This is a genomic window from Paenibacillus macerans (assembly GCF_050565405.1).
GTDB classification, from domain to species: domain Bacteria; phylum Bacillota; class Bacilli; order Paenibacillales; family Paenibacillaceae; genus Fontibacillus; species Fontibacillus macerans_B.
In genome coordinates, this window is sequence record NZ_JBNYYG010000002.1 from 56,131 (window position 1) to 170,317 (window position 114,187).

Consider the following 114,187-nt stretch of genomic DNA (forward strand, 5'->3'; position numbering starts at 1 on the left):
CGGGGGACATGTTCATTTTAGCCATCGTAAATTTCCGCCAGGCTTTATGCCGCCTAAAGCTTAATAAATCGTTCATCATATCGTATTTCGGCGCGATGCTCTCGAAAACGGAATGGACGAACTTTTCCTTCGTTTCGGATGAAGACGATTGACCCATCAGCTATCTACCTACCCTTCTTGCACAGAACGGCGCGCTGGCGACAGCGCGGCGATAAATGGCTCGAGAATCGCTTTCAGCTCAGTGCGTGCCGTTTCTTTCTTGCATTCATGCAACAGCGATTGCACATGATCCACCGACTGGTGAAGCATGGTCATCAGCTGTTCTTTGATACTATATTTCACCAGCAGGAGCGTCCAGTCCCGCTCCCCCACTTTTCGGCCGGAGATCGCGTCCCTGTCCTCGGAGGTACCCGATTCCATGATTCGCAAGTAAGCGTACCCTTTTCGGTCTTGCGGCGGTTCGCTTGCCGTCCGCATTTCGTCAAGCATTACCTCGCAGCGGCTTAATTCCGTCAGCAGCAGCCGCCACAGGTGTTGCACGGACTTGTCCAGCAACTGGGTGAAAGAAAGAAAAAGCTCCATTTTGACATGGACGCATTCCTTCAAGTACTCTTCCGCGGGCAACACCATCCGCTTTAATTTGCTGTACAACCCCACCTTCAGACGATTCGCCTCGCAGATGGCCGCGCTCATCAGAGGCACCATGCCGATTTCGCCGGCTTGGGCGAGCAGGTCGTAAAACACGCCGCTGAAATAATCGCCGGCCAGCACCTTCAGCTGTCTGGAGCGCATCGCCTCCGTCGCTTCGCCAAGCCCGTCCTCGAGATCGATTTGATCATGGGTATCCATACCCAACTGCACGAGGAAAGCCGCGAGCGCGCAGGTTTCCGCCGATTGCGGGGAATGTCCCTCCCGGTCGTTCAAAAACGTATAAAGCAAACGAACACGGGGCACCGGAAATTCCGGAAGCGCCGTGTATGCGGTGATCATGTCATAACTGACATATTTATTTGCCATTTCTGTTATGCGATAAGGTTTCATCCTTTGCCTCCGAGCCGCTAGTCCTTGTCACTTCATTTTAAGAGGTTGTTTTTGACTTTCATTTTAATAAAGATGTCACAATCTTGTCTATTATAGCATATGTTATTTCACTGCGCACAGAGGCAGGAACTGATTCCGGCACAGAAAAAGTACGCGCCGCTTCCCGTGATGGCAAGCAGCGCGCGAAAATGGCGAGGCTTGCCATGCAGACCGCCCGTCATTCGCCCAAAAATCGCGTTTTCCAGAGCCGGGTTTCGGTTACCCGCATGCGCTGGCGGAGGGCTTCGGGCATCTCCCCGTCGCTTGTACGCCGCAGTTCCGCCAGATCTTCCGACGTAAATTCGCTGCGGCGAACATCGGCGGCCAGCAGCAGGTATTTGGTGCTCAGCCAGCGGTCTTCGGCAACGAGACGCAGCAGAAGTTGATCAACGTTGCTCGTTTTCCCAAACGCGAAGTCGATCATTTCGGCCATCCCTTGGTACAGCCGCGCTTCACTCACGTCGTCTCCGCTCACCTTCAGGTCCACGGACAAGATGCCCCGATTCAAATCCGCCTTGGCGATCGGTACCGAGAGCTCAAGGCTGCCTAGCCCGTCAACGAGGTTACCGTCGGTTAATTCGGGAGGTTTTTGTCCGGCAAACACGGCCGCCGCATGCGGCGGATGCCCGCTTTTTTCGCTAAACCAGGATACGGCAGCCAACACCAACGCACAGCTGAACGTCAGCAGGATCGCCTGAATGACGATTTTATGCTTCATGGGGCACTCCCCCTTCAATACGCTCGGATTACCCGTATCATCACCCATGTCCGAGAGTTCCTATACCCCATTGTACATAGAAAAAAAGCAGGCTATGCCTGCTAAATCGAAAAATCATTCTTCCGTATCGATCATCCCGTGCTTCGTGTAGACGAGCGCTTTGCCGCGAACCTTGACGGCCGACGTATGGTCGGTGAATTGGGCAATCAGCACCTCGCCTTTGTCCAATTTCTCCGTGTGGTGGAACCGCGTGTCTTTGCCCCGGGTCAGTCCGATCACGGTAACTCCCTGCTCTTTCGCCTTCACGACGAAATAATCCCCGCCGGTGGAGCCTTGCTCGTTCCCGCTTGCATGCTGGTTGTCCATATTGGCTGCGCCTCCCCCTTTATCTTAGCTGATTCCGTACAGTTCTACGTCCCCCGCGAAAAGAAAAAGCCGTGAACGAGAAGCCCACGGTCTTTTGCACGGAAGATATGTAGAAATCTTTATTTAATTCCGTCTTTGAGCGCTTTGCCTGGTTTGAAAGCAGGAATTTTGCTCGCAGGGATTTCGATTTCCTCTCCGGTTTGCGGGTTGCGGCCTTTGCGGGCGGAACGCTCGCGGACTTCAAAGTTGCCGAAGCCGACCAGTTGAACTTTGTCTCCGTTTTGCAGCGCCTCGGAAATAGCTTCGAAAACGGCATCAACGGCTTTCGTCGCATCTTTCTTGGACAGCTCAGTGCTTTCTGCCACTTGAGAAATCAAGTCGGATTTGTTCATTTGTGATTCACCTCCCCACCAAGGAAAATAATACCACTTGCTATTTGTGTTTCCGTTTTACCGCAGAATATACGTGATTTTCGCATTCAATACGTACAATTTCCCCGAAAAAGAGCCAAAAAGGCATATTGGCGGGGCGCGGAACAAATTTATAGTAATACAGCCCATTCATAATTTCAAGTTTTTTCAAGCCATAGCGGCGATTTTTTCGTTTGGCCGCCGGGTTCGCGAGCCGTTAAGTGCGTAAAAAGGGTCTCGATGCAGCTCTCCAAACAAAACAACCGCACGCAGCTGCAATCAGCATACGCGCGGTTATTGAGGAGGAATTGCCAAGAGTTAGGTGCTTAATGAAAGTAAAAAAGTCGGGTTTTCAGCACCGAGAAGATTGGATGAAGCTAGGGACTGAGTAGCGCAGCGTAGGTAAGCCTACGTGAGCAACGGAAGGCCCGGGTGAATTCAAGATTCGATGCCGAACAAGCTCCTTGATCTTACTTCGTGATGGAAATCTGACTTTTTAACAACCTATAATATGATGGCGATGAGACCGCCGGAGCCCTCGTTGATAATCCGTCCCAGCGTTTCCTGCAGCTTGTAGCGGGCGTTGTCCGGCATCATGGCGATTTTGCCCTGGATGCCTTCGCGCACGATGGAGTGCAGTGAACGTCCGAAAATATCGGATTCCCAAATCTTGATCGGATCGTTTTCGAAATCCTGCATCAGGTAGCGGACCAGCTCCTCGCTTTGCTTCTCGGTCCCGATGATCGGGGCAAATTCCGACTCGACGTCGACGCGGATCATATGGATCGACGGAGCCGTCGCTTTCAGCCTAACGCCGAATCTGGAGCCTTGGCGAATGAGCTCCGGCTCATCCAGCGCCATTTCGGCGAGCGACGGAGCGGCGATGCCGTAGCCGGTCGTTTTGACCATTTCCAGCGCTTCGGCAAACCGGTCATATTCCCGCTTGGCGTGCGTGAACTCCTGCATCAGTTGAAGCAAATGGTCTTTGCCACGGATTTCCACGCCGACCACCTCCATCAGGATGCGGTCATACAAATCGTCCGGCGCGTACAGATCGATTTCCGCCACGCCTTGCCCCATGTTCAGGCCGCTCAGACCGGCCCGGTCGATGAAGTCGTATTCCATGAAATTGCCGACGACCCGGTCGACATCGCGCAGGCGGCGGATGTCTTTCACCGTGTCGCGGACGGAATTCTCATAATTGCTGCGCAGCCAGTGGTTCTCGTTGAGCACCATCACCCAGCTGGGCAGATTCACGTTGACTTCGTGCACCGGGAACTCGTACAGCACTTCCCGGAGAACGCCGGTTACGTCTTCCTCCGTCATCGTCGCCGCACTAAGCGTGATGACTGGAATATCGTACTTCGCCGCCAGTTCGCCGCGCAGTTGCAGCGTTTCTTCGCTGTTCGGCCGCGTCGAATTGATGACGAGCACAAACGGTTTGCCGACCTCTTTCAGCTCGGCCACGACCCGTTCCTCGGATTCCACGTAGGAATAACGCGGAATGTCGGCGATCGTACCATCCGTCGTGACGACCACGCCTAGCGTGGAGTGTTCTTGAATCACTTTGCGCGTCCCGATCTCCGCCGCTTCCTGGAACGGAATCGGTTCTTCGAACCAAGGCGTAGAGATCATGCGCGGCCCATTTTCATCCTCATAGCCTTTTGCGCCTTCCACGGCGTATCCGACGCAATCGACGAGCCTTACGTTAACCTCCAACCCTTCGGCTACCTTGATTTGCACCGCATTGTTCGGCACGAATTTCGGTTCGGTCGTCATGATCGTTTTGCCGGCGGCGCTTTGCGGAAGTTCATCCACGGCGCGGACCCGGTCCGCTTCGCTTGCGATGTTCGGGAGCACGACCGTTTCCATGAACCGCTTAATAAAGGTCGATTTCCCGGTACGTACCGCTCCGACGACACCCAGATAAATATCGCCTCCGGTACGTTCGGCAATGTCCTTAAAAATGTCCACTTTCTCCAATACCAATGATATCCCCTCCTCAAATTTCGCCGAAGGAAAAATGCCTTGAGAGCATCCGCTTCGTTATTCAACATCTTTTTTGGCTTCACTGCTACGGTAGGAGCGGCAGCCCCTCTTGCCCGTGTCCGCCGCCGCAACCACGTGGAAAGAACCTGAACGAAGCGGCGCTAACTCGTACATGCATTTGGACTAGTAACATCTTATGTACCAGATGCGAGAATATGACGGATAATACCGTCCAAGCCCACTTTTTTTTGCAAAGCCGCTCATTCAACCCGAACAAGGCGGGCACTTAACCGCCATACTCCCATTTGTATGATTCTATTGAAGAAAGTATGACGCTTCCGAGAAAGGCGGTCCGCCGTCCGGGCGCCCACGCCAAAAAAGCCTTCCGGAACTCTCCGAAAGGCCCTGTATTTAGACAGCTATCGAAGCTGCTTCACTCGCTGATTTGCGGCACCGGCGTCCCGTCCACCCAGCGGTACGGCAGCGATTTGACCGGCACGTAATCCGAGCTGTCCGTTAACCGGGTTCGCAAATCCTCATCGTCTAGCGGCGTCTTGCCGGCTTGCTCGATCGCCTGCATGATATCGAAGGCATAATCCGCGTATACATGTCCCGCCGCATCCATGAGGTAAGGGAGCGTCTCTCCGGAATAGACGCTTTGCAGCGCGTAATCCTCGGCCTTCAGGAGCGGCAAATCGACGGTATACAGGCCCGGATAGGTCTCGCCGGCCGCTTGTCCGGGCAGCTCCCCGCCATGGCTCGACTTGTATCCGTCCACCCGGCGCTGTACGTCGTTGACCTTTTGCACCGTACCTAAATCCAGCGCTTTGACGCTAGGATCGGTCTCCTCATCAATCACGAGAAAATAAACGCCGCCGCCTTGCTCGAAGGCCGCCGCCGGGATTTCTTCCAAATAACCCAGCTGCTTCATTTGATTCAAATCGATCCGATATTTTTCATAGCGCGGCGTCTCTTCCCCGGCCGTAACAATCGGCAAAATGCCCTGTTCCTCCTGATAACGTTCCAACGCCCGCTGAATGCGGTCGACGCTTTCCGTATAGGTGGCGGGACGGCCTTGCTGCTGCTCACCGCGGTACAGGCAACCCGTTAATACCGCTATCATACTCGATACGAGTACTAGTAACATGACCGGTCCACGCCAATTGCGTCTCCAAAAAGATAAGCTTACCATCCAATTATCCTCTCGATCTCCCGTTGTACTCACCACAACCCGTCATCGTCCTGCCGTTGCCGCTCCAGCTGCTTACGAATCGCCGCCTTCAGCGGGTCCTCCGGCAGCCGCACTTCGGCCGCCCCGCGGATGTTGGCCTGGCAGGCCAGACGGTAACCCTGGTCCAGCAGAGGTCCCAGCTTACGCCGTTCCGCCGTACTGGGCGGCGATAGCGCCCCTGCCTTGTCCGGGTCTACCAGTACTTTGCACATCAGGCAACCGGCATTCCCGCCGCAGCGGGACGCGATGTGAATTTTCGCTTCGCGCGCCGCTCGCAGAACGCTCGTGCCCGGCCGGACTTTAACCGTCTTTCCATGGGGCAGAAATGTGATATTCCCTTCCACGTCCGCTCCCCTCAAGCCTCGCCGCGATATTCACGCCAAGGCAGGGAAAGAAGCGGCCTGTCGAGCATCTCGGCCATCCTGCCGACTAGATCGGCCGACCACCAATTCCGCTCCAGCAGCCCATACAGCAAAGGCAAATGCCGATCGGGTTCCCGGCGTATGACCTTCGCGATCGACAGGTAGCGGTCCGGCCGGCCGCGCAGCAGATTAAATACAAACTCATGAGCCAGCGGCATCACCGGCAAGGAAATGCCCTCCAGCTCAATCATTTGTGCCGCTCCGGCTAGCAGCTCGTCCACTTCGGTCCGGTATAACGATCCTTGCGCACGCACCTCAAACGCGCCCACCAGTTCGACCGTCACCCCTTCCACGCGGTAATGGCTCAGCAGCGAAGCGTACAGCCCGCTCCGATCGTGGTGCGGCTCGTCCGTCGCACGGTCTTTCAAACGCTCATGCAGCCGGCTGGCAGCCGCTTGATCCGCGTACACGTCAATGTCCCGCGGCGCCGCTTCCAGCGGGACCCCTTGCAGCCACAAACCGCAGCTGCCGCCCAGCAGCCATGCGTCTCCGGCGCCATCGAAGCACGACGCCAGCTTTTTCAAGGCTCCCGTCAATTCGTAATAGATATTGCTTTCCGGTTGTTGCATATTTCTTCCTCTTCTCTATGCTACGTTAGGTTGGCAGCCGCTCAGGTAATCGACACGAGCCCGGTCAAAAACCCCGCCAACATGATGATAAAGGCAAGCAGCGATAAAATCCCTTTGACGACGCCTTTGGTTTTCGTCCGCGCAAACGTAATAAGAAACACGGATATTCCCATGATCAGCACGGCCGCGATCGACAACCACATCTTAGTCATTGCATCCATCGGTTGGTTCTCCTAATTTTTTTGGTTTGATATGATCCATATTATAGCATTTTGTCGCATTTGAGGCTACGCATCAACGCGAAAGGGGGCGCCATCAACCTAAATAAAGCCCTGCAGCATCATCGCCGCAGAGCTTATCGTCAGAAATCCCGCATTATTTCTTGATCATCAATTTCATCAAGGCTTCCATATTTGACGGATTCATGCCGCTTTTTTTCACGGCGCTAACGATTTCCGAAATCGTGCTTTCGCTGACGGGCACTTTCGCCATGGCCGACACTTGCTTGATCAGTTTCCGCAGTTCGGCTTCATTTTGCATCGTTGACGGTTTGACGGTGCTGGCCAGCTTTTTGACCGAACCTTCCGTGATCGATTTGCCCGTTTTTTTGTTGATGGCATTCAGGGCCTCTTTGGATATTTTGCTCACGCTATCGCCTCCTCCGCTGTCCTCTTCAACCAATGTATGAGGAGGCCAATGGAAAGGTGATTTCATCCCGCCAAAACGGGCTATAGAGGTTGTTCAAAAAATCGTCTTTTGATCACGAAGCAGGTCAAGATGTTGATTCGACATCGAATCTTGAATTCAGCCGGGCCTTCCGTTGCTCACGTAGGTTTGCCTACGCTCCGCTACTCATGCCCTAGCTTCATCCAACCTTCTCGGTGCTGAAAAGCCGCTTTTTTGAACCTCCATTTTAAGTGTGCCATTGTTCCCAGGTTTCCAGCGACATCACTTCCATCTCGGTTTTCCGGTCCCGACCCATCAAGGCTTCGACGGCGGTACGCGGGTCCAATCCCTCGAATAATACATGGTAAAGCTGTGCGGCGATCGGCATTTGAACCTGGTATTTCTCCGAAAACGTATGGGCCGCTTTGGTCGTGCGGATCCCCTCTACGACCATCCCCATCGAGCTCAGCACGGTTTCCAGCGGTTTGCCTTCTCCGAGCATATACCCGGCGCGCCAATTGCGGCTATGCCGGCTGGTCGCCGTAACGACCAGGTCGCCGATCCCCGCGAGGCCGGCGAACGTCAGCGGATTAGCCCCCATTTCTACGCCGATCCGGGTAATTTCCGCAAGGCCGCGCGTCAGCAGCGCCGCTTTGGCGTTGTCTCCGTAACCGAGGCCGTCGGACATTCCCGCGCCCAAAGCGATAATGTTCTTCAACGCGCCGGCCAATTCTACCCCAACCATATCGCGGTTGGTATATACCCGGAAGTATGGATTCATGAACAGGTCCTGGGCCAAATCGGCCTGGCTCTCCACCTGGGAAGCGACCACGACCGTCGTGGGGCAGCGTTTGACTACTTCCTCGGCATGGCTTGGGCCGGATAATACGACGATCCGCCCCTCCTCGCAACCCAGTTCCTCGGCGATGACCGTCGAAATCCGTTTCAGGCTTTCGATTTCAAACCCTTTGGTAGCATGCACGACCAGCATATCCTCGTGCCAATAAGGCTTCAAAGCGCGAGCCACATCGCGGACGGCCGACGACGGCGCGACCATAACGACCGCCTTGGCACCGGAGACGGCTGCTTCCAAATCGGTCGTTGCCGTCAAGCGAGGCGACAAGTCGACGCCGGGTAAAAACCGCTCATTCCGGTGCTTCGCGTTAATTTCTTCTTTCTGCGATTCATTACGTGTCCACAAGGCTACTTCCATGTTCTTGTCGGCGAGTACGCTGGCAAGTGCCGTCCCCCAACTCCCCGCCACCAGCACGGCAGCTTTATTAGACAACGCGATCTCCCCCTTTGGAACCCAGCTTGTTTTCCTTACCATGAACGATTTTCACGATATTCGTGCGATGTCTCCAAAAGGCGAAGACGCAGATAATCAGACTCGTCCAGAGATAAGGGCCAAATTCGCCGGAGATCGCCAAAAATATTGGAGTTAATAATACGAATAAGAGTGAACCGAGCGAAACATACCGGGTAAACACGATCGATAAGATCGCGATAATGCCGGCATATAACGCGGGGAAGAAGAAGAGCGTTGCCATCACGCCGATGGTCGTGGCAATCCCTTTCCCTCCGCGGAAGCGGAAATACAGCGGCCAGTTGTGGCCGATGATCGCGGCAATGCCGCAAAGCGCCGCCGTCCATTCAGCCCCGTCTCCCAGCCAGCGACCGATCCATACGGCCGCAATCCCTTTAAGCACATCCAACGCCAGGACCAGGATGGCCGGTCCTTTGCCGAGCACGCGCAGCGTGTTCGTCGCCCCCGCGTTCCCGCTGCCATGCTGGCGAATGTCGATCCCTTTCAACGCCTTCGCCAGCACCACGCTAAAACTAACGGAGCCGAGCAAATAACTAACGATTACAGCAATAACGGGTAAAATCACCTTATTCTCCCCTAACCTTCATCAGACTTACGCCGCGTGAACAGCCGAATCGGCGTTCCTTCAAAATCAAAAGCCGCCCTGATTTTGTTCTCCAAATACCGCTCGTAGGAGAAATGCATCAGCTCAGGATCGTTGACGAAGACCACGATCGTCGGCGGTTTAACCGCAACTTGCGTCACGTAATTGATCCGCAAGCGCCGCCCTTTGTCCGTAGGTGGAGGGTTGATGGCGATGGCGTCGGAGACGACGTCATTCAGCAGATGCGTCTGCACGCGTTTCGTATGCTGGTCCGCCACATGCTGCACGACCGGCAGCAGCTTATGTAGACGCTGCTTCGTTTTAGCCGACAGAAACACGACCGGCGCATAAGTCATAAACAAGAAGTGATCGCGGATTTTTTGCTCGAATTGATGCATCGTTTTATCGTCCTTCTCTACCACGTCCCATTTGTTGACGACAAAAACGGAGGCTTTCCCGGCCTCGTAAGCATATCCGGCGATATGCTTGTCCTGTTCGATGATGCCCTCTTCCCCATTGATCAGCACCAGCACCACATCTGCTCGTTCAATCGCCTTCATCGCGCGCATCACGCTATATTTTTCCGTTGTTTCATAAACTTTGCCGCGTTTGCGCATACCTGCGGTATCGATGAGGACGTAACGCTGTCCGTCCTTCTCGAAAGGAGTGTCGATGGCATCGCGCGTCGTTCCGGCGATATCGCTGACAATGACCCGTTCCTCGCCCAGGATCGCATTGACAAGCGAGGATTTGCCGACGTTCGGACGGCCGATCAAGGCGACGCGGATCACGTCCTCGTCATATTCGTCATCGGCCAGCTCCGGCAAATTGTCCGCGATCGCGTCGAGCAAATCGCCGATACCGGTGCCATGGCTGCCGGAGACGCCGATCGGTTCACCAAAGCCCAGGTTATAGAATTCATAAATGTTGTCGATCCGGCCGATGTTGTCCACCTTATTGACGGCAACGACGATCGGCTTTCCCGATCGATACAGCAGGGTGGCGACCTCTTCGTCCGACGAAGTTACCCCGGCTTTGGCATCGCACATAAAGACGATGACATCGGCCTCTTCGATGGCCAGCTCCGCTTGCATGCGGATCGACTTCAAAATCGGTTCCTCATCATCCAGCTCGATGCCCCCGGTGTCAATAATGCTGAACGGCTTGCCGTTCCATTCCGAGGCACCGTAAATCCGGTCTCGGGTGATCCCTGGCTTATCTTCTACAATCGCCAGCCGATCGCCAATGATGCGGTTAAATATCGTGGACTTGCCCACATTCGGCCGGCCGACGATCGCCACTACGGGCCTTGCCATAGACATACCTCCTAATTCTTAATGTTTCATATATATAATTTGGGCGGTTTTACTTCTCGGTACACCTCAATCATCATAGCAAAAAAACGTTTCCTTGGCTAACCCGTGCGCGGACCTCGGAATCGGCGAGGCAACAACAAAAACGGCGAACCCGCTTCTTCAGGGTCCGCCGATGTTCAAGCCTGCTAAAACCTGCTTATTTCAGTTTGCTGAGCTTGTCGCCGAAACGCTCGCCAAGCGTGATGCTGAGGCCTTGGTTGCTAAGCGACACGTTCGGGTTGTCGCCCAAATCTTCTTTTCTCACGCTGCTGCCTTTGGACGGTTTTTCGCTTTTCGGAGCCGGCGCCGGAGCTTCTTCGGTCTCCTTGATGCTAAGGCTAACCCGTTTTTCCGTCGGGTTGACGTCCAGAACCTTCACTTGTACCGTTTGGCCTTCTTTCAGCACTTCATGCGGAGTACCGATATGCTTATGCGAAATTTGAGAGATATGAACGAGTCCTTCCACGCCAGGGGCGATTTCCACGAATGCTCCGAAATTCACCAGACGCTTCACTTCGCCGCTGACGATATCCCCGGTATGGAATTGCTCGGCAGCGGAATCCCAAGGACCAGGCAAAGCCGCTTTGATACTAAGGCTGATTTTTCCTTTTTCCGGATCGACTTTGAGCACTTTCACTTTCACTTGATCGCCTTCCGACAGGACGTCTGCCGGCTTGTCGACATGGGACCAAGCGATCTCCGAGACGTGAACCAGTCCGTCCACGCCGCCTACGTCAACGAAAGCGCCGAATTGCGTCAAACGCTGAACCGTACCTTCCAGCACTTGACCTTCTTTCAGCTCGCCCATCACTTTCAGCTTGTTCGCCTCGAACTCTTCGTCGAGCACGTCTTTTTGCGAAAGGATGACTTTGTTGTTCTCGCGGTCGATTTCTTTGACTTTAACGCGAAGCGTGCGGCCTTTATAGTCGCTGAAGTCCTCCACGAAATGGCGCTCCACCATCGATGCCGGAATGAAACCGCGAACACCCACGTCGGCTACGATCCCGCCTTTTACGACGTCAGCCACCGTAACTTCGAACGTTTCTCCGCTTTCAAAGCGTTTTTCAAGCTCTTCCCAGGCATTTTCGCTGTCGATCGCGCGTTTGGAAAGCACGAGGCGTTCCTTCTCGTCGTCGATGCTGACCACTTTCGTTTCCACTTCCTGTCCAACCGCAACGGCGTCCGAAGCGTTGTCCAGATGAACCGAGGACAGCTCGCGAATAGGAATAACGCCGTCATATTTATATCCAATGCTTACGTAAGCTTGGTTATCCTCGATTTTGACGATCGTTCCTTTGACGGTGTCCCCTTTTTTCAAGGAAACGATTTGCTCCATCTCATCCTGGTTTGTTACTTCCGCAGCTTCCTGAACATTTTTTGTTTCTTCCGACATGTCAATAACCTCCTCAATTCAAAAACCCATTTATTTAAACCCGCTCTTAAGGTTGTTCAAAAAGCCGACTTCATGAACATCCGCTTAAAGCGAGGTTCAAAACTTACCTCTAAAATATAGCTTTCCAAATGCCCCCTGCCTTCATGCATACGCGATTTCGAAGTCGCAAGGAGTTACTTATTCTTCAGTTCGGCAATGCTGGCCATGATCTTCTCGGTCGCCAGTTCGGCCGCATTCGGGCCACCGCTTTCCTTGAATTCGGTCAGATCCACCGGAGGGCCATAAACCACACGCGTTTTTCCGAACAATTTATAATTGCCGATGATCGCTACCGGTATGACCGCGGCATCGCTTCGCAACGCAAATGTGGCTGCGCCTTTCTTGCCAATCGAACCGTCCTCGCCTTTCGATCGCGTGCCTTCGGGAAAAATGCCCATGACGTGACCGCTCCGAAGCAAGGTCAACGAAGTTTTGATCGATTCCTTGCTGACTCCGCCCCGTTTGACCGGAAAAGCGCCCAACTCTTTAATGAGCCAGCCGAAGCCGACGATATCGAACAGCTCTTTCTTGGCCATAAAATGCACTTTCCGTTTCAGCAAAATGCCGATCGTAGGAGGGTCGAAGACGCTGATGTGGTTGGAGCATAGCAACACGCCGCCTTCCGGCGGGATATGCTCCAGGCCGCTTGCCTTCAGGCGAAACAGCAGCTTGTAAAGAAATCGGAGCACACTGCGACAAAAATTGTAAATCATCTTTGGTCAACTCTCACTTCCATAGGTTCTGCACAAAGAGACGATATGATCGGCTACCTCATCCAAGGACATTTCCGTCGTATCGAGCAGCGTTGCGTCGTCCGCCTGACGAAGAGGCGATACTTCCCGTTCCTGGTCAAGACGATCGCGCTCTGCAATGGATCGCACAAGCTCTTCGAACGAAATATCGCGTTGTTCCTTCATTTCCTTGTATCGGCGGCGCGCCCGTTCTTCGACGCTTGCGGTCATGAACACTTTAACTTCAGCATCGGGCAAAACCGTGGTGCCGATATCGCGTCCATCCATCACAACGCCCTTGCGCAAAGCCATTTGCCGCTGCAGAGAGACAAGCCTGCCTCGCAGCCCCTCGATTTGCGCATATCGGGACACCTGGGCATTTACGGCTAGGGAACGGATCTCCTCCGTGACATCCTGACCGTTCACTCTGACCTCTTGCCCCTGATCGCCAGGTAATAATTCAATTTCCAGATCCGGTACGATTTGCATCACTTTGTCCACTTCGTCCGGTCCGATGCCCTTCTGCAGAAAATACCATGTTGCCGCCCGGTACATGGCCCCGGTGTCTACGTAGATATATGATAATCTACCGGCAACCATCCGGGCTATCGTACTTTTCCCCGCCCCAGCAGGACCGTCGATCGCAATGTTGATTTTGTCATGGGATGTAGACGCCTTGCTTGCCAAAGGGGTATTCCTCCTCAAAACACGTCCTCAAGAAAAAAGCAGGCATTGCCTGCGACGTGAAAATTATACCACAGATAGCAAAGGGATGCAAAAAAATCGCGATAAGTACGCCCTCCATAAGCTATAGCCGATTAATTGCGGTTCTCCCTATGGATCGGCATGCCTTCATACTTATCCGCCGAAGCGAGATACTGCCGCAGCGCCGGGATCCGCAATAAAGCCTGGAACAGAAACAGAGCGATCAGGAGGAATATCAGCGTCCGCTTCAGCCACTTCTCTGTCGCTCTGGAAAACTGTAGAAACAACGCCGTAAAGGCCTCATCGTCATTGGAGCGCCGCACCTTTCATCCCTCCTTGCCAATCATCGTGCTGCAAAGTATAGTTTATCCATTTTGGCGGGTCGGGAATCCTTGTTAAGGTATAGTTCAACGGTTTTTGAAATCAAACTGGCGTTCGAAGCAAAACCGGATCAGCTTCTGCCGCTCCAAATCGGAGATGCTGACGAATTTGAGCATAACCATCTTACGGCCGCTTTCCAGCTTTTTCGTGCGGACGACCTCGGCTTCGAAGGGCACGTGGTCGATCGAGCCGTTCTTGAAAGGAATCAGCAGCCAGCAGAACAGCAGGTCGCCTTGTACAAGATTGTATTCGCTGTTGCAGATGAAAGACACGCCGCCCCCGCCTACATCTTCCGTATAGGTAACGAATTGCGTATTACCCTTCATCTTGACGGCGATTTCCAGTTCGGCAACGACGCGCAAAAAATGACGCCGCTGGATTTTGGTGATCGTTTCCGGCTCGGGTTTCCGAATACGTACCAATTGGACGACATCATCGGCAAATCCCAGCACATATGTATTGAAATAGTTTTTCACTCCGGCATCACTCAAAAAGTAAACGGATAGCTCATCTCCGATGTACAACTTCTTGATGCGCCCGCTTCCGCTCTCGATCGGAACCTCGATCAGGAACGATTCTTCTTCCATGTCCGCGATCCGCGATTTACATTCCTTGTCCGCATCCGATTTCTCCGCCGATGCGACTTGGATGTATACGAGATCGTTCACTTTAGGAAACAAGTTCCCCACCGTCCTATTTTAAATAGTTGCTTACTACCTAAGTATAGCACGGCTCAAAGCATCGCGGCGCGAAAAAAAGGAACGTTCCGTCAATGGCGGAACGTTCCGTCAGGTTTGCGCTAACTAAGATTGCACGGCTTTCTGTTTATTGTTGCGGATTTCCTCCACGATTTCTTCGTTGCCGTTCTCCGCGTTAATATAGATCCGGTACTGGGAACCGTTGATTCCTCCGCCGAATTCGTAGGTCAATACCTTCTCCGACTGTTCATTTTCGATCCATGCCAGCCGGTGGTATTTCTCCTTGTACTCCGGATTCAAAAATTTGCGTGCTTGCTGCAGCGTCAGCTTGGGTTTATTGATCTTCTCCCGGTTTTCGCGCTCGTACACGTAATCGCTGGCTTGCAGCCCAGTAACCTGACCGTTGTCCAAAGCAACGCGAAGCGTGACTTTCTCGGGATAAATGAGTACATCCCCCTGTTTGCTGACATAAGTGAAATTGCCCTCATTATCGAATTCGTCATAGGAAACCGCGGCAAGCCCTTTGTATCCCTTGTCTTCCAAAAATTCGTCGGCGCGAGCTCTTGCGGTATTCGCATCCACGGCCTTGGGGCCGATCTCTCGGTTATAAGAATAGGAGATCAAATGTCCGCCGTTCCGTGTAAAATCAAGCGTCCAAGCTTCGCCGTTCCGTCCGTTCTTCACGTTTGCCGTATACGACGCCCATTCCGTCCCTTTACCGTTCTCGACGACCTGAATCGCGGCAACGTCCTGAATTCCGGTGAACTCCGCCGTCTTCTTCTTAATGTCCTGGACGGTGATCGGTTTTCCGCCAAGCTTTTTGACCGAACGTTTATTGTACATGCTGGAGATGGATGGACCCCAATCGAGTTCCGGATATTCGCCGACTTTTTTGTCCACGGTTTTGAAGCCGTCGATGATCGTATTGTCCCGCGGTTCCTTTTCGCTGGCCAGCGCCGTTTCTACGTCCATCCAGCGAAGCCGGTTGGCGATAACCTTGTTTTGCACCCCTTGCAAATCCTCGGAAATCTGCGCCGAACTCTTGTACAGTTCCTTCAAGTTTTTGAGTTCGCCGTCGTTTAGCGGCTGCTTGGTCAAATCACGAACCGCGGTCTGGTAAGAGAACTTCGCGATCCTCGACAGGAACTCCTCGGTTTTATTAAAAGGCAACAGCGTTAACGGAAGCTGATTGATTTCATTTTGCGCTTCGCTCGTAATGCGCCAAACGTTAACCAGTCCTTTGCGCTGCGCTCCGGTGGAAGCCGAATTTACCGCAAGGGTATTGCCCAATTCCGTGTGCAGTTTGTCAACATGGTAGGACAAATCGTGAAAAGCCCGTTGATACTGGTTTTCCGCTTTGATCAGGATTGAATTTTTCTCTTGGTTCTCCTGATAACCCCACACCAGAGCACCGATTAACAGAACCGCCGTCACCGGGAATAATATCGCACTTAAACGTTTATACATTGGGCTTATACTCTCTCCCTTCTTCAACTAAGTTGGCATTAGTGTGACATGAAGGAAGGAACTTTATGCATAAGAATAGGTAGTTCAAAAAAGTCATCTTTGGATCACGAAGCATATGAACGGAAGCGAATTCGGCATCGAATCTTGAATTCAGCCGGGACTTCCGTTGCTCGCGTAGATCTGTCTACGCTCCGCTACTCACCCCCTAGCTTCATCCAACCTTCTCGGTGCTCCAAACCTAACTTTTTGAACCTTCATTGAAACGGTAGTTCAAAAAAGTCATCTTTGGATCACGAAGCATATGAACGGAAGCGAATTCGGCATCGAATCTTGAATTCAGCCGGGACTTCCGTTGCTCGCGTAGATCTGTCTACGCTCCGCTACTCACCCCCTAGCTTCATCCAACCTTCTCGGTGCTCCAAACCTAACTTTTTGAACCTTCATTGAAACGGTAGTTCAAAAAAGTCATCTTTGGATCACGAAGCCGCTTATTTTAATGAAGCGCTTCTTCTTCGATTTCAAATTCGTGCTGGTTGTTGCATAGGCATTGCTTAAACCCGGTTTCAATATGCCCGCGTTCTTTTTTGCCCCGCAACACAAACCGTTCCCCGCAGGATTTGCAGGTGATCTTGACTTTAACGCGCACGAAAAAGGCACCCCTTTCCAGTTTCGCGGCTGCCGTACTGCAGCCATGAAAATCACTAGAATCAGGATGCCCTATTCGGATGCGAATTAATCTTGCCCTTTCGCCCCCGTCAATCGGAACGGCGAACGATCGTTGGCCCGGTACATCTTGCCGATCCCTCCGTACCACAGGAAGGCCATCAGCGGAACGATGAACCAGATCCAGTATTGGGTCGTGTTGTTTAAGATCCAATCGTAGACCCCGTGCCAGAATAACGGAAACAACAGCGAAAACAACAAGAACTTCCGGCTTCGCCAACCGGTTGAAAACTTGGCCCGGCCCAGATAATAGCCCATCATGACGCCAAACATCGCATGCCCGGAAACGGGGAGCAAAGCCCGCATCAGCAAGGTGCCGATGGAGGCATGGCTGGCAAAAGCGTAAAGGACATTCTCTACCGTGGCAAATCCTAGCGAAACCGCCGCTGCATACAAAATACCGTCATACGGTTCGTCAAACTCCGTGTGATTGTATATCATATGAAACAGCACAAACCATTTCAGCACTTCCTCCACGCCAGCCGATATGCCGAATGCCGTTATCAGCGGCCCTTCGCCTAACCAAAGCGTCAATCCGCGTTGAATAATCATCACGGGCAGCACAATCAGGAAGCCCAGCAGAAACACCTTAAAGACCATATGCAGCGGTTCGGAATCATACTTGTCCTTGAGATAAAAATAGGTTAACAGAGCAATACCGGGAGCTACCGCTGCACTTGCAATCGAGAAAAAGAGCAACGGTTATCCCCCCTTATCACCGCTCGCTGTTCCTTGTCTCTCATATCGAATCAAAACCATGCCTTCTTCCGAGACGAAAATCAATCCTGGCGTTTGAAATGAATGCAAATCGTATCCACCGCATTCTCGGCCATGACCAAATTCCCATACTCTTCCAGCATCGCTGTAGTTACCGAAGTTGCTTCGCCAAACTCAGCCAATACCGCAATCAAAGCAGGGTGTTTCCCCTCCTCCAATTCTTCCGGTTCCAGCTGAAGAACCCATTTCCCATTATATTTATACAATCTTCCGGCATGTTGAAGCATGGGTTGAAGGACGTGCGCCGCTTCGATCAGATTCTCGAAATCGTCAAACGAATACAGGATCGTATCCGTTTGTTCCAGCGTCACTTCCATCTCATATACCTCTTCCGGCAGTTCATCCTCATATGGCGATCCGATCCCGTGATGATGGTGATCGTATTTACCGCGCGTTACGATGACGACCATTCCTTGAGCAGGAAGGGCGAACACTTCCACAGCCAGAGGTCCGGTGGCGTCAAAGCCCACTTCATTATAAGCCTGGTCCATCATTTCGGTGAACAGGTCGTGGACTTTGGGAATTTCCTGCCACATGTCCTCTTTCTGAATACCGCGTTCGCTTAAATCGTCAAACGTGAGGAAAATCCGTATCTTATCCTGGCCAAGTCTTTCTATCTTCATACAGGATCCTCCTCTCTCTATGCCGTGTGATAACAGATTATGAAACCTGTCGTAATGTGTGCTGGAAATGGTTCTTTGTAAGTATGTTATCATTTATTTTCCCTAAATGCACGTAATAAAATAGACAAAAAAGAATCATTTTCAGTCACCCTGCAAGGGGGCAGAAAATGATTCTATAAATGGTATTCTATTACAATCCAGGTATAGCCGTATTCGTTTCTTTCAGGATGGCTTCAACTTCGCGCCGCACATCCGCATTGCCTTTGATAAAATCCGTCAGTTGCTTCAAATTGTATTCCTTCGAATGATTCGAATGGGTCTGAGATACCGGACTGGGATACACCTGGGCGTCTGCCCCTGTAGCCTTTGCCGCTGCCGAGGATGAAGTGTGCTCCGTCTTCAACGCTTCGGAAATATCCCCGTCTTTGCCTTCATGGCGCGTTGAGGTCAATCCGGCGAATTTCAATGCCGTGCCTGCCCCGTTCATCGCCGACATAATCCCTTGCTTGCGGCGCGAAGCCCAGATCGCCGCAAAGGCCCCCACCAACACTCCGCCTAAAAATGAGGAAGATTTCACCCAAAAAACCTCCTTAGATATGTTAAAATCGACTATAGTGTTCGCGTTTTGCAACAAACTCATGCGGCATAAATACAGGAAAGCGAGATGACCCCGTTGCTCCACAAGAAACTCCTGCTCACAGCCGCCGCTTGTCTTATTCTTAGCTCATGCGGCCAATCCGATTCAACTTCCGACCCAGCCAATGCCAACCCAACGGCTCCAAACCAGACGGAGGCTAACATCAACGTCGACGATTCCGGCGAAGCTTCTCAAGGCAACGCAGGAACAGGAGCAAATACAACCGGAAGCAATGCGCAGCAAGCCCCTGGGAATGCGGCGACGAGCGGCAGCACAACGCTCACCGGAGAAGATCTCCCCGCTCCGGAACCGGAACCGCAGCTGCTGTACCATATCAACAAAGCGTACAATGTCGTCCCCAACGATGAAGCCGCCGACAAAAAAGTCGTCCTGCTCACGTTCGACGACGGGCCGAAAGAAAAGAAAATGATCGACGGACTTATCGACACCTTGGACAAACATGAGGCCAAGGCGATCTTTTTCGTGAACGGCTACCGGGTTAAGGAACACCCCGAATTACTTCAACTGATCGCGGACCGCGGACAAATCCTCGGCAACCACAGCTGGGATCACATCGATCTGAAGAAAGAATCGGCCGAAAGCATGCGCAAGCAAATCGAAGACGTACAGGCGATCGTCAAGGAGACCACCGGGGAAGCCCCGCGTTTCTTCCGCCCGCCGTTCGGTTCCGGAAACGATACGACCCATCAAATCGCCGACGAAAACGGTTTGATCTATATGACCTGGTCCAACGGTTCCCTGGATTGGGACAGCAAAAACAAAAACAAACCGGAGGCCGTTATCGCCAACGTCCTCGAGCAACTGCATGCCGGCAGCAATATATTGATGCATGAGCTTCCCTGGACCGTGGAGGCCCTCGACGAACTGCTGACCAAGCTGGAGGAGAAGGGGTACGGCTTTGTCGATCCGCGCAGCATCGGCCCGGCTCCGGCGGTCGCCGGAAACGGGACATCGAAGTAAGCGGAGGATTCGCCTTACGTTCGCTGCGCAAAGAAAACCGTCGGGACGATGTCCCGACGGTTTTCTTATAATCCATGGTTCTTGCCCCAAGGCGAATCGCTTACGCCCCACCATAACAGATAAATTAAAATGATCACGAAAATATACAGGAGCGAGTTATAGAACCATCTAGTCATTTTGAGTCTTTGCGACGGAAATAGCTCTTTGCGCGTAGGGAGAGTATCGAGTTCATCTTCCGTTCCTGCGCTAGCTAACAGGTCCATGGCAAGCAGCGGGGAGCTTAAGCCTTCGTCCGGCTTCGGCTCAGCTAAGCTTTCCGGCAGTCCGCTTTCCCGGCCCGATGGGATCGAAGGGGTTCGCACCGGTTCCTTCAGTTTGGCCAAAGCCGCGACGGCGGCAGATTCATAAGTTTTCTCCGGCTGGCTCGCCGGCTTCTTCTGAACCTTTTGTACCGAAGAGGCTTGTGTATGATTGCCGGTATTGAGGTTTCGAGGTATGAGCAGCCTAACCAGCGTCTCGTCGCCGATAGGAGCCTTCTCCCTTCCCCTTAATTGCGGCGATGCGGAACCACCCGGATACGGCTCAGGCTCTTCCGTCATCTCCTTTCGCGGCATTACGTCCGGGGCGGCAAGCTTGCCCCCAGCCGAAACGGCGCCGTCGCGGGGCTCCGTGTCTGGCATGGGCTGCACCTGCGTATCCCCGGTTGATGACCCGTGGTTTATTTGTTTGATTCTGTTGCGGTGACCGTACCGGTCCAATCGGCTTAAGTGTTCCTTCATGACTCCCTCCGAAATTTAATCACGAGTCCCGATACCAAGTCGATCAGGAAGTGACACAGGATCGGCGCCCAAAGCGTTCCCGTCTGGATATAAATAAAACCAAGTCCGTAGCTGCTTGCGAACACCCATCCGGTGGGAATCCAGTGCCGAAGGTAGCGGACATGGATCGCCGCAAAGATGATGCTCGTCCAGTAAGGCCCGATTCCATGCTGAATCGCTCCCCGAAAAAGGAGTTCCTCGCAAACCGCCACGATCGCCGAAATGACGACGATATGCCATATCGGGCGCCCTTGGAACAACAGCGCATTAATGCCTCCATCATCCATGCTATCTTCCGAAATGAAACGGGAAAGCAGCATATCCGCCCCGAACATAACCGCCGCCAAACCTGCTCCCCAATACAGAAAATCGATTTGCTCCGGCAGATCGAACAGATTCAGCGGATTTCTTTTCTGAAAAAACAGGATAACCAAACCGATAAATAAAGTAAGTCCCTGCGTCAAATATAAATTGATAAGCAGTAAACGATCATTAAGCTGACCGGGGTCGACTTTTTGGATTTTCACATCGCGAAATTTGAATTTTTTCATAGTTTTTGTCAAACCCTGTCCTTTATTATTATTCTATCTCAAGTAAATCAAAATGGTAAGGAGCATCATTATGATCCGTAAAAGCAAATTCGAAATGTTGTTTGTACTAGGCTTCCTCCTCATGTTGATTATCGCGTTCGGCACCTTTTTTCTCGGACTGAATATCGGCATCGAGAAAACCGAAGCGAAATATGCATATCTAAAAGTTGATCCGCCGGAGAAGGAAACATCCGCTTCCTATCAGCAACAAGATTTGGTCACGTTTTATTACGTCGTGTTCCAACCTTATCAGCAGTTCAAGGAGGACTATCTCGCCTTGATTGAAGAGATGTCGCGCAGCGATTCGAAATCCGAGTCCAACGACGCGCTGAAGCAAATCAGGGAGAAGGCCGGCTCGCATTACGAACAAATCGCCGCTCAATCCATTACCGCCTCCTCGCCCCTGCTGAAAGAGGCCCAAACCGATTATATAAAAAGCCTGAAACTGTTCGGGGAGAGCATCGATGAAGCCAAAGCCAAGGCAGGAAGCAAAAAAGGAGCCGACCTGGCGACGGCCTTGTCGCAAAACGAATTTACCGAAAACGCCAAAAACTACGCCTTGCAGGCACAAAAAAAATACTTCTCCTCCATCCTCAAATGGACGGCGAAAACCAACAGTGGCATCCCGGCCGAATTTACTTTTCAGGATAACCTCGGCATCAAGGAATGGTCCGGCTATTCGCTTGCCGTCAAGAATAAGGCGGTCACCGATTTGATGGTGAAAGACAACATATATGTAACCTATCTGCCGCAGGATCTTACCGCCAAAATCGATCAGATGATCGAAAGCGGCAAAGCCGAGGTACTCCAGCTTAATTCAGTCGCTTCCATTGTAAAAGTTCTCACAGAAACGGAAGCTGTCAAAAATAAGGAATTTACCAAATGGAAATCGACCTATTATGGCTCCGAGTCCCTGCCCGAGCTGCCGTTTTTCATGGAAAACTAACGAAGAAAAAAAGGGCGGTTTCCACGCCAGGACAAGACCATTTTCGACATTAGTAAAATCATAACCAAAATCAGGGGCGGATTCAAGCGCGCCACGATGTACCCGAGATCGCTCGGGCTTCCGTCTTCATCCGCAGGTTTGGTGTTGACACCTTGCCAAGACCGTGTTACATTATGAAAAATTACATCTGATGAAACACGTCGAAGGAAAAAAGCGTTCGGAAAGTTTCCAGAGAGCCGGTGGTGCTGCAAACCGGTAGCGGAACGATCGCTTTAGCGCTCCTGAGTTACTGCGTTGAACCCACAGTAGGCGCAGTCGGTGAACTCCGTTATCGTTCTGTCAGCAATGACAACTGAGGCTGCTTCTGCGAAGGCGCAGCGAATTAGGGTGGTACCACGAACAACTCTCGTCCCTTACTACGGAAGTAGTATGCGGATCGGGGGTTTTTTTGTTGCCTTCCGCCCCATGACGTGACGGAAGGAATCGTGATTTCGCTGCCCCGGTTCACCTTTGCCCTTTTGTGCAGTATAACGGTAACGAGACAAAGCGACATAGTCAGAATCATCGTAAGCTGATGTTTCCGAAGAGGTTTTGCATGCAGAACTTCAAGGAAGCCTTGCTATAAACAAACTTTTAGGAGGGTCAAAAATCATGTTTAAAGTGTTAGTATCGGATCCGATCAGCGATCTGGGGATTCAGCAGCTGATGGACGCAGCCGACGTTGAGGTCGATAAGAAACCGGGTCTCAGCGAAGACGAGTTGGTGCAGATCATTCCGCAGTACGACGGTCTCTTGGTCCGCAGCCAAACGAAAGTAACCGAAAAGATCATGGAAGCCGCGACCCGCTTGAAAGTTATCGGCCGCGCCGGCGTGGGGGTCGACAATATCAACCTGGAGGCCGCCACCAAACGCGGAATCATCGTTATCAACGCCCCGGACGGTAATACGATCACGACTTGCGAGCATGCGTTTGCGATGATGATGGCGCTGGCCCGCCATATTCCCCAAGCCTATGCAAAAACGATCAATGGCGAATGGGACCGCAAATTCCTCGGCGTCGAGCTGCGCAACAAAACGCTGGGCGTGCTCGGCATGGGCCGGATCGGCAGTGAAGTAGCCAAGCGGGCCAAGGCGTTCGGCATGGACATTCTCGGATACGACCCGTTCCTGACCGAAGACCGGGCCGAAAAGCTGGGCGTGAAGCTGGCCAGCGTGGACGACATCGTCAGAAACGCCGATTTCATTACCGTTCATACGCCGCTCACGCCGGAAACGAAGCATATGATCGCCCGCCCGCAATTCGAAGTGATGAAAAAAGGGATGCGTATCATCAACTGCGCCCGCGGCGGCGTAGTGGACGAAATGGCGTTGGTTGAAGCGATCGGCCAAGGAATCGTTGCGGGAGCTGCCTTCGACGTGTTCGAGAAGGAACCGCCGGAAGTGGATCATCCTTTCTTGAATCATCCGAAGATCATCGTGACCCCGCATTTGGGCGCATCCACCGTGGAAGCCCAGGAGAACGTGGCCATCGACGTTTCCGAGCAAGTACTGCATATCCTGCGCAACGAACCGTTCAAGAATGCCGTGAACATGCCTCCGGTGGCGCCTAGCGTCATGAACAAGCTGCAACCTTACTTCGAGCTTGGCGAGAAAATCGGGGTATTCCTGTCCCAACTGAATAATCAGGCCGTGAAGGAAATCCATGTCGATTATGCCGGCGATCTCGCGGAAGTGGATACGCAGCCGCTGACGCGTTATATCATCAAAGGGGTGCTGTCCCGCCATTTTGGCGCTGACGTCAATATCGTCAATTCGATGCACCTGGCCAAGGTCCGCGACATTAACGTCGTCGTCTCGCAAGCTTCGGCAACGAAGGGTTTCACCAACTTGATCACCGTGTCCCTCAAGACGCAGGACGGTGCCGAACGCCGCATTGCCGGCACGCTGCTGAACGGATACGGCGCACGGATCGTGCAGATCGACAAATTCCCGGTGGACGTAGCGCCGGAAGGACATCTGATCTTCGTTTCGCATAACGACAAGCCGGGGATTATCGGAAGCGTCGGCACCCTGCTCGGCAAAAACGACGTCAACATCGCCTCCATGCAGGTGGGACGGAAGCTGGTCGGCGGTGAAGCGATCATGGTGCTGACCGTGGACAAAGCCGTACCGAAGGAAGTGCTGGATGAGCTGACGAAACTTCCTGAGCTGAATAAAGCTTTGCAAATCATTTTTGCCTAATCAAACGACCCCCATCATAAAGGGCTGCCCGATCAGGCCCGGCCATGCGCCGGTCCGGTCGGGCAGCCCTTTTGCACGGTGCTTTCGGCTCCGGAGCAATGTTCCACGATGAACAAGATTAATCTGCGGCATTCAACAAAAAAACATCCTTCTTGCGAAGGATGTTTGTACTTTATACCGATTATTGCCCCTTTTCGACAGGGAGAACAAGATGAAAGGCAGCGCCTTTACCGATCTCGCTTTCAACCCTGATCGTTCCTTGATGAGCGTCGACAATGTTCTTGACGATCGAAAGCCCCAGTCCCGTGCCGCCGGTTTCGCCGCGCACGCGGGCTTTATCGGCTTTATAGAACCGCTCGAAGACAAAGCTCAGGTCGTCGCTTGGAATGCCGACGCCGCTATCCTCAATCGAGGCGTGAAGCTCAGTTCCCTGGGCGCCTTGCTCGATTCCTGCTTTCACCTTGACTTCCCCGCCTTCCGGCGTATGCCGGAACGCATTATCCAGCAGATTGGTCAGCACCTGCTCCAGCCGATCTTCATCGGCTGTTAGCTTAAGGGGACCTTCTCCCAGCTCCAGCTTGAGTTCGACGCCGTTCTCTTTGGCCCGCACCAGGAACTTGCGATACACCCGCTCGGCCAGATCGCGAAAATCGAGTTCGCGCATGGCCATATCCGTGTGCCCTGCTTCCATGCGGGCGAGGTCCAGCAGATCGCGCACGAGCCGGCCCATCCGCAGCGACTCATCGTATATGACCTGGGCAAGTTCCGCGCTTTCCTCCGGCGAGGAGGCCATCCCGTCCAGCAGTGCTTCGCTATACCCTTGCATCATCGACAGCGGGGTACGGATTTCATGCGAGACGTTGGCCACGAAATCGCGGCGCATTTTCTCGAGGCGGACCTCTTCGGTCACGTCGCGCAGCACGGCAACCGCTCCGCGAATTTCTCCGTCCGAGGAGAGCGGTGCCATATGCACGGACCACACGCCTTTCATGACGTGCACGTTCATCTTCTGATCGCCCACTTGGTCCAGCACGCCCCGGAACATCGGCAGCAGCGGCTGCGGAACGAATTTCCCCTCGCTGCCGTCAGCGCCCTGCTCCTCGGCCTCTTGTTCCGGCAGATCCGCCCACATTTGCAGAATGAGATCGCCCGGCGGGTTGGTCAAAATGACGTACCCTTCCCGATCCAGCGTAATCACCGCATCGTTCATGCTGCGCAGGACGCTGGATAGATGCTCCTTCTCGTGCTTCAGGCTGCGGATCGTATTCTCCAGCTCCTCGGCCATGTGGTTAAACGTGATCGCCAGTTCGCCGATCTCGTCGCTGGTGCGCAGCGACAGACGCGTATCGTATTTTCCCTTCCGCACCGAATCCGTGGCTTTGATCAGTTGCTGCATCGGCTGCGTGATCTTGGTGAACAAAAACAACGCGAAGAAGGTGGTCAGAGAAAATCCGATCATGGAGACGATCACGAATAATCGCTTGACCGCCCCCGAATTCGTGAAATTCGTATCGATATACGGCAGCAGGAATAAACCCATCAGCATCAGGACGCAGGCCACCAGGCATATGATCGTAATCCACAGCTTACCGACGAGCGTTCTCCAGAAGTTCACGTTACTTCGAAACCTCCAGCTTATAGCCCACGCCCCAAACGGTCGTGATCATCGCCGCCGATTCCGGGGATACCTTGTTCAGCTTCTCGCGCAGCCGCTTCACATGGGTATCCACCGTCCGCAAATCGCCGAAAAACTCGTAATTCCATACGTCTTTGAGCAGTTCCTCACGAGAGAACACTTTATCCGGAGACACCGCCAAATAATGCAAAAGCTCATATTCCTTCGGGGTCAAGCTGACCTCCTGACCGCTTGCCGTCACCCGGTGGGCATCATGCTCGATAACGAGATGAGGGAATACGATGTTGTTGCTGGTGCCGCTTTCTTTGGTCAAATAGGCTGTTGCCGAAGCACGGCGCATAATCGCTTTCACCCGGTAAATGACTTCCCGTGGGCTAAACGGCTTGACGACGTAATCGTCGGCCCCGACCTCAAAGCCTTGAACGCGGTTAATTTCCTCGCCCTTTGCCGTCAGCATCAGAACCGGGGTGGCTTTGACTTGTCTTAACCGGTTACAGACCTCGACGCCGTCGATGCCCGGCAGCATGACGTCGAGCAATATCAACCCGTAGTCGCCGGCCGTCGCTTTTTTCAAAGCGGTTTCCCCGTCTTCGGCTTCATCGATTTCGTAACCCTCTTTTTCCAAGTACATTTTCAGCAGCCGGCGGATCCGCTCCTCATCATCGACTACCAGAATGCGGTTTGCTTGATCTGACATTAACAACAACCCCTTCATCATCTTACCCAAACACTTGAGCAGTCCATATGTTTTGTGGCTTTTAATCGGTACCCGCATAGGAGTGCAAACCGGCAATAATCAAGTTCACCCCTACGAGCGTAAACATCACTACCAGAAACCCCAATACGGCAAGCCACGAGGCCTGGCGGCCCTGAAATCCCCGCGATAAGCGAAGATGAAGATAAGCACTGTAGAACAGCCAGGTAATCAATGCCCAAACCTCTTTCGGATCCCAGCCCCAGAATCTGCCCCACGCCTGCTGCGCCCAAATCATGGCAAACACCAACGCGCCCAGCGTAAAAATCGGGAAGCCGATGGCAATGGCCCGGTAGCTGATCTCGTCCAAATCGTCCGGATCAATCCCCTTTAATGCCGGTGCCAGCGCTTCGCCCAGCCGTTTGCGAAGGATGAGCCGGAGCAGCAAATATAACACAATACCTGTTAGTATTGCCCAAATCACCGTATTCAGTTTACGGCCGGCATTCTCCCCGTTCATCCAGGACGGCACCTCGAATAGAGGCTTCGACATTCCCAAAAACGGCGTGGCCTGTTGGAGCTCGCTTTGATGCGGTCCCACGATTGGCGGGAGTTTATAAACTTCTTTATCCTCTATTGTACTATCTTGCTCTACTTGGCTGTCAATCGTTGTCTGATTTTGTACGAATACCGCTTCATATCCGGCTGCCCGGAATGCGAAAACGGAAACAATGAAGCCCACTACTATAATAATAGAAAAAAGCGTAAATTCAACCCATCTTTTTTGCTTGAGGGCCGATTTGTCGGAACCGCCGAAGTCCACGGAGCGCAGCAGGTACATCAGCCCGGCGATAAAACCGACGGCGAAGAAGGATTCTCCGGTCGCCGCGAGCGTGACGTGAATGTACAGCCAGATCGAGCGGAGCGAAGGAATGAGCGGCTGTACATCCTGCGGAAATACGGCGGCATAAGCCATAATGATGATCGCTAAAGGGAGCGCAAACATCCCTAGCAAAATTTTTCGATAGATTAAAAAAACGATGGTGAAGGCGATCATGATCATCATCGATAAAAACGTCATGAACTCGTACATGTTGCTGACCGGCACGTGCCCGCTGTAGGCCCAGCGGGTACCGCAATACACCAGATGCGACAGCAATCCGAGCGACGACGTGGCGAACGAGATGCGCCCCCACTTCCGTTCATGCCGCCGAGGATCGCGGTTTCTCCACGTTTTTCCGGTTACGGCGACGACATAAAAGATAAAGGCCGCGCAATAAAGCAAAAAAGCGATCATAAATGCGGATCTGCTGATCTCCAAAAAATTCATGGACGTTTCCCCCTGTTTTCCAATGACTTCTCATCCGCTTCCACGCCCATCGCTTGCAGGAACGCGGAAACCTCGCGGCGCATCCCGAACCAGTTCTTCGTCGTATGTCCGCCCAGCGTCAGCTTGCCTGCGTCGACGCGCAGCCATATTCGGCGATGCTGCCAGTAAAATCCCAGAATCAACCCAAGCATCACGATGCCAAGCCCCAGCCAAACGAACGGCATGGCCCGGTCGACGCGGATGTTCAAATAACTGGACGCTTCAATAAAGTCCACGTCCTCCATCCCGAGCACATCGAGATTGAGCTTCTTTTGCAAGCCGCCCAGCTGTTGATTAATGGCATCCTGCTGGAAGCGGTCCTTATCGATCTGTTTGGGGAAATAAAGGTACTGCATCCCCTCTTCGGGCAAGTCGGGTCCTTTGACCAGGAACAAAAAGGCAGGCGCGTTGGGTTCCCCGGAAATGGAGACCGGCTGCCCCTGGTCGTTCAAAGCAAAATCCATGTATTTATTTTGCAGCGAGAGCGTATACGGTCCCGCCTTGAACTCGCGCTGCGGATTCTCCATGTCCAGCTTGAATTTCCCGTAAGCTTCGCCGGTTACTGCATCGACCAGCGCGGGCTGCACCGAGCGCAGTTTCGGCGTCAAGTCGAAGTCGAACTGATAGGCCATAAGCCCTTTATAGCTGAGGGGATCATTGACCCGGATCGCGTGGCGCTGCACCTCTTTCAGCTGCGGTTCTTTGGAAGGATCATCGCAATCCGCGGTGCATTCGTACAGCACGGCTTTGGTCTCATAGAGCTTCGGAACCACCTTGCCGGTGCCCTTAAAATCGTCGGACATCTCATCCTCGCCGTAATACTCCACCGTAAACTTCTCGTTCTTCAAATAAAGGTCCGTATCCGGGATCCGCGTGGTCTCCCCTTCCGGAAACCAATAATGTTTGTCCATATGCAGCCCCGGTAAACCGCGGAACAGGACGGCCAACAGGAAAATGATCAGCCCGATGTGGATGACGTAAGGCCCCCAGCGGCTGAATCGCTGCTTCTCGGCCAACAAGGAATCGCCGTCCGTATGCACGCGGTAATGTTTCTTGCGGAGCGGTTCTACCGCCCGCCGCACCCACGACTCTCCGTCCTCGCCGATGTCGCCTTGATAGACGACTTTTTGCCGGATCAGAAACTCCGGATGCTTGCGCACCTTTTGTTTTGAAAGCGCTTTGTATAAAGGCAGCACCCGGTCCAGGCTGCAAATAACCAAAGAGGCGCCGATCATGACCAGCAGCAGGACGAACCACCACGATTCGTAAGTATGGGACAAGCCGAGCCTGTAATAGATTTCGCCCAGGGTCCCGTACTTTTCCCGATAAAACGTCGATGGGTCGAAGTTGATAAAATTGCTCTCCTGCTCAAAGACCGTACCGAACATGGCCCCGATCAACGTAAAAATAATCAGGTAGATGGCAACCTTGACCGAGGAGAAAAAATTCCAAACCCGGTCGATCACGTTCGGATTGGCTCGTTGGGACCGCCGGGCGGCACCATCATACCTCATTTCCAGCAGTTCGCCGGTATTTTCGCTCTCCAGCAGCGGTTTCCCGCAGGCTTCGCACAACACGGTGCCTACCCGGTTCTGGTGGCCGCATTCGCATTTCGTATTTTCGATCAACGTATGTCTCCTCCTTTCTTAGGTCAAGGGTTCACCAACTGCCCGATTTGATCGTCCAGGGTTTCCAGGTTCAACTCGCCTTGATGAATGGAGGATATTTTGCCGTTTTTGCCGATGAAAAACGTGGTTGGCATCGGTACGATGCCGTAATCGCGCGTCGTCGTATTGTCGGAATCAAACAAAACGGGAAAATCGACGCCCGTTTGCTTCACGAAATTTTGCACGGTCATTTCATCTTCACCCGTATTGATGCCGAGAACGACGACGCCTTCGTCGCGCCATTTTTCCCATTGGGTCTGAAGGGCGGGCATTTCCTTGACGCAATAGGTGCACCAGGTCGCCCAGAAATTGAGGACCACCGCCTGGCCTTGATAATCGTCCAAAGTATGTACTTCGCCGTCCAAACCAAGCATTTTAAACGCCGGCGGTTTGCCGCCTTGCACCGGTTTATCGGCTTCGCCGCCGGATACCGCGGTACCGATCGCGTAACCGCCCAGCACGACGATCAACAGCAAAATGACGATTTGGATCGGCCGTCTAGACTTCCCCATGTTTGAACTTCCTTTCTATGACATTAATCATAAGTGTTGAACAAATCGTGAACACTCTATGAACATTATAACGAAATTTGCCACAGTTTCAGCTAGGGGAAATATGAATATTATGTGACGCGCCAAAAAAGCGGTTATGATTAGCGGATAGGGGCTGCCGGGGAAATGTTCTTACGATCGCTGTTGTTCGCGGATTTCTTGAATTTGTAAATTCTAACAAGGTAGAAATCCCCTCACAAAGGCGAACGCTCCGCTTCTTCAGAATCATTTCCCCTCTCGCCATTCCCCGTCCTATTTCTCAGTCCAACCAATAAAGCTTGAATTATCGCTTCTTCAGAATCATTTCACCCTTTTGCCTTTGCCGCAAGTTTTGCCGCATTTCTAGCGCTTCGGGGCGGGGTTGGTGGTGGTGCGGGCCAATTTGTAGAGGCTTTCGACCTCTTCCTTGGTCAAATGGCGATACAGTCCACGCTTCAAGTTGCCCAGAAACAGATCGCCGAAGGAGATTCTTTTCAGTTTGGTCACAGGATGCGAAATCGCATCGAACATCCGCCGAACCTGGCGGTTTCTGCCCTCATGGATCGTAATCGAAATCGTGGCGAACTTGCCTTCCGGATCGACATCCTGATATTCGGCTTCGGCCGGGGCCGTCATTCCGTCTTCCAGCATGATGCCCTGCTTCAGCTTCTCCAGTGCCGTGCCGTGCGGTACCCCTTTGACGGTCGCCAAGTAGGTTTTGGATACGTGATGCTTCGGATGGGTCAGCAAATGGGCAAATTCGCCGTCATTCGTCAGCAGCAGCAGCCCTTCGGTATCATAGTCGAGGCGGCCTACCGGGTAAACCCGCTCCGTGATTCCCTTCAGATAATCGGTGACGATTTTTCTCCCCTGAGGATCGGAAGCGCTCGTGATAACCCCTTTCGGTTTGTTAAAAACGAGATAGAGCTTCTTCTCCGCGCCGATCGCCTTGCCGCCCACGGTAATGACATCCACGGACGGATCCGCTTTGGTGCCCAGCGTCGTGACGGTTTCCCCATTGACTTGCACTTTGCCGCCCAAGATCAATTCTTCGCATTTGCGGCGGGAAGCGACGCCTGCGCCGGCCAAAATTTTCTGTAATCTTTCCATTTTCAATAAGTCACCTCATACACATGATACCCACCTGCGGACAAAATCACAATAGCTGCGGCCCGCTTACGCAAAAACCGCCCAAGGCAGCGAACTTCGCGGCTGGGCGGCTTGCGTACAAGCATATGTACGATGATTATCCGAATAAGAGCAAACAAACGGCGATCGCGGCCACGAAGCCGACCACGTCGGAGAACAAGCCGACTTTCAGGGCATAACGCCCGTTGCGGATGCCTACGGCGCCGAAATAGACCGTCAGCACATAAAGCGTCGTATCCGTGCTTCCCTGAATCGTGGAAGCGATGCGGCCGATCATCGAGTCGGGGCCATACGTTTTGATCAGGTCGGTCGTAAAGGCGAGCGACCCGGTGCCGGTCAGCGGCCTCAAGAAACCGAGCGGCAGCACCTCTGCCGGGACATGAAGCCATGAAAGGAACGGCGTCATCCAGCCGACAAGAAAATCCAGCGCCCCGGAGGCGCGGAATACGCTGATCGCGACCATCATTCCCACCAGATGCGGAATGATGCCGATCGCCGTCGAGAAGCCGTCTTTGGCTCCGTCCACGAACGATTCGTAGACCGGCACTTTTTTGAAATAAGCGTAAAGCGGAATAAACGCGATCATGACCGGAACGGCCCAGGCGGAGAGAACGTTAATCCAGTCCAGCAATCGAACTCACCTCTTCAGCGATAAAGTGGGCGGGGCGGTTGTCTGCGGCGGGGTACGGTAGACATTGCGCCTGCGGTACCAACGGTCGGCCAATACGGCCGCCATCGTAGCGATCGCCGTGGCCAGCAACGTCGAGCCGACGATTTCCGCCGGATTGGCGGACTGGAAATTGATCCGGATGGCGATCAGCGTCGTCGGAATCAAGGTAATGCTTGCCGTATTCAGCGCCAGCAGCGTGCACATGGCCGGAGAAGCCGTCTCCTTGTCCGGATTCAACTCTTGCAGCTCCTGCATCGCGCGAATGCCCATCGGCGTCGCCGCATTGCCCAGTCCCAGTAAGTTAGCGCTCATATTGGATAAAATATACCCCATCGCCGGATGATTTTTCGGCACATCGGGAAACAGATAAGCGACAACCGGTCCCAACAGACGGGAGATCGCCTTGACCAGGCCCGAATCCTCCGCCAGCCGCATGATGCCGAGCCAGAATACCAGCACGCTGATCAAGCCGAAGCAAACGGTAACCCCCGTGGCGGCCCCGTCGAAAGCCGCCTGCGTCACCGTACCGATATCCCCTTTGACCGCGGCAAAAACAAATCCGATCAAGATTAGCGCAAGCCATATTTTGTTGACCATGCTTTCCCCCTCCTCCGCCCAGGCTTTGCGATGAGCGATTGTGGCCCGCTTGGGGCCTAGACATCGAACAGCAAGGTTTGGAAAATCTTCTTCAACGAACCTAGCCAGTTTTCGGGCAGCACGATTTCGCTCGTGCCGGTCGATGGACCAAACGCTCCGTTCGCCTGCATTTTCCCGCCGCCTTCCGTCTTGATTTTACGGAAGCTTTCCTGTTCATAAACCGGAACCGTACCGATTTCTTCCCCGTTCAGTAAGATGCTGATTTTCCCCCGATAGCCGAACGAGGTCGATCTGGCGCTGCTGAGCTTAAGCCTTCTTTCAATTTTTTCCGCTTCGTCCGGGGCCAGCGCATATTTGAACCCCGCACCTGTGACCAGACCATCCTGAAGGGATTGCCCTTCGCTAACAATCGGGGTCAGCGGATAGTTCTCGAACCCGAAATCCAGCAGCTTGCGATGGTCGTTCCAATCGTCCCCGTCGTTTAACGTAACGACCGCGATTTGCTGTCCCCCGCGGGTCGCGGAGCTGACCAGACAACGTTTGGCGATCTTGGTATAGCCGGTTTTCACGCCATCCGCGCCGTCGTAAAATCGCAGCATCTTATTCTTGTTCAACCACTTGTAATCCCATGGATCGTTAGGATTGGGCGCTTTTTTGCTGGGCGTACGAACGATTTCCTTAAAATGCGGATTTTTCAGCGCATACGCCGTCAGCTTGGCCAAATCGTCCGCGGACGAATAATGTCCTTCGGCATCGAGGCCATGCGGGTTTTGGAATTGCGTATGGGAGAGCCCCAGCATTCTCGCTTTCTGGTTCATCAAATAAACAAAGCCTTCTTCGGACCCGCCGACATGTTCGGCAATCGCGGTGGCCGCGTCGTTCCCGGAACGGAGCATTAATCCGTACAGCATATTTTCCAGGCTCATCTCTTCTCCCAGCTGCAGGTAGATGGAAGAACCCTCTTTGGCATAGGCGTTTTTGCCGACGGTTACCGTATCCGAGAGCTTGCCATGCTCGATGGCCACGATCGCGGTCATGATTTTGGTTAAGCTGGCGATCGGCAGTTGATCGTTGCCGCGCAGGCTGAACAGGATACGGCCCGAGGTTACGTCGATGACCGTTGCCGCTTGGGCGTGGACGGATGGCGCGACCGGTACGGCTTGTACCGCTTGGGGCTGCCAGAACAGGGACAAGAGCATCATGCCGGCGATGACTGCGCCGATGGCGCGGCGTCTGCGAGCCGGTGCATTTTTCCTCATAAATCGATTCCTCCGGTATATGTAGCGAGTACTTGATACACTTGTAATACTTATGCGGCGAAAACAGAGAGTATGTCCCACCTTTCCGCCAAAAAAAGACCCCTCCCGGAGGTCCGGAAAGGATCGGTCGGTCAGGTAAATGGGTGGAAGCTGGATTGGGTGGCCGTTTGATTCATCGCGGTTTGGGCGGCTTGGGCCGTCACCACAGCGGCACTTGCTGCATCGCTGTTTGGAAACATGGACTGGATCCGGTCGATGACGCCAGGCACCGCATCGATGATTTTTTCGACCAGATGCGTTTGGTTATCCAGCGGCACGATATGCACGCCCGGCTTTCCTACGACGAGAAAAGCGATCGGATTAATCGAAACGCCGCCCCCGCTACCTCCGCCGAACGGTCTGGCTTTGCCGCCTTCGGAGGAACCCGACGTGTGCTTGTCATGCCCGTCATCGATGTTAAAGTCGCTCCCCCCCGCCGCGAAACCGAAGCCTACGCGGCTGATCGGCAGAATCACGCTGCCGTCCGGCGTTTCCACCGGCTCGCCCACGATCGTGTTGACGTCAACCATGTCTTTGATGTTTTCCATCGCGGTTTGCATTAACCCTTGAATAGGATGGTCAGCCATTTTTTCACTCCTCCCTTCACTTTTAGCACGCGAACTATAAGTACCAGTCCAGCATATATAGCATAACCGCAGCGAATTTTCGCTATGCAGCGGATTTCCGTGGAAAATAACGGCGCGCTGCCAAAGACGGGAACCACAAACAGCTTAGGTCTTTGCTTCAAGGATATATAGCAGGTCAACCAGCCGACGAGCGTCGCTTTGACTCCCCATAAAACGCCGGTCAAAGTGGCGGTATGGGCCGCATCCGACAAAGCAATATTGGTCGACCACTCCAGCTTTCGGAAGGAAACGCGGCGAAGGGTAGCCTTCAGCCATGTCCGGAAGCCTTTGGTCGCCTCGAGCAGCCGCTGGAATTCGTCCATCCACTTGTCTACCTTGTCCTTGTTCACCTCCTCGTTGGTGCTGGAGGAATCCTTTTGCAGCACGTTCTCCGGCCTGTCCCGTTCGATCTGAAGGCCGTCCCGCAAATTCTTCAACAGGATGGAAGGTACCTGGTAGTGGATATTGACGAAGCCGTACAACAGCGTAATATCGAGCAAAATCGTGTCATCGCGGTTCTTCTTCCGCATTGTTAGGTTGATTGTGATTGTAGACAGCAAAATCAAGGCAGCTATAAGCAGCAGCAGGATCAGGATGCCTCCGAGCCAAATCCACACGGGAAAGCCCTCCATACCTATCAGATAAAATTCTCCATCGTAGTATGGCTTTCGAAAAAGGAAATAATTCGTCGATCCTCCCGCGAGTACAACGGCAAAAAACCACCGGCGATAACTCTCCGGTGGTTTTTTGCCAAAATAAGGCCATAATTATTTATTGTTCGCGCTCTTCATCCGGCGGCAAATTCGTTAACGCATCCGCCGGCGAATCCGGCGCCGGCGCTTCGCTGTCCACATCGTCGAACGTCAGTTGCTGCTCCTCCAGCTTCTGGAATAATAGCTGCGTCTCTTCCTCAAGCTGCTCCGGACTTTCGTAGTCGGCCAGATCCGGTAAATCCTTGAGGCTAGCCAGCCCGAAATAATCGAGGAACGCCTTGGTGGTGCCGTATAGGATCGGCCGGCCGATCGCTTCGGCCCGCCCGACCTCTTCGATCAGGTCCTTATTGACCAAGGAATGGATGGCACGTTCCGATTTGACCCCGCGGATCTCCTCGATTTCGACGCGCGTGATCGGCTGACGGTAAGCGATGATCGACAACGTCTCCAGCGCGGCTTGGGACAAAGTGGAACGCGAAGGCGAGTAAGCCAGGCGTTCGAAATATGGGGCGTGCTCCGGCAGCGTAGCCAACTGGTAATTTCCGGCGATTTGCACGATCTGCAGCCCGCGTCCGGCCCGTTCAAAGGATGACTTCAGATCGACAAGCGCGTCGGCAACCAGCTCCTGCCTTTGTTCCGTAACCTCGGCCAGCTGCTTCAGGCTTAAGCCTTCTTCCCCGGCCAAAAACAGCAGCCCCTCAATAATCGATTTCAAGTCCTGAAAATTCATCGATCTTTCCTTCCCCTCTCCACTCCATGACGATATCATCGAACAGCTTGTTCTGATAGCAAACAATCTGCTTCATTTTCATCAGCTCCAGTACGGCCAAAAAGGTCACGACGATCTCATGCCGGTACATATCCTGATGCAGCAGCTTGGAAAAAAGCAAACGTCCGCCCACCCCGGTTTGCTCCAGCGCAGCTACGACCTCCTTGATCCGGTCCTTCACGGATATTTCGTCCCGATGGATCCGCGCCACCGTGTTACGTTTGGCCGCTTTCCGCAGCGCCTTCTGGAACACGGCGATTAAGTCCGCGGCATGCAGCCCTTTTACCGGATTTTCCTGCACCTCGGGCATAAACGGCGTCAGATCCTCCGGCTCCTTGGAAAAAATCAGGCTGCGTTCCCATTCTCGCTCATGCAAATGCTCGGCAATCCCTTTATATTTACGGTATTCGATCAGCTTCCGGATGAGCTCGTCCCGCGGATCCTCCTCATCGTCCAGCAGATAATCGTAATCATCGTCCAATTCGATCACGGGCGGTTTAGGCAACAGCTGTTTACTCTTGATCGACAGCAGCGTTGCCGCCATGACCAGGAATTCGCTGGTGACCTCCAGCTCGAGCTCCTGCATGTCGTGCAAATATTCGAGGTACTGGTCCGTAATCTCGCTGATCGAGATCTGATGAATATCGATCTCCGCCTTGTCGATCAAGTGCAATAGCAAATCCAGCGGACCCTCGAAGGTTTCCAGCTTGTAAGTAACTGTCGTCAATGAACATCCTCCACCCGTAGCAAAAACATATATGTAGATTAGTTTACCTTAAAAGTCCGAGTTAAAAAAGACAATATCCTTATTCGCCGCGCCAAAAGAAAATGTAGTACCCCGAACGGATCAGGGTACTACATTAGATAAGCACTATTTCAGCTGTTTCGTCAAGTTGGCCATTTCGATCGCCGCCATCGCGGCATCCCAACCTTTGTTGCCGGCCTTGGTGCCCGCCCGCTCGATCGCCTGCTCGATATTCTCGGTCGTGACGACGCCGAAGATCGTCGGAACGCCGGTTTTCAGGCCAACCGCAGCCACGCCTTTGGCTACCTCGTTGCAGACGTAATCATAATGGGTCGTCGAACCGCGAATCACGGTGCCAAGCGTGATCACCGCATCGTATTTGCCGCTTTCGGCCAATTTTTGCGCGGCGAACGGAATTTCGAACGCGCCGGGTACCCAGGCGACATTGATTTCCTCTTCTTTGGCGCCGTGGCGCTTCAGGGCGTCCAGCGCGCCGGTAAGCAGCTTGCTCGTAATAAACTCGTTGAAACGTCCAACGACGATTGCATATTTTAATCCTTCCGATACTAAATGTCCTTCAAATACGTTTGCCATGAATAATCATACCTTTCGTTGTGGGATATAAGGTGCATGATGAAACTTTTAAAGTAAAAGTTCAAAAAGTCGGCTTTTCAGCACCGAGAAGGTTGGATGAAGCCAGGGACGTAAATAGCGCAGCTGCGTAACGGACCGTAATGATCTTAGTTGCCCATTTCCCAGCTATTTCCCGCTGTAACGGACTCCAGCGACCTTATTGGGCGAAATAAGATCTCCTCGGTCCGTTAGAATCGGAAACTGCCCCAAATCGAACCTATAACGTTTCTGGTGTCCGTCAGCTTGCTGGAGATTACGGGAGCAACCGAAATGTTTCCGCAGGAAACATTCTTTGTAAGCATCCGCTTGCCCGGCTGAATTCAAGATTCGACGCGAATCCTCATCCCTGTATAAACTTCGCGATTAAAAGTTGACTTTTTGAACAACCCTTTTAGACGCGCGACGATTCGTCTTGCTCCAGGTCGTCAAACTTGAGCAAATGCCCCAGTTTAGCCTGTTTGGTGTGCAGATAGTTGGTGTTGTCCACGTTTTCCTTCATTTGAATCGGCACGCGTTCCACGACCTCCAGCCCGTAACCTTCCAACCCTTTGATTTTCCGCGGATTGTTGGTCATCAAGCGGATTTTGCGAACGCCGAGATCCTTGAGGATTTGCGCCCCAATCCCGTAATCGCGCAGGTCTGCCGGGAAGCCCAGCTTCAGGTTGGCGTCGACCGTGTCGAAGCCTTGCTCCTGCAGCTTGTAAGCTTTCAGCTTGTTGATCAAGCCGATGCCCCGCCCTTCCTGGCGCATATACAGAAGAACGCCGTTGCCCGCTTCCTCGATCTGGCGCAGCGCCGCTTCGAATTGCGGTCCGCAGTCGCAGCGATGGGAGTGGAATACGTCGCCGGTCAGACACTCGGAATGGACGCGCACCAGCACCGGTTCATCGCTGTTGATTTCGCCTTTGACCAGCGCCACGTTTTCCTTGGAGTCCACGTCGTTCGTATAGGCGATCGCCCGGAACTCGCCGTAGTCGGTCGGCATGCGCACTTCCACTTCGCGGGTGACCAGCTTCTCCTTCTCGTTGCGGTAATGGATCAAATCCTTGACGCTGATCAACTTCAGATCGAAGGTTTTGGCGATCTCCATCAAGTCCGGCAGTCTCGCCATCGTGCCGTCTTCCTTGATGACTTCGCAGATCACGCCCGCCGGGTAAGCGCCGCACATGCGGGCCAAATCCACCGCGGCCTCCGTATGGCCCGCGCGCCGAAGCACGCCGCCTTTTTTGGCGATCAGCGGGAACATGTGGCCCGGCCGGCGGAAATCCGACGCTTTGGCGTTCGGATCCATGATGGCTTTGACCGTCAGCGAACGTTCGTTTGCTGAAATCCCCGTGGTCGTATCTTTATGGTCGATGGAAACGGTAAACGCGGTCCCATGGTTATCGGTATTTTGCGCCACCATCGGCTGGAGATCCAGCTCTTCCGCCCGCTCCGCCGTAATCGGCAGGCACACCAGGCCGCGTCCTTGCGTGATCATGAAATTGATGACCTCGGGGGTTGCCTTTTCGGCCAGGGCCACAAAATCCCCTTCGTTTTCCCGATCCTCATCGTCGACGACAATGATCACTTTGCCCCGCATCAATTCGTAAATCGCTTCCTCAACCCGGTCCAATCGTATATCGCTCATGTCCTTCCCCTCCTATAGGTAGTTCAAAAAGTCATCTTTCGATCACGAAGCTTTTCATGGAAGGTTATTCGGCGTCGAATCTTGAATTCAGCCGGGCCTTCCGTTGCTCACGTAGGTCTGCCTACGCTCCGCTACTCATGCCCTAGCTTCATCCAACCTTCTCGGTGCTCCGAACCTGACTTTTTGAACCTTCATTGAAACGGTAGTTCTAAAAGTCATCTTTCGATCTCGAAGCTTGAATTCAGCCGGGCCTTCCGTTGCTCACGTAGGTCTGCCTACGCTCCGCTACTCATGCCCTAGCTTCATCCAACCTTCTCGATGCTCCAAACCTGAGTTTTTGAACCTTCATTGAAACGATAGTTCTAAAAGTCATCTTTCGATCTCGAAGCTTTTCATGGAAGGTTATTCGGCGTCGAATCTTGAATTCAGCCGGGCCTTCCGTTGCTCACGTAGGTCTGCCTACGCTCCGCTACTCATGCCCTAGCTTCATCCAACCTTCTCGGTGCTCCAAACCTGAGTTTTTGAACCTTCATTGAAACGGTAGTTCAAAAAGTCATCTTTCGATCACGAATTTAGATAAATCCGTTGGCGGCCAGGAACGGCATGTCAATCCCGGCAGCGCCGCCGGCCTCTTCTTCCGAATCGCCGCTGCTTTTACCGAACCTCAGCAGATGGTCCACGTATTTGCCGAGCACGTCGCCTTCCAGATTGACCGTGTCCCCGGCCCGCTTGAAGGCCAACACCGTTTCGGCCAGCGTGTGCGGGATGATCGAAATCGTAAACGTTCCGTTCCCGGCTTCCACCACTGTCAAGCTGATCCCGTCCACGGTGATCGAGCCTTTGGGAATGATGTATTTGAACAATGACGACTTATTGGGCCGAATTTCATAAACGACCGCGTTTTGATCCTGGTTGGTTCCCACAATCGTGCCGATGCCGTCGACATGCCCCTGAACGATATGACCTCCGAATCGGCCGTTTGCTGCCATGGCACGCTCCAGATTGACGCGGCTGCCCGGCTTCAAATCCTTCAGATTGGTGTTGCGGTAAGTCTGCGGCATCACGTCCACCGTAAAGGAGGAAGCGTCAAACGAGATGGCCGTCAGGCAGACGCCGTTGACCGAAATGCTGTCTCCCAGCTTGATGCCTTCCGTTACGATGTTCGCCGAAATGCCCAGCAGCATGGCTTCCCCCTTGCGGCTGATCGATTTCATCGTGCCGATTTCCTCCACGAGTCCCGTAAACATTAGATTTCTCCCTCCTTTACCCCGGTCTGTGTCCACGTCGGAATTCCCCGTATGCACACATTATCCCCGATTTGTTCCACTTCAATGTCACGCAAGGAGACGGCGTCCTGCATCAAATCGTATCCGTCAAAACTAAAGTTCGCTGCGGCTTCCCTTCCGCCGATCAGCTTGGGAGCGATAAACAACACGATTTCGTCCACCAGCCTCTGTTCCAGCAAAGAACCGTTCAATCGGCCGCCGCCTTCGACGAGCACGGAGGAAATTCCCCGTTTCCCCAGCTGCGCCAGCGCCTCCCGAAGATCCACCTGCGGCCCGCTTCCGCAGCGAAGGATTTCCGCACCGCGTTCGGTCAGACGATCGGCTTTGGCCGGATCGGCTTGTTCGGTCGTCAAAATGATCGTTGGCGCCAATCCGTCGCTGAGCACCTTCGCCGTTTCCGGGACGCGCAGCCTGGAATCGGCGATCACCCGCACCGGAGACAGTCCCGGCACGGACAGCCGGGTCGTGAGCTGCGGATCGTCGGCCGTGATCGTGGATACGCCGACCATGATCGCCTGATGGCGATGACGCATCGTATGCACGATTTCGCGCGCCTTTTCGTTGGAAATCCACTTGCTGTCGCCCGTACGCGAAGCGATCTTGCCGTCCAACGTACTGGCCGTTTTAATCGTGACGTAGGGCAAGCCGGCCGTGATAAACTTGATGAACCTGCGGTTCAGCTTCAAAGCGCGGTCGCGCAGCACGCCAACCTCGACTTCGATGCCGGCGGCCCGTAGCATACCGATGCCTTTCCCGGCCACCAAGGGATTCGGATCCTCGCAGGCAACCACGACGCGGACGACCTTGTCGTGGATTAGCCGCTCCGCGCAGGGCGGCGTTAATCCATGGTGGCTGCAGGGTTCAAGCGTCACATAAGCCGTGCTGCCCTCGGCCTGGGAACCCGCCATGTTCAGGGCATGCACTTCGGCGTGCGGGGTTCCCCGCTGCAAGTGGGTACCGAGGCCGACCAAAGCCCCATCCTTGACGATCACGCAGCCGACGACCGGATTGGTTCCGGTTTGTCCCTGCGCCCGCTCGGCCATATCCAGCGCCAGCGCCATGTAATATTCGTCGTCGATGATCTTCATGCGCCACCCCTCTTTCTTCGCCTTTCGCCGCATATTGAAACCTAAAAAACCCTGCCGCAATCCGGCAGGGTTGTTATGAGAGTGATCGTACGCAAGCATAAAGAGCACTGCCGCTTCAAAACATCCAGCATTCCGCGATGGACGACAAATTCAAAGCAAACAGCCATCTCCCGAATTCCACGGTAAAGACACTTTGTGAAAAGTGGAACTTGTTCGATTAAAGCCCTTTAGGTTAGAACATTCCATAAATTCAAAAACGTTCCGTGTTCCCGCGTTCTCCTTCTCCCATCCAGACTATACTGTCGGTCCCGGAATCTCACCGGCTCAGCCGCAGGCGCTTATTCAGCAGCCAGCGGGTCACGGACTCGTGCTTCATCGGAAAGGATCCCCGATGAGCCATCACCGTCGGTAGGGAATTTCACCCTGCCCCGAAGGATTGTTGCTTATTTTGTTCTGGGGTAATGTTACCACCAGATGATAAAAAATGCAAGGACTCTTGCCTCTATGAGAATCTTGATTCCGCGAACTTAAAACACATGTGATATCGCTGATCTTGGATTTGATACAACGGAGCAAAGCGGATCCCATCCAGAGAAAAATTCAAATCGCCTTCCGCTTTTCTCATGCGCTGAATGAATTGTTCTTCGCCGAAAGGCCAGGTAATGAAATCCTCCCCTTCATGGATTGTCGCCAAAGCATAAGGCCCATAAAATACGCTTTTGATTCGATGATCATCCGGCGTGCTTTCCAATCTTAAAGCAAAAGGAATGGCAACACCTTTGGGTGAATAAACCACATCGAAAAAGGCCACCTTAAGCTCGATATCGCAAAGGCAAAATCATTACACTTCAGGAGGAATTTAGCGTGGCAAAACCCGACGACCGTTCCGATAATGTCGAGAAACTCCAGGACAGCATTCAAGATACGATCGAAAATTTCCGCGAAGGACAGGACTATCTAAGCGAACATGCCGACGAAATCTCCGGCGACGAGAAGCGGCAAATCGAGGTGAAAAACGAAAGACGGCTCAAGGCCATCGAAGGCCAACGCGAAGAAGTGAAGGATGAAGCGTCCCATCAAGGAAATTCTTAAAGTCATCTTTGGACACGATGCTGGATATGAAGCGAATTAAAGCAAAAGGGGTGTTTCGGCTCACCAGCAAGGCTGGCGGCGAAACACCCCTTCCTACGTTTTAGGATTAAGCTTCGTCCCAAACGGAAACTTCTTTCATTTTGTCGCCGGGACGGATTTCGTCCACAAGCTCCATGCCCGAAGTCACTTTGCCGAATACGGTATGAACCCCGTTCAAATGCGGCTGCGGTTCGTAAACGATAAAGAATTGGCTGCCGCCCGTATCTTTACCGGCATGCGCCATCGACAATACGCCGCGTTCGTGTTTGGTCGTATTCGTCGCCGTTTCGCATTTGATCGTGTAACCGGGACCTCCAGTGCCGTTGCCGACCGGGCAACCGCCTTGCGCTACGAAGCCCGGAATGACGCGATGGAAGGTCAAACCGTTATAGAAACCGGTGTTGGCCAATTTCTCGAAGTTGGCTACCGTTCCCGGCGCTTCCTCCGGCAGGAACTCAATTTCCACCTCTCCGCCTTTTTCCAAAACGATCTTGCCTTTTTTCATATCCTTGCACACACCCTTCTTATCAGCATTTGGACAAACCTCTTTCAGTTTACTAGAATTTCCTCGCCCAAGCAAAAAAAACAAGGCCAAATCAGGAAATCCCCTTCCAGGGACTCCCGTATGGCCCTGCCTCGGGCACTCCATCCTATCCGTTGCTTATTTATATGACGGCTGCTTGGCGATTCGCTCCGGGATGACGTCGCAAGCGATCAGATCCTGCAGCGACTCCCGCTTCACGACGAGATCGCTGTGTCCGTCCTGAACGAAAACGACAGCCGGTCGGCGAATGCGGTTATAATTGCTGGCCATGGCGTAGTTGTAGGCGCCGGTGCAAGCAACGGCGAGCAGGTCCCCGCTGTCCACTTTCGGCAAATCCACGTCCCAGATCAGCATATCGCCGCTTTCGCAGCATTTGCCGGCGATCGATACGGTCTCTTCGTCCGCCTCGTTGCCGCGGTTCGCCAGCATGGCTTCGTATTTGGAGCCGTACAGCGCCGGACGCGGATTGTCCGTCATCCCGCCATCGACGGCGACGTATTTGCGTACGCCGGGAATATCCTTGCTGGTGCCTACGGTATACAGCGTCGTTCCGGCATCGCCCACGATGCTCCGGCCCGGTTCCACCCAAATTTCCGGAAGCTGCGGATAAGCGGCAAAATACTGCTTCACCGCATCCGTGATCGCGCCGACATAGTCGGATACCTTGAGCGGCGTATCGCCTTCGGTATAACGGATGCCGAAGCCGCCGCCCAAATTCACCACTTTGAAGACGACGCCCAGCTTCTCCCGCACCTGCAACGCAAAGCCGGCTACCCGCTCAACGGCCAGTTGGAAGCCCTCCACCTCGAAAATCTGCGAACCGATATGCGAGTGAACCCCGAGCAAATGCAGGTTTAAGCTGCGATTCGCCAGCTCAACGGCTTCAAAGGCCGCGCCGTTACCGATATCGAAACCAAATTTGGAATCCGTTTGACCGGTCGAAATATATTCATGCGTATGGGCTTCCACCCCCGGCGTTACCCGCAGCAGAACATTGACGGTTACGCCTTTTTCGGCGGCAAGCGCCTGCAGCATGTGCAGCTCCGTGAAATTATCCGCTACGAAGCAGCCGATTCCGGCGGAAATGGCCATCTCCAATTCATCCAAAGTCTTGTTGTTGCCGTGAAAATGGATTCGCTGCGCGGGGAACCCCGCTTGAAGGGCCGTATACAATTCGCCCTCGGAGACGACGTCCAGGGACAAGCCCTCCTCTTCGGCCAGCCGGCACATGGCCATGACGCAGAAGGCTTTGCTGGCATAGGCAACTTGGAAGCCAAGGCCCGATGCCCGAAAGGCGTCCATATATTCACGGCATCTTTGCCGCACAAGCGCTTCATCCACGACGTACAGCGGCGTGCCGTAGGTTTGCTTCAGATCTACCGTATCGCAGCCGCCGATCTCGAGATGGCCTTTTGCATTGATTTTGCTGGTACCGTGTAAATACATGCTTTGCAGTCCTCCACTTTCAAATTTTACACCAGTATAGCAAACAACCGGTCAACTGAAAAATGGATTTTTCGGAATAACATTTGTGTTATTTATCAGACAAGCCCAAGGATCATTTCTTGCCGGGCATCCGCGTGTTGTCCCGCGTCTTATTGGAGGACGGTCTTTGTTTGGAGGTCATGACCGGAACGCGAAGCAAAACACCCGCCAGCGCCTTTGCATTAAAAGGTATAAATGGCCACAGGTACGAAGTGTTGTTCGAGCGGCGCAGCGCCAGCAGCACGATAAACATCGTAACCCCGATCACGAAGCCGGCTGCGCCGAATATCGCGACCGCGACCAGCATGGCCAGCCGGACGGCCCGATTAGCGAGGCCCAGCTCATAGCTTGGCGTCGCAAACATCCCGATGGCCGCCACTGCCATATACAACACGACCTCATTGACGAAGAGGCCCGTTTGAACGGCGATATCGCCGATCAGGATCGCGGCGATCAGGCCCATGGCCGAGGCCAGCGGCGTTGGCGTATGTACCGCGGCCATCCGCATCAGATCGACGCCGAATTCCACCAGCAGAAACTGGGCGATGAGCGGGATTTTCGCCTGCTCCTGCGGACCGATAAAGGCTAAACCCGCCGGCTTGAACTCCGGATGAACGACCATCAGCAGCCAAATCGGCAGCAGAAACAACGAGGCGAATATTCCGAAGAACCGCACCCAACGCAAATAGGTGCCCATAAACGGCGTTTGCCGGTTCTCCTCCGCATGCTGGCATAAGTCAAAAAAGGTGGTCGGCATAATCATTACGCTGGGCGAAGTATCCACGAAGACGACGATCCTCCCCTCCAACAGGTGGGAAGCCACGACGTCCGGCCGTTCCGAATAACGCACGAGCGGGTACGGATTCCAGCCGCGATGGATGATCACTTCCTCCAGCTGCTTGTCGGCCAGGGGGATCCCGTCGATATTGACCGCCTTGATTTTCTCGCGGGTCGAATCGACCAAAGTTTTATCCACGATATCGTCGATATAGGCGATGCACACATCGGTCCGCGTTCGGCGTCCCACGCTCATCATTTCGAATTTGAGCCCGGGGTCCCGCAGCCGGCGGCGAACCAGCGTGATGTTGGTAACCAGCGTCTCCGTGAAGCCGTCCCGGGCGCCGCGCACGACGCGCTCCAGCGACGGCTCCTCGGGGCTCCGCACCGGATATTGGCGCGTATCCATCAACAGGGCCGTTTGCTCCCCTTCGATGAACAATACGCTCATGCCCGTTAACGCCTTGTTGACCGCATCGCTCAGCTTCTCCGTTTTTTCCACCTGAATATGAGGGATATATAGTTCGAAAAATGAGCGGAGCGCGCCCGTCGACAGATTCTCCGGCGTCAGATAGGTCAGCCGCTTGATGATTTCCTGCATGACATCGGTACGGGCAAAGCCGTTGATAAAAAAGAGGCAGGTGCGTTTCCCGCCGAAGGTCATTTCGCGGAATACGACGTCGAAGCTCTCCCCCAAGCCGGCGACTTCCTTCAGCGTATGCTTGGTCGTGGAAATGCTGCGGCTGATATTGTCGCTTTGTTGCCAATAGATGATCGACTCCTCAACGGAATCGGACATCTCCTTCTCGCGTTTCCGTTTGGCCGCGTCGTCCTCCGGATAGTTTTCCTGCAGGTAATTCTCCTCTTCTTCGGGAACGAAGTCCGGAACCGCCTGCGGATGCTCCTGCCCGTCCCGCTTCGTCTCGTTTGCGTCATGCTCCATCATGCTTCTGATCACCCTCCGTAACCATCGTTTTTAGTTCATCGATCAAGGCTTTCTCAAGGTCTGTAAATAAACCATTCAAACAGGGAGCCCGCCATCTTGCCGAACACCATCGCAAGCAGAAGACCAAACAAATAACGCTGCATATGCAATCTTTTCGCCAATATCGGCAGCACGTTCAGCACCTCGGTCAGGGCGGCGGCCAGCATGCCGACGAAAATGCCGTTAAGCAGTCCGATGAAGCCGGTGGCCGCCCATGGCCCGGAAATCTTCCAATTCCAGAAATCGGCGACGGTGCCTAGCACCGCCCCGCTGATCATCGCTCCTTCATACCAATGAACCTTATCGTAAGTACTCGTCACCTGGGCCAGCCGCGGAATCAGGTCCAGCACGATGAATAAGGCGATTACCCCGCCCCCGACGGCAATCCCCCCGGCGAGCCCGAGAAAGGCCGCCAACCCAGCCGCAACCAGAGACATCAGGTTGGCTTCTCCCGCGTTTCGGCGCGTTGCATTTTCTTATACTCCTCCGCGACGACGTATTGGTTCAGGTTCTCCTGGTAGAGGAACATTTCGACTTCCAGCGGGGTAGGTTCCTCATTCCACTTTTTCTTGAATAAATGATTGAAAAAGACGATCATCCCGAACCCGATGCCGACGGAATATGCAGCTTGAAACAGATAGGGATGCTCGTCCTTTGTGCCCGTGACCATTTCCACGATCCTCACCTGCACCTCCGGCATGCTGACGTCGGCATGGAAATTCATGATCGTCAGCGCCGCCCCGAAGAACAGCAGCAGCCAGACCAGGCCGAACAGCAGCAAAGACGGTTTCTTCTCCTTTGTGACCATTTCCACCAGCACATGCGGTTCTCCGATCAACTCGACGCGTTGCCCGGGGTATCGCTTCCGGATGGCGGATATCACCTGAAGCATATCGATAACGATCAAATTCCCGTCGCGATGCTCCGGCCGGACCAGCACCAGCTCCAGCAGCCCGGACTCCAGCTCGGGATCAGCCAGCACGCGGGCGACGTCCCGCAGGCGGATCGGAGATCCCGCGGGTAGTCCCACTTGCTTACGGAGGCGCAAATAGATGATCGAAGCCGATTCCTTCTCCATGAAGATCACCCCTCCACTAGCGTATTGCCCATAGTATGCCAAGGGAGGGTTCGCTTTACTCTTTTCGGAATTACAGGTACGGGCATATCAAAAAAGGGCACGGAGCGAAAATCATGCCCCATGCCCTAATTTCTTCAAGCCGCCGGTCGGCTTGACGTTTACAGCGTCACGGCGGTGTCGAGCGCCACTTCCATCATTTGCTTGAACGTCGTTTGCCGCTCTTCGGAGGTCGTTTCCTCGCCGGTCAGTAGATGGTCGCTGACGGTCAGGATCGTTAACGCGTTAACGCCGTATTTGGCGGCAAGCGTGTAGAGCGCTGTCGTCTCCATCTCTACGCCAAGGACGCCGTATTTCATGAGCAACCCGGTCACGCTCGTATCGTCGCGGTAGAACATGTCCGAACTGAAGATGTTGCCGACATGCAGCTTCAGCCCTTTTTCCACGCCGCGTTCGTAAGCCGCCTTCAGCAGCGGGAAGCTGGCGATCGGCGCAAAATCGTATCCGCCGAACACATGGCGGTTCATACTGGAGTCGGTACAGGAAGCCTGGGCCAAAATGACGTCCCGCACGCGGACATGCTCCTGCATCCCGCCGCAGGTGCCGACGCGAATGAGATTTTTGACGCCGTATTCGCGAATCAGCTCATTGACGTAAATGGAAATCGACGGTACCCCCATGCCGGTCCCTTGGACCGAAATGCGCTTTCCCTGATAGGTGCCGGTAAACCCAAGCATGCCGCGCACTTCGTTATAGCAGGATACGTCGCTTAAGTACGTCTCCGCAATGAATTTGGCCCGGAGCGGGTCACCCGGCAGCAGGATCGTTTCGGCGATGTCGCCCGGTTGGGCTGCGATATGTACACTCATGTTCAAGTATCTCCCTTGCAAACAGTTTTGGTGAAGTTGACAGCTTCTATTATATAGGATGCGACAAGCCCCGTATATGGATACGGAAGAGAAGGAGGTTTCCGAAAAAGGGGCCCCGAGGCCGGGGATCGACAATATTCGAAGAAAAAAGAGCGCGTAATTTCCGCGCGCTCTCCCGCAACCGTCCTAATCTTCCGGCTCACCCTCGTCCCCTTAGCTCCTTACCTTCGGCCGTTCGTACGCCTCCAGCGCCGCCTGAACGGCGAGACCGGCCGGGACGCGGCCGCCTTGGCGAAGGATCGCCGCCTCCAACGCCCCCAACAGGCGCAGCACGTTCGCCGCCCGGCAGCTGTAGCCCATCGTGCCGATGCGCCAGATCCGCCCCATCAGCGGGCCGAAAGAGCTGGCGATTTCAATGCCGAAACCGTTCAGCAGCAGGTCCCGCACCGCCTCTCCGTCTACGCCCTCGGGGATGTTGACGCAGGTAACCATCGGCATTTTGCAGGCGGGATCGCCGTACAGCGTCAGGCCCATCGCCGCAAGCCCCTGCATCAACGCCTGCTCATGCAGCCGGTGCCGCGCGAACCGTTCCGCAAGCCCCTCCTCCAGCACGAGCCGCAAGCCTTCGCGTAGCGCGTATAACATCGAGGTCATTTCCGTGTGATGATTCAGCCGGAGCGGGCTCCAATAATCCTGAAGCATGCCGAGGTCGAAATAGTTGCTCCGGATCGCCATAGGGCCTTCGATCGCAGCGGCGTCGGTCCGCAGGCCCCGCTCCACCCGTTTGCGCGTCAGCAGTTTCCGTTCGGCGCGGTCGTTGTACGTGATCGGCGCCATGCCGGACGGGACGGACAAGCATTTCTGCGTCCCGCCGATCACGGCGTCCAGCTGCCAGGCGTCCGTCTCGACGGGAACGCCGCCAATCGTAGCCACGGCATCGACGATCAGCAGGGCGCCGGCCTCGCGGCATGCCTCCCCGAGGCCTTCGAGCGGCTGGAGCCGGCCCGTCGACGTCTCCCCATGCACCATCGCGACGATCTGCGGCCGCACCTTGCGGATTTCGGCGATAATCTCTTCAGGCGCGAACACGCTCCCCCACGGTCGCTCCAACGTATGCACCTCCGCCCCGCAGCGGTCGGCGATTTCGTGCAGCAGATGGCCGAAGCGGCCGTAAATCGGCACGAACACGCGGTCCCCCGGCGCGATCAGGCTGACCATCGCCGCCTCGATGCCCGAACGGGAAGTGCCGTTCACGGGATATGCCCATGCGTTGTCCGTTGCGAACACCTCGCGGAGCATCCCCATCGTTTCGTTCATGAGATCGGTAAACTCGGGATCAAACTGGCCTAGCACCGGGAAAGACATCGCCCGCAGCACGCGTGGATCGACTTCGACCGGGCCGGGCGTCATGATGCAACGCTGGGACGGCGATAAATCGTCAAACCGCTTCATACCTACTCCCCCTTTAGGTTAACCGTTGGCCGTCGCCCGGGTCGTCCGTTCCTTCTTCGCATTCGTAGCCGAGCTTATAGAGAAGCGCAAGCAGAACATCCAGCCCCGAGGCGAGATCTGCCGGAGACGTATACTCCTCCGGGGCATGGCTGATGCCGGACGCGCTTGGCACGAATACCATCGCGGCCGGACACCGCGGGGCGAACAGCTGGGCGTCGTGCCCCGCCCCGCTGACCATGCTTCGCCAGCGCAGCCCCCGGCGGTCGCATACGGACGCCAGCTCCGCTTGCAGGCGGGCGTCCATATGCGCCGGGGCCGCGGTTAGCCGCGGTTCGAGGCGGACGGCAACGTCCCGCCGCTTGGCGATGGCGGCAAACGCGGCGTCCACCGCCGCGCAAAACGCTTCGAGCTCCGCCTCCCGGCTGTGCCGGATATCCAGCGTGAAGCGGACCTCGCCGGGGATGACGTTCGGCGTATTGGGCCGTACGTCCAGCCGGCCGACGGTGGCCACCAGCGGGTCGCCCGCCTCGGCGGCCAACGCCTCCAACCGCAGCGTCAGATCCGCTGCCGCCGCCAGGGCATCGCGCCGCAGGCCCATCGGCGTCGTTCCCGCATGGTTCGCCGTCCCTTCGACGGTGACGGCGAACCGCCGTTGGCCGGCGATCGCGCTCACGATGCCGATCTGCGTTTCGCTGCGCTCCAGCACGATGCCCTGCTCGACGTGGAGCTCCACGTACGCGGCGATGTCGCCGCACCGCGGAGCCGGCCGCCGAGGGCCAAGCTGGCAGTCCGCCATCGCCTCCTGCAGCGTTACGCCGGCTTCGTCCCGGCACCCGGCCGCTTCCCGGCCGTCGTACAAGCCGGTGAGATGGCCGGAGCCCCAGAACGTCAGCGGGAAACGGCTGCCCTCCTCCTCGGCGAAGGAAACCGCCACGAGCGTCCGCAGCGGCGGTCCGTACGCGCGGTACAAATGCTGCAACGCCGTAACGGACGCCGCTACGCCGTAAGCCCCGTCGTATTTCCCCCCGTTCACTACCGTGTCGATGTGCGAGCCGGTCAGTACGACCCGTTCGCTCGAACGGCTTCCGGAGAGCCGCCCGTAGACGTTGCCGACGCCGTCGGCAAAGCTGTCCAGCCCGCTCTCCGCCATCCTCTCCAGCAAAAAGCGCTGCGCTCCCGCCCACTCGGGGCTGTAGAGCAGCCGGGTGACGCCGGGACCCGGATCGCTGAAGCTCGCCAGCTTCTCCAGCAGCTCCAACATGTCGGCCGCCGCCGCACCGAGGTCGATAGGTTGCGGCCGTGCAGGGGACCCGCTCATGGCGACGGCTGCCTTTCGCCGAGACCGACCGGTTTCCCGCCGCCGGGATTCAGCAGGCCTTCTTGCAGCGTGTATACCGGCCGGCCGCGCAGCAGCGTAGCGGTCACCCGGCAGGAGATCTCCATTCCTGCATAGGGACTGTGCTTATGCCGGTAACGCAGCTCCTCGGCCTTTAGCACGTAGGGCATCGCCGGATGCAGCAGCGCCAGATCCGCGTTCAGGCCCACCGCGATCGCGCCTTTGCGCTCGGACAGGCCAAAGCGATCCGCCGGCCCTCCAGAAATCAGCCGCGAGATGAGGGGAACCGGCAGGCCCCTCCGGTTGACGCCCTCGTGGAACATCAGCTCCAGGCTGCTCTGCGCCCCGGAAATGCCGCCCCAGGCCGCAAAGAAGGTCAGGCCGGAAGCCAGCTTCAGCTCGGGCGGGCAAGGCGAATGATCGGAAGCGATAAGATCGATTTTCCCGTCGGCCAACGCCTGCCAGAGCTTCTCCCGCTCCTCGGGGCTCCGCAGCGGCGGCGCGCATTTCGCCACCGGACCGAGCCGGGCCATATCGTCCTCCGTCAGCAGTAAATAGTGCGGACAGGTTTCGGCGGATACGTCCTGGCCGCGCCGCTTGGCTTCATGAATCAGCTCGATCGCCGCCGCCGTGCTGACGTGGACGAAGTGCAGCCGGCAGCCCGTTCGCTCCCCATACAGCAACGCGCGGGCCACCGCCTCCAGCTCGGCCAACGCCGGCCGGGAAGCCGCGAAGTCGCGGGCTCCCGTTCTGCCGGAGCGGACCGCGTCGGCGCCGAGCACGGCCGTCATCCGGTCGCTTTCGGCATGCAGCGCCAGGATGCCGCCAAGCTCGGCGATTTTGGCCATCCCCAGATAAAGGGTTTCGTCATCGACTTCGCGGAAGCGGCCTTCGCCGTCTCCGCCGGGATTCGAGAGGAATGCCTTGAAACCGGGTACGCCCGCCGCCCACAGCGGCTCCAATTCGGCCGCGTTGCCGGGAACGAGGCCGCCCCAAAACGCGTAATCGACGGCGGAACGGCCTTCGGCCAGCCGGGCCTTCAGCATTAGCGCAGGCAGGTTCACCGTCGGGGGATTGCCGTTTAGCGGCATATCCACGTAAGTCGTGCAGCCGCCGGCCGCCAGCGCCGCCGAACCTGTGGCGAAGCCCTCCCAATGTCCGAAGGCCGGCTCGTTAAAATGAACATGCGCGTCGATCATGCCGGGCAGGACATATTGGCCCTCCGCATCCAGGACGACCGTGCCCGCTCCCGGCATCAGGTTTTCCCCCAGGGCGGCGATTTTCCCGGCCGCAATGCCGACGTCGAGTCGGGCGACTTCGGTCGGCAGCACCGCCATCCCGTTTTTGATGATAAGCTCGAAATCAGGTCCCATCCGTCAGTCCCTCCCTTGATTGCGTCGCCGCTTCGCCCTCTTAGCAAGCGTTCAGCTTCCTCTGTATGTGCTGTAGCCGCCCGGCGCCAGCAGCAGCGGTACGTGGTAATGACCGCCCTCCGCGCGGATGTGGAAGCGAATCGGGATCAGGTCCAGAAACCCGGGGTCGCCGTCGTCTCCCGCTATTCCGCCAAGAGCACCGTTACGGGCACCCCCGTGAGGTCCGGCCGGCGAAGCCGGATGTTCCAACCGACGGAAATAATCCCCCGCATGGAATAGCAACTCGTATTCCCCCGCGATCATTTCCGGTCCCTCCAGCAGCGGCGCATCCAGCCTCCCGTCCGCATTCGTGCGAACCGAACGGATCGGAAAGCTCCGATCCCGCTCCAGCCGACGAAGCTCCATGAAGACGCCGGCTGCCGGAATGCCCCGCGCCAGATCCAGCACGTGGGTCGTTAACCTTCCTTCGCTCATGCCGCCTCTCCTCCCTGGAGACTCGTTTCCAGTTATCTCCGGTTTACTCCAAAACCAGATCCCCCAGCCGGAATCGGGTGATGGTTGCGACTTCGGCCAATGCCCGTTCGTACTCCCGATCCGGCGTCGATTCAATCCGTTCGGAAATCGACCGGAGGATATCGTCCTTGTTCTTGCCCCGAACCGCCAAAATGAACGGGAAGCCGAATTTCTCCGTATACCTCCGGTTCAAGTCGGTTAATGCAGCGAATTCCTCGGGCGTCAGCCGGTCGAGTCCCGCCCCCTGCTGCTCGGCCGCCGACAAAGGCGTGACCTGTATCTGGGTCGCAAGATCGGGATGCGCGCGCAGCAGCCGGAGCGCCGTCTCCCGACTGGCATTTCGGACGGCGGAGAGCATCACCCCGTGCAGCTCCCCGACCGAACCGAACGGCTTCGCGCCAAACGCCGCCTCCGCGATCCAGGGAGAATGCTCGAAAATGCCGCCCAGCGCTTCCGTAAATTCCTCCTTGCTCATACGATTGAGAAGCTTCAGTGTGGGCATCGACGCGTTAGTTTCCATGGTCGGCCGCTCCTTTTTCGATCGCTTTGTTCACGGCCCGCATGATGCCGCCGTAACCCGTGCACCGGCATAAATTGCCGGACAACGCCTCTTCGATCTCCTCCGGCTTCGGCTGCGGGCGTTCCGCCAGCAGGGCGACAACGGAAATGACCATGCCCGGCGTGCAATAGCCGCATTGAAACCCGCCTTCCTCGAGAAAAGCTTGCTGGACCGGATGCAGCCCTCCGGCGCTTAAGCCCTCGATGGTGGTCACGTCCGCTCCTTCGCATTGGTAGGCCATCATCAAGCAGGCATTGACCGGACGGCCGTTTAGCAGCACCATGCAGGAGCCGCATCGGCCCAGCTCGCAGGAGCGTTTCGTGCCGGTCAGCCTCAGATCGTCGCGCAGGACCGCAAGCAGCCGGCGGGTCGGCGGAACCTCCAGGGTTACCGGACGGCCGTTAACGCGGAAGCCGACCGTAAACGGGCGCTCTCCGGCCCTGAGCCCCGAATTGCCCTCCGCGGATTCGCAGCTCTCCGGAAGCATAGCTTCATAGGCGGCCGCCTCCTCGCTGCAGCCGGGAACCGATCCGTGCGGCAGTCCGGGGGGATTTACGTTGGCAGCCTGATTATCCGGCATGCGCATTCACCGCCTTCCCGGTCGCAAACGGCGTCGCCTGCAATTCCTCCGGCGCGATCGGCAGCCGGTTGACGCGCTTGCCGGCCGCCTGATACACGGCGGCGGCCACGGCGGGGGCCAGGCCGACCGAACCCACCTCGCCGACGCCGCGGGGTCCGTAGGCATCCTGCTCCGGCAAATCCTCGATCGGCTGCACTTGAATGCCTCCGTTCAAATCGACGATCGTCGGGATGAGGTAAGTATCCAGATTTATCGTCATGTACATCCCGTCATTCATCAGGGCATCTTCCGTCAGCGTAAAACCGGCCGCCATCGCGCTGCCGCCTTCGATTTGCCCCAAATAGCCTTGCGGGTTGGCAACCGGTCCGGCGGCGACCGAATGGTATTGGTCCATGATCCGCACCCTTCCGGTAAGCAGGTTGACCTCGACCTTGACGACAACGGCGGCATACGTATACAGAAAATGGGCGCCGACCCGTTCCAGCGTCGTCGTCGGGTAATGGAACACCGTCTCGCTGACGATCGGCTCCGTCAGGCTGCCGGCCAGCTCGCCATAGGTCATGACCCGTTCGCCGTCCCTCCACATGCCGCCCGGGCCCGGAAGCGATCCCGAGCCGCAGCCGGCCGCGTAGGCCGCCGCGGCCAGCTTGGAACTGAAATCGGGATGCAGCCGGCGCAGCGTCATCCACATCATGCTGGTCGCCCGCGATGCGGTACTCGAGCCGCTGTCCGGAACGACGTCCGTGTCGCCGATGATAATACGCAGATCCTCGGCGGCAAAGCCGTATTGCTCGGTTAACATCTGCTCCAGCGTGGCGATCAGGCCTTGCCCGAATTCTTCGTAGCCGAATACCGCTTCGATCCGTCCGTCCGATGCGAGCCGCAGGCGGCCGCCGGCCGGGTCGGGAATGCCGAAGCCAAGCCCCGCCCCATGCATGGCGATCGCCGCTCCGATGCCCGTAACGGTCCAAGGGCCGCGGGGGGACGGGTCACTGCCGGGCCCGCGGTTCCGCTCGGCCATCAGCTGGCTGGCCGCCAACGCCTCCCATACCTGTCGCGCCCCGTCGGTCTGGGCGATCGGTTGTCCCAACGGCCCGGGATCCCCGCATTCCCGCAGGTTCAGCCGGCGCATCTCCCACGGATCGACGCCGGCGGCCGCCGCCAACCGGTCGATCTGGCCCTCCAGGGCGAAGATCGCCTGATTGCCCCCAAAGCCGCGAAATTCGCCGGACACGCCGTTATTGGTATACACGCAATAGCTTTCCACGTCGACATGCTCTAAGCGATAAGGGCCGATCACGTGCTCGGTGGCGAAATTGAGCACTTCGGCGCCGAGCGTGGCGTAGGCACCCGTATCCGAAACGATGCGGACGGTGTGGGCCACCAGCCGGCCATCCTCGGCGCAGCCGGTTTTCATCGTGATTTTCATCGGGTGGCGCTTGAGTCCGGCGCGGATCGATTCTGCGCGGGAGTTATGCAACCGGACCGGCCTCTCCGTCCGCAACGCAAGCAGCGCCCCGTACGGCTGGACGTTCAGTTCGTCCTTGCCCCCGAACGAGCCGCCGATCGGGCTGGAAACGACGCGAATCCTCTCCTCCGGCAGATTCAGGATGCGGGATAGCTGCATGCGATCCTTCAATCCGTGCTGGGTGGCGGAGTAAACGGTCAGCCGTCCGTCCGCCTCGGGGATGAACAACCCGCCTTCGGTTTCCATATACGTATGCATTTGCCGCGGCGTGCAGTAGGTCTCCTCCGCTACATAAGCGCATAAGGCGAAGGCCTCCTCCGGGCAACCCTTGCGGTATTCCGCGCGATGCAGCACGTTCCCTTCGGGATGCAGCGCGATCGCTTCCTCCTTCATGGCCTCCTCGGGATCCGCGATCACCGGGAGCGGCTCGTATTCCACCTCGATCAGCGTCAGCGCATACTCGGCGATCTCCTCGGTTTCGGCCGCCACCGCCGCGATGGCGTCGCCGGTGTAACGTACCCGTTCGCCGCAAAACACCGGCTGATGCGGAAACGCGATGCCGAACGCATTCAAGCCGGGAACGTCCGCGTGCGTGAGCACGGCGTGCACGCCGGGTAAATCGACGGCCCGCTTCGTACGTATGCCGATGATACGGGCATGGGCCTGTGCGCTCCTCAGGACGCGTCCGATCAGCATGCCTTCGGCTGCTTTGTCGGTCAAATACTGCAGATTTCCCGTCACTTTATCCATACCGTCGGGCCGCGTTCGCCAACGGGCACCGCTGGATTCTCGATTCAGCACCATGATCCCCTCTCCCCTTTCGCCTTCAACCTTGCGATCTACGCCTAACGCGCCTGCCTATCATCGGCTCTTCCTACACTCGGGAATCCGCCGTTTGCGGCCCGCTGCCGGGCTCCGGCATCCTTTCAAGCAGCCGCCACAGCTCCGCGGCAATGAGATTGGCCGCCGTCTTTCGCTTATACGCCGCCGTCGCAAACGCATCGCCGGCCGCTTCATACTCTTCGAGCACCGCCTCGTAAACGAGCGGCAGGAGCTCCTCGCGGAAGCGTCCGCCTTCCAGCAGCGCCTCCGCCCGCCCGAGCCGGTGCGGGCGGCCGCTGCCCCCGCCGGCGGCGATGCGGACGCCCCTCAGCAAACCGTCCGCGCCGACGGTGCCGGACAGCGCCGCCGTGACCAGCGACGGAGTAAAAGCCTCCCGGCGTCCGACCTTGCGGTAAGCCTCGTAGCGCCGTTCGCCCGCGCCCGCCTCCGCTTTCGGAATCCGAACGCCCGCAACGATGGCCTGCGGGGCGCCTTCCCCGCTCCAGCGGACCGCGAGCCAATCCCGGACGGGGAGGGACACTTCGCCTGCCTCTCCATCGTATACGTCCAACACCGCGTCGATCGCGAGCAGCGCGGGCAGAACATCCCCGTAACCGGAAGCGATATTCCCGCCCAACGTCGCCAGATTGCGGACCGACGGCGCCGCGATGACCCGGGCCGCCTCCCGTAAAGAAGGGGCCGCAGCCTCGAGCTCAGCGCTGCTCCGGCAAACCGACATATCCGTCATTGCGCCGATACGGATTTCGCCTCCGTCAGCGTGAATCCCCGACATCCCCTCCACCCCGCGCAGGTCGATCAGCGCCTTCGGCAGAGTCGCCGTTCCGGCGTCCCATTGCGTGCGCAGCAGCGTGCTGCCGGCCACATACACCGCATCCGGCCCAAGCTCCCGTTTCAACTCCCAGGCTTCTTGCAAGGAACGAGGATGGTAAAGCACCGGCGTTATGATTGGTATATCATCCCTTGCAATCATGTCGATTCCTCCTTATCGGACCTTCATCGAGTTCCACGAGTTATATTCGAACGGGATGGATCCGGTCAGCTTCTCCTTAAGCCTGATGCTAAAAGCGCTGCTCTCGCACATAAGGCACGCCCAGCGATTCCGGCGTTCCGGAAGGCTTGCCCCGGTCGCGGTACCCCAAATACATCAGCACGAGAATCGTGACGAGATAGGGAATCATCTTCAGAAAATACGGCGGAACGGCGCTCCCGAGCAGCTGCATCCGGAATCCGAGCGAATCGAGCGCGCCGAAGAAATAAGCGCATAACAGCGCCCGCAGCGGATTCCACCGGGCAAAGATGACCAAGCCCACCGCGATCCAGCCCCGTCCCGCCGTCAAGCCTTCGTTCCAGGTCGGAGCGACGGCCAGGACCATATCCGCGCCGGCCAGCCCGATCAGGATCGCGCCCGCGGTCACATAACCGTAGCGGATCAAGCGGACGCGAATTCCCATCACGTCGGCCGTGGCCGGGCTATCTCCGACGGCCCGCAAATGCAGGCCCCACGAGGTGCGGTGAATCAATAAATGAAGCGCGATCACCAGCGCGAAGCTCAACCAGGTCAGCAGGTCGAGGCGGCCGAAAAGGTCCCCGATCACCGGAATCGGCTCCAGCATATCGAGCGATATCCGCGGCAACGTCCCCGGCAGCGGATTCCCGCTGATCGACTTTCCGAGGTAGGCGCTTAGACCGCTGCCGAACAGCGTCATCGCCAGCCCGCACATCGCCTGATTGGCCCTGAGCGTCACCGCCAGGAAGGCATGCAACAAGCCCAGGAACGCGATAACGGCAGCCGTTGCCAGCAAAGCCAAAGCCAAATTTCCCGAACGGATGAACACGAGGCAGGTCGTGACCGCCCCCATGAGCATCAGGCCTTCGGCACCCAGTTGGATGATTCCGGCCCGTTCGGTAAGAATCCCGCCCAGTGTGGCTAGCAGCAGCGGCGTTCCTGCGGTCATGGCGGCGAGCAGCAATTGGGTCATAAAGTCCATGCCAAATCCTCCTTAGCGTTACGCTCTCCGGCGAATGCGGAAACGGGTTACCCTATCGCCGGCAATCAGAAAAAACAGGATCGCGCCCTGCAGCATTTCCGAAATGGACGACGGCAGGCCGATGGTCTGCACGCTGTATCCTCCGACGATCAAGCCGCCGAACAGCAGCGCGGAAACGACCAGACCGAGCGGATTCAGTTTGGCCAGCCAGGCAACGATGATCGCGGTATAGCCGTAACCCGGCGAAATGCCCTGCATCAGCTTATGGCTGACGCCCGACACTTCGGCCATGCCGGCCAATCCGGCCAGCCCGCCGCTGATCAGCATAACGGTAATGACGTGGCGGGAGATCGGAATGCCGGCATATCGCGCCGCAATCGGGTTGGCACCGATCAAGCGCAGCTCGTAACCCCAGCGGGTGAAGCGAATCAGCAAGTAATAAATCGCGACGGCGGCCACGGCAAAAACCAGGCCGATATGCAGCCGGGTCCCGCCCAGCACCGGCAACGACTGCGCAGCGGTAAATAGCGGAGACCCCGGCATGTTGAAGCCTGCAGGGTCTTTCCAGGGGCCGATAACGACATAATCGAGCGCCAGCAGCGCTACATAATTGAGCATCAGCGATGTGATCAACTCGTTGACGCCAAAATGCGTGCGCGGAATCGCCGTCAGCAGTCCCCAGAAAGCCCCGGCGGCGATCCCGAAGAGCAGCATGAGCAGGATCGACCAGAACGACGGGAGCCCGGGAAAATAGATCGTGACCGCCGTCGCGGCGATCGCCCCGACCGTCAGCTGCCCTTCCGCGCCGATGTTCCATACCGAGATGCGATAGGCAACGGCGATACCCAGCCCGCACAGAAGCAGCGGAATCGCTTTGACCAGCGTCTCTGTAACGCCGAAGGAGGTGCCGAACGCGCCGCTCCACATCTTCGCGTACACCGTCCACGGGTTCATGCCATTCAGGTAGATAAACACGGCGCACAGGATGAGAGCCAATACGACCGAAAGCACCGGCGTCCACCAGGGCGTCCGGACCCGGGTTGCATCGAACTCCAGGCGCCACGGCGCTTTCCGCCCGGCCGTCTTGCGGCTGATCAACGGTTCCGCCAGCGTTGCCCCGCTCGTCTTTTGCCGGCTCATACGACGCTCTCCTCTCTGTCCCGTATGCCCGCCATCAGCAGGCCCAGGCTTTCCCGATCCGCCTTACCATGGCTTTGCTCGCCGATGATCGCTCCGTTATACATCACGAGAATCCGGTCGGCTAGCTGCATCAGCTCATCAAGATCCTCCGAGATCAACAGCACGCCGCTGCCGGAAGCCCGCAGGCCCAGCAGCAGCTCATGCACCCCGGCGGCGGCGCCGACGTCCAGTCCCTGCGTCGGATGCACCGCAACCATCAGCTTCGGTCGGTGGGACACTTCCCGGGCGAACAGCAGCTTCTGCTGGTTGCCGCCCGACAGCTGCTGGACCGGGGTGTCGAGCCCCGGCGTCCTGACGTCGAACCGCTGCACGAGTTGCTCGGACCACAAACGGTTTTTGGCCGACTTCAGGATGCCAAGACGCGAGTGTTCCTGCTTGCGGTACGACTTGAATAGCAGGTTGTCGACGGACCCGAGGCTTCCGGCGAGGCCGCTTTTCATCCGGTTCTCCGGCACATGGGAGATGCCGGCCTCAATGGCCCCGCGCACCGAAGCGGTTTTGACGGGCTCGCCGTCAAAGAACAATTCGCCTTCACGCCAGCTTCTTAACCCGGTCAGCACCTCGGCCAATTCCTTCTGGCCGTTTCCCGCCACGCCGGCCACGCCGACGATTTCGCCTTGGCGAACGGTAAGCGACACGCGGTCCAGCGCTTTGCGCCCGTGTTCGGCCACGGCGCTGATCCGGTTTACGACCAGTAACTCCGCGCCTTCCGTCGCGTCGCGTTCGCGGCGCTCCATGACGACTTCCCTCCCGACCATCAGCCGGGCCAATTCTCGTTCATCCGTACTTTCGGTGAGCAGCGTGGCGATCATTTTCCCTTTCCGCATCACGGAAATGCGATCCGAGGACGCCAGCACTTCCTTCATCTTATGAGTCGTCATAATGACGGTTTTGCCTTCTTCCTTCATGCGGCGCAGCGTTACGAACAGCCCCTCGGCCTCTCCCGGGGTCAATACCGACGTCGGTTCGTCCAAAATGATAATGTCGGCTCCGCGGTACAACGTCTTGACGATTTCCACGCGTTGCTGCTCGCCGACCGACAGCTGCCAGACGGGCCGATCGACCGGAATATGCAACCCGAAGCGTTCCGCCAGCTCTTCCATTACCCGATGCTTGCGTTTGATCCAGTTGCGGCCGCGCCAGAAAGACGATTTTTCGCCAAGCACGATATTTTCCGCAGCCGTCAGCGTCGGCACCAGGCGGAAGTTTTGAAACACCATGCCGATGCCGAGCTGAGCCGCTTGTTTCGGGGAATGGATTTGGGCCGGCCTGCCGTGAATCGAAATCTCCCCCTCATCCGCCCTGTAAACGCCCGACAGCATGCTCATGACCGTGCTTTTTCCCGCTCCGTTCTCACCGAGCAGCGCATGGATTTCCCCCGCGTTTGCCGAAAAATCGACTTGATCGTTCGCGATGACCGAACCGAACCGTTTGACGATGCCGCGCATTTCCACCGAATACCCTTGCATACGGAATGCCTCCTTTCCCCCGGTTGTAGTACGGGTGGAGAAGGTTTCCGCCTCGGAAGCCCGCCCCACCCATATCCGTTTTCGCCAAATGTTCAATCGGTCCGCATTACTTCGGAATCGAACCGACGACGCCCTGCGCCAGCCAATCCATGCTGAGCACTTCCTCCAGCGTCAGCGACTTGCCGGCTGGCACTTTTTCATTGCCTGCGTTGTCTTGGATCGGCCCCGTGAACACGTTCAACTCGCCGCTGACGATTTTCTCCTGCGCATCCAGTACCAGCTTCTGTACGTCTTCGGCCACTTTGTTGCCGAACGGCGCCAGTTCGACCATCCCGTCGGCCATGGAGCCGGAGTATTGTTCATTGGTCCACGTTCCGTCCATGAGCGATTTGACGGTTTTGATATAATAAGGCCCCCAGTTCCATACCGGGTTCGTCAAATAGTTATCCGGCGCGTATTTCTTCATGTCGGAGTCGTTTCCGCCCGCAAACGCGCCCCGTTCGGCCGCCGCCTGCAGCGTCGCCGGGGAATCCTGGTAAGCTAGAAGGACGTCGGCGCCTTTATCCAGCAGGCTGATCGCCGCTTGGCGTTCCGTCGTCGGGTCGTACCACGTATTCGTCCAGACGACGTCAACCTTGATGTCCGGATTGACGCTTTGCGCGCCAAGCGTAAACGCGTTGAGGTTATATATGACCTCGCTGATCGGGAAAGCTCCGACGTAACCAAGATGGTTGTTTTTTGTCACCTTTCCTGCCGCGATACCGGTCAGGTAGCTGGCTTCGTAGTTCTTGCCGAAATACGTGCCCATGTTCTCGGCCGTTTTGTAACCGGAGGCATGGTCGAATTTGACGTCGGGGAACTTGCCCGCCACGTTCAGCGTGTAATCCATGTAGCCGAAGCTGGTCGTAAACACGATGTCATGATTTTGCGCCAGCTCGGTGATAATCCGCTCGGCGTCGGGACCCTCCGGCACGTTCTCGACGGCATCCGCCGCGATTCCGAGCTCCTTCTCCATCTCCTTGCGCCCGAGATCATGCTGGTAAGTGTAACCGCCGTCGCCCGGCGGCCCGATGTAAACGAAGGCAACCTTCGGTTTCCCGGCGGCCGCGTTCTCGTCAGCAGCGTTGCCGCCGGACTCGGCGGCTGCCGGCTCCGTCGGCGTTCCCTCGGCATTGCCTCCCGCATTGCTTGCCGTATTGCTATTGCTCCCGCACCCCACGAGACCCATGGCAACCACCAGCAGCAGGATCAAACTCCAACTGAATGCCATACCCCTCTTTTTATTCATCGTTCTCCTCCTCCGATAGGTATTGCTTGATATTTAAGACTTACTATAACGAAGGGCGGAGAACGATGTAAATTTACATAACATGTATTTGTGCGAGATCCTAAAAAGCAGCCGAGGTTTCTGTGCTCCTTGCACGAACCCCTCAAAAATTCCAATCGTTCATCCGATCTGTTCGGACGACGGCTGCTGCCGCAGCCACATGTTTTGAACCTCCCGAAATTCCGCCTCCGTATCGGCGTCCATCGCAAACAAAGAGGATTCCGGACGAAGGGTCAGCCCTTTGTAGGCGGAAGAGCGCAGGATTCCCGCCGCGCCCCGGTCCCCGTCCAACTGCTGCAGCGCCGGAAAGAGCGCTTTGGAGAACAGCGCCGGTGGCATGGCCTCTTCGCCGTCCGAGCAGGCGACGTAATCCAGTTCCGGCGAGCGGCGAAAAGCCTCCGACATCCGGTCTACCAATTCCGCCGTCACGAAAGGCTGATCGGCCAACGCGACGACGACGGCATCGGGATCGTAAGGGATGACCGCGTTGAGCCCGCAACGAAGCGAGAAGGATAGGCCTAAATGGGCGGTGAGGCACGTCGCCGTCCGCCGGGCTCCCGGCGTCCCCGATGCGGGCGGCAGCCACTCAAGCATATCGCCGGCCCGAACCACCACGACCAACGGCTCCAGCCCGCAAGCTTCCAGCTCGACAAGCGCCACGCTTCCAAAGGCGACGCCCGGAGACAGCTTACGCGAAACCTTGGAGCCGCCCATCCGGCTGCCTAAACCCGCCGCCAAATAGATCCCGGCAATCCTCATTTTCGTTCCCTCCTTCCTTGCTTATCGCGTACCTCGCCTTCGCCCGCTTCGCGCGGATCAGCTCGGCGACGATGCTGACGGCGATTTCTTCGGGCCCTTCGCCGCCGAGCGCCAGCCCCGCCGGCGCATGCAGCGATTCCGGCGGCTCCAGCCCCTCCAGCAACAGGGCGATCCGTGCCCTGGAGCCGATCACCCCGAGATACCGAGGACCCCGATCCAACACGCATTCGAGGAACTGCCGGTCACGTCGGAACGAATGGCTGCAGATCAACACATAATCTGCGCCGGTAATGTTCAACCATCGCGGCGCTTCGTCCGGCGGGCAAACCACGCTTTCTTCCGCCGGGAAGCCGCTCTCCAGGCCGGCCTCCCGCCAATCGGCAACGGCGACGCGGAAGCCGGCGCGGGAGGCCAGCTCGGCGACGGAACGGCCGTCCCGCCCGGCACCGAATAACACCAGCCGCGGCTTGGGCGTCAGAAGCGTCGCAAACGACGCATCCGCGAACATCTGCAACAGCTGCGATCGTAGCTTATGAGCAGGCTGCTGCTCTTGAAGGACAAACTCCTCCAGCCGATAAGCGTAACCTGCACCATCTTGGAAACGCCTCAGCAGCAAGCTTTTTCCCCGAAGCATATGATCGTGCGCCTCCGTCAGCAGCTTGCGCAGTTCTCCCTCCACCGGCTCCATGACAATCCGGATGTTGCCGCCGCAGCCGACGGCTTCGCCCCAGGACATATCGTCCGGCGACAGCATGTCGTACTCAACCGTCATCGGCCTCCCGGACATCCAGATCCCTTCGGTCCGCAGCCGCAGATCCTGTTCGAGACACCCGGGGCTAAGGCTGCCGATCGAGCCGCCCTCGGTAAATAGCATCGAGGCCCCCGGCTTCCGATAGGAATGTCCTTCCACCCGAATGAGCGTGGCCAGCACGGCCGGAAGTTCGTGGTCTTTGATGTAGGCGGCAATATCGTACATGCTCATGACACTTCCCCCCGGTCCAGCATGGTTCGAAACAGGAAAGCCAGGCGCAGCCTTAGCAAATCGTCGGTTTTCTTAAAATCGACGTCCAGCAGCTCGCTGAGCTTTTCCATCCGGTACGTCGCGGTGTTGCGGTGGATGAACAGTTTTTTGGCCGTTTCATTAAGATGTCCGTCATTTTCCAGAAAAGCCTCCAACGTCCCCATCATTTCCCGGACGTACTCCGGCTCCCGGCAAAGCAAACCCGAAAGGGTTCGGCTGCAGTATTTTTGCATTATCTCCGCCGGAACTTGCCGAAGTACCATCATAAGCTCAAGTTGGCGGAAATATGCTGCCTGCTGACCGGGATTCCAATACGGCTTCAGGCGTAATGCTTCCTTCGTTTCCTGGTAGGCTTCCCGGATTTCCTCCGGCTTGTTTTTTCGACCGCTAACCGCAGCAAGCGGATAAAATGCCGCTCGTGCCCCGATTTTTCCGAAGCACGCTTCGATATGGCCGCATAAGCGATCCGGCGCCAGCCGTTCCCCGGAATACAGCGACAACAGTCCTTCATCCACAATCAGGTGAAAAGACGGGAGCTTCGCAAGCTCCGAATGCCGGCCGTACTCCTCTTTAAGCCGGGTCAACTCCTGCAGCCTGAGCTCGCCTGCGTCGGGAACATCCGTCAGTACCAATTGATACGCCCCTTGCAGCAGGCCGGGCTGAACGGCTTCCGCCGCCTTGCACAACTCCGCGGAGGAAAAGTCGCCTTTCAAGCAGCGTCGGAACATCCGGCCGAAATCCCGGTGCAGATCCTGTTCGAAATCGTCGCCGTTTCCCGTACGCAAATAGTGCGCAATCAGTTCGGCTCCTTGGACGAACAGGCTTTCTTCGACAGGCAGCATCAGGGGATCGATGGAACTGAAGATCAGGTAGCCCGCCGTCTCTTCGCCTTGGAGGAGAGGGAGACGGTATCCGGTCGCCTCGCCGATCCGAACCTTGCGGCATTTGGATGTCCACGGCCATCCGCTAAGCAACTCCCGTTCCTCTGCAGCGGTATTGTTAAACCGCAGTTCCCCCTGCCTTCCGATGACGGCCATCGGATAGCCAATGCAATCGGAAACGGCTTCGGGCAGCGAACGGCTTCGCACGGATTCCAGCGCGAGGGTCATCAGCTTCCGCTGTTTATCGAGCATGGAGCGCAGCGCGAACGTACTGCGCGAGAGCTCTGCCCTGAATAAGCCGTTCATCTGATCGGAGAAGGTGAACTGGAACGGCAGCTCGATCAGCGGAAAGCCCAGCTCATCCGCTTCGGCGATCAGGCTGTCGGGCACCGTCTCCCAGAACCGTCCAAGCTTGATGCCAAGCCCGGACGACCCCCGCCGGTTCAGCTTCTGAAGCAGCGACGACGCCTGTTCCGGATGATCCTTGATCAGATATGCCGTCGTCAGCAGCATTTCGCCTTCCTTGATCCAGTCCGAAATATCCGGCGCATCCATCACATTTATCGATTTGACGATGCGGCGCATTCCTTTGGAGCCGGCAATCAGCCTCGCTTCCGATAACGGGTAAATCGATAACGCCTCTTCGACCGTCAAATGCATGCCGACCCCTCCCTTTCTCGCCTCAACATCCCTTTGTACGCTAACGTACGGGATCGTACAAACCGCCTCTGGCGTTATGTTATGTAACATTATAGTGAAGGTGCGTGGGTTTGAAAAGGGATTTAACGAAAAAAAGGCATGTCTATGTCAGATTAGATAACATAGACATGCCTTTGATTAACATACTTTCCGATGAAAATAAAGTCGTAGACTGCCTCTTGTTATTGAGCTATCGTTCTCCGTTAGCGTTCTCAGCTTAGGGGACAAGGTCATCTAACCGTCTGGTAAACGAGGCCTATCGCTCCAGAATCAAATGTCTTGTTTTCGATAAGTTTAAGATTGATTTTCTCCTTGAGACCTTGGAATAACGGCAACCCGCTGCCGATCAGGACGGGAGAAACCGTAATTTTATACTCATCTATTAAATCAAGCTGCATAAGGTAGTGCGCGAACCTGGGACTGCCGAGGATGACTATATCCTTGCCTGGCTGCTGTTTGAGGTTCTTGATCTCTTCCTCGACATCTTCTTTCACCAGTCTGGAATTGTTCCATTCGACTTTCTCCAGCGTCGTGGAAAAAACGATTTTGGCTGTCTTTTCGATCCACTCAGCATGATTCCGTTCATGCTGCGAAGCCGATGGGTTCGAAGGCACAGATGGCCAGTAACTGTGCATCATCTGATAAGTCCCACGTCCCCAAATGACAGTGTCGGCAGTACTCAGAATTTCTTTCGCGTGTTTCTCCAAATCAGCATTGTAGGAAACCCAGCCAATGTCCATTTCACCGTTCGGCCCTTCTACAAAACCGTCAAGCGATGCGTGCAGAAATAGAACGAGTTTTCTCATGTTCGTTTCTCCTCCGTTAGCCCACGTTTCATCCTGCTGTTACGTTCATGATAAATCATTACGTTACGTAAGGTTCAAGTGGAAATCCGAATTTTTTGCTGACAACAATGTTGCGCAAAACTCCGTTAGTTGAGCGCCGCCGCTTGTGTCTAATACTTTATTTTTCAGTCTACAACTTTATTTTCACTGAACACATACAGCTATCCTCAACCATCATTCCGGGAGACTTCGCGTTTGTGATGTTTACGGCAAACCTGCGCCAATTCTCCTATTCGGTTTACCCAATCCAGCAACCGCAGATCCCGGTTGCCCGCGCCGATCACGGACAAGCCCAACGGCAAGCCGCCGGGGCCGTCCACCGGCAGCGTGATTTGCGGAAGGCCGGCAAGGCCGGCGATGCAGCATAGCGACATGGCGCCGCTGCGGTTCCGTTCCAGTTCGGCCGGGGTTCCGCCTGCCGGCGGAGCAGTCCCCGGCACGGTAGGAACGATCAGCGCGCCATCCTCTCCGAGCAGATCCTCCAATCGCCGGGTAACCGCCAGCAATAGCGCCTCCGCCTCGGAATGATCCTGCTCGGCGAACCGTTCCGCCAAAGCGAAGCGGGCGGCGATGTCCGGGGCAAACGACGGGGATTCCCTGCGAATCCAGTCCCCGTGCGTCTCCCAGATTTCGCTGCCCTGAAGCTCGCGAAACGCATCCATCCATGCTTTAAGCCCTTCCTTCGCCACCTCGATCTCCTCTGAACGGACTGCTCCCTCTTGCAGCCGGCGCAACGCCTTCGACCAACTTTCCGCGCATTCGGGGGCAGCCAGCGACCAGGCATCCTTGGCAATGTATAACTTGCGAATGCCGCCATCTGCGGCTCCCCGTTTGAGCAGCACTTCCCCGACCGCAAGCAGCAGCTCCGGACTCCGGGTCATCCAGCCGACCGTGTCGAAGCTCGGGGCGAGCGGGATGACGCCGCTCATCCGGACCGCTCCACGGCTGGGACGGATGCCATAGACGCCGCAGTACGATGCCGGCACGCGAACCGAACCGCCCGTATCCGTACCAAGGGCGAAATCGACGCTGCCCGATGATACCGCCACGGCCGAGCCGCTGGACGAACCTCCGGGAATCCTCCCCTTGCCCCAAGGGTTTACCGGGGTGCCAAAGTGGATGTTTTCGCCGCCGAGACTGTACATCAGTTCATCCGTATGGGCGGCCCCTTTCAGCGCCGCTCCCGCCAGAAGCAGGCGGCGGACCGCATCCGCATGGTCTTTGGCCGGCAGGTGACTGCGCAGCCAATCCGGATTGCCGGCCGACGAAGTATGCCCGCGGACGGCAAACACGTCCTTCACCGCAAACGTCTTACCGTCCAATGATCCGCCGGCGAGAGGAAGAACCTCCAAGGCCGGATCGATAAACGCGCCGTATTCGTTGTTCAAGCTCATTCGCGCATTCCTCCTTTGCGAAGCCCGCTCTGGGGCTCGTTTCCTCTTTCGGCCGTCACCAGCCGATCGCCGCCCCGTCGCAGCGCGGATCCGTACCGCCCAGCCGGTAACCGTGCTCGTCGATGGCGATCACGTGGGCATGGCCGGCCAAGCCGTCATAGTCCTCCGCCTTCCGGACTTGATGCCCGGCAGCGGCCAATGCCTCCAGCACGGCCGGGTCCACCCGTCCCTCCACCGTCAGCGCCTCCGTCGGCTCGCCCCAGGTTCTGCCCCATACGAAACGGGGTTGGTCCACCGCCTCCTGGGGATTCATCCCATAATGCAGCAGCCGGGTCAACAACAGCGTTTGCGTTTGCGGCTGGCCCTCGCCGCCCTGCGTGCCGTACAGGATCGCGGGTTTTCCGTTCCTGCAGGCCATGGCCGGCATCAGCGTATGAAACGTCCGCTTGCACGGGGCAAGCGCATTCACCGCCGAGGGGTCCAGCGAAAAAAAGGAGCCGCGATTTTGCAGCAGGACACCCGTGCCTCCCGGAGCCACGCCCGCGCCGAATTCGAAATACAAGCTTTGGATGAACGAAGCGGCGTTGCCCTCGGCATCCACGACCGCCGCATAAGCGGTATCCCGGCCGATCGGCTCGCTGACGGCGGATGCGGCCTTTTCCAGCGAGATCGATGCGGCTAACCGGGCCGCATAACCTTTGTCCAGCAGCGCCGCCAGCGGGATGTCGCTGAAATCCGGATCGGTCAGCACCAGGTCGCGGTCGCGAAAGCTCGCTTTGATCGCTTCCGCGATCAGATGGTAATACGCATAAGAACCGTGCGGGATGCCGGCAAACTCGTATTGATCCAAAATGTTCAGCGCCATTAATGCGGCGAAACCCTGCGAGTTAGGCGGAGCTTGATACACCGTATGCCCCCGGTATTCCGTGGTCACCGGCTCGCACCAGTTCCCGCGGTGCCCGGCGAAATCGGCGGGGGTCAGGTAACCACCGGACGAGGCCAACCCTCGGCATATTACCTCGGCGATGTCCCCGCAGTAAAAAGCGTCCCGGCCGCCGGACGCGAGCAGGGACAGCGAACGCGCCAAGTCTTTCTGCATGAACTTGGCCCCGGGCTGGGGCGCAATTCCATCCGGCCTATAGATGGCCGCCGCTTCCGGCGACAACGCGGTACCGGCCAGCTCGGTGTTGCGATGCTGATCCGAAGACAGCGGAAACCCTTCGTCCGCATAGTCGATCGCGGCCTCAAGCGCCGCCGCCAGCGTTAGCCGCCCGTATCGGCTCTGGACCGCGTCCCAACTGTCCGCCATGCCCGGCACCGTGATCGCGGCGCGTGCGCCCCGGCGCGGAATCGCGGACTCGCCGGCATACAGCTCGCGGTTCAGCGCCCGGCCGGACCGGCCGCTGCCGTTATAGGCGCGGACTCGCCCCTCTTCCTCGCTATAGCAAAGCCAAAACGCGTCGCCGCCAAGGCCGGTCATATGCGGGTAAACTACGGCTAACGCTGCACTAACCGCAACGGCTGCGTCAAAAGCGTTTCCGCCCTTTTCCAAAATTCTCGCTCCGGCCGCGGAAGCCAGGTAATGCGGGCTGACCACCATCGTTTTCGTGCCAATGACCGGTCGTTTGCTCATAAGCGCCCCCCTCCCGTGAATTAGTGCCATTTAACCGCATGCCTTCCCGCTCGTCAACCGGAGGCAGGCAAACCTCGGTTTGCCTACCGCAACATTTGTGTTCCTTGCACAAAGTTACGCCGCCAGAAGTCAAAACGCACTATAATTAAAGTGCGTGTTCAAAAAGTCGGCTTTTCAGCACCGGGGAGGTTGGATGAAGCTAGGGCCTGAGGAGCGGAGCGTACGTTTTGGGTACGTGAGCACCGGAAGGCCCGTCCTGAATTCAAGATTCGACGTCGAGACCACTTCCTGATTTGCTTCGAAATCAAAAGACGACTTTTTAAACAACCTCTTCAAGTGCATTCCATAGGTTTGGGACAAAAAGGGCAACTTAATCGAAAAAGGAGGGGACCGCTTGAAAAAAGGTCAAAAAGATTACATAGAGCTGGGTCTCTCCATGGCCAGAACGGGCGTCCTGGGTTATGGGGGCGGTCCTTCCGTCATCCCCCTGATCCGCCATGATGCCGTCAAACGTTATCAATGGCTCAGCGACGAGGAATTCGCCGAAATTCTTGCGCTCGCCAACGCGCTGCCCGGGCCGATCGCCACCAAGATGGCCGCCTATCTCGGGTACAAACGCAAAGGCGTGCGGGGGGCGGTGTTCGCGGTGGTCTCGCATATTTTGCCAAGCGTGCTGGCTATGATCCTGCTGTTATCGGCCGTCAATTTCCTGGCCGGCTCCCGCGTCGTCAAAGGAATGATCGCCGCCGTTTCGCCCGTAATCGCCGTGATGCTGGGCGTCATGGCTTACGAGTTCGCTAAAAAGGGAATCCACGGACTCGGCATGACGGCCGGCATCCTGTTTATGCTGCTGGCCTTGCTGCTGCTTGAAGTTCTGCATGTGCATCCCGCTCTGGTCATCGTGCTGTTTCTCGGTTATGGGACGGTGCATTACCGGGCGGCCGCCCGCCTGCGCGGCAAGCGGGAACGGAAAGGAGGCAGCCCGTAATGGATTGGCTTGATTTGATCATCGGCTTCTTCATTGCCAATTTGCTCGGATACGGCGGGGGGCCTTCGTCCATTCCCCTCATGTACGAGGAGATTGTACCGCATTACCATTGGCTCGGCGATGCGGAGTTTTCCAATATGCTGGCATTAGGCAATGCCCTCCCCGGGCCGATCGCCACCAAAATAGCGGCTTATGTCGGCTTTGGCGTCTACGGCTGGACCGGAGTACTGCTGGCGCTGCTGGCTACCGTCCTGCCCTCGGCCGCAGGTCTTATCCTTTTGCTTCGGCTGCTGGCCAAATATCGGCATTCCACCGTCGTCAAAGGCATGACCCTGATGGTCCAGCCCGTCATCGCCATCATGATGGTCACGCTGACCTGGCAGATGGCCAAGGAGCCGGCCGCCTCCATCGGCATTTGGCAAACGCTGGCGATCGCCGCCATCGCCTTCTGGGCCATGGAGCGGCGCAAGATTCATCCGGCCCTCGTCATCGTGGCGTCATTCGTCTACGGCGGGCTGGTGCTGCAGCATTTCGTATAACCAAGAGGTGCGGCAAACAGGCCGCAGGGACCATTCCCTGCGGCCTTGCCGTTTCTATCGGCTTTATTCCTATTGCGCGCGCACCTTGGCCGTCCCCGGCCTCCACTCGCCGATGAATTCAGGAATATCGTAATTGAAGTATCCGTCCAGAATTGCCGTCTTATCGTCCGTAAACAGCTGGTCGGCGATGCCGGCCACCAGCTTGGGAATCGCATTCCTCGTTCCCGAGATGGCCGAAGCCGACAGGCCGTTACTTGCCAGTGCCGAGTAGTTGAACACGAACAGCCCGTGCAGCAGCTTCCGTCCTTCCGGGTCGCGGGCGGTCACGGCAAAGCCCGGGCTTAAGTAAGGATGCCGGTCGAGCAGCGGGTTCCCCTCGCCCGCCGGAGGCTGATAACAATCGCTCCAACGCGCGATATGCCGGTCAAGCAGGCGCAACTCCGGACGCAGGGACGGCTCGCTAAGCAGGCCGGTGCTGACGATGACGAAGTCGAAGCCGAAGCGGCCCTTGGGTGTCGTAACGACCGCTTCACCGCCGTCCGCCTCCACGTTCAGCCAAGGCGAGCCGAGATGCAGCGCGAACCCCGGCCAAGCCGCAGCCCGCTCAAACGTGTCGTTCGTCGGGGGCTGGTTCGTTTGGAAAAAATGCGAAACCACCCGGTATTTCTCCGCATCGGTCAGGGCATGAAACCGCTCGATCATCCCCGAGACCTCCATTTGGCGAATCGGGTTGACGCTCGGCAGCTTCTCCCGACGAACGAATACATGCGCTTCTGCCGCCCCCCGGGACAAGGCATGGTTGGCGTTATCGAATGCGGAAGCGCCTCCGCCCAGAACGGCCAGCTTTTTGCCTTTCATAGCGGTAAAATCAATCGCTTCCGAGGTATGGGCATACAGGCTGCGGGGCAACCGCTCCGCGATCATCGGCGGCACATGCCATTCTCCCCCGCCCTGAATGCCGGTAGCCAGCACCACCTTGCGGGCCAGCAGCCTTTTTCCGGAAACGCCCGGACCGTCCAAATGAAGCCGGTGAAGGCCGTCTCCGGCCGGCTCAACAAGCGTCAGCTTCGTTTCGTTAACGACCGGCAACCCCAATACATTCCGGAACCATCGTAAATAGTTCATCCAATCTCTGCGCGGGATTTTGTCCAGCTCCTCCCAGCCTTTGGCGGCAAATTGCGCTTCCCACCAGGCGCGGAAGGTCAACGACGGGATCCCCAGGTCGATGGAGGTCAGCCATTTCGGGGTCCGCAGCGTCACCATGCGGGCGTACGTTTCCCATGGCCCCTCCAGACCCGCCGGATTTTCGTCGATGACGAGCATATTGGAGATCCGCTCGCGCAGCAGCCCGAAGGCCGCGCCTAATCCGCTTTGGCCGCCGCCGACGATCACGACGTCATAGATATGCCCCTCCGCGGACTTTCGCGGCAGCACCCAATCGGCTCCGCCGAAGTTCAGGTAAGACAGATCCCGTTTCACTTGGTCGTTCAAAGCTTCCAGACTCATGGCTTCCCCGCCTTCCATGCTCATGGCGCATCTATTTTAGTAGCTATTATAGCTTGTGAGGCGGGCCGCCGGAACGCGCGGAGCAAGTTTATGGTCGCGATGTCCAAAAAACGGCCGGTATTTTGTGCGCCGTACATTAAAGCCGTCAGGATCCCGCGAACGCAAAATCCCCTCCGGAGCTTGGAGCGTCTTGACGAAGTCGAAGACAGCATAGCCCGTAAGGGGACCCTGGTTACCCGAATTATTGCGCGATTTGATCGCGGATGTTTTGCAAGATTTTCTTCTCCAGCCGAGACACCTGAACTTGGGAGATTCCAAGCCGCGTGGCGACTTCGGACTGGGTCTGGTCCCGGTAATAGCGCAAGTATACGATCAAGCGCTCCCGGTCGGTCAATCCATCAATCGCTTCATGGAGCGCCAGCTTGTCGAACCAGCGTTCCTGGGATTCATCGGCGATCTGGTCCATCAGCGTAATCGGATCGCCGTCGTTTTCAAATACCGTTTCGTGAATGGAAGCCGGCGGTTTATTGGCCTCTTGGGCGAATACGACGTCCTCCGGCGTGACTCCGAGCTCTTCGGCCACTTCCTTCACCGTTGGCAGGCGGCCCAAGGTCTTGGATAATTCATCTTTCTTCTTCCGTACCTTATTGGCCATTTCTTTCAGCGAACGGCTGACTTTCAACGTCCCGTCGTCGCGCAAGAAACGTTGAATTTCCCCGATGATCATGGGCACCGCGTACGTCGAAAATTTGACGTCATAGCTGAGATCGAACTTGTCCACCGACTTGAGCAGGCCGATGCAGCCGATTTGAAACAAATCTTCGGGTTCATAGCCCCGATTCATAAACCGCTGCACGACAGACCAGACAAGCCGGATATTGCAGTTCACCAGCCGGTCTCTGGCAGCGTTGTCCCCGGATTGACTCAGGGCGATCAGCCTTTTCACTTCCGTGTCGTCCAAAAACTCTCTCGAGGTTTGCTTCACTTCGGCATCCATAGATCCAACCCCTAATTGTATAAAGCTTTCTTGGATACAATCCTTTTCTTCATCCGAATGTGGGTGCCTCCGTCCAATTCGCTCGTCACGTCAAATTCGTCCATAAAATTTTCCATAATCGTAAACCCCATGCCCGAGCGCTCCAGTTCGGGTTTCGAAGTATAAAGCGGCTGTTTCGCCAGCTCCACATCCTCGATACCGCGGCCTTGATCCTCGATGATCAACGTGACCGTATCGCCCTCGATCGCGGCAGAAATGGACACGACCCCTTCCGGGTTTCCGTCATACCCGTGAATGATCGAATTCGTGACCGCCTCGGACACCACCGTCTTCAAATCGGTGATTTCGTCCATCGTCGGATCCAACTGGGAGACGAAAGCGGCAACCGTGACCCGGGCAAACGATTCGTTCTCGGATTTCGCGGCAAACTTCAGCGACATAAAATTGCTGGCTTGATTTGCGTTGGTACTCACAGGGCCACCTCCAAATCGGTCAATGCCAGGTCTTCGTTATCGAAGATCGGCATGATTTTGAAGAGTCCCGACATTTCGAATAGCCGATAAACCGGGGGGTTCACGTCGCAAATGACCATCTTCCCGCCTTTTTGCTTGATCAGCTTATATCTTCCGAGAATGACGCCGATTCCGGAGCTATCCATAAACTGCAGCGTTTTGAGGCTTAATACGAGATTGCGGCAGTTCCCGCGGGCGATCTCTTCGTCCATACGCATCCGGACATCGTCCGCCGTATGATGATCCAATTCCCCGCTCAAGCGCACGATTAACGTCTCGCGGTGTTTCTCCATTTCCACTTGCAAATTCACGTCTGTTCACTCTCCTCCCTGACATGAACACAACAATTCTACGATCCTAGGCCCGATTCCTGCCGACTGACAAAACTAGAAGAAAAGCCCTATGAATCTACAAAAAACAAGTGTGCGGCCGTTCGCTTGAACAACGTCCACCAGCCGGCTTTATCGATATCCGCCGGAGCGGTCAGATCGAATTCGGTCAACACGAGGCCGTCTTGATATACGACCAGTTTGCCAACGGTTTGGCCCGCTTTGATCGGCGCGGCCAGTTTTTCGGGTGCGATCAGCTTGTGGGTAATGCTGTCCGGCTTCGCTCCTTTTTTCACCAGCACGTTCAACGGTTTGGTTGCCGCCAGCTCCAGCTGCGCGCTCATCCCTTTTTGCACCTTAACCTTGCCGATCGCTTCCCCCGCTTGATAAATCGGCAACAGCGCATATTGCGAGAACGCGTAATCGAACATGCCCGACACTTCGCTGTTGCGCGTCTTCGTATTCGGTTCGCCGAGCACGACGGCAATCAAGCGCATCCCGTCCCGTTTCGCGGTTGCCGCCAGACAAAACTTCGCTTCCGACGTGTAGCCCGTTTTGAGCCCGTCCGCGCCGCTGTAGAATCGGACCAGCTTATTCGTATTCACCAGCCAGAACGGTTTCTCGGAACCTTGGCGCAAGTAATCCTGGTAAGCCCCGGTATATTTCGTCACCGCCTCATGCTTGAGCAGTTCCCTGCTCATGACGGCGATGTCATAGGCGGAGCTGTAGTGATTGGCTACGGGCAATCCGTTGCAGTTGGCAAAATGCGTATCCTTCATGCCCAGTTGCTCCGCCCGCTCGTTCATCATTTTCACGAACGCTTTCTCCGACCCGGCGATTTTCTCCGCCAACGCGACGGAGGCATCGTTCCCCGAAGCCATCGCTACGCCCTTCAGCAATTCGTCCACCGTCATCGTTTCGCCCGGCTCCAGGAAGATTTGGGACCCCCCCATGGACGCGGCGTATTCGCTGGCGGCGACCTTATCGGTCAGCTTCAGCGTCCCGTTGTCGATGGCTTCCATCGTGAGCAGCATCGTCATGATTTTCGTGATGCTGGCCGGGGGGAGCTGCTCATGGCTTTTTTTCTCGTAAATGACCGTCCCCGTATCGGCATCAAGCAGGACGGCGGAAAGCGCGTTCTCCGCCAGAACGATTTCGTCATCCCCTTCATGAGGTCCGCCGTGCTCCGCGCTAACGTAGGTCGGCCAGACCGAAACCGCCAGAACGAGGGCGGCAAACCAGATCAACACCCGTCTTTTCAAGATTAGTCCTCCTTTAGACAAAAGTCTGGATTCTGCTAACCTAGTATCGGCATGAAAGTGGGATATTATTCCTGCGCAAAAGAAAAAACGCCTTTCGGCGTTTCGTTTGTTCGAGGGCTAATCAGCTATTTTCGCTATGCTGGTACGTTTGGATTCGCTGTTCTCCAGGTGGCCGAAGGGGCAAACCACGGAATAAGGGAATTTTATGGCCTTATTTGGGCGATTTTGCGAGTTTGGTCGAAAATAGAGGACATTTGTACCCTTATTTCGGGGCCGAAGCCGGAAACAGGCCGTTTTTCCGTACTTCGTCCGACAATAAGGCCAAAAAGTACCGCTAATTACGCGTTTATCCCGAATTCAGCGAAAATAAGGCCTTTTTGTACCGCTATTCATGCGGTCCGTCCCCGGCGCGGCTTCCGGCGAAACCTAAAATCGCTTGACGCCATCCGGCGTCACGAGCGCAAAGACCAGCGGCCGTCTAGGTACTTTCGCCCCGGAAATTCCATAGGCGCCAAGCACTCGCCGCTCGGCTTCGGCCCGGCCGGCTTCGTGGCTGCGGTTCAGGTGCAGCACGGCCAACGTCTCGCCGGTTTCTACCGGGTCGCCGATTTTTTTCCGCAGCTCCACGCCGGCCGCCAGGTCGATGACGGAATCCTTCGTTTCCCGGCCGGCTCCCAGCATCATGGCCGCGATGCCGATTTCCTCGGCTTGGATCGAATCGACATACCCGCCGCTCTCCGCCTTAACCTCCACTTTCAGTTCGGCCGTCGGCAGCAGCTCGGGATGGTCGATCTGCTCCGTATCGCCGCCTTGAGCCGCTACCATCTGCTTCAGCTTGTCCAGCGCTTCGCCGCTGTCCATCTGCGCCATGAGGATCGCGTTGGCCTCTTCCTCCGTAGCGGCTTTGCCGCCCAGGATCAGCATATGCGAAGCCAGGATCAGGCACACCTCTTCCAGGTCCGCCGGGCCTTCGCCCCGCAGCGTCGCCACGGCTTCCTTGATCTCGAGGGCGTTGCCGATCGCATGGCCAAGCGGCTGGTCCATGTCGCTGATCACGGCGACCGTACGGCGCCCGACCTGGGCACCGATGTCAACCATCGCCTTGGCCAGGCGGATCGAATCCTCCAGCGTTTTCATGAACGCGCCGCTGCCCGTCTTGACGTCCAGGACGATCGCATCGGCCCCGGCGGCGATCTTCTTGCTCATCACGCTGCTAGCGATCAGCGGGATCGAATCCACCGTGGCGGTGACGTCCCGCAGCGCGTACAGCTTCTTGTCGGCCGGCGTCATGTTGCCGCTTTGGCCGACAACGGCCAGCCCGATCTCGTTGACCTGGCGGAAAAACTGCTCCTTTCCGAGCTCCACGGAGAATCCGGCGATCGCTTCCAGCTTGTCGATCGTCCCGCCGGTATGGCCCAGCCCCCGGCCCGACATTTTCGCCACCGGCACCCCGGCAGCCGCGACCAGCGGTCCCAGTACGATGGTCGTCTTGTCGCCGACCCCGCCGGTGGAATGCTTGTCGACCTTGGTGCCGCGGATCGAGCCGAGGTTAATCGTATCCCCGGAGCCGGCCATGGCCATCGTCAAATCCGCCGTTTCCCTGGCGGACATCCCTTGGTAATAAACGGCCATCGCCCAAGCCGACATTTGATAATCGGGAATCTGCCCTTCGCTGTACCCTTTCACCAAAAAAGCGATCTCTTCGCTCGTGAGCTCCTGGCCGTCCCTTTTTTTACGGATTAGATCTACCGCTCTCATCGATCTTTACCTCCGTTCCCTATGCTTATTCTATAAGAGGTTGTTCAACTTGCACTATATTTCCGGAATGATGGACAGGACGAGGCTCAGGAACTTCTCGCGCACGCGCTCGGTGGTTTCCATCACCTCTTGGTGGGACAACGGCTGGTCCAAAATTCCCGAAGCCATGTTGCTGATGCAGGAAATCCCCAGCACCTCCAGGCCGGCGTGTCTGGCCACGATGACTTCGGATACGGTGGACATGCCGACCGCGTCCGCTCCCAGCGTCCGCAGCATGCGGATTTCCGCCGGCGTCTCGTAGGTCGGGCCGAGCAATCCGGCATAAACGCCCTCCTGCAGCGGCACGCCTTTTTCCTTGGCCAGGTTCCGGGCGATATCGCGCAGCCTGCGGCTGTAAGCCTGGGACATATCCGGGAAACGCGCGCCCAGCTCTTCGTCGTTAGGGCCGATCAACGGATTTTTTCCGGTCAAATTGAGATGGTCGCTAATCAGCATCAAATCGCCCGGCGAATAAGCGGTATTCACTCCGCCCGCCGCATTGGTCACGAGCAGCGTCGTCACGCCGAGCTCCTTCATTACGCGCACCGGAAACGCGGTCAGCTCCGGCCCGTAACCTTCGTACATGTGGAAACGGCCCTTCATCAGCACGACCGGCGTTCCCTGCACCGTACCGATCAGCAGCTCGCCAGCATGCCCTTCCACCGTCGATTGCGGAAAAAAGGGAATGTCATGATAGGCAATGCTGACCGGCTGCTCCAGATGGTCGGCCAGAACGCCAAGCCCCGAGCCCAGAATCAAGCCAACCTTCGGCGTAAGCGCCGACCGGGAGCGGATAAATTCCGCCGCCTCCCGTATCATGCCAATCGTTAACATTGTCGTCATTTCGAAATCCTCCCGTATGTGAAAACTCTAAACCGCCTTATAAAGTAACGGCTCCTAGATCAACTCGCGCAAAAAGCTTTTGCCGTGCTCGGTGGCATGCACGCCGAAATTGTCGGCAATCGTCGCCGCTAAATCGGCATAGGTGCCTCTGATTCCCAGGCTGCCCGGCTTTGTCAAGCTCGGCCCGTAAATGAGCAGCGGAACGTACTCACGCGTATGGTCCGTCCCGGCGTGAACCGGATCGTTGCCATGATCGGCGGTAATGACCAGCAGGTCGTTGTCGCCGACGTTCTCCAGCAAGGCCGGCAGAGCCGCGTCGAATTCCTCGAGGGCACGGGCATAGCCTTGCGGATCGCGCCGATGTCCGTACAGGGAATCGAAGTCGACCAGGTTCGTGAACAGCAAGCCGCTGAAATCCTGTCCGATGCGCCGCAGCGTTTCCTCGATCCCGTGCTGGTTGCTCTTCGTCGGATACGAAGCGGTAATGCCCTCGCCCGAGAAAATATCGCCGATCTTCCCGACGGCAACGACTTCCTTGCCGGCGTTTTTCAGCGCGTTCAGCACGGTCGGCTCCGGCGGCTTGACCGCATAGTCGTGCCGGTTCGGCGTGCGTTGGAAATGACCCGGCTGACCGACGAACGGACGGGCGATAACGCGTCCCACGGAATGCTCCGGCTCCAGCGTCAGCCGGCGGGCAATTTCGCAGGCCCGGTACAGTTCCGGCAGCGGGATAACCTCTTCGTGCGCGGCGATTTGGAAGACGCTGTCCGCCGACGTGTACACGATCCAGGCACCGGTCTTCATGTGTTCTTCCCCGAGCTCCACCAAAATTTCCGTCCCGGAAGCCGGCTTGTTGCCGATGATTTTGCGCCCCGTCTCCTGTTCGAACCGGGCGACCAGGTCACGGGGAAATCCGTTGGGGTACGTCTGGAAGGGAGTCTCGATCTTCAAGCCCATCAGCTCCCAGTGGCCGGTCATCGTATCTTTGCCCGAGGAAATCTCCGCCATTTTGCCAAAGTATCCGGTCGGCGACGATGCCGGGCTCAGGTTCGGTAAATCCGCAATGTTCCCCAACCCTAATTGTTGCATGTGAGGCAGCTTTGTTCCGGGAACGGTTTGTAAAATATGACCCAGCGTATGCGAGCCCTCATCGCCGAATTTCTTCGCGTCCGGCAGCTCCCCGATCCCCACGCTGTCGAGGACGATTACGGTAATTTTTCTGAAACGATTTCCGTTTTGCATCTTCTATCACTCCTTTAATCTTTGCAGCTTTAGTAATCCCTTGCGTGCGGGAATCCATTCCGCCCTGCGTTAGACGGATTCCCCAGGGTTCCCCCGAGGCTCGTCCGGCCTGCGCCCCGCCCGCGGATGAAACGTGTCGTATACCGATTTCAGAGTGGGACCGGAACGGGGCAGGTACATCTGCATCGTCGCGGCGTCAGCGTGACCGAGCAACTCCTGCACCGACCTGACGTCCGCCCCTCGCTCCAGTAAATGAACGGCGAAGGAATGGCGCAGCGTATGCGGCGTAATATCCATGGAAATCCCCGCCGACTGCCCGTATTTCTTGACCAGCTTCCAGAAGCCCTGGCGACTGATGCGTTCGCCTCTGCGGTTCGGAAACAAGGCGGGGTTGTCCTCCGACGGCATGAAGTGCGGCCGGCCTTCCCGCATGTACCGCTCCAGCCACTCCGCCGTCACGCTACCGAACGGAATGATCCGCTCCTTCCCGCTCTCCCCGGAGCATCGCAGAAAGCGCAGCGCCGTATCGGCGTCGCCGACGTTCAGGGCGATCAGCTCGGAGACGCGGATTCCCGTGGCATACAGCAGTTCCAGCATCGCCTTGTCGCGCAGGCCAAGCAGGGTTTCGGAATCCGGCGCGTCCAGCAGGCGCTCCGTTTCCTCCACGCTTAGCGTTTGCGGCGGTTTTTTGTCGGCTCTCGGCAGCTCGAGCATGACGAAAGGGTCCTGATCGATCAGGCGCTCCCGCAGCAAATATTGAAAAAAAGCGCGCAGCGTCACGGAGACGCGCATGATCGTCGCAGGGGCTTTGCCCTGCTCTTTCAGGGACGCGAAATAGAGCAGGATCCCCGCCCGGGTCACCTCGCGAAAATGGCCAGTGTTCCGATCACGCAAATAAGTTATGTATTGCTTCAAGTCCCTTGCGTACGATTCTTGGCTAGCCCGGCTCAAACTCCGTTGCCCGGCCAGAAATGAAATAAAAGAGGCCGCATCCTGTTCCATGCACTGCGCCTCCCTTCTCTGTGCTGAAAAGCCGACTTTTTGAACATATACTTATAGATCAACTTATTTAATTATTTCCACGCTCCGGCTCATTTCCCTGCTCATTCCCCGTACCAAAAAAATAACTTCAGCCGGTCCGCCATCGTCTCCATTTCGCCGCTTCCCGGGATGTCGGCGTGAAAGACTTTAACCGCAGAGCCTTCCGGCACCCGGTATTTATCCTCCCGGAACACGTATTCGTCCAGCATCCCTAACGCTCTGTACAGAGTATAAGCGAGCGCGACGAACAGGACCAAATATTTGCCGGATCGCAACCATTTGCGAAGCGAAATCACCATAAAGCCACCCTCTTTTCCAGAACTTGCGGTACCCCGTCCCAGCCAACGCTTGGACATCTCTATGTATTCAGTATATAAAGAGGGGCGCGCGAGTATGCGGAAGTCAGGAAAATAGCCGCGGCGTTCCGGCGTCCGGCCCGCTTACCGGAACGTAAAAAGCCCCTTACGGCATGAGGCCGTAGGGAGCTCTGCTTGAATGCTTATTTCTTATTATTGCCATTCCCCGACGGATCGTTGTTGTTCTTATCTTTGCAGCGGTAACAAATCCCCTGAAAATCCAAACGGTGATCCAGCACCGTAAAGTTGAACTCTTTCTCCAGACGCTCCTCCAACGGGCCAAGCCAATCCTCGCGGATCTCATCCATCGCCCCGCATTGGACGCAAATCAAATGATGGTGATGATGTTTCGTCGTATCGGTTCGCAGGTCATATCGGGCCACCCCGTCGCCGAAGTTGATTTTCTCCACGACATGCAGCTCACTCAGCAATTCCAATGTTCGATAAACGGTGGCCAGACCGATTTCCGGCGCCTTATCCTTGACGAGCATGAAAACATCTTCCGCACTGAGATGATCGTCTTCGTTTTCGAGCAATACACGTACCGTGGCTTCCCGCTGGGGCGTCAATTTGTAACCGTGGGATTGTAACTGCTGTTTGATTTTTTCGATCTTCGCTTCCATGTTCTCCCTCCCCCAGCCATCGCCGCACTTCCAAAAAAGTTCAATGACCACTTCTTTCATTATAGGGGGAGTGAATCAACAAAGTCAAACATTTTGCTAGAACGCGTCTGCTAAAACGATATCCCGTTACTTCTTAAAAACAAGAAGAGCCCTCATCAATAATCATTAGAAACCCCCCCCTCAATCGCAGGCGAAAAAATGCGGCACCTTTTCCGTATTTTTCGGAAAGGTGCCGCATTTATTGATAATGTAATGCTCTGTTTCTTATATTGCCATAAAGGACTATTTAGATATAAAGAACTAAAATTGTCTGGCGCTAACATTCAAATTATATTGATCCCCAGTTTTGTTATACACATATACTTCCCAATCACCGCTCAGACCACTTGCAACTTGTTCAACAAAAGTTTGTGTTCTTTGTCCTCCAGCAGCAATAGCAATATCAGATACAAATTCAGTTCCATTGCGCTTGATTGTAAGATAAACGGTTACGTTGCTATTATTTTTAACCCATACATTCAAGTTCTTCCCATTGCCTGGATCAGTAGAGAATTCTCCGGTGTACGCAGTATTTCCCGTATGAGTGACATTGTTTATAAGCAATGCATCAAGTGGATAAAATAGTGCTTCATCGTATCCTTTCACTACAACGTTAGATTGTTCGGCTACTTGAGTTGCTGGAGTTGTTGTCTTTTGGTTTGGAACATATGACGAAGCAGGAGCTGCCGATGCGACAGAGAAGAGAGATAACAGTGTAGCTGCGATTACAGCTACGGTAACTTTTGTTCTCTTCATAAATTAAAATTCCTCCCGTCCTCCCATATTTATTTTATTATTCTATGTAATAATTCATACTGCTTCTTCAATATACATCATTTTCCTTTTTTTGTACAGTGCCCCAATTCAATATAACCATACCTGCTAAACCACCTTCTCCTATCGTTATAAATAGTAAATTAAGTAACTCGATAATAAATATTGCTTCAGGTGTTTTTTTGCAATAGCCTGGACTACGCACACTTCGGAAACATCCTGAACGATGACAATTTGCCGTAAATGTGATTTTTTCGTGATTTCAAGCCTTTTACAACTCTCAAAAAAGCGAGTAATTCCAATGCATAAACGCCATTTCACGAAATTATCGGAGTAACCCACCCCATCATCACCGGGGTCACCCACGTTTCGAACGAGGAGACGGCCAATAACACCGCGGCCATCGCAAGCGTCAGCCCCGTATACGAAAGGAAAGGCCGGGAGGCATGCCCCTTACGGGTTTGCAGGACGCGGGAACGGATGATGCTTAGCGAAAATCCGACCGCCGCGACGCTGGCGATCAGCAAGGCGGGAATCACGATCAAATTATGCGGCGCGACGGAGACAAGGGCAAACAGCAGCCCCTTCCACGTATACTGACCGACCAGGCAGCCAACCGTAAAGCCGATCAGCACCCCTTTTAAAAAATCGAGGATCAGAATGCCCGGCAGCCCGATCACGGACAAGCCAAGCAGCCAAATCAAACCAAGCCATTTCAAATGCAAAGCCGCGACTTCCCAAAACGTCATCGGCATGAATTCCGTTCCGCCTTCATTGATCGAGAGAAAAAAATCGCCGAAATACCGCGATAAATCCTGCTGTTGCTCCAAGGTCAACGCATTGACCATCAGCGCCCCAAACACGACGCCCATCAGAAACAGCACGGAAACGAACACGTACAGCGGCGTTTGGTCTTTGAGTGCGTGGCGAATCGGTTGCAGCATTTGAGAGCCCCCTTGCTCGTTCGTTTTAGAGGTAGTTCAAAAAGTCATCTTTTGATCACGATGCAGGTCAACAAGCGGATTCGGCGTCGAATCTTGAATTCAGCTGGGCCTTCCGTTGCTCACGTAGACTCATCTACGCTCCGCTACTCACCCCCTAGCTTCATCCAACCTTCTCGGTGCTCCAAACCTTACTTTTTGAACCTTCATTGAAACGGTAGTTCAAAAAGTCATCTTTTGATCACGATGCAGGTCAACAAGCGGATTCGGCGTCGAATCTTGAATTCAGCCGGGCCTTCCGTTGCTCACGTAGACTCATCTACGCTCCGCTACTCACCCCCTAGCTTCATCCAACCTTCTCGGTGCTCCAAACCTTACTTTTTGAACCTTCATTGAAACGGTAGTTCAAAAAAAGATTAGTTCCTACCCTAAAATATGAACAAGCCTTCTCCCCTATGCGTATTTCCAGGCCGTATATCAAGATTTCTTCACTTTGCCGTAAATGCCGCCGCCCCCGGCGTCCAGCTCCAGCTTGCCGCTTCGGGCCGCGACGATCCGCTCCGCGAGCTCGGCACCCGCTGCCTCGGCCAGCTTGTCCTCCGCCACGCGATGCAGAATGTTCATCTCCGTGCCGAAGGCCTGCAGGAGGAGCTCCAGCTTGGCCGGGCCCAGCCCTGGTATAAATTCGAGGGGCACTTGATAGTGATAGGGCGGGCGATGGGCCGGAACCTCCGGCTTCGTGCGGTCCGCGATCGAGCGGATGCGATCGAGCACGCCGCGCACCAATTTGGGACTGCCGCAATACGGGCAGCGTTCCACCGCAGCTTCCGCCTCGTCGATGATATAATTGCAGCCGCTGCAGTAAGTTCGATGGTACTTGCCAAGCCGCGGGTTCAGACCATAATTCCCGGCCACGCGGCGACCTTCTTCGCCTCGCAGCGCTTTGGCGAATTCGCGGTAGCTCGCTTCTTTCAGCCGCAGCTCATTATATTCCCGGCCGATTTTACCCAGCGAGTGGGCATCCGAGTTGGTCAAAATCGTATACGGATCCAATTCGCTGATCAGGCCGGCCATTTCGCTGTCCGCGCTAAGCCCCAGCTCCACGGCGCTGATCAGCGCCAGATCCAGCACGTCGGCCATGCGCGGCGCGCAGCTGCCGTAAATACTGCGGTGCGGCGTAAAGATATGCGCGGGGATCACCATCCCTCCCCGGGCATACACCTCCTCCTGCAGCGTCCGCGCCGGGGCGTACACCCGCTGCGAGCTTAGGCTTACGTTCTTCATCCTTTTCTCCAGCCAGCCGGTAAAACCGCGGATCGCCTCAAAAGTGGGGAAGAAGGCCAGCAAATGCGCCGGCCCCATCCCCGGCTCGCGAATCTCCAACTCGCTGCCGAGCAGGAGCGTCGTCCCTTCGTAAGCGATTCCTCCGTCCGGGAGCTCATGCATGTCGCCCTGCTCCAGGCAATTGGCAATGTCCTCCTGTACGCCGGGGGAGTGGCAGTCGATAATCCCGACGAGCCCGATCCCTTTGCGTTCCGCCGCTTCTTTGGCGATCCGAGCGAAGGTCAAGTCGCGGCTGCCGCTGATTTTCACCGGCGCTCCCCGCCCGGTCCGCCCGATATGAATGTGCAAATCCGCATAAACCGTCGTCATTTGTTCATTTCGTTGCTTTACGGAGTCGTTCATTCCTTTAAATCCGCTGTCCCTTGGGCAAGCCGCTGCTGCCAGATATAAACCGCTAAAATCGTCTTGGCATCCGCAATCCGTCCTTCGGCGATATGGGCGAGCGCTTCCTCCGGCGTGGCCTCGTGCACCTCGATGAATTCGTCCTCGTCCAACGCCATTTCGCCGGCCGTTAGCTGCTCGGCCAAATAAAGATGAATGACTTCATCCGCAAACCCGGGCGAGGTATAAAACGAATGAAGATGCGTCAGTTTTCCGCAGCGATAACCGGTCTCCTCCTGAAGCTCCCGCCCTGCCGCCTCCTGCGGATCTTCCCCCTTCTCCAGCTTACCGGCCGGAATCTCCAGTTCTCGGCGGCCCATCGCTTGACGATACTGATCTACAAGCAGCAAACGCCCCTCATGCACCGCCAGCACAGCGACGGCCCCGGGGTGCTTGACGATTTCCCGCGTAGCGGTCGTGCCGTCGGGAAGCTCCACGGTATCGATCTGCAGGGAGATCACCTTCCCCGTAAAGATCGGCTCCGTCGATACGGTTGTTTCTGTAAGTTTATCGGCTGCTGCCATTATGAATTCCTCCTCAGTATAAAAACGAATGGATATTCGAACATAACTTGTCCACGCGAGACATATGGTGTTATTATACCAAACCTGTCCGAGAAAGGAGCCGCGAAAATGAAAAGCTATTTCGCGCCGAGTTGCGTTCGCGCCCAAGGGAAAGCCTGGCAAATACGCATTTTGCTGTCCCAATGGATCAAGGAAGCCGGCTCCCATGCCAAAATCGCCGAGTTCATCGAGTCACGCCGTTCCGAACTTCCGGCAGCGGAATCACGCATTTTGTCCCGCTGAAAAAACGCGAAGTTATTCAGCCACGTCGATTCCGGTTAATAAAGGAAGGGGGTGAATTATGCGTAGTCCGACTGGACAACCTCAAAATATGGCCAAAATCGTAGAAATGATCCAAAGCGCAATTTCATCAGGGCGGCTGGACGTCGCAGAACGGCTGGCGGGACAAAATGACCTTTATTTGCTCAGCGAACTGGTGCAATCCTTATATAAAGAAGGATATGTCGACCAGGCTAAAGAGAAGCTGATGCAGCTGGATTCTGTCCTGCTTGAAAAACCCCTTCCCCCGTTTTTGGAGCTTGGCATGATTTGGGCGGAAATATGCTATGATGAAGAACGTTACGCGGAAGCCGCCCCTATTTTTGAGGCGATAGCCGAGCAAACCCCCGATTTGGCCTTAGCCCGTTTCGGTGCCGCCTCCTGTTACTTGCAGCAGACGATCGCCAATCTCCAGCGAAGAATCCAGATTTATCATCCGGCCAAAGCGGAGCAGGACAAAATCGGCAAGTACTTGGATGATTTCCATCAGGCCTTGAACATTATTCAAGCCTCGGGATGGCACACCCAATGGACGAAGGAACAAGTCCGGCATTTGCCGGCTCGAACGGCATCCTTGCTGCATTAATGACCACTTAAAAACCCGAGGCATTCATGGCCTCGGGTTTCCTGCATGTTGCGTCCCTTATCGGGATACGGATTGCCGGACGATCTCAAGCGCAAATTGTGCGGTTTTGATGATGTCGTCTTTTTTGATTCTTTCTTCGGTCGTGTGGATATCCTCATACCCGATCGCCAAATTGACGGTAGGAATGCCCAAGCTGTTAAAGATGTTGGCATCGCTGCCGCCGCCGGTCGTAAACGTGGTGCCCGTAAGTCCCAACGCGGCCGCCGCTTTTTGGGCAATATGCAGGACGGGTTCCTCCTCCGGAATAAGGAATGCCCGGTACAACACTTCGCTGCGGAACTCCCCTGTGGCGCCAAAATCGCGGCAGGCCGATACCACGGCTTCCTTCATCGCCTGCAGTTGGGCGTCCACCTTGGTTGGGGACATGCTGCGCGCTTCGCCGAACAAGGTGACGTGGTCCGGTACGATATTGGTCGCTCCCCCGCCTTCGAATCTGCCGATGTTAGCCGTCGTCTCATGATCGATGCGTCCCAGCTTCATACGGGCCAGCGCTTTGCCGGCCACCTGGATCGCGCTGATGCCGTCTTCGGGATTGACTCCGGCATGGGCCGCTTTGCCGAAAATTTCGATTTCGACGCGCGCCTGCGTAGGAGCGCCCACGCAAATCGTTCCGACCTGCCCGCCCGTATCGATCGCATAACCGAATTTGGCGTCCACGTATTTGGTTTCCAGTGCCCTTGCCCCGCGCAAACTGGATTCTTCGCCGACTGAAATGACAAACTGAATTTGTCCGTGCGGAATCTGCTGCTCCTGCAGCGTTTGAATCAACTCCAGCAGCACCGCTACCCCGGCCTTGTCATCGGCGCCGAGAATCGTCGTGCCGTCGCTGCGGATCCATCCGTCCTCGCCAACCACCGGCTTAATGCCTTTGCCCGGCGAGACGGTATCCATGTGACAGGTGAATAGAAACGGCTCGGCCGCTCTATCTGCGGTAGCCTTCAACGTAGCGATCAGATTGCCGGCGCCGTGCCCCGTCTCCGCCTGGGAACCATCCTCGACAACGTCGAGTCCCAGCTCGGCAAACTTACTTTTTAATACATCGGCAATCCGGCGCTCCTGTTTCGTTTCGCTGTCGACCTGCACCAGTTCCAAAAATTGTCCGATGACCCTTTCCTCGTTAATCATTGGACTTTCCTCGCTTTCTTCGTTACGATAATAGAAGTGAAAAATAATACGTTTATGTCAAAGGAGTTCCCGTTATGCAAAAAAAATGGATGAGAATCGTCGTATATCTGATGTTGTTCGCCATGGTGGCTTCAACGCTGCTCGCTTTCCTGGAGCCGTTGTTCATTCGTTGAGCTCAAACGCCGGAGCCTCCGGCGTTTCCAAAGCTCCCGCCCGTCCAAATACCTCGTTAAACAAAGGAACGATGTCCCGCGCAACCTGCTCCACCGTAAACGTCTGTCCGGCAGCATCCTCCAGGGAGGTTACCCCATACTCTTGAATCCCGCAGGGGATAATGCCGCGGAAGCCTTGCTCCTGAATGCCGGACTTTACGTTAAAGGCAAAACCGTGGCTCGTAATAAAGCCCTTCGCGTGCCGGCACTTATTAAACTTCACGCCGATGGCGCAAATTTTGACGTCCCCGACCCAAACGCCGGTATATTCCGGTTTTCTTGTGCCTTCGATCCCGAAACGGGCCAAGTAGTTGATGATCACCTGCTCCAGCTGCCGCAGGTATCCGTGCAAATCCAAGCCTTGCCCGGCACCTAATCTAAGCAACGGGTACCCGACCAACTGGCCGGGACCATGATAGGTAATATCTCCGCCGCGGTCGATTTCAAACACTGAAATTCCCTGCTCTTGAAGCTGCTCCGGGCTGAGCAGCAGATGCTCGGGGTGACGCTGGGAACCTATCGTATAAGTCGGCGGATGCTGAAGCAGCAGCAGGTGCTCCTGCTGCTGCTCCGCGTCGATCGCTTTGACTAGCTGTTTTTGCAATTCCCAGGCAACCCCGTATTCCATCATCGGATAATAACGGACTTTCAAGCTGTTGTTCATCGCTTTTCTCGCCTCTCCTTTGCATGTCCGGAAATCGGCTATGCCATCGCTAAAGCCAATCGATCAATACACTTGAGTCTCCAGAGAATAACTTTCCATATTGTCCTTTACCCGCTGCATAAAGCGGCCGCAAATCACGCCGTCGAGGATCCGGTGATCCAGCGACAAGCAGAGGTTGGCCATCGAGCGAACGGCGATCATATCGTTGATGACGACCGGCCTTTTGACGATCGATTCGAAAGTTAAAATGGCGGCTTGCGGATAATTGATGATTGGCTGCGTCAAAATCGAACCGAAGGAGCCCGTGTTATTCACCGTAAACGTACCGCCCTGCATGTCGTCCAGCTTCAGCTTGCCGGCGCGCACTTTCGTCGCGAGCTCCTCGATTTCCCGGGCCAGGCCGGCGATGTTTTTCTGGTCGGCCTTTTTAATGACGGGCGTGAGCACGGAATCCTCGGTGCCGACGGCCAGCGAGATGTTAATGTCGCGTTTGACGATGATTTTATCGACCGCCCAAACCGAGTTCATGATCGGATAATCCTTGATCGCCCCGACCACCGCTTTGAGCAGGAAAGCCAGGTATGTCAAATTGACGCCTTCTTTTTGCATGAACTCCTGCTTCAGCTTGTTGCGCAGCTGAACCAGATTCGTTACGTCAACCTCGATCATCATCCAGCCGTGCGGAATTTCCGATACGCTTTGGCGCATCCGTGTGGCGATGGTATTGCGGATCGGCGTGACGTCGATGAAATATTCGGAACGGTCGCCGCCTTCTACCTCAATCGTCGGAATGCGCGGGGATTCCGTCAAATGCAGGCCGGAATGGCGAACCGGTTCGTTTGCCGCCGCGTTAAGCCCGGCAGGGATAGCGCCGAGCGGAACACCCGAAGCCGCCGGTTGCACCGGAGCCGCTACGGGTGCGACAGCCGGCGGTACGATCGTTGCCGTCGCCGCGGGAGCCGCGCCGGCCGGGCGGCCTCCCTGCTCGATGTAAGCCAGCACGTCTTTGCGGGTAATCCGTCCGCCTAGCCCCGTGCCGGCGATTTGCCGCAGGTCCAATCCGTGCTGGGCCGCCAACGTCTGCACGGCCGGGGAATAACGGCTGCGCTGCGAGGCATCCGTCCCGGTCTCGCCAGACGGCACCTCCGCCGCCGAGACGGCACCGCCGGCTGCGGGAGCTTGAGCCCCTTCGGCCTGACCTGCGCCGGGCGAGGCGGTTTCGATCCGGCAAATGACCGCGCCGACCTGCACTTCCTGGCCCTCCTCGGCCAGAAGCTCGCCCATCACCCCGTCCAGGGTGGAGGGAATCTCCGCATTCACTTTATCCGTGATTACTTCGCAAATCGGTTCGTACTGTTCGACCGGATCTCCCGGTTGTTTCAGCCACTTCCCGATGGTGGCCGATACGAGCGATTCGGCGAGCTGGGGCATGACGACGTCGGTTAACGATTTATTGGATGGCATGTATTTACTCACTCCCCATTAATAAAGCGCCAATTGAAGCATCGCTTCTTTGACCTTGTCTTTGCTAAGCATGAAGAATTTCTCCATCGGCGGGCTGATCGGCATCGCCGGTACGTCCGGGCCGCACAGCCGGGCGATCGGAGCGTCCAGCTCGAACAGACATTCCTCGGACACGATCGCCGACACCTCGGCTCCGATGCCGCCGGTCTTATTGTCCTCGTGAACGATCAGCACCTTGCCCGTTTTGCGGGCCGCTTCCACGATCGCTTCGCGATCCAGCGGCTGCAGGGTGCGCAGATCGACGATATGCGCGCTGATCCCCTGTTCGGCGGCCAACTCCTCCGCGGCCTGCATCGCAAAATGCAGCGGCAGGCTGTAGCTGATCACGGTAATGTCGGTCCCTTCGCGCAGCACCTTCGCTTTGCCGATCGGCACGACGTAATCGTCCTCGGGCACGTCCTCTTTGATCAGCTTGTAGCATTTTTTGTTCTCGAAGAACAGGACCGGATCGGGATCGCGGATCGCCGCTTTAAGCAGGCCCTTGGCATCATAAGCCGAATAAGGCGCCACGATCTTCAGCCCCGGGGTCCCGAAGAAAATCGATTCCGGGCACTGCGAATGGTATAACCCGCCGAAAATCCCGCCGCCGATCGGGGCGCGGACCACGACCGGACAATTCCAGTCGTTATTGGAGCGATAACGGATTTTGGCCGCTTCGCTGATGATCTGGTTCGTTGCCGGCAGCATGAAGTCCGAATACTGCATTTCCGCGATCGGCTTCAAGCCGTACATGGCCGCGCCGATCGCCACCCCTGCGATCGCCGACTCGGCCAAAGGCGTATCGATCACGCGCATCTCCCCGAATTGCTCCTGCAAGCCTTTGGTCGTGGTGAATACGCCGCCCTTGACGCCCACGTCTTCCCCCATGACAAATACGCTCTCGTCCCGCTCCATTTCCTCTTTCATCGCCAGGCGAATCGCGTCGATATACTCCATTACCGGCATGGTTATTGCCCCTCCCCTTCGCTGGCATACACATGCAGCAGCGTGTCTTCCGGTTTAGGGAACGGCGCATTGTCCGCTGCTTCCACCGCTTCCTTCAGCTGCTGGTTGATGTCCTTCAGCAATGCTTCATCCTGTTCGCCGCTCCACAAACCGTTTTCGATCAAATAGGCTTTCATTTTCGGAATACCGTCTTTTTTCCAGTTCTCGTCGACCTCTTCCTTCGTCCGGTACGCCAAATCATTGTCAGAGGTAGAGTGCGGAGACAACCTATACATCATCGCTTCGATCAGCGTCGGTCCTTCGCCGCGGACGGCGCGTTCCCGCGCTTCCTTCACGACGCGGTATACCTCCAGCGCATCGTTGCCGTCGACGCGGATCCCCGGGAATCCGTAGCCCAGGGCACGATCGCAAACCCGGCCGCCAAGCTGCTTCTTGACCGGCACGGAAATCGCATATTGATTGTTTTCGCACATGAAAATAACCGGCAGCTTTTGAACCCCGGCAAAATTCAAGCCTTCATGAAAATCGCCTTGGTTGCTCGATCCTTCGCCGAAAGTCACAAAGGAGACAAGGTCCTTCTTTTGCATCTTCGCGGCCAAAGCCACGCCGACCGCATGGGGAACCTGCGTCGTCACCGGGCTGGATCCCGTAACGATCCGCAGCTTTTTGCTGCCGAAATGTCCCGGCATCTGCCGGCCGCCGCTGTTCGGATCGTCCGCTTTGGCAAACGCGGACAACATCAGTTCGGTCAGAGTCATGCCGACCGATAACACGAAGCCGTAGTCGCGGTAGTAGGGCAGGAAATAATCGCGCTGCCGGTCCAGTGCGAAGGCCGCCGCGACCTGAGCCGTTTCCTGGCCGATCCCGGAGACGTGGAAATTGATCTTCCCCGCACGCTGCAGCAGCATATTGCGCTCATCGAATTTACGTGCGAGCAGCATATATTTGTACATTTCAAGCACTTCATCATCCGTCATTCCGAGCTGCTCATGTTTGGGTTTCGTTTGAGTCGAACTTTTCGCATTCATGGGAGTTACCTCCTTTAATTGGGGCGTTTCTGATCTAATCTTAAAACCAGGTACTAAGACTTGGGATAAGTTTATTATAATCGTTTTTCCATGAAAAAGAAAACGTTAGTTTCAAACGTCAGGTGGCAAGGGAATGTCCGTCTACGGCCAGCGCGGCCTCGCCGATAATTTCCGCCAAGGTAGGATGGGCGAATACGGCTTGTCCGATTTCCCAAGGCGTGGCATCCAGCACCTGCGCCAGCGCCGCCTGGCTGATCAGCTCGGTCACGTGCGGCCCGATCATTTGAACGCCGAGGATATCGTTCGTGCGGGCGTCGGCGACCATTTTCACGAAGCCTTCCGTTTCCCCGTGGACCAGCGCTTTGCCGATCGCCGAAAACGGCACCTTGCCGATTTTCACGTCAAGACCTTTGGCTTTGGCCTCTTTTGCGGTGATCCCGACCGATGCCACCTCCGGACGGGTATACACGCAGCGCGGCACCTGGCTTTCATGGTAGCCGTACGTGGCTTCCCCGGCCAAATGATGCACGGCGGTCAAGCCTTCATGGCTGGCGGCATGGGCCAGCTGCAAGCCGCCGATGCAGTCGCCGATGGCATAGATGTGCGGTTCGGTGGTTTGCATATGTTCATTTACCCGAATAAAGCCGCGCTCTAACCCGATATCCGTATTTTCCAGGCCGATATTCTCCACGTTCGCTTGTCTGCCGATGGACAACAACAGCTTGTCCCCTTGCAACTGAAGCTTCTCCCCGCCTCGCAGCGCCGAAATGGAGACGGTACCGTCATGGACTTCAAACGTCTCAGGCTGCACCATAACCCCGGTGAGTACTTGAATGCCGCGGCGCTGAAGCTGCTTCTGCAGCTCGCGGGCCACGTCTTCGTCCTCGGCAGGGAGCAACTGGTCCGCTGCCTCCGCCACGGTGACCTTCACGCCGAAATCGTTCAGCAACGACGCCCATTCCACGCCGATTACCCCGCCGCCCACGATGACGATGGAGCCCGGCAACTCATCCAACAACACCGCCTCATCGCTGCTCAGAATATGCTTGGCGTCGGGCACGAGGCCGGGCAATGCCCGCGGCCGGGAGCCGGTGGCGATAATTAGATTGGTCGGCACGATGGTCTCCATTTCTCCGCCCTGCAGCTCCACGGCCACGGCACCGCTTTTCGGCGAGAAAATCGAGGGTCCGATCACCCGTCCCTTTCCTTCGATGACGCGAATTTTATGTTTGCGCATTAAATATTGGACCCCTTTATACAGTTGATCCACAATGCTTTGCTTGCGTTCCTGCACTTTCGGAAATACCAAGGTTACCCCGCTGGTCTCAATGCCGAAGCTGGCGCTATCCTTCATTTGAGCGTACAGCTCCGCGCTGCGCAGCAGCGCCTTGCTCGGAATGCACCCCCGGTGCAGGCAAGTTCCGCCCAGCTTGTCCTGTTCGATGATGACGACATCCTTGCCCAACTGGGCTGCGCGGATCGCGGCGACATAACCGCCCGTTCCTCCGCCGAGTACTGCTACATCACAAGTAATAGCCATTTCAGATCTCCACCTATTCTATACAATATCGATCAATTTATCAGTTCATGGGGCCTGCTGCCCAAAGATACAATTCCTATTTTACCTTGTTTTGCCGCTAATACAAATGCGGCCCTCAAATGGACAGAAGAACGGGAAAAAGGTATGATATTTTTAACAATGCATTTCCGACGGAAAGGATGATTTAACTCCTATGAAGCTCAAATTATCCCGGTTTATCGCCATCATCCTGCTGGTGATCCCTGGCATCGCCGCCATGATCGGTTTCCTTAAAATAAAGGATGCCCTATTTGATTATATGTCCAATCATGGAGACGATTCGTTATCCCATGTCACGTTCGATTGGCTTGATTTCGGCCTGGGGCTGGTTTTGTTCGCGGCGGGCGCCGGATTTTTGGGCGGCTGGATTTTTTTCCGCGACCGCAAGCGCAACTACATCGGGCCCAGATTCCGGAAGAAAGAACCCGCTTCCCCGGAGTAATTCCAACCGCGCAAAAAAACCTCTTTCCCGTTTGAATACGGCGAAGAGGTTTTTTCAAATTCATTCATACAAGGCATCCTTCAGCTTGCTCGACATGCGCGAACCGTGTTGGGACGAAGCGCGCAGCAGCGCTTTGCGCAGCCTAAGGTTTTCGGCGGTCACCAGCTCAAGTTGGGCGATCAGCTCGCCTATCAGCCCTCTTTCCGCCTCTCCCAAATCGGCTTGCTCCAGCTTTTCCCGGTAAGCCGCCAAATCGAATTCATTCGTCATATGACATTCCATTCCTTCCTGGTTATACCATAAGCTCCTGATGCCGAATCACCGGGGTTTCCACCTGAATCGTGGAATGCCCGATATGAAACGATTTTTCCAGCAGCGATATTGCCGCTTGAAGCACCGTTTGGCTGTCTTCGCCTTCCTTGATCATGATATGGCAGCTTAACGCGTCCATCCCCGACGTAATGGTCCATATGTGCAGATCATGCACCTCAACCACCCCCGGGATGTTAGCAAGGCACTGCTTCACTTCGCACTGATCGATCGCAGCCGGCGAGCCCTCCATCAAAATATGCACGGACTGGGAAATCACGCCCCAAGCCCCCCGTAGTATAAGCAATGCCACGAGGACGCTGATGATGGGATCAAAAATATACCAGCCGAACACTGACATCAGGATGCCGGCAATAATCGCTCCGACGGAGCCAAGGGCATCGCCCAACACGTGCAGGTAGGCGCTTTTTAAGTTCACATTGCCTTTGACATCCCCCTTCTTGAGCAAAGCCGCCGCGCTGCCCAGATTCGCAACCAGGCCGATGACCGCGATCAGGATCATCAGGTTGCTGGATACGGTAGGCGGATCGAAGAAGCGTCCGTAAGCTTCCCAAATAATAAACCCCGCGATGACAAACAGGGTTACACCGTTAAGCAATGCCGCCAAAATCTCCATGCGGTAAAAACCGTACGTTTTGCGCCCCGAAGCGGGACGGCCTGCGAACCACAGCGCCACCAGACTTAACACCAGCGAACTGGCATCGCTTAACATATGCCCGGAATCGGATAATAAAGCCAGGCTTCCCGTAAACAAACCGCCGGCAAACTCCAGGACCGCAATCGAGGCCGTGATGAGCAGCGCGATCAACAGACCCTTTTTGTTCCCGGTCCGTGCGGCATGATGGTCGTGATGATGATGTCCGCCATGCTCATGGGCATGGCCGTGATCATGATGATGATGGTGCCCCATAATATTTCCCTCCCTAATCACATTTCGCGTGCTGAATCGCCTGGGTAAGCAGCGAGATCACGTGCTCGTCATCGCAGCTGTAGTACACCGTATTGGCTTCCCTCCGGAATTTGACCAGCCGCAGGTTGCGCAGCAAGCTAAGCTGGTGGGAGACCGCCGATTGCGACAAATTCAACACTTCCGACATATGCGTAACGGAACACTCCTCCTCCGAGAGCAAATAAAGGATTTTGATCCGGGTGGGGTCGGATAAAGCTTTAAATATCGTCGAAACCTTTTCCATCGTATCCGGGCTTAAAAAAGAATGCACATCTTTCTCCATCAGGTTCCCCTCCAAATCAAGTGTATGAGCATATGTTCATATACAGAATATTCCGAACAGTGCTCTTTGTCAATACCGCTTCGCTCATTTTGCCAAAAAAAATAAAAAAACTTTTAGCGACGAATTATCCAAGAAGACAGACCGCGTTTAGAGGAAGTTTTTCTTGCGATTATAGAATAATTCAGCTCCGCTGAAAACTTAAGATTCTATAATCTAAAAAAAACGGCCGCTTCCCGGTAAGCACCGAGAGGGACCGCCTTTCATCATTTTCGAATATGCGACGTAAGATACCGACCAACCGCAGAGGATCTCTTGTCATCTTCACGTTCGTTTCATTACTCCTTACCCTTTCAAGACACTTTATGCTCGATCCGCAGCTTGTCGGCCACCATGGCGATAAATTCGCTGTTGGTCGGCTTCGATTTAGAGATATTGATCGTATAGCCGAACAAGTGGCTGATCGAATCGATATTGCCGCGCGTCCAGGCCACTTCGATGGCGTGACGAATCGCGCGCTCTACGCGGGAAGGCGTGGTCTTGAACTTTTCGGCGATGGCCGGATACAACGTTTTCGTGATCGCGCCCAAAATTTCGATGTTGTTGTACACCATCGTAATCGCTTCGCGCAGATACTGATACCCTTTAATATGCGCAGGAACTCCGATTTCATGTATGATCGAAGTAATATTCGCATCCAGGTTTTTGCCTTTGCCGAGAGGCACGACATTGGACTTCGTGAATGAAGCCGACGGAGAGCTGCTGCCGATCGTCAGGTTTTGCACGCCGACCAGCTGGCGAATCCGGTTCGCCAGAACCTCCATGTCAAAAGGCTTCAAGATGTAGTAAGAAGCGCCAAGTTGAACGGCACGCTGCGTGATGTTCTCTTGACCGAAAGCCGTCAGCATGATGATTTTTGGCTGTGGAGATAAATTGAGGTCGCGAATGCGCTCCAATACTCCCAGTCCGTCCAGATGAGGCATAATGATGTCCAAGATCAATACGTCTGGAACTTTGGCCGCGTTATCGATCATCTCCAGCACTTCTTCCCCGTTATAGGCGATTCCCGAGACGACCATATCGTCTTGCTCCGAAAAGTATTCCGCAAGCAAATTCGTAAATTCCCGATTATCATCCGCCAACAACACTTCGATTTTCTGCACTGCCTACTTCCTCCTTCAGGTAATTGGATGGGTTTTTATTTGTTTCTCCTCTTCCCAGAATAAGGATTCGACACGCAAAAGTAAATTCCTTCTGTCGAAAATTATTTTTCTTTATTTTTTTCCTATGTTAGGATATAATTAATTATTTATTTACATAATACGATGTCATTCGTAACCATTCGACAAATGCAAACACGATTTTCCTTCAAGGATGTCGATAATTACGCCAATCGCGAAAAGAAAAAATCTTAAGGCAGCGATCAGCTGGCCTTAAGATTTTGGAAAGTCCCTTGCTGGTTTTGCAGAATGCCGGCATCCCGCAGCATCCATTCGATATAACATCCATATCCGGATTTCGGATCGTTGACGAACACATGGGTGACCGCTCCGATCAGTTTCCCGTTCTGCAAAATCGGGCTGCCGCTCATGCCTTGAACGATGCCGCCTGTCTTATCCACCAACCGCGGATCGGTGATACGAAGCACCAATCCCTTGGTTTCCGGAGCGCTTTGTTTGGACACATGGACGATTTCGACCTTAAACCGCTCTACCCGTTGACCTTCAACGACCGTCAAGATCTCAGCGGGGCCTTCCTTGACTTCCTCCGCAAAAGCAACGGGAATCGGTTGTTGATACACGCTGTGTTCCGGGTTGTGCGACATCTTCCCAAAAATGCCGAATTGCGTATTGCGTTCGATATTCCCCAGCGTTTTGCCTTCTTTCAGAAAATGGGCCCGTTTTTCTCCGGGCTCGCCGCTTTCGCTTTTGGAGATGGATGTAACGCTGGACTGTAAAATCTGCCCGCTGCCCACGATGATCGGCGTCTGCGTATTCATGTCGGTTATGATATGCCCTAAAGCGCCGTATACGCCCTGCTCCGGTGCATAGAAGGTCAGCGTTCCTACTCCCGCAGCCGAGTCGCGGATATAAAGCCCCAGTCTCCAAGCCCGGTCCTGTTTATCAAAAGCCGGGGTTAAGGAAGTGGTAAATTCCTTGTCGCTCCTTTTGTAAGTAATCTTCAGCGGACGGTTGGTTTGGCCTGATTCGGCCGCGATATCCGCAACATCGCGAACGTCCTTCAGCTTTACGCCGTTAATGTGGGTGATCAAGTCGCCGGCCTGGATCCCGGCGGCCTCCCCGGGGGATACCTTATTGTTTTCGGTGATGACCTGATGATGGCCAACCACTAATATCCCGGCGGATTTAACTTTCACCCCAATGGTTTGGCCGCCGGGAATCACTTTCAAATCAGGAATTACATTGACCTTGACGGTCTTAAGAGGAATTTGACCGAATAATTTCATGCGGAGCTTGGCTTCTCCACTCCGAAGCGATGAAAGCTTGAGCGGATGTCCCAAAGACACTTTCATGGAAGGGTTAGCCTGCCCGTTTAACATCACCACATCGGGCCGATCCACACTGACTTCAGCTTGGACGGGCAAGGCTAATGAAATTTGCGTTCCTTGTCCCTGGAACAGGCGCAGTTCGTCCGGCAGAATAGGCATGTGCCCTTCAGCTGCCGAAGTACCGATAAAACAAAAGAAGAAGGCAAGAAAAAGACCGAGCATTCTTTTCCTGAGGTTCGGGTTCAATGGCTGTCACGCTCCCTTAGCTTCTTTCGCTTGACGAAAAGGTGGTCGCCAATTGCGTACCTATAAGATACCCCGGGTCAGGTGTTTTATTACTGTCAATCATTGTGCCGGACTTAATAAAGCATCCTTCTGCGCCCGTGCCAGCTTCAGCATTTCCTGGGCATGGTGCTGCGTTCGCTCCGTGATTTCCACCCCGCCGAGCATACGGGCAAGCTCGCCCACGCGCCCTTCCTCATTTAACGGCTCCACGCGGGTCATCGTTCGGCCTTCCGCCACCACTTTCTCGATCAAATACTGCCGGTCCGCCATGCAGGCAACCTGAGGCAGATGGGTAATGGCAAAGACTTGGCACATGGCCGACAGCCGCGACAACTTGTTGGCAATCGACTGCGCCGCCCGCCCGCTGACGCCGGTATCCACTTCGTCAAAAATAAGCACCGGTACTTCCTCATGACGGGCGAATATGCTCTTAAGCGCCAACATCATTCGTGACAATTCCCCGCCGGAGGCGATTTTGCTTAACGGCCGCAGCGGCTCCCCGGGATTCGGCGAAATCAGGAATTCCGCGTTGTCGATTCCATGCTTGCCTGGACGTACTTTCTTTCCTTCCCAGTCCAGGCCCTGCGCGTCTTCCGTCCAGGTCAGCTTGACTTCCAGGGAGGTTCGTTCCATCTGCAGGTCTTTCAGCTCGCTTTCGATTTGCAGCGCAAGGTCATCGGCTACCCGCCGCCGGACGGCGCTTAGTTCAGCCGCCTGCGCCAACAATCGTTCCAATAACTGATCCCGTTGCGCCTGTAGTTGGTCGAGCCGTTCATCCTTATTCTCCAACGCGTCGGTTTCCTGAAGGATCTTCTCATAATAAGCGAGGATGCCTTCAACGTCGTCGCCGTATTTACGGCGCAGCGTGGATATGAGGTCGAGCCGTTCCTCCACTTCCTCAAGCCGTTCCGGATTGAACTCGATCCGTTCACGATAGTCCCGCAAGCTGTAGGAAGCATCCTCCAGCTGATAATAAGCGGATTGCAACTGCTCAAGCAACGGGGCGATGCCTTTGCTGTCATAGTTCGCCACTTCGCTTAGCCTTGACACCGCTTTAGCAATGGCTTCAAGCCCCTGAGGGCCGTAGAGCAGCCCGTAAGCTTTCGAGACGGAATCCATCATTTTCTCGCTATGGGATAGCTTGACCTTTTCTTCCGTCAGTAATTCGTCTTCTCCCGGTTTTAGTCCAGCCGCCGCGATTTCGCCCAGCTGAAAACGGTATAAATCCAGCATTTGCAGCGCTTGTTGGCTCGTATTCCGAAGTTCGTTGTACTCCTTATCGACTCGCACAAAATCGGCGTAAGTCGCTTGATATGCCGATTTGACCGGAACGATCGACTCGGCGCCATAAGCGTCCAGCAGCTCCAAATGGCGTTCCGGACGAAGCAAGGTTTGGTGCTCGTGTTGCCCGTGCAGATTGATTAGTTCATCGCCTACTTCGCGCAGCATCGATAAATTGACCAGTTGGCCGTTAATCCGGGCCGAGCTCTTGCCCTGCGTGCTGATTTCCCGGCGAATGATCAAATGTTCCCCCGAATCCCCGCCGATGCCAAGTCCCTCCAGGGTCGACCAAACCGGGTGATCCTCCGGCAAATCGAAAGAAGCCTCCATCTCGGCTTTGTCGCAGCCGTAGCGGATCAAATCCGCCGAACCCCGGCCGCCGGCGATCAATCCCAGGGCATCGATAATGATCGATTTGCCGGCGCCCGTTTCCCCCGTCAACACATGAAAACCGGAGTCGAACGAAACATCCACCGCTTCAACCACGGCCAAATTGCGAATGGATAAATGAACCAACATGATGAAGGCAGCTCCTTCCCCTAATCAAAATACGATCAAGATATGTAACCCATGATCTGTTCGATCACGAACAGGCTGTATTCTTCGCTCCGGCAAATGAGCAAAATGGTATCGTCGCCGCATATCGTCCCAAGCAGATCCGGCCATTCCATATTATCGAGCAGCACCGCCACCGAATTAGCGGTACCCGGCAGGCATTTCATGACGACCAGATTGCCGGTATGGTCGATGTGCACGAAGCTGTCGATCAGTGCCCGCTGCAGCTTTTGCACAGGATTATAGCGTTGGGCCGTCGGCATGGAATATTTATATCTCCCGTCGTCCGTCGGAACCTTGATCAGCATCAGCTCCTTGATATCGCGGGACACCGTTGCCTGTGTTACCTGATAACCGGCCTTACGCAGCGCCTCAACCAGCTCGTCCTGGGTTTCGATTTCCTTTGCCGAAATGATTTCGCGAATCTTAATATGTCTTTGACCCTTCATTCTACCCTCCATGAGCCTTTTAGAGGTTATTCAAAAAGTCATCTTTTGATCACGAAGCAGGTCAAGAAGCTTATCGACTTCGAATCTTGAATTCAACCGGGCCTTCCGTTGCTCACGTAGCCTCCAGCTACGCTCCGCTACTCAGTCCCTAGCTTCATCCAACCTTCTCGGTGCTGAAAAGCTGACTTTTTGAACACACACTTTTAGGCTGTTTCGTCATCGTCATCGTCTTCTTCCGTCGTCAAGGAGATTTCCTTGATCTGCCCTTGTTCCGGATCAACGTAAAGCACGCCCGCGCAATCGGGATACAGCAAGAGATACGGCAACAATTCTCTGCGGACGCCGCTGCCCGTCCATTCGATCGGCAGGCGTTCCCGCGCGGTTCTTACCAAATAGAATTCCCCGTTCTTCACCACAATATAGTCGATGAACAAACGGCTGTGGACGACCTCCCGGTCGATCCGGAAAGCCAGCGGGACCTTCAGCTTGTCGCTGACGACCTCATAGCCGGCCTGCTCCAGCAAATCTACGGCAGGATGTTCCAATATCTCCTCATTCATTTCAAACCCGATGCCGGATCTTAAAGTAAACGGCTTGCGAACCCAGGAACGGAAGCCGCGATAAAGCAGATACGCCGCAATTCCTGCGATCAGCAGCATCAGAAGACCGTCAGAGAACGCTCCCACCTAAATCACCTCAACCCACTATTTCGACGCATCTGGCTTGAGCTCCTGTTAAGGTATGCAACATTTTTTTATGTAAGGTACAGAGACCATAAAACGCTGTTTCACTTTCATTATAGGGAACGAATGTTCGATTTGCAAGTATCGGCATAGCAAAAAGACCCATCATCTCGATGGGCCTCCGGCAAATGTTTCCGATGCATCCTTCACGACTTGGCCAGCCATATCGCGGATCCGTATCAATAAGTCTTCTCCCGGTTGTTCAACGGTTTCGGGAGCCGATTCCTCCAGCCGCAGATGGGCCAGAAATTCGATGTTCCCTTCCCCGCCGGTAATCGGAGAGAAAGTAAGGCCGGCGACGGAATAACCCTGCTCCGCCGCAAAGGAAAGCACCGTCTCCAGCACCTCCAGATGCACTTTGGGATCGCGGACGACCCCGGACTTGCCGACTTTCTCCCGCCCGGCCTCGAACTGCGGTTTGATCAGCGCGGCGATATCGGCCGGCCGTTTCAACAGCGCGAGCAAGGGAGGCAAAATAATTCTCAGCGAAATAAAAGAAACGTCGATGCTGGCAAAATCCGGCGTCGGGCCATCCAGGTCTTCCGGGGTCATGTACCGGAAATTCGTCCGTTCCTTGACGTTTACCCGCTCGTCATTGCGCAGCGACCAATCCAGTTGATTATAACCGACGTCGATGGCGTAAACGTAGCTTGCCCCATGCTGCAAGGCGCAATCGGTAAACCCTCCGGTGGAGGACCCGATATCCAGCATCGTTCTGCCCTCCAGGCCGATGCCGAAACGCTTCAGCGCCTTTTCAAGCTTGAGCCCGCCCCGGCTGACATAAGGGTGAATCGCCCCTTTGACCGACAATACGGTGTCGCGGGGAATTTTGGTCCCGGCCTTCTCGATGCGCTCCTGCCCGCCGAAGACCAAACCGGCCATGATGGCGGCTTTCGCTTTTTCCCTGCTATCGAAAAATCCCTGCTCCACCAGCAGGACGTCTATCCGTTCCTTGGAAACCGACATGCCAATCTCCCGTCTATGCTCGGGCGCAGGGCTGCGCCCGGCTTAAATCTGTCGTGCTATCAATAAGGCTCCGCCTTCTTGCCGTAAGCCCGCTGCCCGGAGCGGAATTTTTGGACCTCCCGAACAACGCTTTCCGCCGTCAAGCCCACTTCCTCCAGTTGATCCTTGATGCTCCCATGCTCGATGAACCGGTCCGGCACCCCCATCAGGCTGATATCCAAGCCGGCGATTCCCCGCTCCGCATAAAACTCCAGAATGGCGCTGCCGAGGCCTCCAGCTTGCGAAGCTTCCTCCAGCACGATCATTTTGCTTCCGTTTTGCGCCAGCTTCATGAGCATATCGCCGTCCAGCGGCTTCAAAAATCTGGCATTCAACACGGCCGCGGTCACGCCCTCCCGCTTCAGCATTTCGGCGGCTTCTTCGGCCACCTGCACCATCGGTCCGACGGCGACGATCGTCAAGCTGTCTCCTTCGCGCAGCATTTCCCAGGTACCGATCGGAATCGGCATCAATACTTCATCCAGCGGCACGCCGGGGACATTGACCCGCGGATATCGATAAGCGATCGGCCCGTCGTTGTATTCCAGCGCCGTCTTCATCATGTGGCGCAGTTCGTTCTCATCCTTCGGCATCATCAGCACCATGTTCGGAATATGCCGCAAGAAGGCGATATCGTATACCCCTTGGTGCGTTTCCCCGTCCGCGCCGACAAATCCGGCCCGGTCGATCGCAAACATGACGTTGGCGTTATGCCGGCAAATATCGTGGACGATTTGATCGTAGGCCCGCTGCATAAAAGTGGAATACACCGCATACACGGGCTTCATGCCTTCCATCGCCATCGCCGCGCACATCGTCGCCGCGTGCTGCTCGGCGATGCCGACGTCGATCATCCGGCCCGGAAACCGTTCGGCGAACTTGACCAGACCGGACCCGCCCGGCATCGCCGGCGTGACGGCTACGATACGTTCATCCTGCTCCGCAAGCTCGATCAGGGTCTGGCCGAACACTTCCGTGTACATCGGATTGCCGACGGCTTTGAGCAATTGGCCCGATTCGATCTTGTAAGGCGTAATGCCGTGCCATTTATGCGAATCCTTTTCGGCCGGGGTATACCCCTTGCCTTTGGTCGTCAGCACGTGAACCAGTACCGGGCCGCTGACATTGTTGGCTTGGTGGAACGATTCGATCAATCCCGGAAGATCATGGCCGTCCACCGGCCCCAAGTATTTAAATCCGAGCTCTTCGAACAACACGCCGGAAACCATTAAGTATTTCAGGCTGTCCTTGACCCGTTCCGCGGTTTTGGCCAGCTTGCCGCCAATCGCCGGAATCTTCTTCAGCAATTGTTCCACTTCGTCCTTGGCCCGCAAATAATTGCGGTCGGAGCGGATTTTCGTCAAATAATTATGCATGGCTCCGACGTTCGGGGCAATCGACATTTCGTTGTCGTTGAGGATCACCATCAGGTCCTTCTTCTCGTGACCGATATGGTTCAGCGCCTCAAACGCCATGCCCCCGGTCAACGCACCGTCGCCGATCATCGCGATCACCCGGTGCGACTCGCCTTTCAAATCCCGCGCCAACGCCATGCCCATGGCTGCGGAGAGCGACGTGCTGCTGTGTCCCGCTTCCCAAACGTCATGTTCGCTTTCGCTCCGCTTCACGAACCCGCATAGTCCGTTATGCTTGCGCAGCGTATCGAACTGGTCCATCCGCCCGGTCAATATTTTATGAACGTAAGCCTGGTGGCCTACGTCGAATATAAATTTGTCCCGCGGACTGTTATAGCAATAATGCAGGGCGATCGTCAATTCCACCACGCCTAGATTCGAAGCCAAATGCCCGCCCGTCGCCGCCAGCTTCTCGATCAAAAACCGGCGTATCTCCGCAGCGAGCGGCGTCAATTGCTCAAGGGACAAGTTTTTCAGATCGGCAGGCTCGTGTATTTGTGAAAGCAGCACAGCCATTCCCCGCTTCCTTTAAAGTATGTGTTCAAAAAGTCGGCTTTTCTGCTTCATGACCTGCTTCGTGATCAAAAGACGGCTTTTTGAACAACCTCAAAAATGGATTTCTCTTGTTGATAATAGCTATCATTATACCATATGTCGCGATGTTGTCGAAATCACCTCAGAGGTTGTACCCTGCGTCGATTTATGTTCGCAAAGCGCACCAAGAGGGAGCACCCGGCCGGCGAACTTCGCATTTTGCCTGCTGCTCTGCCGTCAGCTCCCTATTCATCAAACCCTTTCGACGCGCAAAAGTCAACGCTTGGAACGATGACAGATCCCTGACTTTATGCTCATGCCGCTTTCGCTAATGGTCCCTTTGAAGCAAAAAGTCCGCGATTTCCAACATCCGCTGCGGGTGCGGAATGTCGCCGTTCAGCATGGTTTCCTTCGCCTCCCGGGTCAACCGGGCGACCTCCTCGCGGGATCCCTCGATCCCGAGGAAATAGGGATACGTCACCTTCTGCTGCTTGACATCGCTTTGCGTTTTCTTGCCCAATTTGCTCTCGTCTCCGACGAGATCGAGGATGTCGTCCTGAATTTGAAAAGCTTGGCCGAGCGCCCTCCCGTACCTTTCAAGCGCTTCCAGCTGCGATGCCGAAGCGCCTCCGATCCGGCCACCCGCCTTTAACGAGAAGACGATTAAGTCGCCGGTTTTGTGCTCATGAATACGGCGAAGCTGCTCCAGATCGGTCAGTCCTTGCTCTCCTTCCATATCGGCCACTTGACCGCCTACCATGCCGCACGGGCCGGCATACCGGGACAATTCCTCGACGATGCAAAGGACGCTTTCGGCCGGCACTCCATGCCGCCGGCCGGCTTGCACGACACTGTAAAAAGCCTGGGTCAACAATCCGTCCCCGGCCAAGATCGCCATCGCTTCCCCGAACACCTTATGGTTCGTCGGCTTGCCGCGGCGGAAATCATCGTCGTCCATCGCCGGCAGGTCGTCATGGATGAGCGAATAGGTATGTACCATTTCCACGGCGCAGGCGACGGGCAGCGCAGCCTCCCGGCTGCCGTGGAGCGCCTCCGCCGCGGCCACGACGAGCAGCGGCCGCAGCCGCTTTCCTCCCGCCATCAGGGAATAATCCATCGATTTGCGCAACGTCTCCGGGACTTCCCATTCCGCCGGAACGGCGGTAGCCAGCCGAGAGGCTACCAATCCGGAGATTTCCTGCATGTACTGAGCTATCGCTGTTTGCTGCTGCACCAAAATCACCGCTCTCCTCAGAAATCTCCGCTCTCGCCGGCAGGCGCTTGAAACGGCTGCTTGCCGATTTCTCCGTCTTCCTCCACGATCATCTCGATTTTGCGTTCCACCTGGGCCAGCTTCTGGCTGCACAGCTGCGAGAGCTGCATGCCCTGCTGGAACAAATCGATTGCCTTCTCCAGCGGCACGTCGCCCCGCTCGAGCTGCGAAACGATATCCTCCAGTTGGTTCATCGCCTCTTCAAAATGGATCTCCGGTTGCTCCGCCCCGGTATCAAGCTTCGGTTCCCGTTCCTTCATCTTTTCCAGCTCCTTCCCGCTTCATGCCCCATACTTGGCAATCCAATTCTCCGTCCGTCACTTTCACTCTGATCCGATCGCCCGGCTCCACGTCCGACAGCGATTTGATCAGCCGTTCCCCCTGTTCGTCGTACACCAGGCTGTAGCCCCGACCCATGACCTTAAGCGGGCTTAGGGCATCGAGCTGGCGGATGCCGGCGGCCAGCTGCCGGGATTTCTCCCGCAGCATGCCGAGCATCGCCTGCCGAAGCAGCCGCTCGGCTTCCTGCCGCCGCCGCCCAGCAAACCGCAGCCCCTCCTGCGGATGATGCCGCAGCAGCCGCTGATGCAGGCGGTCCTGGGCCGCGCCGGCCAGCTGCAGGCGCGTCTCCATGCGGCCCGTCAGCCGCGAGGAGAGCCGGTCCAGCCGCTCCGCGTGCTGGAGCAGGCTGCGCCGCGGCTGCAGCAGCGCCGGCGAGCGCTGGAGCCTGCGCAGCCGGTCGCGCGCCTGCTGCAGGCGGTGCTGCAAGCCTTGCTGCAGCACCTGCTCGCGCTGGCGCAGCTGCGCGCGCAGCTCGGCCGTGTGCGGCACGGCCAGCTCGGCGGCGGCGGTGGGCGTTGCGGCGCGCAGGTCGGCGACGAAATCGGCGATGGTAAAGTCCGTCTCGTGGCCGACGGCCGAGATGACGGGCACCGCCGATTCGTAGATCGCGCGCGCGACCAGCTCCTCGTTAAACGCCCACAACTCCTCGAGCGAGCCGCCGCCCCGCCCGACGATCAACACGTCGGCCTCGCCCATGGCGTTCAGCGTCCGGATCGCCTTGACGATCGATGGCGCCGCTCCTTTGCCCTGTACCAGTACCGGGTACAGGATCACGGCAGCCTGCGGATAGCGGCGCTGCAGCGTCGTCAGGATATCCCGGACGGCCGCCCCCGTCGGTGACGTCACGACGCCGATCGTACGCGGGAATCGCGGCAGCGGCCGTTTTCGTTCCGACGCAAACAAGCCTTCGCCGTCGAGCTTTTGCTTCAGCTGTTCGAAGGCCAGGTACAAGCTGCCGATTCCGTCGGGCTGCATATGCGTCGCGTAAAACTGGTATTGCCCGTCCCGTTCATATACCGACACATTGCCCCGGGCAATCACCCGGGCCCCCTCCTTCGGCTTGAACGGCAGCCGTTGGTTGTGCGAAGCGAACATAATGCACTTGATCCGGCTGTCGGCGTCCTTCAACGTAAAATACATATGTCCGCTGGAATGGTGCGTAAAGTTGGAGATTTCGCCGCGAATCCAGATGTCCGACAACACCTGATCCGATTCCAGCTTCATCCGGATATAACGGTTCAAATCCTTGACCGATAAAATCCGCTGCTGTTCCACCCGTACAGCCTCCTTTCCGAAAACTTTCAGGCACTACGCCCCAATGACCGAGTTAAAACTTGTTACCAGCCGCAGCCGCCTTAGGCCAACCCCTGCAGCCTTTTCGCCGCAATCAGCGTGTTCTTCATCAGCATCGTAATCGTCATCGGGCCGACGCCGCCCGGAACCGGGGTAATCGGGCCGGACACTTCCTTAGCGCTCTCGTAATCGACGTCGCCGGCCAGTTTCCCGTTATCCAGACGGTTCATGCCGACATCGATGACGACCGCGCCGGGCTTAACGTAAGAGGCATCGACGAACTGGGCCCGTCCGATCGCCACGACGAGAATGTCCGCCTGCTGGGTCAGTTCCTTCATGTTCGCCGTGCGCGAATGGCACATCGTCACCGTAGCGTTCTCGCGCTGCAGCAGCAGCGATACCGGCTTGCCGACGATGTTGCTGCGTCCGATCACGACGGCATGCTTCCCGGACATTTCCACGCCCGTTCGTTTGATTAGTTCAATCACGCCCGCCGGCGTACAAGGGAGCAGGCTATCGTCGCCGATCACCAGGTTGCCGACATTCACCGGATGGAAGCCGTCTACGTCTTTTTCCACGGAAATGGCATCGATCACCGCTTTCTCGTCGATATGCTTCGGCAACGGCAGTTGCACCAGAATCCCATGAATATTCCCCTGACGGTTCAGCTTGTCCACCAGGGCAAGCAATTCCTCCTGGGACGTTTCCGCGGACAGCCGGTGAACCTCCGAATAGTAACCCAAATCGTGACAGGCTTTCTCTTTGTTGCGCACGTACACCTGGGAAGCGGGATCTTCGCCCACGAGCACGACAGCCAGCCCCGGCGTTAAGCCTTGCTTGGCAAGCTGCTGAACCTCTTCGCGCAAGCTCGCGCGGATATCCTCCGAAATTTGTTTTCCGTTAATGATTGGTGCCGACATGCCATCCTCTCCTTTACCCGTTGTTTTTTTATCGTTTGCTTTTCAGTTGATCCACGTCTTGGATCATCTTGCCGAGCACGCCGTTGACGAACTTCCCGGAATCCCCCGTCCCGAAGTGCTTGGCCAATTCGATCGCCTCATTGACGGCCACCTTCCCCGGAACGTCATCGCGGAAAACCATTTCGTACGTAGCCAGCCGCAGCACCTGCCGATCCACCTTGGACAAGCGGCTGAGCTGCCAGCCCTTCAAATAATCGGCCAGCAATCCGTCGATCGCTTCCTTGCTGCCCCACGTGCCGTTTACGAGTTCCAGGACGAACGCTTTGGTCGCATCCACGTCGGACAGCTCGACCTCGCTTTCGTTCTCTCCCGCCGCTTCCGCAAGCAGCATCGTAACCGCTTCTTCCGCTTCGACCTCGTTCATTTCCATGTGATACAAGCTTTGCACTGCTATTTCTCGCGCCAATCGTCGTTTCATCTGCTTCCTCCTATAAGTTATCTTAAGCCTTTGCCTCTTCCCATCAGCATGGACCAAAAACGCCCCGATCATCACCATCAATGTCCAATCTATCTCTTCCTTCGCACAAAAAAAGACCCGTAACAGGCTTCCTCCACAAAATGGGCAATATACATCGCAGCTCTTTTTCCGGAGAAAGCATATCACAGGAACCATTTATAGCGGTAGTTTAAAGACCACTCATTTAAAAGGACGCCAGCGTGAAGACAGCCATTCCCAAATCCGGCCCCAAGGCAGCAACGGGCCTTCCTCCAAGTCCTTCTGCTTGCCGATCGTGTAACCGATAAACAGCAGAAGCGCACAGAACAGCATATTCCAAAATCCGAAAAACAGATAAATCGGGCATAAAAACACGGCCGCCGCAATGCCGAGCAGGCGTCCTTTGTGACTCTCCCACAATTGCTTCCAGAACACCCCGCTACTCCCCCCTATTCAACCCGGCTTTTGATGACAGGCGAATGGACCAGGTTGGCGATGTATACCGAAACGTAAGATACGGGAATCCCCGTAATGTCCTCCACATGGTCATGAACCTGCTTCTGCACTTCCTCCGTCAATGCCGGAATGGACGTTTCGCCGTCGACAAGGGCGCGCACCACGATTTCAAGACCCGATTCCGTAATGCGGATGCGCGTCTTGACCTCTTTGATGCCGCGAACGCGGGAAGCGGCTTTATAGGACAAATTTTCGATCGTATCTACCGAGATCTGAATGTCTCCGTATTCCGTCCGTTGATCAATCGAGGACATCGAGCCGCGTTCTCGCCGCACCGATATGTAAAAGAAGCGGATGCTGAGCAAAAACAGCACCACGACGACCACCCACGAACCGATGTAAAACGGTCTCTGTTCCACGACGTCCAACTTCAGCGGCACGGCATCCGTCAGCAAAAGGACGGCAAAAATGGATAGGATTGCGATGCTCAAGCTGTGAACGAACAGCAAAAGTCTGTCTAAAATTTTGGCCACGACAGGTACAGCCTCCTTAGAAGAGGTTCATTTCGGTCAGCATGTCCATGCTGAAAATTACAGTAAACCCCTGACCCAGAACGGTCGGGGGTTTGAGGCAATCGTTATTTCACTCGGTGGGTTGATTCCGTCTCTTCCACGCGTTCCGCGGCTTTAAAGATGACGTCGTGAATATGTACATTCACTTCAACCACGTTCAGCCCCGTCATCGTTTCGATGGAACGTTTCACGTTGCGCTGAATTTCCGAGGCGACTTCAGGGAGACGGTTGCCGTATTCCACGATGACGGATACGTCTACAGCGGCTTCGCGTTGTCCGACTTCCACCTTTACGCCTTTGGAAAGATTCTTTCTTCCCAGCAATTCGGCAATGCCGCCGGCAAAACCGCCGCTCATTCCGGCAACGCCCTTCACCTCTACGGTAGCCAGACCCGCGATCACTTCAATGACTTCCGGGGCAATCTGAATTTCACCAATATCCGTACGTTCGAATTCCGTAGGCAATGTACTCATTCTATTCATCCACCTCTCAATAAGTATGACGCTGCTACTCGCGATAGCTACCGCGCACTTATTATACATACTATATCATTTTGGACTCATTATGACAAACTCGCGGCGGCTTTCTATATCTCGTTTTCTTCCAGAAATTTGATATCAAAATCGCCCTTGATGAATGTCGGATGATCCAGCAGCTTCTGATGAAAGGGGATCGTGGTATGAATGCCTTCGATGGCAAATTCGGACAATGCCCGCTTCATTTTGGCGATCGCTTCTTCCCGCGTCGCTCCCCAGACGATCAATTTGGCGATCATCGAATCGTAATGCGGGGAAATCATATAGCCAGGGTATGCCGCGCTATCCACGCGTACGCCCGGTCCTCCCGGCGGGAGGTAGAAACCGATCTTGCCCGGTGAAGGCATGAAATTGCGCGCAGGGTCCTCCGCATTAATCCGGCATTCGATCGACCAGCCGTTCAGCTTGATGTCGTCTTGGGCAAAGGACAGCGGATGGCCCTCGGCCACGGAGATCATCTCCTGAATAAGGTCGACGCCGGTCACCATCTCGGTCACCGGATGCTCCACCTGAATCCGCGTGTTCATTTCCATGAAATAAAATTGGCCGTCCGGTCCCAGCAGAAATTCCAGCGTACCGGCGCCGGAATAATTCACGGCCAGAGCGGCGCGAACCGCCGCTTCGCCCATTTCCCGCCGTTTTTCCGGCGACAGCACCGGGCAAGGCGCTTCTTCCACCAGCTTTTGCCGGCGGCGTTGAACCGAGCAGTCGCGTTCGCCGAGATAAACGGCATTCCCGTGTTTATCGGCAATGATTTGAATTTCCACGTGCTTCATTCCGGTCAAATACTTCTCCAAATAAACGCCGGCATTGCCGAAGGCCTTCTGGGCCTCCTGCTGCGCGGTCGTGATTTGCTTAACCAGCGAATCCTCGTCCTCGGCAATGCGGATCCCTTTGCCGCCGCCGCCGGCGGTCGCTTTGATAATGACCGGATAGCCGATGTCGCGGGCAACCATCACGGCCTCGTCCAAATCTTCGATCAATCCGTCGGAGCCGGGGATGACGGGGACGCTGGCATCCTTCATGGTTTGCTTCGCCACGGCTTTATCCCCCATCCGGTTGATCGCTTCCGGCGAAGGTCCGATAAACGTGATGTTGCAGGACCCGCAGATTTCGGCGAAATCGGCGTTCTCGGCCAAAAAGCCGTAGCCGGGATGGATGGCGTCGCATTCCGTCAACGTTGCCACGCTCATCAGGTTGGTTAAGTTCAAGTAACTGTCTTTGGACAACGTCGGACCGATGCAATAGGCTTCATCAGCCAAACGGACGTGCAGCGAATCCTTGTCCGCTTCGGAGTATACCGCAACGGTGGAGATGCCCAGCTCACGGCATGCCCGAATAATGCGAACGGCGATTTCGCCGCGGTTGGCTATCAATATTTTATGAAATTTCATGAGTCTTTCGTATCCTCCTTTGGAAAGCTAGGGTAGCGGCCCTGGCTTAAATAGGGCGGTTGCCTTCAACTTACTCCGGCTTCACCAAAAAGAGAGGTTGTCCGTATTCGACCATCTGTCCGTTCTCTACGAGAATATCCGTAATTTCGCCTTTCATTTCGGCCTCCAGCTCGTTCATCAGTTTCATGGCTTCGATGATGCACACCGTGGTTTTCTCGCCCACTTTATCTCCGATGTTCACGAACGGCTGCGACTCCGGCGAAGAAGAACGGTAGAACGTCCCGACCATCGGCGAAGCTATGGTATGTAAGTTGGCGGCTTGCGGTGCAGGGCGTGCAGCTTCGGCGGCTTGGGCGGATTCCTGCGCAACCGGCGCCGGCAAGACGGCCGGGATGCTTTGCGGCGCAGCGGCAACAATTTGCGGCTGTACATGGACAACTTCGCTGACGCCCGGTTTGCGGATGCACAATCGGGCACCTTCGTTTTCGATTTCTAGTTCATGGACGGATGTTTTGTCCACCAGTTCGATCAATTCTTTGATTTCGTTTAACTTAAACATATTCTCACTCTCTCCTTCAACATTGTAGAGGTTGTTCAAAAAGTCATCTTTCGATCATGAGGCAAGTCATGAAGCGGACTCGACGTCGAATCTTGAATTCAGCCGGGACTTCCGTTGCTCACGTAGATCTGTCTACGCTCTGCTACTCAGTCCCTAGCTTCATCCAACCTTCTCGATGCTCCAAACCTGACTTTTTGAACTCCTACTTTTAGGGAAAGCCTGGGCTTACAACCATTTACAGTTCATAACTTTATGTATTATATCATAATCGATCAAAATGGAAAGAGCCCAAGTTCACCTCGGACTCTTTCTGACTATGGGTTTAACTGGTTCGATGTTTACAAGATTATCGGATTACTGCGTGACGTATTGTACGCTGACTTTGTCCTGGGAAACGCCAAGCTCCTTGATGACCAGATCCATAATGCTCACGGCTTCCTTGGCTTCCATCTTCTCGCTGACGACGACGACTTTGTATTTGTCGTCCGACTCCGTTACCACGGCGTTGGCGTATTGCTGTTTAAGTTTTTCTTCGATATCGTAAATCTTCTCTTCCTTCTCTTCCAAGGCGTTCAATTCTTGTTGGGCCATCACCGCTTCATCCAGCGTTTTGTTATCATCGTTGATCGCTTGCATCAACTCTTCCGTCTTCTTCATATTTTCTTGCGTACGATCGAATTGATAAGCGGTCAGCGTGTCCGTGGAGGATACGCCTTGCGCTTCCATTTGGTTTAGGACATCCTCGTCCGTCGGCGTTTGTTCCTTGTCGCCTGCATTCGCCGTGCCTTCGGCCGCCTTATCGGCGTTCGCTTGATCAGTACCGCCATTGGCCGCCGGAGCTCCCTCGCTCGTTGCCGCAGCATCCGGATTGTCATTGCCTTCCGTACCGGCGGCCTGCTCCTCGGCAGCCATGTCGTCCGTAACGGCGCCGTCGCTTTCTCCGCCGTCCGTCGTTACTTCGGACAGGATCACTTCATCGTCCGCGGTCGTACCGCTGCCTTCCGGCATTCCTTCCTGCGTCGTGGCGTTATTCGTGGTGCTGACCTGTTGCCCGTCGGTTGGCGTGGACGCCTGAGGTCCGTCTTCCGTAAACAGGTAATACGCGGATAAAATCACCATCAAGCTTAACATCGATACCAGCCAAATCGTTTGTCTTTTGGATTTCATAGAATAATTCCTCCTAAATGGTTTGTTATAAAAAGCTCCCTCTTCTTAGTGCCCCTATATGGAAACAGCCGCTACTGGGACTGTTTGCGCGGTACCACGGAAATCCGGTATGCCGGTACGTTCAAGCCCTTTTCGACGGCATCGACGATAAGGCTTTTCACGGTTTTGTTTTCGGCTCCCCTGGCGACGATGAGCACGCCGCGTACTTTCGGTTTGATTTTTTTGGTTACGATCGGCTGCTCGCTTCCCGATGCTTCATAGGTCACGATCTGGCCGTCCCGGGTGTATTGGGTGATGTGCCTTTTGCCGCCGTCCGCATCGCTTTCTTCCGTCAATTCCTGCGAGTCCTTCACATTGCGCTGGACGACGATCTCCTCCGTCGAATCTATCGTCACGAGGACGTCGACGGCGCCGACGCCGACGATTTTCTCCAAAATCTCCTTGGTTTTGTTCTCCAGCGTCATTTCGATGCTGCTGAAATCGTCGCCTTCCGTTCCGCCGGCCGATCCGGTCGAGCCGGTCAATTCCTGCATCATGGGCGGTTCTCTGCT

The 114,187-nt window shown here is 55.8% G+C and carries 121 protein-coding genes, 1 riboswitch and 1 other annotated feature (2 of these 123 running past the window's edge); of the genes, 10 read left to right on the forward strand and 111 right to left on the reverse strand.

Translation table 11 applies throughout. From position 1 onward, the window contains the following. From ACQ4N8_RS02080 to ACQ4N8_RS02195, 24 genes are all read right to left on the reverse strand, one after another. Nucleotides 1-157 carry the 5' end (the start) of a demethylmenaquinone methyltransferase gene (locus tag ACQ4N8_RS02080; RefSeq protein WP_430702656.1) on the reverse strand. The gene continues 572 nt to the left of window position 1, outside the view, so the window shows 157 of its 729 coding nt (coding positions 1-157); it begins with the start codon at nt 155-157; the stop codon falls past the left edge of the window. Nucleotides 158-168: 11 nt separating this feature from the next. Continuing rightward, a complete protein-coding gene (locus ACQ4N8_RS02085) occupies nt 169-1,041 on the reverse strand; it encodes a heptaprenyl diphosphate synthase component 1 (RefSeq protein ID WP_430702657.1) in 873 nt (290 codons plus the stop codon). A 217-nt stretch (nt 1,042-1,258) separates the two neighbouring features. Then, nucleotides 1,259-1,798, reverse strand: a complete 540-nt coding sequence (locus tag ACQ4N8_RS02090) for a hypothetical protein (protein WP_430702658.1) — start codon at nt 1,796-1,798, stop codon at nt 1,259-1,261. 114 nt (nt 1,799-1,912) lie between these two features. Continuing rightward, entirely contained in the window at nt 1,913-2,164 is a 252-nt protein-coding gene (mtrB, locus tag ACQ4N8_RS02095; RefSeq protein WP_430702659.1) for a trp RNA-binding attenuation protein MtrB, read from the reverse strand. 119 nt (nt 2,165-2,283) lie between these two features. Beyond that, a complete protein-coding gene (locus ACQ4N8_RS02100; protein ID WP_059043418.1) occupies nt 2,284-2,556 on the reverse strand; it encodes an HU family DNA-binding protein in 273 nt (90 codons plus the stop codon). Between the two features lie 522 nt (nt 2,557-3,078). Next, nucleotides 3,079-4,557, reverse strand: a complete 1,479-nt coding sequence (gene spoIVA / locus ACQ4N8_RS02105) for a stage IV sporulation protein A (RefSeq protein ID WP_430702910.1) — start codon at nt 4,555-4,557, stop codon at nt 3,079-3,081. Between the two features lie 439 nt (nt 4,558-4,996). After that, nucleotides 4,997-5,710: a hypothetical protein gene (locus ACQ4N8_RS02110; protein ID WP_430702660.1), complete on the reverse strand. Its 714-nt coding sequence runs from the start codon at nt 5,708-5,710 to the stop codon at nt 4,997-4,999. A 74-nt stretch (nt 5,711-5,784) separates the two neighbouring features. Then, nucleotides 5,785-6,138: a 2Fe-2S iron-sulfur cluster-binding protein gene (locus ACQ4N8_RS02115; protein ID WP_430702661.1), complete on the reverse strand. Its 354-nt coding sequence runs from the start codon at nt 6,136-6,138 to the stop codon at nt 5,785-5,787. A gap of 11 nt (nt 6,139-6,149) precedes the next feature. Continuing rightward, nucleotides 6,150-6,785: a hypothetical protein gene (locus ACQ4N8_RS02120; protein ID WP_430702662.1), complete on the reverse strand. Its 636-nt coding sequence runs from the start codon at nt 6,783-6,785 to the stop codon at nt 6,150-6,152. A 41-nt stretch (nt 6,786-6,826) separates the two neighbouring features. Then, nucleotides 6,827-7,006 carry a DUF2768 family protein gene (locus tag ACQ4N8_RS02125; protein ID WP_430702663.1) on the reverse strand — a complete coding sequence of 60 codons (180 nt, stop codon included), beginning with the start codon at nt 7,004-7,006 and terminating at the stop codon, nt 6,827-6,829. Between the two features lie 154 nt (nt 7,007-7,160). After that, nucleotides 7,161-7,433 carry a stage VI sporulation protein F gene (locus ACQ4N8_RS02130; RefSeq protein ID WP_430702664.1) on the reverse strand — a complete coding sequence of 91 codons (273 nt, stop codon included), beginning with the start codon at nt 7,431-7,433 and terminating at the stop codon, nt 7,161-7,163. 265 nt (nt 7,434-7,698) lie between these two features. After that, nucleotides 7,699-8,739, reverse strand: a complete 1,041-nt coding sequence (locus ACQ4N8_RS02135; protein WP_430702665.1) for an NAD(P)H-dependent glycerol-3-phosphate dehydrogenase — start codon at nt 8,737-8,739, stop codon at nt 7,699-7,701. Beyond that, the gene (gene plsY / locus ACQ4N8_RS02140; protein WP_430702666.1) at nt 8,732-9,343 is read right to left on the reverse strand and encodes a glycerol-3-phosphate 1-O-acyltransferase PlsY; all 612 of its coding nucleotides are present in this window, start codon (nt 9,341-9,343) and stop codon (nt 8,732-8,734) included. Before plsY ends, ACQ4N8_RS02135 begins: the two co-directional genes overlap by 8 nt. An 11-nt stretch (nt 9,344-9,354) precedes the next feature. Then, entirely contained in the window at nt 9,355-10,677 is a 1,323-nt protein-coding gene (der, locus tag ACQ4N8_RS02145; protein ID WP_430702667.1) for a ribosome biogenesis GTPase Der, read from the reverse strand. 196 nt (nt 10,678-10,873) lie between these two features. Continuing rightward, the gene (rpsA, locus tag ACQ4N8_RS02150; protein ID WP_430702668.1) at nt 10,874-12,109 is read right to left on the reverse strand and encodes a 30S ribosomal protein S1; all 1,236 of its coding nucleotides are present in this window, start codon (nt 12,107-12,109) and stop codon (nt 10,874-10,876) included. A gap of 173 nt (nt 12,110-12,282) precedes the next feature. Beyond that, nucleotides 12,283-12,861 carry a lysophospholipid acyltransferase family protein gene (locus tag ACQ4N8_RS02155; RefSeq protein WP_430702669.1) on the reverse strand — a complete coding sequence of 193 codons (579 nt, stop codon included), beginning with the start codon at nt 12,859-12,861 and terminating at the stop codon, nt 12,283-12,285. A gap of 6 nt (nt 12,862-12,867) precedes the next feature. After that, the gene (gene cmk / locus ACQ4N8_RS02160) at nt 12,868-13,566 is read right to left on the reverse strand and encodes a (d)CMP kinase (protein ID WP_430702670.1); all 699 of its coding nucleotides are present in this window, start codon (nt 13,564-13,566) and stop codon (nt 12,868-12,870) included. A gap of 131 nt (nt 13,567-13,697) precedes the next feature. Beyond that, nucleotides 13,698-13,907, reverse strand: a complete 210-nt coding sequence (locus ACQ4N8_RS02165; RefSeq protein WP_430702671.1) for a hypothetical protein — start codon at nt 13,905-13,907, stop codon at nt 13,698-13,700. Nucleotides 13,908-13,991: 84 nt separating this feature from the next. After that, on the reverse strand, nt 13,992-14,645 hold the full coding sequence (locus tag ACQ4N8_RS02170; protein WP_430702672.1) for a flagellar brake protein: 654 nt from the start codon (nt 14,643-14,645) through the stop codon (nt 13,992-13,994). Between the two features lie 123 nt (nt 14,646-14,768). Next, on the reverse strand, nt 14,769-16,130 hold the full coding sequence (gene ypeB / locus ACQ4N8_RS02175; protein WP_430702673.1) for a germination protein YpeB: 1,362 nt from the start codon (nt 16,128-16,130) through the stop codon (nt 14,769-14,771). 493 nt (nt 16,131-16,623) lie between these two features. Next, nucleotides 16,624-16,776 carry a hypothetical protein gene (locus ACQ4N8_RS02180; RefSeq protein WP_430702674.1) on the reverse strand — a complete coding sequence of 51 codons (153 nt, stop codon included), beginning with the start codon at nt 16,774-16,776 and terminating at the stop codon, nt 16,624-16,626. A gap of 86 nt (nt 16,777-16,862) precedes the next feature. After that, nucleotides 16,863-17,552 (reverse strand): glutamic-type intramembrane protease PrsW, encoded by a 690-nt coding sequence (prsW, locus tag ACQ4N8_RS02185; RefSeq protein WP_430702675.1) that lies wholly within the window; start codon nt 17,550-17,552, stop codon nt 16,863-16,865. An 80-nt stretch (nt 17,553-17,632) separates the two neighbouring features. Then, nucleotides 17,633-18,253, reverse strand: coding sequence for a genetic competence negative regulator (locus ACQ4N8_RS02190; RefSeq protein ID WP_430702676.1), 621 nt, complete (start codon nt 18,251-18,253; stop codon nt 17,633-17,635). Between the two features lie 190 nt (nt 18,254-18,443). Then, the gene (locus ACQ4N8_RS02195; RefSeq protein ID WP_430702677.1) at nt 18,444-18,830 is read right to left on the reverse strand and encodes a hypothetical protein; all 387 of its coding nucleotides are present in this window, start codon (nt 18,828-18,830) and stop codon (nt 18,444-18,446) included. 87 nt (nt 18,831-18,917) lie between these two features. Here ACQ4N8_RS02195 and ACQ4N8_RS02200 point away from each other — a divergent pair, with 87 nt between their 5' ends. Further along, on the forward strand, nt 18,918-19,871 hold the full coding sequence (locus ACQ4N8_RS02200) for a polysaccharide deacetylase family protein (protein ID WP_430702678.1): 954 nt from the start codon (nt 18,918-18,920) through the stop codon (nt 19,869-19,871). A gap of 65 nt (nt 19,872-19,936) precedes the next feature. Here the strand turns inward: ACQ4N8_RS02200 and ACQ4N8_RS02205 are convergent, their stop codons facing one another. Further along, nucleotides 19,937-20,650 (reverse strand): hypothetical protein, encoded by a 714-nt coding sequence (locus tag ACQ4N8_RS02205; RefSeq protein WP_430702679.1) that lies wholly within the window; start codon nt 20,648-20,650, stop codon nt 19,937-19,939. Further along, complete coding sequence (locus ACQ4N8_RS02210; RefSeq protein ID WP_430702680.1) at nt 20,647-21,240, reverse strand: CPBP family intramembrane glutamic endopeptidase; 594 nt, start codon at nt 21,238-21,240, stop codon at nt 20,647-20,649. The genes ACQ4N8_RS02205 and ACQ4N8_RS02210 overlap by 4 nt, the downstream gene beginning before the upstream one ends. Nucleotides 21,241-21,310: 70 nt before the next feature. Between ACQ4N8_RS02210 and ACQ4N8_RS02215 the strand changes: the two genes are divergently transcribed. Both ACQ4N8_RS02215 and serA read left to right on the forward strand, forming a co-directional pair. Next, nucleotides 21,311-22,225, forward strand: coding sequence for a hypothetical protein (locus ACQ4N8_RS02215; RefSeq protein ID WP_430702681.1), 915 nt, complete (start codon nt 21,311-21,313; stop codon nt 22,223-22,225). Nucleotides 22,226-22,416: 191 nt separating this feature from the next. Continuing rightward, nucleotides 22,417-22,642: a binding site (T-box leader), on the forward strand. Nucleotides 22,643-22,876: 234 nt separating this feature from the next. Continuing rightward, nucleotides 22,877-24,466 carry a phosphoglycerate dehydrogenase gene (gene serA / locus ACQ4N8_RS02220; RefSeq protein ID WP_430702682.1) on the forward strand — a complete coding sequence of 530 codons (1,590 nt, stop codon included), beginning with the start codon at nt 22,877-22,879 and terminating at the stop codon, nt 24,464-24,466. Nucleotides 24,467-24,647: 181 nt separating this feature from the next. Here serA and ACQ4N8_RS02225 read toward each other — a convergent pair whose 3' ends face one another. The 18 genes from ACQ4N8_RS02225 to ACQ4N8_RS02310 all read right to left on the reverse strand — a co-directional run bounded on the left by ACQ4N8_RS02225 (nt 24,648) and on the right by ACQ4N8_RS02310 (nt 42,362). After that, on the reverse strand, nt 24,648-26,081 hold the full coding sequence (locus tag ACQ4N8_RS02225; RefSeq protein ID WP_430702683.1) for a HAMP domain-containing sensor histidine kinase: 1,434 nt from the start codon (nt 26,079-26,081) through the stop codon (nt 24,648-24,650). Between the two features lies 1 nt (nt 26,082). Further along, nucleotides 26,083-26,799, reverse strand: coding sequence for a response regulator transcription factor (locus ACQ4N8_RS02230; protein WP_430702684.1), 717 nt, complete (start codon nt 26,797-26,799; stop codon nt 26,083-26,085). A gap of 61 nt (nt 26,800-26,860) precedes the next feature. Then, nucleotides 26,861-28,126 (reverse strand): cytochrome c biogenesis protein CcsA, encoded by a 1,266-nt coding sequence (gene ccsA, locus ACQ4N8_RS02235; protein ID WP_430702685.1) that lies wholly within the window; start codon nt 28,124-28,126, stop codon nt 26,861-26,863. Beyond that, complete coding sequence (gene resB, locus ACQ4N8_RS02240) at nt 28,123-29,793, reverse strand: cytochrome c biogenesis protein ResB (RefSeq protein WP_430702686.1); 1,671 nt, start codon at nt 29,791-29,793, stop codon at nt 28,123-28,125. The genes ccsA and resB overlap by 4 nt, the downstream gene beginning before the upstream one ends. Nucleotides 29,794-29,816: 23 nt before the next feature. Then, a complete protein-coding gene (locus ACQ4N8_RS02245) occupies nt 29,817-30,344 on the reverse strand; it encodes a redoxin domain-containing protein (protein WP_430702687.1) in 528 nt (175 codons plus the stop codon). A gap of 381 nt (nt 30,345-30,725) precedes the next feature. Then, a complete protein-coding gene (locus ACQ4N8_RS02250; RefSeq protein WP_430702688.1) occupies nt 30,726-31,472 on the reverse strand; it encodes a pseudouridine synthase in 747 nt (248 codons plus the stop codon). A 136-nt stretch (nt 31,473-31,608) separates the two neighbouring features. Next, nucleotides 31,609-32,142, reverse strand: a complete 534-nt coding sequence (locus ACQ4N8_RS02255; RefSeq protein WP_430702689.1) for a spore maturation protein — start codon at nt 32,140-32,142, stop codon at nt 31,609-31,611. A 6-nt stretch (nt 32,143-32,148) separates the two neighbouring features. Then, a complete protein-coding gene (locus tag ACQ4N8_RS02260) occupies nt 32,149-32,778 on the reverse strand; it encodes a nucleoside recognition domain-containing protein (RefSeq protein WP_430702690.1) in 630 nt (209 codons plus the stop codon). A 56-nt stretch (nt 32,779-32,834) separates the two neighbouring features. Then, nucleotides 32,835-33,980: a D-alanyl-D-alanine carboxypeptidase family protein gene (locus ACQ4N8_RS02265; RefSeq protein WP_430702911.1), complete on the reverse strand. Its 1,146-nt coding sequence runs from the start codon at nt 33,978-33,980 to the stop codon at nt 32,835-32,837. A 188-nt stretch (nt 33,981-34,168) separates the two neighbouring features. Further along, the gene (gene ytfJ, locus ACQ4N8_RS02270) at nt 34,169-34,663 is read right to left on the reverse strand and encodes a GerW family sporulation protein (protein WP_430702691.1); all 495 of its coding nucleotides are present in this window, start codon (nt 34,661-34,663) and stop codon (nt 34,169-34,171) included. Then, complete coding sequence (locus ACQ4N8_RS02275; RefSeq protein ID WP_430702692.1) at nt 34,636-35,319, reverse strand: DUF2953 domain-containing protein; 684 nt, start codon at nt 35,317-35,319, stop codon at nt 34,636-34,638. Before ACQ4N8_RS02275 ends, ytfJ begins: the two co-directional genes overlap by 28 nt. A gap of 154 nt (nt 35,320-35,473) precedes the next feature. After that, on the reverse strand, nt 35,474-36,145 hold the full coding sequence (gene scpB, locus ACQ4N8_RS02280; RefSeq protein WP_430702693.1) for an SMC-Scp complex subunit ScpB: 672 nt from the start codon (nt 36,143-36,145) through the stop codon (nt 35,474-35,476). Further along, a complete protein-coding gene (locus tag ACQ4N8_RS02285) occupies nt 36,114-36,911 on the reverse strand; it encodes a segregation and condensation protein A (protein ID WP_430702694.1) in 798 nt (265 codons plus the stop codon). Before ACQ4N8_RS02285 ends, scpB begins: the two co-directional genes overlap by 32 nt. 144 nt (nt 36,912-37,055) lie before the next feature. Beyond that, nucleotides 37,056-37,523, reverse strand: coding sequence for a 6,7-dimethyl-8-ribityllumazine synthase (gene ribH, locus ACQ4N8_RS02290; RefSeq protein ID WP_430702695.1), 468 nt, complete (start codon nt 37,521-37,523; stop codon nt 37,056-37,058). A gap of 430 nt (nt 37,524-37,953) precedes the next feature. Continuing rightward, nucleotides 37,954-39,192: a bifunctional 3,4-dihydroxy-2-butanone-4-phosphate synthase/GTP cyclohydrolase II gene (locus tag ACQ4N8_RS02295; protein WP_430702696.1), complete on the reverse strand. Its 1,239-nt coding sequence runs from the start codon at nt 39,190-39,192 to the stop codon at nt 37,954-37,956. 572 nt (nt 39,193-39,764) lie between these two features. Continuing rightward, nucleotides 39,765-40,439 carry a riboflavin synthase gene (ribE, locus tag ACQ4N8_RS02300; RefSeq protein ID WP_430702697.1) on the reverse strand — a complete coding sequence of 225 codons (675 nt, stop codon included), beginning with the start codon at nt 40,437-40,439 and terminating at the stop codon, nt 39,765-39,767. Then, nucleotides 40,439-41,566 carry a bifunctional diaminohydroxyphosphoribosylaminopyrimidine deaminase/5-amino-6-(5-phosphoribosylamino)uracil reductase RibD gene (gene ribD, locus ACQ4N8_RS02305; protein ID WP_430702698.1) on the reverse strand — a complete coding sequence of 376 codons (1,128 nt, stop codon included), beginning with the start codon at nt 41,564-41,566 and terminating at the stop codon, nt 40,439-40,441. Before ribD ends, ribE begins: the two co-directional genes overlap by 1 nt. 273 nt (nt 41,567-41,839) lie before the next feature. Further along, nucleotides 41,840-42,006, reverse strand: a riboswitch (FMN riboswitch). 62 nt (nt 42,007-42,068) lie between these two features. Beyond that, nucleotides 42,069-42,362, reverse strand: coding sequence for a hypothetical protein (locus ACQ4N8_RS02310; RefSeq protein ID WP_430702699.1), 294 nt, complete (start codon nt 42,360-42,362; stop codon nt 42,069-42,071). 68 nt (nt 42,363-42,430) lie between these two features. Here ACQ4N8_RS02310 and tlp point away from each other — a divergent pair, with 68 nt between their 5' ends. Beyond that, nucleotides 42,431-42,658, forward strand: coding sequence for a small acid-soluble spore protein Tlp (gene tlp / locus ACQ4N8_RS02315; protein ID WP_430702700.1), 228 nt, complete (start codon nt 42,431-42,433; stop codon nt 42,656-42,658). A 106-nt stretch (nt 42,659-42,764) separates the two neighbouring features. Here tlp and ACQ4N8_RS02320 read toward each other — a convergent pair whose 3' ends face one another. From ACQ4N8_RS02320 to ggt, 24 genes are all read right to left on the reverse strand, one after another. Continuing rightward, complete coding sequence (locus ACQ4N8_RS02320; protein ID WP_430702701.1) at nt 42,765-43,202, reverse strand: peptidylprolyl isomerase; 438 nt, start codon at nt 43,200-43,202, stop codon at nt 42,765-42,767. Nucleotides 43,203-43,358: 156 nt separating this feature from the next. Further along, nucleotides 43,359-44,687: a diaminopimelate decarboxylase gene (gene lysA / locus ACQ4N8_RS02325; RefSeq protein WP_430702702.1), complete on the reverse strand. Its 1,329-nt coding sequence runs from the start codon at nt 44,685-44,687 to the stop codon at nt 43,359-43,361. 112 nt (nt 44,688-44,799) lie between these two features. Next, complete coding sequence (locus ACQ4N8_RS02330) at nt 44,800-46,449, reverse strand: spore germination protein (protein WP_430702703.1); 1,650 nt, start codon at nt 46,447-46,449, stop codon at nt 44,800-44,802. 53 nt (nt 46,450-46,502) lie between these two features. Further along, complete coding sequence (locus ACQ4N8_RS02335) at nt 46,503-46,925, reverse strand: stage V sporulation protein AB (protein ID WP_430702704.1); 423 nt, start codon at nt 46,923-46,925, stop codon at nt 46,503-46,505. Further along, nucleotides 46,925-47,566, reverse strand: a complete 642-nt coding sequence (locus tag ACQ4N8_RS02340; RefSeq protein WP_430702705.1) for a stage V sporulation protein AA — start codon at nt 47,564-47,566, stop codon at nt 46,925-46,927. Before ACQ4N8_RS02340 ends, ACQ4N8_RS02335 begins: the two co-directional genes overlap by 1 nt. A 158-nt stretch (nt 47,567-47,724) precedes the next feature. Then, nucleotides 47,725-48,432, reverse strand: coding sequence for a purine-nucleoside phosphorylase (gene deoD, locus ACQ4N8_RS02345; protein WP_430702706.1), 708 nt, complete (start codon nt 48,430-48,432; stop codon nt 47,725-47,727). Between the two features lie 213 nt (nt 48,433-48,645). Continuing rightward, nucleotides 48,646-49,884, reverse strand: a complete 1,239-nt coding sequence (locus tag ACQ4N8_RS02350; RefSeq protein WP_430702707.1) for a pyridoxal-phosphate-dependent aminotransferase family protein — start codon at nt 49,882-49,884, stop codon at nt 48,646-48,648. A 13-nt stretch (nt 49,885-49,897) separates the two neighbouring features. After that, nucleotides 49,898-51,202 carry a M20 family metallo-hydrolase gene (locus ACQ4N8_RS02355; protein ID WP_430702708.1) on the reverse strand — a complete coding sequence of 435 codons (1,305 nt, stop codon included), beginning with the start codon at nt 51,200-51,202 and terminating at the stop codon, nt 49,898-49,900. Next, the gene (gene allB, locus ACQ4N8_RS02360) at nt 51,199-52,593 is read right to left on the reverse strand and encodes an allantoinase AllB (RefSeq protein WP_430702709.1); all 1,395 of its coding nucleotides are present in this window, start codon (nt 52,591-52,593) and stop codon (nt 51,199-51,201) included. Before allB ends, ACQ4N8_RS02355 begins: the two co-directional genes overlap by 4 nt. 51 nt (nt 52,594-52,644) lie before the next feature. Beyond that, complete coding sequence (locus ACQ4N8_RS02365; protein WP_430702710.1) at nt 52,645-53,067, reverse strand: hydroxyisourate hydrolase; 423 nt, start codon at nt 53,065-53,067, stop codon at nt 52,645-52,647. 43 nt (nt 53,068-53,110) lie between these two features. Next, entirely contained in the window at nt 53,111-53,626 is a 516-nt protein-coding gene (gene uraD, locus ACQ4N8_RS02370) for a 2-oxo-4-hydroxy-4-carboxy-5-ureidoimidazoline decarboxylase (RefSeq protein WP_430702711.1), read from the reverse strand. Then, complete coding sequence (locus tag ACQ4N8_RS02375) at nt 53,616-54,152, reverse strand: (2Fe-2S)-binding protein (RefSeq protein ID WP_430702912.1); 537 nt, start codon at nt 54,150-54,152, stop codon at nt 53,616-53,618. Before ACQ4N8_RS02375 ends, uraD begins: the two co-directional genes overlap by 11 nt. Nucleotides 54,153-54,234: 82 nt before the next feature. Further along, entirely contained in the window at nt 54,235-56,517 is a 2,283-nt protein-coding gene (gene pucD, locus ACQ4N8_RS02380) for a xanthine dehydrogenase subunit D (RefSeq protein ID WP_430702712.1), read from the reverse strand. A 70-nt stretch (nt 56,518-56,587) separates the two neighbouring features. Beyond that, a complete protein-coding gene (locus ACQ4N8_RS02385) occupies nt 56,588-57,526 on the reverse strand; it encodes an FAD binding domain-containing protein (protein WP_430702713.1) in 939 nt (312 codons plus the stop codon). An 88-nt stretch (nt 57,527-57,614) separates the two neighbouring features. Next, a complete protein-coding gene (locus ACQ4N8_RS02390; RefSeq protein WP_430702714.1) occupies nt 57,615-58,544 on the reverse strand; it encodes an ABC transporter permease in 930 nt (309 codons plus the stop codon). Nucleotides 58,545-58,562: 18 nt separating this feature from the next. Next, a complete protein-coding gene (locus tag ACQ4N8_RS02395; protein WP_430702715.1) occupies nt 58,563-59,684 on the reverse strand; it encodes an ABC transporter permease in 1,122 nt (373 codons plus the stop codon). Continuing rightward, nucleotides 59,681-61,213: an ABC transporter ATP-binding protein gene (locus ACQ4N8_RS02400; RefSeq protein WP_430702716.1), complete on the reverse strand. Its 1,533-nt coding sequence runs from the start codon at nt 61,211-61,213 to the stop codon at nt 59,681-59,683. Before ACQ4N8_RS02400 ends, ACQ4N8_RS02395 begins: the two co-directional genes overlap by 4 nt. 106 nt (nt 61,214-61,319) lie before the next feature. Next, nucleotides 61,320-62,501, reverse strand: coding sequence for a BMP family ABC transporter substrate-binding protein (locus ACQ4N8_RS02405; protein ID WP_430702717.1), 1,182 nt, complete (start codon nt 62,499-62,501; stop codon nt 61,320-61,322). A 159-nt stretch (nt 62,502-62,660) separates the two neighbouring features. Next, a complete protein-coding gene (locus ACQ4N8_RS02410) occupies nt 62,661-63,299 on the reverse strand; it encodes a nucleotidyltransferase family protein (RefSeq protein ID WP_430702718.1) in 639 nt (212 codons plus the stop codon). Next, nucleotides 63,229-64,281, reverse strand: coding sequence for an XdhC family protein (locus ACQ4N8_RS02415; RefSeq protein ID WP_430702719.1), 1,053 nt, complete (start codon nt 64,279-64,281; stop codon nt 63,229-63,231). The genes ACQ4N8_RS02410 and ACQ4N8_RS02415 overlap by 71 nt, the downstream gene beginning before the upstream one ends. Further along, a complete protein-coding gene (locus tag ACQ4N8_RS02420; protein ID WP_430702720.1) occupies nt 64,278-65,861 on the reverse strand; it encodes a PucR family transcriptional regulator in 1,584 nt (527 codons plus the stop codon). The genes ACQ4N8_RS02415 and ACQ4N8_RS02420 overlap by 4 nt, the downstream gene beginning before the upstream one ends. A gap of 269 nt (nt 65,862-66,130) precedes the next feature. Continuing rightward, a complete protein-coding gene (locus ACQ4N8_RS02425; RefSeq protein ID WP_430702721.1) occupies nt 66,131-66,706 on the reverse strand; it encodes a dihydrofolate reductase family protein in 576 nt (191 codons plus the stop codon). 206 nt (nt 66,707-66,912) lie between these two features. Continuing rightward, entirely contained in the window at nt 66,913-68,139 is a 1,227-nt protein-coding gene (locus ACQ4N8_RS02430; RefSeq protein WP_430702722.1) for an amidase, read from the reverse strand. Between the two features lie 55 nt (nt 68,140-68,194). Continuing rightward, nucleotides 68,195-69,772, reverse strand: coding sequence for a gamma-glutamyltransferase (gene ggt, locus ACQ4N8_RS02435; protein WP_430702723.1), 1,578 nt, complete (start codon nt 69,770-69,772; stop codon nt 68,195-68,197). A gap of 394 nt (nt 69,773-70,166) precedes the next feature. Here ggt and ACQ4N8_RS02440 point away from each other — a divergent pair, with 394 nt between their 5' ends. After that, the gene (locus ACQ4N8_RS02440; RefSeq protein WP_430702724.1) at nt 70,167-70,760 is read left to right on the forward strand and encodes a chromate transporter; all 594 of its coding nucleotides are present in this window, start codon (nt 70,167-70,169) and stop codon (nt 70,758-70,760) included. Further along, nucleotides 70,760-71,299, forward strand: a complete 540-nt coding sequence (locus ACQ4N8_RS02445; protein ID WP_430702725.1) for a chromate transporter — start codon at nt 70,760-70,762, stop codon at nt 71,297-71,299. Before ACQ4N8_RS02440 ends, ACQ4N8_RS02445 begins: the two co-directional genes overlap by 1 nt. A gap of 69 nt (nt 71,300-71,368) precedes the next feature. Here the strand turns inward: ACQ4N8_RS02445 and ACQ4N8_RS02450 are convergent, their stop codons facing one another. The 15 genes from ACQ4N8_RS02450 to ACQ4N8_RS02520 form a co-directional block, all read right to left on the reverse strand. Then, on the reverse strand, nt 71,369-72,805 hold the full coding sequence (locus ACQ4N8_RS02450; RefSeq protein WP_430702726.1) for an NAD(P)-binding domain-containing protein: 1,437 nt from the start codon (nt 72,803-72,805) through the stop codon (nt 71,369-71,371). 241 nt (nt 72,806-73,046) lie between these two features. Then, nucleotides 73,047-73,802, reverse strand: coding sequence for an RNA polymerase sporulation sigma factor SigF (sigF, locus tag ACQ4N8_RS02455; protein ID WP_430702727.1), 756 nt, complete (start codon nt 73,800-73,802; stop codon nt 73,047-73,049). An 11-nt stretch (nt 73,803-73,813) separates the two neighbouring features. Then, nucleotides 73,814-74,242, reverse strand: coding sequence for an anti-sigma F factor (gene spoIIAB / locus ACQ4N8_RS02460; RefSeq protein ID WP_430702913.1), 429 nt, complete (start codon nt 74,240-74,242; stop codon nt 73,814-73,816). Between the two features lie 29 nt (nt 74,243-74,271). Beyond that, the gene (spoIIAA, locus tag ACQ4N8_RS02465; RefSeq protein WP_430702728.1) at nt 74,272-74,625 is read right to left on the reverse strand and encodes an anti-sigma F factor antagonist; all 354 of its coding nucleotides are present in this window, start codon (nt 74,623-74,625) and stop codon (nt 74,272-74,274) included. A gap of 89 nt (nt 74,626-74,714) precedes the next feature. Then, nucleotides 74,715-75,905, reverse strand: coding sequence for a D-alanyl-D-alanine carboxypeptidase family protein (locus tag ACQ4N8_RS02470; RefSeq protein WP_430702729.1), 1,191 nt, complete (start codon nt 75,903-75,905; stop codon nt 74,715-74,717). Between the two features lie 426 nt (nt 75,906-76,331). Continuing rightward, entirely contained in the window at nt 76,332-77,663 is a 1,332-nt protein-coding gene (locus tag ACQ4N8_RS02475; protein WP_430702730.1) for a pyrimidine-nucleoside phosphorylase, read from the reverse strand. 54 nt (nt 77,664-77,717) lie between these two features. Further along, nucleotides 77,718-78,545: a purine-nucleoside phosphorylase gene (locus tag ACQ4N8_RS02480; RefSeq protein WP_430702731.1), complete on the reverse strand. Its 828-nt coding sequence runs from the start codon at nt 78,543-78,545 to the stop codon at nt 77,718-77,720. Nucleotides 78,546-78,599: 54 nt separating this feature from the next. After that, nucleotides 78,600-79,787 carry a phosphopentomutase gene (locus ACQ4N8_RS02485; protein WP_430702732.1) on the reverse strand — a complete coding sequence of 396 codons (1,188 nt, stop codon included), beginning with the start codon at nt 79,785-79,787 and terminating at the stop codon, nt 78,600-78,602. Nucleotides 79,788-79,856: 69 nt separating this feature from the next. Then, nucleotides 79,857-80,789, reverse strand: a complete 933-nt coding sequence (gene xerD, locus ACQ4N8_RS02490) for a site-specific tyrosine recombinase XerD (RefSeq protein WP_430702733.1) — start codon at nt 80,787-80,789, stop codon at nt 79,857-79,859. A 101-nt stretch (nt 80,790-80,890) separates the two neighbouring features. Continuing rightward, a complete protein-coding gene (locus ACQ4N8_RS02495; protein WP_430702734.1) occupies nt 80,891-81,127 on the reverse strand; it encodes a DUF4227 family protein in 237 nt (78 codons plus the stop codon). A 200-nt stretch (nt 81,128-81,327) separates the two neighbouring features. Then, complete coding sequence (locus ACQ4N8_RS02500; RefSeq protein WP_430702735.1) at nt 81,328-81,807, reverse strand: Fur family transcriptional regulator; 480 nt, start codon at nt 81,805-81,807, stop codon at nt 81,328-81,330. Nucleotides 81,808-82,107: 300 nt separating this feature from the next. Further along, complete coding sequence (locus ACQ4N8_RS02505; RefSeq protein ID WP_430702736.1) at nt 82,108-82,602, reverse strand: hypothetical protein; 495 nt, start codon at nt 82,600-82,602, stop codon at nt 82,108-82,110. Nucleotides 82,603-82,937: 335 nt separating this feature from the next. Next, nucleotides 82,938-83,564, reverse strand: coding sequence for a stage II sporulation protein M (gene spoIIM / locus ACQ4N8_RS02510; protein ID WP_430702737.1), 627 nt, complete (start codon nt 83,562-83,564; stop codon nt 82,938-82,940). Between the two features lie 474 nt (nt 83,565-84,038). After that, nucleotides 84,039-85,247, reverse strand: coding sequence for an endonuclease Q family protein (locus tag ACQ4N8_RS02515; protein ID WP_430702738.1), 1,209 nt, complete (start codon nt 85,245-85,247; stop codon nt 84,039-84,041). Beyond that, on the reverse strand, nt 85,244-85,810 hold the full coding sequence (locus ACQ4N8_RS02520) for an NUDIX hydrolase (protein ID WP_430702739.1): 567 nt from the start codon (nt 85,808-85,810) through the stop codon (nt 85,244-85,246). Before ACQ4N8_RS02520 ends, ACQ4N8_RS02515 begins: the two co-directional genes overlap by 4 nt. Before the next feature lie 108 nt (nt 85,811-85,918). Between ACQ4N8_RS02520 and ACQ4N8_RS02525 the strand changes: the two genes are divergently transcribed. Continuing rightward, complete coding sequence (locus ACQ4N8_RS02525) at nt 85,919-86,092, forward strand: Z-ring formation inhibitor MciZ (RefSeq protein WP_430702740.1); 174 nt, start codon at nt 85,919-85,921, stop codon at nt 86,090-86,092. A 58-nt stretch (nt 86,093-86,150) separates the two neighbouring features. Then, nucleotides 86,151-86,714 carry a tetratricopeptide repeat protein gene (locus tag ACQ4N8_RS02530; RefSeq protein ID WP_430702741.1) on the forward strand — a complete coding sequence of 188 codons (564 nt, stop codon included), beginning with the start codon at nt 86,151-86,153 and terminating at the stop codon, nt 86,712-86,714. Nucleotides 86,715-86,771: 57 nt separating this feature from the next. On the opposite strand, the gene ACQ4N8_RS02535 is transcribed toward ACQ4N8_RS02530, so the two are convergent. Further along, a complete protein-coding gene (locus tag ACQ4N8_RS02535) occupies nt 86,772-87,899 on the reverse strand; it encodes a M20/M25/M40 family metallo-hydrolase (protein WP_430702742.1) in 1,128 nt (375 codons plus the stop codon). Between the two features lie 74 nt (nt 87,900-87,973). Here ACQ4N8_RS02535 and prli42 point away from each other — a divergent pair, with 74 nt between their 5' ends. Continuing rightward, on the forward strand, nt 87,974-88,072 hold the full coding sequence (gene prli42 / locus ACQ4N8_RS02540) for a stressosome-associated protein Prli42 (RefSeq protein ID WP_430702743.1): 99 nt from the start codon (nt 87,974-87,976) through the stop codon (nt 88,070-88,072). Here prli42 and lipB read toward each other — a convergent pair. From lipB to lpdA, 5 genes are all read right to left on the reverse strand, one after another. Beyond that, nucleotides 88,062-88,775: a lipoyl(octanoyl) transferase LipB gene (lipB, locus tag ACQ4N8_RS02545; RefSeq protein WP_430702744.1), complete on the reverse strand. Its 714-nt coding sequence runs from the start codon at nt 88,773-88,775 to the stop codon at nt 88,062-88,064. The two genes, prli42 and lipB, sit on opposite strands and share 11 nt — an antisense overlap. 63 nt (nt 88,776-88,838) lie before the next feature. Next, nucleotides 88,839-90,239 carry a dihydrolipoamide acetyltransferase family protein gene (locus ACQ4N8_RS02550; protein WP_430702745.1) on the reverse strand — a complete coding sequence of 467 codons (1,401 nt, stop codon included), beginning with the start codon at nt 90,237-90,239 and terminating at the stop codon, nt 88,839-88,841. Between the two features lie 18 nt (nt 90,240-90,257). Beyond that, the gene (locus tag ACQ4N8_RS02555; RefSeq protein WP_430702746.1) at nt 90,258-91,244 is read right to left on the reverse strand and encodes an alpha-ketoacid dehydrogenase subunit beta; all 987 of its coding nucleotides are present in this window, start codon (nt 91,242-91,244) and stop codon (nt 90,258-90,260) included. A gap of 2 nt (nt 91,245-91,246) precedes the next feature. Beyond that, complete coding sequence (locus ACQ4N8_RS02560) at nt 91,247-92,272, reverse strand: thiamine pyrophosphate-dependent dehydrogenase E1 component subunit alpha (RefSeq protein WP_430702747.1); 1,026 nt, start codon at nt 92,270-92,272, stop codon at nt 91,247-91,249. A 118-nt stretch (nt 92,273-92,390) separates the two neighbouring features. Further along, entirely contained in the window at nt 92,391-93,812 is a 1,422-nt protein-coding gene (gene lpdA, locus ACQ4N8_RS02565) for a dihydrolipoyl dehydrogenase (RefSeq protein WP_430702748.1), read from the reverse strand. Nucleotides 93,813-94,005: 193 nt separating this feature from the next. Here lpdA and ACQ4N8_RS02570 point away from each other — a divergent pair, with 193 nt between their 5' ends. Continuing rightward, on the forward strand, nt 94,006-94,293 hold the full coding sequence (locus ACQ4N8_RS02570; RefSeq protein ID WP_430702749.1) for a DUF2627 domain-containing protein: 288 nt from the start codon (nt 94,006-94,008) through the stop codon (nt 94,291-94,293). 60 nt (nt 94,294-94,353) lie between these two features. Here the strand turns inward: ACQ4N8_RS02570 and ACQ4N8_RS02575 are convergent, their stop codons facing one another. The 22 genes from ACQ4N8_RS02575 to spoIIIAG all read right to left on the reverse strand — a co-directional run. Further along, nucleotides 94,354-94,563, reverse strand: coding sequence for a hypothetical protein (locus ACQ4N8_RS02575; protein WP_430702750.1), 210 nt, complete (start codon nt 94,561-94,563; stop codon nt 94,354-94,356). Between the two features lie 22 nt (nt 94,564-94,585). Further along, a complete protein-coding gene (locus tag ACQ4N8_RS02580) occupies nt 94,586-95,533 on the reverse strand; it encodes a cation diffusion facilitator family transporter (protein WP_430702751.1) in 948 nt (315 codons plus the stop codon). Between the two features lie 13 nt (nt 95,534-95,546). Next, the gene (locus ACQ4N8_RS02585; RefSeq protein WP_430702752.1) at nt 95,547-95,855 is read right to left on the reverse strand and encodes an ArsR/SmtB family transcription factor; all 309 of its coding nucleotides are present in this window, start codon (nt 95,853-95,855) and stop codon (nt 95,547-95,549) included. A gap of 350 nt (nt 95,856-96,205) precedes the next feature. Then, nucleotides 96,206-97,015, reverse strand: coding sequence for a sporulation transcription factor Spo0A (gene spo0A / locus ACQ4N8_RS02590; RefSeq protein ID WP_430702753.1), 810 nt, complete (start codon nt 97,013-97,015; stop codon nt 96,206-96,208). 260 nt (nt 97,016-97,275) lie between these two features. After that, on the reverse strand, nt 97,276-98,607 hold the full coding sequence (spoIVB, locus tag ACQ4N8_RS02595) for a SpoIVB peptidase (protein ID WP_430702754.1): 1,332 nt from the start codon (nt 98,605-98,607) through the stop codon (nt 97,276-97,278). A gap of 99 nt (nt 98,608-98,706) precedes the next feature. Then, nucleotides 98,707-100,446 carry a DNA repair protein RecN gene (gene recN, locus ACQ4N8_RS02600; RefSeq protein WP_430702755.1) on the reverse strand — a complete coding sequence of 580 codons (1,740 nt, stop codon included), beginning with the start codon at nt 100,444-100,446 and terminating at the stop codon, nt 98,707-98,709. Between the two features lie 35 nt (nt 100,447-100,481). Beyond that, complete coding sequence (gene ahrC, locus ACQ4N8_RS02605) at nt 100,482-100,931, reverse strand: transcriptional regulator AhrC/ArgR (protein ID WP_430702756.1); 450 nt, start codon at nt 100,929-100,931, stop codon at nt 100,482-100,484. Between the two features lie 203 nt (nt 100,932-101,134). Next, the gene (locus ACQ4N8_RS02610; RefSeq protein ID WP_430702757.1) at nt 101,135-101,617 is read right to left on the reverse strand and encodes a hypothetical protein; all 483 of its coding nucleotides are present in this window, start codon (nt 101,615-101,617) and stop codon (nt 101,135-101,137) included. A 162-nt stretch (nt 101,618-101,779) separates the two neighbouring features. Next, the gene (locus tag ACQ4N8_RS02615) at nt 101,780-102,640 is read right to left on the reverse strand and encodes a TlyA family RNA methyltransferase (RefSeq protein ID WP_430702758.1); all 861 of its coding nucleotides are present in this window, start codon (nt 102,638-102,640) and stop codon (nt 101,780-101,782) included. 59 nt (nt 102,641-102,699) lie between these two features. Beyond that, complete coding sequence (gene dxs, locus ACQ4N8_RS02620; protein ID WP_430702914.1) at nt 102,700-104,604, reverse strand: 1-deoxy-D-xylulose-5-phosphate synthase; 1,905 nt, start codon at nt 104,602-104,604, stop codon at nt 102,700-102,702. Between the two features lie 352 nt (nt 104,605-104,956). Further along, the gene (locus ACQ4N8_RS02625) at nt 104,957-105,832 is read right to left on the reverse strand and encodes a polyprenyl synthetase family protein (RefSeq protein WP_430702915.1); all 876 of its coding nucleotides are present in this window, start codon (nt 105,830-105,832) and stop codon (nt 104,957-104,959) included. A 47-nt stretch (nt 105,833-105,879) separates the two neighbouring features. Further along, complete coding sequence (gene xseB / locus ACQ4N8_RS02630) at nt 105,880-106,161, reverse strand: exodeoxyribonuclease VII small subunit (protein ID WP_430702759.1); 282 nt, start codon at nt 106,159-106,161, stop codon at nt 105,880-105,882. Further along, nucleotides 106,136-107,518: an exodeoxyribonuclease VII large subunit gene (gene xseA / locus ACQ4N8_RS02635; RefSeq protein WP_430702760.1), complete on the reverse strand. Its 1,383-nt coding sequence runs from the start codon at nt 107,516-107,518 to the stop codon at nt 106,136-106,138. The genes xseB and xseA overlap by 26 nt, the downstream gene beginning before the upstream one ends. 80 nt (nt 107,519-107,598) lie before the next feature. Beyond that, complete coding sequence (folD, locus tag ACQ4N8_RS02640) at nt 107,599-108,456, reverse strand: bifunctional methylenetetrahydrofolate dehydrogenase/methenyltetrahydrofolate cyclohydrolase FolD (RefSeq protein WP_430702761.1); 858 nt, start codon at nt 108,454-108,456, stop codon at nt 107,599-107,601. 28 nt (nt 108,457-108,484) lie between these two features. Then, on the reverse strand, nt 108,485-108,934 hold the full coding sequence (gene nusB / locus ACQ4N8_RS02645) for a transcription antitermination factor NusB (RefSeq protein ID WP_430702762.1): 450 nt from the start codon (nt 108,932-108,934) through the stop codon (nt 108,485-108,487). A 219-nt stretch (nt 108,935-109,153) separates the two neighbouring features. Further along, the gene (locus ACQ4N8_RS02650) at nt 109,154-109,387 is read right to left on the reverse strand and encodes a DUF2273 domain-containing protein (protein ID WP_430702763.1); all 234 of its coding nucleotides are present in this window, start codon (nt 109,385-109,387) and stop codon (nt 109,154-109,156) included. Nucleotides 109,388-109,401: 14 nt separating this feature from the next. After that, a complete protein-coding gene (gene amaP / locus ACQ4N8_RS02655; RefSeq protein ID WP_430702764.1) occupies nt 109,402-109,941 on the reverse strand; it encodes an alkaline shock response membrane anchor protein AmaP in 540 nt (179 codons plus the stop codon). 104 nt (nt 109,942-110,045) lie between these two features. Next, nucleotides 110,046-110,453 (reverse strand): Asp23/Gls24 family envelope stress response protein, encoded by a 408-nt coding sequence (locus ACQ4N8_RS02660; RefSeq protein WP_430702765.1) that lies wholly within the window; start codon nt 110,451-110,453, stop codon nt 110,046-110,048. A gap of 113 nt (nt 110,454-110,566) precedes the next feature. Continuing rightward, nucleotides 110,567-111,910 carry an acetyl-CoA carboxylase biotin carboxylase subunit gene (accC, locus tag ACQ4N8_RS02665; protein ID WP_430702766.1) on the reverse strand — a complete coding sequence of 448 codons (1,344 nt, stop codon included), beginning with the start codon at nt 111,908-111,910 and terminating at the stop codon, nt 110,567-110,569. Between the two features lie 70 nt (nt 111,911-111,980). After that, on the reverse strand, nt 111,981-112,469 hold the full coding sequence (accB, locus tag ACQ4N8_RS02670; RefSeq protein WP_430702767.1) for an acetyl-CoA carboxylase biotin carboxyl carrier protein: 489 nt from the start codon (nt 112,467-112,469) through the stop codon (nt 111,981-111,983). A 354-nt stretch (nt 112,470-112,823) separates the two neighbouring features. Next, complete coding sequence (locus tag ACQ4N8_RS02675) at nt 112,824-113,636, reverse strand: SpoIIIAH-like family protein (RefSeq protein WP_430702768.1); 813 nt, start codon at nt 113,634-113,636, stop codon at nt 112,824-112,826. Nucleotides 113,637-113,707: 71 nt separating this feature from the next. Continuing rightward, on the reverse strand, nt 113,708-114,187 hold the 3' portion of the coding sequence (gene spoIIIAG, locus ACQ4N8_RS02680; RefSeq protein WP_430702769.1) for a stage III sporulation protein AG. 168 nt of this gene lie beyond the right edge of the window; the window shows 480 of its 648 coding nt (coding positions 169-648); the start codon falls outside the window, past its right edge — the gene reads right to left on this strand; its stop codon occupies nt 113,708-113,710.

Coding starts and splice junctions, on each gene's coding strand:
- ACQ4N8_RS02085 (WP_430702657.1), bottom strand. CDS start 1,041: ATGAAACCTTATCGCATAACAGAAATGGCAAATAAATATGTCAGTTAT.
- ACQ4N8_RS02090 (WP_430702658.1), bottom strand. CDS start 1,798: ATGAAGCATAAAATCGTCATTCAGGCGATCCTGCTGACGTTCAGCTGT.
- mtrB (WP_430702659.1), bottom strand. CDS start 2,164: ATGGACAACCAGCATGCAAGCGGGAACGAGCAAGGCTCCACCGGCGGG.
- ACQ4N8_RS02100 (WP_059043418.1), bottom strand. CDS start 2,556: ATGAACAAATCCGACTTGATTTCTCAAGTGGCAGAAAGCACTGAGCTG.
- ACQ4N8_RS02110 (WP_430702660.1), bottom strand. CDS start 5,710: ATGTTACTAGTACTCGTATCGAGTATGATAGCGGTATTAACGGGTTGC.
- ACQ4N8_RS02120 (WP_430702662.1), bottom strand. CDS start 6,785: ATGCAACAACCGGAAAGCAATATCTATTACGAATTGACGGGAGCCTTG.
- ACQ4N8_RS02125 (WP_430702663.1), bottom strand. CDS start 7,006: ATGGATGCAATGACTAAGATGTGGTTGTCGATCGCGGCCGTGCTGATC.
- der (WP_430702667.1), bottom strand. CDS start 10,677: ATGGCAAGGCCCGTAGTGGCGATCGTCGGCCGGCCGAATGTGGGCAAG.
- rpsA (WP_430702668.1), bottom strand. CDS start 12,109: ATGTCGGAAGAAACAAAAAATGTTCAGGAAGCTGCGGAAGTAACAAAC.
- ACQ4N8_RS02155 (WP_430702669.1), bottom strand. CDS start 12,861: ATGATTTACAATTTTTGTCGCAGTGTGCTCCGATTTCTTTACAAGCTG.
- ypeB (WP_430702673.1), bottom strand. CDS start 16,130: ATGTATAAACGTTTAAGTGCGATATTATTCCCGGTGACGGCGGTTCTG.
- ACQ4N8_RS02190 (WP_430702676.1), bottom strand. CDS start 18,253: ATGAAGATAGAAAGACTTGGCCAGGATAAGATACGGATTTTCCTCACG.
- ACQ4N8_RS02200 (WP_430702678.1), top strand. CDS start 18,918: ATGACCCCGTTGCTCCACAAGAAACTCCTGCTCACAGCCGCCGCTTGT.
- ACQ4N8_RS02205 (WP_430702679.1), bottom strand. CDS start 20,650: ATGAAGGAACACTTAAGCCGATTGGACCGGTACGGTCACCGCAACAGA.
- ACQ4N8_RS02210 (WP_430702680.1), bottom strand. CDS start 21,240: ATGAAAAAATTCAAATTTCGCGATGTGAAAATCCAAAAAGTCGACCCC.
- ACQ4N8_RS02215 (WP_430702681.1), top strand. CDS start 21,311: ATGATCCGTAAAAGCAAATTCGAAATGTTGTTTGTACTAGGCTTCCTC.
- serA (WP_430702682.1), top strand. CDS start 22,877: ATGTTTAAAGTGTTAGTATCGGATCCGATCAGCGATCTGGGGATTCAG.
- ACQ4N8_RS02230 (WP_430702684.1), bottom strand. CDS start 26,799: ATGTCAGATCAAGCAAACCGCATTCTGGTAGTCGATGATGAGGAGCGG.
- ccsA (WP_430702685.1), bottom strand. CDS start 28,126: ATGAATTTTTTGGAGATCAGCAGATCCGCATTTATGATCGCTTTTTTG.
- ACQ4N8_RS02245 (WP_430702687.1), bottom strand. CDS start 30,344: ATGGGGAAGTCTAGACGGCCGATCCAAATCGTCATTTTGCTGTTGATC.
- ACQ4N8_RS02250 (WP_430702688.1), bottom strand. CDS start 31,472: ATGGAAAGATTACAGAAAATTTTGGCCGGCGCAGGCGTCGCTTCCCGC.
- ACQ4N8_RS02260 (WP_430702690.1), bottom strand. CDS start 32,778: ATGGTCAACAAAATATGGCTTGCGCTAATCTTGATCGGATTTGTTTTT.
- ACQ4N8_RS02265 (WP_430702911.1), bottom strand. CDS start 33,980: ATGATGCTCTTGTCCCTGTTCTGGCAGCCCCAAGCGGTACAAGCCGTA.
- ytfJ (WP_430702691.1), bottom strand. CDS start 34,663: ATGGCTGACCATCCTATTCAAGGGTTAATGCAAACCGCGATGGAAAAC.
- scpB (WP_430702693.1), bottom strand. CDS start 36,145: ATGAATTTTCAGGACTTGAAATCGATTATTGAGGGGCTGCTGTTTTTG.
- ribH (WP_430702695.1), bottom strand. CDS start 37,523: ATGGCAAACGTATTTGAAGGACATTTAGTATCGGAAGGATTAAAATAT.
- ACQ4N8_RS02295 (WP_430702696.1), bottom strand. CDS start 39,192: ATGAGCGATATACGATTGGACCGGGTTGAGGAAGCGATTTACGAATTG.
- ribE (WP_430702697.1), bottom strand. CDS start 40,439: ATGTTTACGGGACTCGTGGAGGAAATCGGCACGATGAAATCGATCAGC.
- ribD (WP_430702698.1), bottom strand. CDS start 41,566: ATGAAGATCATCGACGACGAATATTACATGGCGCTGGCGCTGGATATG.
- ACQ4N8_RS02320 (WP_430702701.1), bottom strand. CDS start 43,202: ATGAAAAAAGGCAAGATCGTTTTGGAAAAAGGCGGAGAGGTGGAAATT.
- lysA (WP_430702702.1), bottom strand. CDS start 44,687: ATGTATTTACACGGTACCAGCAAAATCAATGCAAAAGGCCATCTCGAG.
- ACQ4N8_RS02330 (WP_430702703.1), bottom strand. CDS start 46,449: ATGATGGAGCATGACGCAAACGAGACGAAGCGGGACGGGCAGGAGCAT.
- ACQ4N8_RS02335 (WP_430702704.1), bottom strand. CDS start 46,925: ATGTCTCTGGTTGCGGCTGGGTTGGCGGCCTTTCTCGGGCTCGCCGGG.
- ACQ4N8_RS02340 (WP_430702705.1), bottom strand. CDS start 47,566: ATGGAGAAGGAATCGGCTTCGATCATCTATTTGCGCCTCCGTAAGCAA.
- deoD (WP_430702706.1), bottom strand. CDS start 48,432: ATGAGTGTACATATCGCAGCCCAACCGGGCGACATCGCCGAAACGATC.
- ACQ4N8_RS02350 (WP_430702707.1), bottom strand. CDS start 49,884: ATGAAGCGGTTTGACGATTTATCGCCGTCCCAGCGTTGCATCATGACG.
- ACQ4N8_RS02355 (WP_430702708.1), bottom strand. CDS start 51,202: ATGAGCGGGTCCCCTGCACGGCCGCAACCTATCGACCTCGGTGCGGCG.
- allB (WP_430702709.1), bottom strand. CDS start 52,593: ATGGGACCTGATTTCGAGCTTATCATCAAAAACGGGATGGCGGTGCTG.
- ACQ4N8_RS02365 (WP_430702710.1), bottom strand. CDS start 53,067: ATGAGCGAAGGAAGGTTAACGACCCACGTGCTGGATCTGGCGCGGGGC.
- uraD (WP_430702711.1), bottom strand. CDS start 53,626: ATGGAAACTAACGCGTCGATGCCCACACTGAAGCTTCTCAATCGTATG.
- ACQ4N8_RS02375 (WP_430702912.1), bottom strand. CDS start 54,152: ATGCTTCCGGAGAGCTGCGAATCCGCGGAGGGCAATTCGGGGCTCAGG.
- pucD (WP_430702712.1), bottom strand. CDS start 56,517: ATGGTGCTGAATCGAGAATCCAGCGGTGCCCGTTGGCGAACGCGGCCC.
- ACQ4N8_RS02385 (WP_430702713.1), bottom strand. CDS start 57,526: ATGATTGCAAGGGATGATATACCAATCATAACGCCGGTGCTTTACCAT.
- ACQ4N8_RS02390 (WP_430702714.1), bottom strand. CDS start 58,544: ATGGACTTTATGACCCAATTGCTGCTCGCCGCCATGACCGCAGGAACG.
- ACQ4N8_RS02395 (WP_430702715.1), bottom strand. CDS start 59,684: ATGAGCCGGCAAAAGACGAGCGGGGCAACGCTGGCGGAACCGTTGATC.
- ACQ4N8_RS02400 (WP_430702716.1), bottom strand. CDS start 61,213: ATGCAAGGGTATTCGGTGGAAATGCGCGGCATCGTCAAACGGTTCGGT.
- ACQ4N8_RS02405 (WP_430702717.1), bottom strand. CDS start 62,501: ATGAATAAAAAGAGGGGTATGGCATTCAGTTGGAGTTTGATCCTGCTG.
- ACQ4N8_RS02410 (WP_430702718.1), bottom strand. CDS start 63,299: ATGAGGATTGCCGGGATCTATTTGGCGGCGGGTTTAGGCAGCCGGATG.
- ACQ4N8_RS02415 (WP_430702719.1), bottom strand. CDS start 64,281: ATGAGCATGTACGATATTGCCGCCTACATCAAAGACCACGAACTTCCG.
- ACQ4N8_RS02420 (WP_430702720.1), bottom strand. CDS start 65,861: ATGCATTTGACGGTCGAAGAGGCGTTATCGATTTACCCGTTATCGGAA.
- ACQ4N8_RS02425 (WP_430702721.1), bottom strand. CDS start 66,706: ATGAGAAAACTCGTTCTATTTCTGCACGCATCGCTTGACGGTTTTGTA.
- ACQ4N8_RS02430 (WP_430702722.1), bottom strand. CDS start 68,139: ATGAGCTTGAACAACGAATACGGCGCGTTTATCGATCCGGCCTTGGAG.
- ggt (WP_430702723.1), bottom strand. CDS start 69,772: ATGAGCAAACGACCGGTCATTGGCACGAAAACGATGGTGGTCAGCCCG.
- ACQ4N8_RS02445 (WP_430702725.1), top strand. CDS start 70,760: ATGGATTGGCTTGATTTGATCATCGGCTTCTTCATTGCCAATTTGCTC.
- ACQ4N8_RS02450 (WP_430702726.1), bottom strand. CDS start 72,805: ATGAGTCTGGAAGCTTTGAACGACCAAGTGAAACGGGATCTGTCTTAC.
- sigF (WP_430702727.1), bottom strand. CDS start 73,802: ATGGATGCCGAAGTGAAGCAAACCTCGAGAGAGTTTTTGGACGACACG.
- spoIIAB (WP_430702913.1), bottom strand. CDS start 74,242: ATGTCGCTGAAGTTTGCCGCGAAATCCGAGAACGAATCGTTTGCCCGG.
- ACQ4N8_RS02475 (WP_430702730.1), bottom strand. CDS start 77,663: ATGAGAGCGGTAGATCTAATCCGTAAAAAAAGGGACGGCCAGGAGCTC.
- ACQ4N8_RS02480 (WP_430702731.1), bottom strand. CDS start 78,545: ATGACGACAATGTTAACGATTGGCATGATACGGGAGGCGGCGGAATTT.
- ACQ4N8_RS02485 (WP_430702732.1), bottom strand. CDS start 79,787: ATGCAAAACGGAAATCGTTTCAGAAAAATTACCGTAATCGTCCTCGAC.
- xerD (WP_430702733.1), bottom strand. CDS start 80,789: ATGGAACAGGATGCGGCCTCTTTTATTTCATTTCTGGCCGGGCAACGG.
- ACQ4N8_RS02495 (WP_430702734.1), bottom strand. CDS start 81,127: ATGGTGATTTCGCTTCGCAAATGGTTGCGATCCGGCAAATATTTGGTC.
- ACQ4N8_RS02500 (WP_430702735.1), bottom strand. CDS start 81,807: ATGGAAGCGAAGATCGAAAAAATCAAACAGCAGTTACAATCCCACGGT.
- ACQ4N8_RS02505 (WP_430702736.1), bottom strand. CDS start 82,602: ATGAAGAGAACAAAAGTTACCGTAGCTGTAATCGCAGCTACACTGTTA.
- spoIIM (WP_430702737.1), bottom strand. CDS start 83,564: ATGCTGCAACCGATTCGCCACGCACTCAAAGACCAAACGCCGCTGTAC.
- ACQ4N8_RS02515 (WP_430702738.1), bottom strand. CDS start 85,247: ATGAACGACTCCGTAAAGCAACGAAATGAACAAATGACGACGGTTTAT.
- ACQ4N8_RS02520 (WP_430702739.1), bottom strand. CDS start 85,810: ATGGCAGCAGCCGATAAACTTACAGAAACAACCGTATCGACGGAGCCG.
- ACQ4N8_RS02525 (WP_430702740.1), top strand. CDS start 85,919: ATGAAAAGCTATTTCGCGCCGAGTTGCGTTCGCGCCCAAGGGAAAGCC.
- ACQ4N8_RS02530 (WP_430702741.1), top strand. CDS start 86,151: ATGCGTAGTCCGACTGGACAACCTCAAAATATGGCCAAAATCGTAGAA.
- ACQ4N8_RS02535 (WP_430702742.1), bottom strand. CDS start 87,899: ATGATTAACGAGGAAAGGGTCATCGGACAATTTTTGGAACTGGTGCAG.
- prli42 (WP_430702743.1), top strand. CDS start 87,974: ATGCAAAAAAAATGGATGAGAATCGTCGTATATCTGATGTTGTTCGCC.
- lipB (WP_430702744.1), bottom strand. CDS start 88,775: ATGAACAACAGCTTGAAAGTCCGTTATTATCCGATGATGGAATACGGG.
- ACQ4N8_RS02550 (WP_430702745.1), bottom strand. CDS start 90,239: ATGCCATCCAATAAATCGTTAACCGACGTCGTCATGCCCCAGCTCGCC.
- ACQ4N8_RS02555 (WP_430702746.1), bottom strand. CDS start 91,244: ATGCCGGTAATGGAGTATATCGACGCGATTCGCCTGGCGATGAAAGAG.
- ACQ4N8_RS02560 (WP_430702747.1), bottom strand. CDS start 92,272: ATGAATGCGAAAAGTTCGACTCAAACGAAACCCAAACATGAGCAGCTC.
- lpdA (WP_430702748.1), bottom strand. CDS start 93,812: ATGGCTATTACTTGTGATGTAGCAGTACTCGGCGGAGGAACGGGCGGT.
- ACQ4N8_RS02570 (WP_430702749.1), top strand. CDS start 94,006: ATGAAGCTCAAATTATCCCGGTTTATCGCCATCATCCTGCTGGTGATC.
- ACQ4N8_RS02575 (WP_430702750.1), bottom strand. CDS start 94,563: ATGACGAATGAATTCGATTTGGCGGCTTACCGGGAAAAGCTGGAGCAA.
- ACQ4N8_RS02580 (WP_430702751.1), bottom strand. CDS start 95,533: ATGGGGCACCATCATCATCATGATCACGGCCATGCCCATGAGCATGGC.
- ACQ4N8_RS02585 (WP_430702752.1), bottom strand. CDS start 95,855: ATGGAGAAAGATGTGCATTCTTTTTTAAGCCCGGATACGATGGAAAAG.
- recN (WP_430702755.1), bottom strand. CDS start 100,446: ATGTTGGTTCATTTATCCATTCGCAATTTGGCCGTGGTTGAAGCGGTG.
- ahrC (WP_430702756.1), bottom strand. CDS start 100,931: ATGAAGGGTCAAAGACATATTAAGATTCGCGAAATCATTTCGGCAAAG.
- ACQ4N8_RS02615 (WP_430702758.1), bottom strand. CDS start 102,640: ATGTCGGTTTCCAAGGAACGGATAGACGTCCTGCTGGTGGAGCAGGGA.
- ACQ4N8_RS02625 (WP_430702915.1), bottom strand. CDS start 105,832: ATGCAGGAAATCTCCGGATTGGTAGCCTCTCGGCTGGCTACCGCCGTT.
- xseB (WP_430702759.1), bottom strand. CDS start 106,161: ATGAAGGAACGGGAACCGAAGCTTGATACCGGGGCGGAGCAACCGGAG.
- folD (WP_430702761.1), bottom strand. CDS start 108,456: ATGTCGGCACCAATCATTAACGGAAAACAAATTTCGGAGGATATCCGC.
- nusB (WP_430702762.1), bottom strand. CDS start 108,934: ATGAAACGACGATTGGCGCGAGAAATAGCAGTGCAAAGCTTGTATCAC.
- ACQ4N8_RS02660 (WP_430702765.1), bottom strand. CDS start 110,453: ATGAGTACATTGCCTACGGAATTCGAACGTACGGATATTGGTGAAATT.
- accC (WP_430702766.1), bottom strand. CDS start 111,910: ATGAAATTTCATAAAATATTGATAGCCAACCGCGGCGAAATCGCCGTT.
- accB (WP_430702767.1), bottom strand. CDS start 112,469: ATGTTTAAGTTAAACGAAATCAAAGAATTGATCGAACTGGTGGACAAA.
- ACQ4N8_RS02675 (WP_430702768.1), bottom strand. CDS start 113,636: ATGAAATCCAAAAGACAAACGATTTGGCTGGTATCGATGTTAAGCTTG.